Below are 114,823 nucleotides of genomic sequence, written 5' to 3'. Positions count from 1 at the left end.
GCGCTTTCCACCCGTACGCCGTCGATGATGACGATGGGGTTGTTGGTGAGCGAGAGCGAGCTGGTGCCGCGGATGCGCACGCGGACGCCGGCGCCCGTCTGCGTTCCCGGCGTCACCGTGACGCCCGGGGCGCGGGCCGTTAGCAGGTCGCCCACGTTGCTCACCGCGGAAGTCCTCACCAGCTCCGCGGCCGGCACCTCGGCGATGGCGTTCCCCACCTCGGTGCGGCGCTGCTCGCCGGTGGCGGTCACCACCACGGGGGCCAGAGAGATGGCGGAGGGCTGCAGCGCGAAGTCGAGCGTCGCCGGCTCGCCCGGCGCCACCGTCACCTGCTGGCTGCGCTCGGAGAAGCCGATCACCAGCACGCGCACGCTGGTGGCGCCGGGCGAGACGCCGCGGAGCGTGTAGCGCCCCTCTGCGTTGGTGAGCGCCATCTGGTTGCTCCCCACCACGCGCACCTGCGCCGAGGGAACCGGCTGGCCGCTGCGGGCGTCGGTCACGCGGCCGGTGATGGTGCCCTGCTGCGCCGCCGCCGCGCCCACGCCCAGCACGCAGAACAGCGACGCGACCGTGCACGCACGGAGAAAACGGGCGATTCTCATGCTGAAACACCTCCTTGGGGAGTGCTGAGCCGGCCGGGGCCCGCTAAGGGCTGCGAGAGATGCCGTTCCGGCGGGGTGGGACGATCCGCGGTCCAGGGGGGCCCGCCAGGCGGCGGGGGAACCATCGGTCTGAGGGGCGCTGTACAAACGTTTCCTGCCGCGCCCGCGCGGAGCATAGACGCCATGGGGGCGGGGCGCAAGAGTCTTTTCTTCAAGGCGTCGGCGCGCGGCGGGGTAGGGAGAGGACGCGACCGTGCGGCCCGGCGCCGAAGCGGCCATCGCGCACCGCTTCGCCGCCGTTCACGAAGACGTGCACCATTCCCTCCGCCAGGCGATGGGGGTCGCTGAAGGTGGCGGGATCGTTGACGCGCGCCAGGTCGAACACCACCACGTCCGCCACGGCGCCCTCGCGCAGCACGCCGCGGTCGGGGATGCGGAAGACGGTGGCGGGGAGCGAGGTCATGCTGCGCACCGCGGCCGCTAGGTCCACCACCCCGCGCTCCACCACGTACATGCGGATCTTGCGCGGGTAGGTGCCGTAAGAGCGCGGATGCGGCACCCCCTCCCCCATCGGCACCAGGTCGCCGTCGGACGAGGTCATCATCCACGGCTGCCTCATGAGCCGGTCTACGTCCTCGTCCAGCATGTTGAAGGAGACGACGCCGGGGTTCCCCTCGCGCAGCAGGGCAAGCACGGCGTCCACCGGCTGCACGCGCCCGCGCTCGGCCACCCACTGCAGCGTCTTCCCCTCGATGGTGGGGTCGGGGCGGTGGCGGCGGAACTGGATGCGCGCCGCGCCGCCGCGCCGGTCCAGGCTCTCCAGCAGCTCCGCCCGCAGCCGCGCTCCCTCCGCCGGGTCGCCGATGCGGCGGCGCAGGGCCGTGTCGCCGCCGGCCAGCGCCCAGCGGGGGACGAGCGCGCCGCTCAGCGAGGTGGCGGAGGCGGTGTAGGGGTACTGGTCCGCGAAGACCTCCACCCCCTCGGCGCGCGCTCGGTCGATGCGGCTCACCAGCGCGGCGGAGTAGCCCCACACGCGCGGCCCCAGCGCCTTGAGGTGCGTGGCCACCACGCGCAGCTTCGCCTCGCGGCCGATGCGGATCACCTCGTCCACCGCCGCCACCAGCCCCACGCTGTAGTCCGCCTCGTCGCGGATGTGGCTGCTGTACGCGCCGCCGTACCCCGCCACCACTCTCGACAGGTCGATCAGCTCTTCCGTCTTCGCGAAGCTCCCCGGCGCGTACCACGGCCCGGTGGAGATGCCGAAGGCGCCCTCCTCCATCCCCGCCCGCACCAGGGCGCGCATCTGCTCCATCTCCGCGGGGGTGGGCGCGCGGTCCGCCATCCCCATCACGCGCTGGCGAACGGAGCCGTGCGGTACCATCTGCGCCACGTTCACCCCGATGCCGGCGGCCTGGAGCGCCGCGCGCTGGCGGGCCATGTCCGTCGCCCCGCCGCCGTCCGGATTCACCAGCACGGTGGTGATCCCCTGCGCCAGGAGCGGCCGGCCGTGGCCGAGCGCCGCCGTGGCGAGCCCTTCGCCGGCATGGGTGTGCACGTCGATGAAGCCGGGCGCCACGTACAGCCCCGCCGCGTCCACCTCGCGCGTCGCCCGCGCCCCCGCCAGGTCGCCGACCGCCGCGATGCGCCCGCCGCGCAGCGCCACGTCCGCCCGGTACCACGGGTTGCCGGTGCCGTCCAGCACGCGGCCGTTGCGGATGATGACGTCGTAGCCGCCCTGCGCGTGCAGCGGCAGCGCGAGCGTGGCGACGAGGGCGCCCGCCGCGAGGCCCCGCCGCGGCAGGTGGCTGAAGCGCATTGGCACGGCTCCGGGGGAGGGGACCGGGCGCGTCCTTGTGCGTCAGGGGCGCCGGGGTATATTCGCCAGAAAGTTGGATGTGCCTGATAGTGCGAGGCGGCCGGGCGGCGCACAAGTGCCGCGGCGCGCGCTCTCAACCGGGGATGGCAGATGAAGCTGCGAGCGTGGGTCGTTCTCGTCCTGGCCGCGTACGCGCCGGCCGCCGCCGCGCAGGCGGAGCTCGCCCGGCAGGTGGAGATCCGCCGCACCGCGTACGGCGTTCCGCACATCCGCGCGGAGAACTTCCGCGCCGCCGGCTTCGCGCTCGGCTGGGTGCAGATGGAGGACCACGGCCCGCGCATCGTGCTGGGGCTGCTGCGCGCGCGCGGCGAGCTGGCCCTCCATTTCGGTGCGGACAGCCTGGACTCGGACTTCGCCTACCGCCCCGTGCACCGCCGCGCCGTGGCCACGCTCCCGCAGCTGGAGCAGGACACGCGCGACATGTACGAGGGCTTCGCCGCCGGCGTGAACCGCTACGTGGAGCTGCACGCGGCGGAGGTCCCGTCGTGGGTGCGCCCCGCCTTCACCGGCGCCGACGTGCACGCGCAGGGGATGGGCGGCACCGGCACTCCCGGCCTGGGCCGCCTGATCGACCGGCTGCGCGGCGTCGCGCCCCGCCGCGACGGCGCGGCACCGGCCGCGGAGGGACCCTCCGAGGACGGCTCCAACGCCTGGGCGCTGGCGCCGAGCCGCACGCGCTCCGGGCGCGCCATCCTGCTGCGAAACCCGCACCTCGCCTGGTCCGCCGGCTACTACGAGGCGCACGTGACCGTCCCCGGCGCCATGGACTTCTACGGCGACTTCCGGCTGGGCGGCCCCATCGTGCTGGTGGGCGGCTTCAACCCGTACCTCGGCTGGGCCACCACCAACAACGCCCCCGACCTGGAGGAGGTCTACGCCCTCGACGTGGACCCCGCCCGCCCCGACCACTACCTCTTTGACGGCGGCTCCGTCCCTCTGCGCCGCGTTGAGGAGACCATCGACTTCCGCAACGGCCCCGGCATCGGCCGCGAGACGCGCGACACTTGGAGCTCGCCGCTGGGCCCCGTCATCCATCGTGGCGGGGGCAAGGTGTACGTGCTGCGCGCGGCGGGGGAGAACGAGTTCCGCGGCGGCGAGCAGTTCCTGAAGATGATGCGGGCGCGGAACCGGACGGAGTGGACGAACGCGATGAAGATGCGCGCGCGCGTCACCTCCAACCTGACCTACGCGGACCGCGACGGGAACATCTTCTACGTGTGGAACGCCACCCTTCCCTCCCTTCCGCACCCCTCCGGCGGCGACACGGCCGTGGTGCCCGCATCGCGCAGCTCCGAAGTCTGGACGAAGGTGGTTCCCTTCGACTCGCTGCCGCAGGTGCTCAATCCGCGCGGCGGCTACGTTCGCAACGAGAACGATCCGCCGTACCTCACCAACCTCCACCAGCCGCTTCCGCGAAGCCGCTACCCCGCCAACTTCCCGGACGTGGAGCTGCGGCTGCGCAGCCAGCACTCGCTGGAGCTCCTCCACAACACGCGCAAGGTGACGCTGGAAGACGTGATTCGCATGAAGCACAGCATGCGGATGATCCTGGCCGACCGCGTCAAGGACGACCTGGTGAAGGCCGTGCGCGCCACCGCGCCCGCCGGCGAAGTGGCCGACGCCGTCGCGGTGCTGGAGCGGTGGGACAACACGGTGGCGGCGGAGAGCCAGGGCGGGCTCCTGTTCGAGACCTGGTGGCGTCGCTACGTGAGCACCGCACCCCAGGCGCGGCCCAGCGCCGCATCGGTCGGCTTCCCCGCGCCCGCCGAGGCGCTCTTCCGCCGCCCCTGGACCGCCGCCGACCCCATGGCCACCCCGCACGGCCTGGCCGACGCCGGCCGCGCCGTGGAAGCCTTCACCTGGGCCGTGGCGGAGACGAAGCGCAAGTGGGGCGGCGTGGACGTAGAGTGGGGCAGGGTGCACCGCGTGCGCCACGGCTCGGTGGACGTGCCGGTGGGCGGGTGCAGCGGGCAGATGGGGTGCTTTCGCGTCCTCGGCTTCCGCGAAGAGGCGGACGGCACGCGCACCAGCGTCACGGGCGACGGGTGGGTGCTGGCGGTGGAGTTCACCACCCCGGTGCGCGCCTACAGCGTGCTGGCGTACGGCCAGAGCAGCCGCCCCGGCTCGCCGCACCACGACGACCAGGCCGCCATGTTCGCCGCCAACCGCATGAAGCCCGTCGCCTTCACCGAAGCCGACGTGGAGCGCACCACCATCCGCCGCTACCGCCCGGGCCTCGAGGACGAGCCGCGGTGAGGAAGCTTCACACAGTAGGCGTTCGACAGTGAAAGCTACACGCGAGAGACGGAATTGGCGCCATTGCTGGACTTTCGTATCCAAAATCGTTGGATTCACCGAAAACATGTTGTACATGGATTTCTACTCCGCCTTGACTTCGCAGCAGGATTGGGCCTATCCTGTTGCACATGTACCTCCGCGAAGTCGTCTCACCGCGCAAGCGCGGCCCTGACACCCGCTACCTCCAGCTCGTAGAAGGCGAGCGGGACGCGCAGGGCCGCGTGCAAACCCGCATCCTCCACTCCTTCGGACGCACGGACCAGCTCGACCTGGAGCAGATCCGGCGTCTGGTAGACCAGCTCAGCCGGTATCTCGATCCCGCTGCGCCACCGACCGCCCCGGGTCTGGAAGTGACGCGCACGTGGACGTTCGGGGGCACCCACCTCCTCAATTCGCTCTGGAGGGAGCTGGGGCTGGACCTGTTCTTCTCCCATGCGCTCGAAGCGCGTGCATTCGAGCAGCCGGTGGAGCGGGCGCTCTTCGCGCTCGTCGCTCACCGCGCCCTCGCCCCGGCCTCGAAGCTCGCCTGCTCCCGCTGGGCCGGCGCCAGCGCGTGGATCCCCGGGCTCGATCTCGGCGGCGCCGAGCTCGAAGTGCAGCACCTGTATCGCGCCATGGACTTCCTCCACGCCGGGATGCCCGAGCTGCAGGAGCACCTGTACTTCCAGGTGACGGACCTGCTCAGCGCAGACGTCTCGGTCCTCTTCTACGACACGACCAGCGTCAGCTTCCATCTCGAACAGGCGGACCCCGAGGGAGGGCTCCGGCGCCACGGCTACTCGAAGAAGAAGCGTCCGGACCTGCCGCAGATAGTGGTTGCGCTGGCGATCAACCGCGACGGCATCCCGGTGCGTCACTGGATCTATCCGGGCAATCGCATCGACGTGAGCACGGTGGAAGAGGTCACCAGAGACCTCCTGGGCCTGCGGCCCCGGCACTTCCTGTTCGTGGGGGACCGGGGGATGGTGAGCCAGGCGAACCTCGACTTCCTCGAATCGCGCCGCCTGAAGTACCTTCTCGGCTTTCCGCTGCGGACCGATCCCGCGCTGGAGGCGCACCTGCTCTCGCTGCGCGGCCGCTACCGCCCGGTGCGCGAGGGGCTCGGCGTCAAGGAGACGCAGATCGATGACGGAGCCCGCACCCTGCGCTACCTGCTCTGCCGGAGCGAGGCGCGGGCGGAGCGGGACGCCCGCACCCGCGCCACAATCCTGGAGCGGCTCGGGGCGGCGCTCGCCGATCGGAGGAAGGGCGCTGCATCTGGAAATACGCGCGCCGGCCGATCTCTGCTCTCCAAGCCCGGCTACGCACGCTACCTGGCGAAGGAGCCGGATGGGAAGCTGCGGATCGATCCCGCCCGCGTCCGAGCCGCGGCCCGGCACGACGGCAAGTACGTGCTGGTCGCCAACGAGCTCGGCATGCCGGCGGAAGAGTTGGTCCTCGGCTACCGGGATCTCTGGAGAGCGGAGCGGGCCTTCCGCTCGATGAAGAGCGTGCTGGACCTCGAGCCCGTCCAGCACCGCACTCCCGAGCGCATCGCCGCCCACGTGCACATCTGCGTCCTCGCCTACCTGCTGATCCGCATCGCGGAGAACCGCACGCAGGCCGGCTGGGAACAGATTCGCGAACAGCTGGAGAGGATTTCCCTCACCGAGCTCACCACGGATCGCGCATCCGTCCTTCAGACCAAGGCGCTGACCAAGGCGGAGCGCGATCTTTTGAATTGTTGCAAGGCTCCGCTACCGCCCAAAATCCTGCAAGCGACAACAGGGTAACGGGTTAACCCACCTGAGGCCGCTCCAGGCGCGTTGTACATGCGCCCGGGGCGGCTTTGTTGCATCTCCATCTAACACAAGCAGTTACGCGCGCGTGTCAGCAGGCGCTGTCGAACCCCTAGTGTGAGCCATGCAGTTGCAGTTCTCTCCTGCGTCTCTGCGTGAGACAAGCCGTGGGGGTATCACATCCAGGGCATCGGCGGGACGACGGCGGGCTCGCGGAAGGGGCCGTCGCCCAGGAAGGGAACGGCGCCGCGGCCGTTCAGGTTGTCGAAGGAGTAGAAGGAGAAGCCCTGCACGCCCCGCTCGCGCCCGATGCGGATCTGGCGCGCGAGCTCGTCGTGCGGCATGCCGGAGGCGATGCCGATGTACACGTGCCGCCCGGTGGGACGCATTCCCGCCAACTGGTCCTCCAGCATGCAGCGCCAGTCCGGATTCGGCTCGCGGCCGGGACGGCGCAGGTAGGTGCAGGGCTGCTCGTTGACGCGGAAGTAGGCCATGGGCACGGCCACGTCCAGCGACCCCTCGCGCGCCCATCCCCAGGTGTCCTGGTAGAACTGCCCGATCCCGCTGGACGACGGCCATCCGAAGCGGTCGCGGTCGTAGATGGGCCACACGGCCGCGGAGAGCGGCACGCGGCGTACTGCGCGGATGCTGTCGGCGGTCTCGCGCACGGTGCGGCTCACCATCTCGCGGCGGAAGCGGGCCCACCCGGCGGGATCGGCGGCCGGGTCGCGCCCGAAGGCGGCCAGGCTGGCGCGGTCCCACCCGTACCCGGAGCCGGGGTAGCGGATGCGGTCCAGGTGCACGCCGTCAACCCGGTAGCGCCGCACCACGTCGGCGGCGACGCGGGCCAGGTGGGTGCGCACGCCGGGGTTGCCGGGGGAGAGGTAGACGTACTCCTCGCCGTTCGGGCATGCCATCGGGCGGCCGGCGCGGGTGTGCATCGCCCATTCCGGGTGCCTAACCAGGATGTGGTCGGGCCGTCCGGGCGCGCTCGGCTGCAGGAGGCGGCAGAAGTCGCCCTCCTGCGAGTCCCAACCGGACAGCGCGTTGATCCAGGCGTGAAGCTGCAGCCCGCGCGCATGCGCCTCGCGCACGGCCACTTCGAGCGGGTCCCACGACGGGGTGCCGCCCAGCCGCCCGCACAGGCGCACGGAGCAGGGGTCCAGCTCGGAACGATAGTAGGCGTCCGAGGGGCCTCGCACCTGGAAGTACACCATGTTGAGCTTCGCCCGCGTGGCGCGCTCCATGATGCGGCGCACGTCGGCCGCCGTGCGGTACTCCCAGCGGTTCACCCAGACGACGCGGGCTTCGGCGCGCGGCTGCGGGGCCGCGGGCACGGGTGGCGGTGGGGCGGGCTGCGCCGCCTCGATGTGCGTCGGGGCGGCCTCGGACGCGCGGGGGGCGGTTCCGATTCCGATTACCGCGCCTGCGATCAGGGCCAGCGGCGCGACGGCAAGGACCGCGCGGCGGGTTTGGATCATCGGGTCATCCTCTGGTGTGGCCTGTCGGTGTGGTTTGCGGATCGTCCGGCGCGGCGCTAAGGAGCTCGTTGTGTGCCGTTCGTGTGGCGGTCGGTTGAAAGCGGTTCCTCAAAATCGCCGCCGCACCCCTGGCAGGTCCAGACCAGCGTCCGCAGCGAGGCGGTGCCGGTGCCGCGGACGCGCTTCACCCGCCAGCGGAAACGGACGCCGTCGCAGTGGGCGCACTTCGTCGTGCTCGGGTTCTAGGGGGTGCGGGCATGGATCCTCGCGAGTGCGGATGACATCGCCCGTTCCGTGCCTCCGCGCGGCAGGCGCGGGGGTGACGGGCGTTTGGGCGATACCCGCGGATCGCTGGAAGGTGCTGCTGCTACTCTGCTTGCGCGCCCCGGGTTCCAGGGGAGGCGCCGTTCTGACCCGGCCAGGAGGTGAGTAGCACTTTCGGACCCACCCGGGGGTAGACCTTTGAGGCGCATGAACGCCGGGTCTCAGCGCACGTCGTCCTCAAGCCCCGGATTCCCGTGGATCTGCTCGCCACCAGGCACGCACGCCGGCCTTCGATCGGCCGCACGATCGCCGTGTGGGCCCTGCTCCTCTCCGGAGCGGGATGCGGCGGCCGCGCGCCCGAAGCGCCCGCGCCCGGCTTCTCGGGCGAGCTGGCGGCCGGCGCGCGCTACGTGGAGAGGCTGGTGGCACCCCGTCCCGCGTCGGCGATGACGGCCGAGGAGGTGATCTCCGCCGGATACGTGGAGCGGCTGCGTCTGGGGCTGGGGAGTCCGTTCCGGCTGATGGAGTACGCCCTTCGCGATCCGCGCCTCACCCCCGCCACGCGCGTGCCGCTGGTGTGGGCGCTGCTGGACGCCACGCACGCCGGGCGCGGGTACGAGCTCGATCCGCGGTCGCTCGCGCGGGTCGGCGACCCCGGAGACTCGGCCACTGCGCGGATGCACCTGGAGCTGATCGATGGCGCGGTGCGTGGCGCCGCCGACCCCCGCTCGGGCGAGCTCGCCGCGCGCGAGGCGTACCGGCTGGCGACCGCGAGCCGCACAGTGTCGCAGGCGGCGCCGGCGCTCGCCGCATCGGCCGCCGCGCTGGCCCGCGACCGCGAGCTGGCCCGCCGCGATGCCGCGCGTCTGCTGGCGCACGCCTCGCGCGGCGGGAAGCATCCGTTCGCGCTGCTGGTGGAGTGGCGCAGGGCGCGGCGCTTCGAGGTCGAAGCCCCTCCAGGCGCTCCCCGCGCCCCCGCGCTGGAGGAAGAGGCGGCCGAACAGGCGCTGGGGCTGGTGGCGCGGGTGGAGGCGGTGCGCGGTGCCGGAGTGGGCGCACCGGCGATCCGCGACGGGCTCCCCCGCCTGCGCCCTGCCGTGGCGCGGCGGCTGGCGAAGCTGGCCCGCGACCACTCGTACCCCACGCAGTCGCCGGTCTGGATCGCTGTGAACCGCTACGACGAACAGTTGCGGCGCGCCGCACGCGGCCGCGCAGGCACCCGCGCCGCGGAGCGCCTGCTGCGCGGGCGCGCACGGAGGAAACGCTCGCCGCCGAGCACGCCGTGATCGCCGCCGCCGCCGAGCCGGTGCGGGAGATCGTTGCCCTGGTCGCGGCCGAGGCGGGGGTGGGGATGCGGGCGTACGCGCAGGAGAAGGTGTGGTATCCCGGTTTTCCGGCCCCGTCCACCGCCGACCTGAAGCGCGAGTTCGGCCTGCGCGCGGTGGAGTTCGACAGGGACGTGCCGCTCTCCTGGCGTCCCTACTACCGGCGCATGCTGGGCAACGCGCTCGCCGACCTGGAGATCGCCCTGCCGAGCCTGGACCTGCGCGGCGCGGCGTTCCGCTTCGGCTCCACGGGGAAGGAGGGAGTCGCGCTCGCCATCCACGATCCGCACGGGCGCACCATCCACCTTCCCCCCGAGAGCGGGGCCGGCGCCATCGCCCACGAGGTGGGGCACGACCTGGACTGGCAGGTGGCGCACGGGCGGTACGGAACGCGCGCCGCGTACGCCACCGAGGATGCCATCCGCAACGGGCGCGGCGACCGCTTCGCCACGGCCGTGCGGCGGATGCCCGGACCGCCGGAGGTGCCCATGCGCGGCGGGCCCGAGCTCCAGCGCCGCTACGCCCAGCGCCCGGCCGAGATATTCGCGCGCACTTTCGACGGCTACGTGGCCGCCGCGCTGGCGGAGCGTGGCCGCAGCAACGGCTACCTGACCGCCGCGCAGGACGAGTTCCTGGGCGGACACGGGCTCGCGCTGCTGCCGGGCGCGCGCGCGGAGGCGGCGGGGCCTTTCATGGAGATGCTGACCGTCGCCTCGCCCCTCCCGGACGCGTCTCGCCGCGCATTCCTTGCGCGATGGGGTTCCGGGAGCGTGCCGAGCGGCTTCGAGGTGGCGAGCGGGATCGTGAAGCGCGCCGGCGCCGGGCCTGTTCCGCGGGTCGCGGCCCGGGCCGCTCCCGGGATGATGGAGCTGCTCCAGGCCGGCGCACCGGTGCGCGAGGAGGTGGCGGCGGTGATGGCGATCCGCGACAGCGCCGTCGCGGAGTGGAGCGCCGCGCGGTCCGCCAACCCGCTCGCCGCGCGCGGTCCGCGTGGCGAAGCGGCCGTCACCCGCCTCGCGGACGCGGCCGCTCGCGCGCGGGTGCGGGGGATCGTGCTGGCCCATGCGCGCGCGCTCGGGCTCGATGCGGCGCCGGGGTGGCTGCACGATGCGTGGCTCGGCGCGGCGGAGCAGCGGGTCCCCCTCGCTCTTTTTCCCACTGCCTCCGAGTGACGAACAGCAGGCCCCACGTGTGAGTTGTACCGTCTCTACAGAAGTTCTGTGCGATCCATAGGATCGAGACCATTTCCTCCAATGCACACGGATAGTGAGCGACGGTATTAGTGCGCGGTGTGCCCGGCGGCGCGGTGGTCGTGGCGCTGGAAGGCGAGGAAGGAGTGGATGGCGCGCAGCGCCTCGGGGTCGGCGGTGGTGATGCGCACCTCGCCGCCGCGGGGGAGGGGGCGGTACTCGTAGCGGACCGCGGCGGAGCGGGCGCGCATCACGGCGGTACCAGGGACTTCGCGCATGTGCACCATCGCGGGAGTGGCGAAGTCGCCGCGCGCAAAGGCGGCGGCGATCCCCTGCAGGTGCGCGCGGATGGTGGCGATGCCCTCCGCATCGTCCACGTTGCGCTGCAGCTCGATCCGGCCGCCGTCCGGCAGGTCGTCGAAGCGATGCGTGGACGTGTACTGGTCCACGCCCATCGCGACGGCGCCGCGGGCCTGGAGTGCGGTGAAGTCGGCGTCCGCGCCGCGGGGAGCGCATGCGCCGAGGGTGAGGATCGCCGCGAAGGGCAGGAGTGAGATCCGCATGGTGGGCCTCTGAAGCAAGGGTTCGCATCGCCGGCGGAGGTGCCGGGAGGTAAACCCTGGGGGATTGCCGCGCGGCGCGATGGAACCCAGGTTCCATTCCATGACACCCATCGACCAGGTGCCCCTCTTCCAGGGGCTGAAGCGGGAAGCGCGGGAGATCCTCGCGGGGCAGGGCACGACGCGGAGCTTCGCCGCGGGGGAGGCGCTGTGGACGGCCGGGACGGCGCCGCGGGGCCTCTTCGTCGTGCTGGAGGGGAAGGTGCGCGTCGTGCGGGCGCCGGGAGGACGGCAGTACACGGTGCACACCGAGGGGCCGGGCGGGACGCTGGGCGAGGTGCCGCTCTTCGCCGGCGGGCGGTATCCAGCGACCGCCATCGCCGCGGAGCCGACCGTCTGCCTGGCGCTCGGGCGCGACGCGCTGAGCCGCGCCATCGCGGCGGACCCGGAGCTGGCGTTCAGATTGCTGGGGCGCCTCGCGGAGCGGGTCCGCACGGTAATGTCGCGCCTGGACCGCCGCACCAGCGAGACGGTGCCGGTGCGCCTCGCGACCCTGCTGCTGGCCCGGCATTCCGGCGCGGGCGGCGCGGACTTCACCCTCGGCGCATCGCAGGCGGAGATCGCGGAGGAGCTCGGAACCGTGCGGGAGGTGCTCGTGCGGGCGCTTCGTACGCTGCGGGAGGCGGGGCTCGTGGAGGCGGCGGGGCGTGCCCGGTACCGCATCCAGGATCCGGCGGCGCTGGGAGGCTGGATCGGCGCCCGGCGGTAGCCTCTGGATGACAATGCATCGCCCGGCTCGGTTCGTGCGGCCCCGGGTTGTCCACGACGCGCTTCCGGCGATCGTCTTCACCGATCCAGAGCCTGCTATGACCACGACCAGCCCGGACGCCGAGACGAGCGTCGGGAGCGCAACGCCGGACCCACGCACGCGCCTGGGCTTCCTGGCGGAGACCAGCCGCTGCCTGGCGGGGTCGCTCGACTACGAGACCACGCTGGCCACGGGGGCGGGGCTGGCGCTGCCACACTTCGGCACCTGGTGCATGGTGGACGTGGTGGAGCCGGATGACACCATCCGCCGCGTGGCGGTGATCCACCCCGACGCGGAGAAGCAGCGCACCGCCCGCGAGTTCTACGCGAGCCACCCGCCGGACCGCGACGATCCGCTCGGCGCGCCGCGGGTGATCCGCACGAGCGAGTCGGAGTTCGTCCTGGCCTACGAAGACGTGCTGGAGAGCATCGCGCAGGAGGAGCACCGCGCGCTGCTGCAGGGGCTCGGCGCGCAGTCGTTCCTCATGGTGCCCATGTGCGCGCGCGGGCGGACGCTGGGGGCCATCACCTTCGTGTCCGACGACCGGCGGCGGTACGACCCCGCGGACCTGCTGCTGGCCGAGGACCTGGGACGGCGCTGCGCGATGGCCGTGGACAACGCGCGGCTGTACGCGGCGTCGCAGGAGGCGCACCGGGTGGCGGAGGCGGCGCGCAAGGCCGCCACCCTCACCGCCCGCCGCGCGGAGGAGCTGCTGGGCGAAGCCAACCTCGCGCGCTACGAGGCGGCGGCCGCGAACCACGCCAAGAAGACGTTCTTCGGCACGATCTCGCACGAGTTCCGCACTCCGCTTACGGCGATTCAGGGCTACGCGGACCTGCTGACGGACGAGGATTCCGCCCCGCTCACCGACGGGCAGCGGCGCCAGGTGGGACGCATCCGCGCGGCGAGCGACCACCTGCTGGGGCTGATCGAGGAGATCCTCACCTTTGCGCGGCAGCAAGCGGGCCGCTCCGAGCTGCGCATCCACGAGGTGGATCTCGCCGCGCTGGTGCGGGATGCGTCGGCGGTGGTGGAGCCGCTCGCGGCCGCCAAGGAGCTGAGCTTCGTCCTGGCGATCCCCGAGGGGCCGATCCCCTTTCGCACCGACGTGGGGAAGCTGCGCCAGATCATCCTGAACCTCGCCGCTAACGCGGTGAAGTTCACCGAGGCTGGCGAGGTGCGGATGGAGCTGGAGGCCACCGACCGCGCGGTGCTGCTGCGCGTGGCGGACACGGGGATCGGCATCGCCCCCGAGCACGAGGAGCACGTGTTCGAGGCGTTCTGGCAGGTGGACCAGACGGATGGGCGCGTCGGCGGGACGGGGCTGGGGCTGGCGGTCACGCAGCAGCTCGCCGGGCTGCTGGAGGGTGAGGTGACGCTGGAGGCGGGCACGGACGGCGGAAGCGTGTTCACCATTCGCCTGCCGCGCTACGCCCCCGAGCTGGGGGAGGAGGCCCAGGAAGCGCCGACGGAGCCCGGGGCCGCGGAGAAGCGGGTGCGCGGGCGCCGCTACGAGACGAGGCGCGGATCCAAGGGCCCGCCGACGGGTCCGGCAAAGGGCTAGGGACAGCAGATTGCGGTTCGGCCGTTGGCACAGCAATTTTGCGGCAAAGACGGAATTTTCACACGGGGCGCGTTGCTCCCACCACCAGGCATCATGGCCGCCAAGAACAACCGCAACCATTCCGCGCCGGGCGACGGATCGGAGACGCTCCTGGCGCCTTCGGAGCCGGTGCAGGGCGAGCCGGCGCGCCGCACCGAGAGCACGCCGCCGCCGCGGATCCGCGAGACGCGGCCCGCCCCCCGCGGCGGGTTGCTCGAGCGCATGGCCGAGTCCCGGAGAGCGCCCTTTCTGCGGCTGATCGCGTACTACGTGCTGCTCATCGGCATCATGGGCGCGCTGGTGTACTGGGTGCCGATGGTGCGCGACGCCTTCATCTCGCCGGTGGTGCTTCCAGACCTGGGCAGGGGGGGGAGCGGGTCGGAGCTGCTGACCCGCGCGCCCACGCTGGGCGACTACGGCGCGCGGCTGTCGCTGGGCGAGGCGCTGCACCGCGCGCTCACCACGCTGCTGGTGATCGCGGGTGCGCTGTCGCTGGTGATTCCGGTGGCGTGGGTGTACATGTTCACCAAGCGCTTCCGCTACGATCCGGCGCTCGTTTCATCCGTCATCATCCTGCCGATCGTGGTGGCGGGGATTGCGCTCGTGGTCAAGAATTCACTGGCGCTGGCCTTCTCGCTGGCCGGGATCGTGGCGGCGGTGCGCTTCCGCAACACGCTCAAGGACCCGCGCGACGCCGTCTACATCTTCCTGGTGATCGCCATCGGCCTGTCGGCGGGCGTGCAGGCGCTGGACGTGGCGCTGGCGATGTCGCTGGCCTTCAACTTCGTCGTGCTGCTGGTGTGGAAGCACAACGTGGGGTCGATCTACAGCGGGAGCTACGGGCGCACGGGGATCCTCTCCGTGGGCGATCCGGAGCTGATGGTGGCGGACGATCCCGCGGCGCAGCGCGACATCCGGCGGCGGATGCTGGAGCACGACGGCGACATGCGCACGGACGGCATTCTGCTGGTGCACTCGGGTGCGCCGGACCTGGCGCGCCTCACCGTGCAGGAGGCGCTCGGCGACACCGCGAGCGACTGGCGGCTGGTGAACGTGCGGCGCGAGCCCGAGCGTCCCGCCGTGCTGGAGTACCTGGTGCGGCTCAAGACCGAGATCACCCCGGCCGAGCTGGTGGGCGCGCTCGACGAGCGCTGGTCCGCCCAGGTCTCCGCCGCGGAGTACGTCCCCTTCCGCACGCGGAAGAAGAAGCGCAAGAAAGGCTAGCGCGTGCGTCGTGGTGCGCTCCTGCTGGCGGGGCTCCTCTCCGCGTGCACCCCGCCCGAGCGCCACTTCCCGGCCGAGCCGGAGCTGACCGCGCTCCTCGAGACACGCGTTCGGGAGCGGCGGGCGGTCGGGATCGCGGTCGGCGTACTGGAGGCGGATGGCTCCGCCACGATGGCGTTCGCCGGCAGCGCGGGCGTGGGCGCGCGGCCGCTCGGCCGACGGTCGGGATTCGAGATCGGCTCCATCACCAAGACGTTCACGGGCGTCCTGCTGGCCGAGATGGTCCGGGCCGGGGAAGTGCGCTACGACGATCCCGTGTCCCGCTACCTTCCCGGCGGCGTGCGCGTCCCCTCCCTCAAGGGCCGCGAGATCACCCTCCTCGATCTGGCCACCCACCACTCCGGGCTCCCCGGCGTGCCGGACAACATGACCCCGGCGGATCCCTACAATCCCTACGCGGACTACTCGGTCGCGCAGATGTACGCGTTCCTCTCCGGCTTCACGCCGGAGCGCGAAGCAGGCGCGGCCTACCAGTACTCCAACATCGGCTTCGGGCTGCTCGGCCACGCCCTCTCGCGGGCGGCGGGTTCCGGGTACGACGAGCTCGTCCGCGAGCGAATCCTGGGGCCGCTGCGGATGGATGGAACCGCGATCGGGCTGCGCGGCGAGCTCATGGTGAAAGGGCACGACAAACAGGGCGAGATCGTCCCCTACTGGGACCTGCCCACGCTGGCGGGCGCGGGTGCCTTCCGATCGAACCTGGACGACCTGATGCGCTTCCTCGCCGCCAGCCTGCGGGCGCCGAAGACGGAGCTGGAGCGCTCGATCCGCGCGACGCACACGGCGCAGCGGACGGTCACCGACACCACCGCCAACCGCATCGGCATCAGCGCGATGGGCATCGGCTGGCAGATCCGGTCGCGGGGCGGCTCCAGCGTAGTCTGGAAGGATGGCGGCACGGCGGGTTTCCAGACGTTCATCGGGTTCGATCCCGAGCGGCGGATCGGGGTGGTGGTGCTCTCGAACACCAACATCGAGGTGGACGACATCGGATTCCACCTCCTGGACCCGAGCTCGCCGCTGGGAGCGCCTCCCCCGATGCCCCCTAGCGGTTCTTGATGGCGATGCTCTCCAGCACGTCCGCCACCGCCTCGATCCCATCGATCGCCGTCTCGAGCTTGTCGTAGATCTCCTTCCACTTGAGCGTCTCGATGGCGTCGGGCTGGCCGGCGAACAGCCTGGTCATCACGCGCTCATAAACCGCGTCGCCCTCCTCGCCGAGCGCCTGGATCTCGCGAAAGGGGTCGCGGTCGATGCCGGAGGTGCGCAGGTTGCCGACCGCCGTGGCCACGAGCACACTGCCCCTCAGCAGGACCCCGGCCAGCTCCCGCGCCCCCTCGTCCGCCCGCGAGATCTCGAACGCCGCCACGTACGACGACGCATCCTCCACCAGGTCCACCACGTTGTCCAGCCCGCGCGCGATGGCGTACAGGTCCTCTCGATCGAACGGCGCGACCAGCGAGCCGTCGAGCCGCGACGTGATCTCGTCGGTCAGCTCGTCGGCCTCGTGCTCCTCCGTGCGGATGCGCCGCTCCAGCCGGGCGGGCTCGCGGGGGTCCTGGAAGAGCCGGTTGAGCAGGTCCGCCGCCGTGGTCAGGTGCCCCGCCAGCGTCTCCAACTCGTCGAAATAGCTGTCGTCCTTGGGGAAAAGCCGGACCATGCCGTGCTCCGTGTGCGGGTGAAAGACCCCCTGCGCCGTCGTCTCGCCGGATCAGTGCAAACGGCAATCCCACAGGAAAAGGCATCACACAGAGACACAGAGGGAACGGAAAGGCCACGGAGAACCCCTTCTGCTTTTCTCTCCGTTTCCTCTGTGGCTCTGTGTGAGACCAGCCGTCCTCAGTCGCTGAGGCGCTCGACGGCTTCGTCCACGGCGGCGAGGTCGACGGGGTTGTCGATGTCGCTGTGGGCGGCCTCCACGAACGAATCCTTTTGCTCCGCCAGCGCCGCGCGGTGCGCCTCGGGGACGAGCTCCCGCAGATCGCGAAAGGTGCTCAGCAGCTTCTTGGTGATGGTGGGGTTCTCCGCGCCGTTGTGGCGGATCTGGTCGAACGCCAGCCCCACCGCGCGCTCAAAGGTGGTGTACCGCGCGATGAAGATGCCCTCCCCATCCGCGCTGTCGTAGAGGGGCGCGCTTCGGGCGAGCTCCAGCAGGATCTCGCTCAGGTGGTCGATGCAGCGGAGCGCGGTGGTGGGGTCGTTGATGGCGGGCGACAGCGCCTTCACGGCGATGTCCGCGATCTCGATGATCCCGAACTCCACGTCCTGCTCCGGCGTGCGCTCCATGCCGACGATGAAGCCCGCCACGATCTGCCGGGCCGTGGCGGCGTCCAGCGCGTCCGGCGGCCACACGGAGGCGAGCGGCTGGCCGGGGAGGGTGAAGTCGCCGATCTGCAGCTCCATGCGGATCACCATCTTCCGCGCGCGGGCGAGCCGGCTCAACCCCTTTGCGTCCACCGCCTGCAGGTAGCCGGAGCGGGGCGCCCCCACCAGCGCGGGGGTGCCGGCGGGCTTCGGGTGCGGGAGGGGCGCGGGGGCGTCGTGGGCCAGCCGGGCGGGGAAGAGCTGGCGGATGTGGCCCACCGTCTCCCTCGTCACCCGCCACAGGATGGTGGCGACCTGGATGGAGCGCGCCGCGTGGTTGATGAAGAAGATGAGGAAGCCGATGCTCACCAGCACCAGCACGACCGAAACGGTGACCGCCACGCGGGGCACGAACACGTCGCCCGGGGTGTTCCCCGAATCCACCGTGCGGAGCACGAGCAGGGTGTAGGTGAAGGTGCCGATGAAGACGCCCAGCACCACCTGGTTCGCGCGGTCCGCGGTGAAGTTGCGCAGCACGCGCGGGGTGAACTGCACGCTGGCGAGCTGCAGCGCCACGATCGTCACCGAGAAGACGACGCCCGTGACGGTGATGAGGCTCCCCGAGATCACGTTGAGGACCCCGCGCGCGCCCTCCGCGCCGCCGCCGAACGCCCACGCGCTCTCCGGAGAGGTCTGCAGCAGCCCGCGCCGCTCGGCGGTGGTGATCGCGGCCGCCAGCACGGCCGAGAAGAGGGTGAGCAGCGTGGGGAGGAACCACAGGCTGTCTCTGACGTGCACCCACGCCATGCGAATTCGCGGAATCATCTCTTTTCCTGTGAGGCATCGAGGCCACTCGCTGCCTCGTGAGACAATTCCCGTGCCTACGAAGGGCCTTTCACACAGAGACGCGGAGGCAACGGCAAGGGCACAGAGGAACTCACCGTGTTCCTCCTCCTCTTTCAGTTGCCTCCGCGTCTCTGTGTGAGGCCAGTTGCCGTTGGCGGCTGGCGTCAGGGTTTGGTCCAGATCGCCGAGATGCGGTCGCCCAGGGGAGTCACCTGGTGCAGGCGGTATCCTTCCGCGGCGCGGGCGTTGTAGTCCTGCTGGAACTGCGCCGGCGTCTGGCCGAAGCGCTGCACCCAGTGGCCCGGCACCTTCTCCCAGATCGCCCCGTAGCGCGTCTCCGCGCCCACGTTGTACGCGGTGAAGCGCACCGGACGCATCCCGTTGGCCCACATCTCCTCGAAGCGCTTCTGGTACTCCGCGGCCGTCATCCCCACGTAGGTGGCATCGCCCTGCGTGGGGCGCTTCACCCACACGCCGGCGTACATGGGGCCCGCGGCGGTGAAGTAGCCCGCCACCTCCGTGTTCACGAAGCCGCTGTTGTGCATCTGCGTCCAGAACGCCGCGAACTGCGCCTGCGTCTGGCCCAGCCGCACCTCGAACTGCCCCTGGATCGGCGCCCAGATCGCGTTGAAGCGGGGGCCGTTGGGGGTGGCGAGCACGTGGATGCGCTCCGGGCGGAAGCCGTTCGCGCGGAAGCTCTCGAAGGCCTGCTGGAACTCCGGCTGGGTCATCATCGACCGCACGGGGCGGTCGGCGCCGGGCTGGAACGACGCGGCGAAGAAGGTGTTGCTCCCCACCCGGTGGCTGGCCAGCGTGACCGGCCACAGCCCGCGGTGCACCCAGTAGTTGAAGCAGGTCTGGAAGCCGGCCGCCGGCAGCCCCGTGAAGTCCGCGAAGCAGGGCGGCACGATCAGCATGCGCCGGTTGGGATGCTGGAGCGCGGCCCTCATCCGCTGGACCTGCCCGGCCGTGAACGTCATCGGCTCGCAGGCGAAGTAGCTCATGATGTTGTTGCGCGCCGGCGAGTACGTGTAGCTGAACGCCTGCCCGGACGTCTTGGTGCCGCTGATGGTGTACGTGTTGTTGCCGCTGCAGAACGCCCAGCTCTGGTTCTTGAAAAAGGTGGTGCCCGCCTCCGCCGGGGTGTCGGCGATCCCGTCGCCGTCAAGCGCGCTCTGCTCGCCGCCGTTGTCACGGATGTACGCGGCCGCCAGCGCCATGGTCCCGGTGCCCCCGTCCTGCGACCCCGGAAAGGTGTGCGGCAGGTTCAGGAAGTGCCCGATGTCGTGCACCAGCTGCCAGATGTTCTGCACCGACTTCTCTCCGTCCGCCACGTTGGGGGTCACGTCGGCGGTGACGGTGGACGGGGCGAAGCCGGGCATGGCGATGAAGTTGACCCCGGTCTGCGGACCCCTCGACCAGCCGTTGCCCGTGTTGCCGCCGCCGTTGTCGCGGCGAAAGAAGACGACCATCTTCCCCGGGTACTTCGCCGCGATCTCGTTGGCCGCCTTGGTCGCGGGGGAGTCGCTGCTGGAGCCGAAGTGGTTGAGGAGGGTGCTCTTCAGCTCCTCCCAGTCCGGCCCGGTGGGGCTGGGGTTCCACTCGATCCGGATGTCGGCCGACGACGCGGCGAAGACCTGGTTGGCCTTCTGCACCCACTGCTGCACCTGCGCGGGGGTGATGTCGGTGGCCTGCGATCCGTCGTCGTTGGATACCTTGATGGCGTGCATGCGCAGCACGTACTGCGGTGCCGCGGCAGGCAGGGCCACCGGGGCGGAGCGGCCGGCGTACACCGCGGCGGGGGTGGCGAGCAGCGCGAGTAGCGCCGCGGCGCGGATGGCGAGGGCGGAGCGCGTCATGGGAGGGGGGTGCGCGGGGAACGGGAAGGAGCCTCTTGATGTGCCGCCAGGGCACCTTCCATACCTGATCGTAAGTCTTTGCGCCGCACTGCCGTACCTCTTCCGCGCGGCCCGTGGATGTCCCGCCGCTGCCCCAGGTGGGGCGCGTCAGCCGCTGAGGAAAAGTATGGTTGTTGCAGCGCGCGGCCGCTCACGCCAACGATCCGCCCACTGGAGCACCGATGACCGAGCACAGCAACATCGACCCGGCAGAGAGGAAGGAGCTGGAGGAACGGGCGTCGGTGGAGCCGGAGCAGGGGGCGATCCGGGGGGACGTGCCGAACGGGGAGCAGGCCAACGCGTGGGAGAGCGCCAAGATCGGCCTCGCCAGCGAGGGTGGGGTGCGGCGAGAGATGGCGCGCGCCGGAGAACCCCCCGCCACGGCCGCCGGCGAGGCGTTCCACGGCCGCATCCACGCGCAGCCGCCGGCGGAGCACACCGGGCTGCGCCTGGGCGAGGTGCAGAAGACCGCCGCGGGGATCAACGCCGTGCGCGTTGCGATGAAGTACACGCTCAACGAGATGGGCGCCGCGGACGGCGCGCGCATGCTACAGAAGCTCAACCAGGAGGGCGGCTTCGACTGCCAGAGCTGCGCGTGGCCCGATCCGCCCGCCGGCGAGCGGCCGGCGTTCGCGGAGTACTGCGAGAACGGCGCAAAGGTCACCGCCGAGGAGAACACGCGGAAGCTGATCGACCCCGACTTCTTTCGCCGCTACAGCGTCGCCGAGCTATCCGAGAGGTCCGACTACTGGCTGGCGAAGCAGGGGCGCATCGACCGCCCGATGGTGCTGCGCGAGGGCGCCACGCACTACGAGCCGATCGATTGGGAAGAGGCGCTCGGGCTGGTGGCGAAGGAGCTCAGGGCGCTGGACTCGCCGGACGAGGCGGCGTTCTACACCTCCGGGCGCACGGCCAACGAGACGGCGTTCCTCTACCAGCTCTTCGTGCGGCACTTCGGCACCAACAACCTGCCGGACTGCAGCAACATGTGCCACGAGTCCAGCGGCAGCGCCCTCACCGACTCCATCGGGATCGGCAAGGGCACGGTGACGCTGGACGACGTGCACCACGCCGACCTGCTGATCAGCATCGGCCAGAACCCGGGATCGTGCCACCCGCGCATGCTCACCGCGCTCCAGCGGCTGAAGCGCAACGGCGGCAAGATCATCGCCATCAACCCCCTTCCCGAGACGGGGCTGAACCACTTCAAGCACCCGCAGGACCTCAAGCACCCCGGCCGCATCCTGAGCGTGCTGGTGGGCGACGGCACCCCCATCGCCGAGTTCTTTGTGCCGGTGCGCATCGCGGGCGACGTGGCGCTCCTGAAGGGCGTGCTCAAGGAGATGCTGGAGGAGGAGGTGCGGCGCCCGGGGACCGTCTTCGACCACGACTTCATCCGCACCCACACGCACGGCTACCAGGCGTTCGTCGAGGACCTGCGCGCCGAGAGCTGGGACCTGATCATCGAGCAGAGCGGGGTGGAGCGCGCGCAGATCCGCACCGTGGCGGAGGTGGTGATGCAACACGAGCGCATCATCGTGGCGTGGGCGATGGGGCTCACGCAGCAGCCGGACGCGGTGAGCGCCATCCAGGAGATCGTGAACCTGCTGCTTCTCAAGGGGAGCATCGGGAAAAAGGGCGCGGGCGCGCTCCCCGTGCGCGGCCACAGCAACGTGCAGGGCGACCGCACGGTGGGCATATGGGAGCGGATGCCGGACCGGTTCCTGGACGCCATCCAGCGGGAGTTCGGCTTCGACCCGCCGCGCCACCACGGCTACGACACCGTGGAGACCATCAAGGCGATGCACGCGGGGAAGGTGAAGGTGTTCTTTGGGATGGGCGGCAACTTCCTCTCCGCCGGGCCGGACACGGAGTACACCGCCGCGGCCATGCGCCGCTGCCGCCTGACGGCGCACGTCTCCATCAAGCTCAACCGCGGACACCTGGTTACCGGGAGGCAGGCGCTGATCCTTCCCACCATCGGCCGCGCCGAGCGCGACGTGCAGCTCACGGGCGAGCAGTTCGTGACCGCCGAGAACTCGATGGGCGTGGTGCGCACGTCGCGCGGCGTGCTGGACCCCGCGTCGCCGCACCTGAAAAGCGAGCCCACCATCATCGCGCTCCTGGCCACCGCCACGCTCGGCGCGCGCAACCAGGTGGAGTGGTACTCGCTGATCGCCGACTACGACCGCATCCGCGACCTGATCGAGCGGGTGATCCCCGGCTTCGACGGCTACAACCGCCGCCTGCGCGAGCACGGCGAGCTGACGCTCCCCAACCTCCCGCGCGACCGCCGCGAGTTCAGCACCACGACGGGGAAGGCCAACTTCACCGTGCACCGCATCCGGCCCGTCGAGCTGGAGCCAGGGCAGCTGGTGATGATGTCGATGCGCAGCCACGACCAGTTCAACACCACCATCTACGGCCTGGACGACCGATACCGCGGCATCTACAACGAGCGCCGCGTCGTGATGATGAATCCAGAGGACATCCGCGAGCTGGGTCTGAACGCGGGCGACGTGGTGGACCTGACGAGCCACTTCCGCGGGGAGGAACGGGTGGCGCGGCGCTTCATCGTGGTGAAGTACCCCATCCCCCGCCGCTGCGCCGCCACCTACTATCCCGAGACCAACGTCCTGGTCCCCATCGGCAGCGTCGCCGCGCGCAGCAACACCCCGACGTCCAAGTTCGTGATCATCACGGTGGCCCCCTCCCCCCAGCCCCCTCCCCCGCCTGCGGGGGCGCAGGGCGGGTGAGGGGGAGAACTCCGAACGCGGCGCGATTCATCGTCCCGCGATGCGCTCGCATACGATCTTGAAGACCCCTTCCTGGTTGGTGCGCCCGTCGTTCATGTGGCCCGCGAAGATGTTGGGGATGTTGCGCACCATCCGCTCGTTCAGATACGCCTGGTGCCGCAGCGTCACCCAGTGGAATGTGTCGCACCGGTAGACGCGCTCGTAGTACAGTGCGTTGTACTTCACCTCCCGCGCGCTCGGCCACTCCTCCTCCCCCGCGAACACCGCGCGAATCCACACGCGCTTCCCCCCGCCCTCCGCCGGCACGACGGTGGACGTATCCATGAACACGTTGTCGTCCTGGATCAGCACCCACTTGGCGGGGTCCATCGACTGCGCCGCGGCGGGCCTGGCCAGTACGCAGAGCGCGGCCGCGAGCGCGAGGAGGAGTCGGGGGATGGTCATGGGGCGGGAATGTTGAGGGGAGAACGCCGGAGGGGCCCGCTCGGCCCAATGTACACGCGGTGCAGCACGCGGAGAAGCGCGTTGCACGCTGCCCAACCCGTCTCCGCCACCCGCCTTTCACACCGATCCCGTAGGGGCGCGATTCATCGCGCCCGCCCTCTCCACCGCCCCGACCTCCGCCCTTCGCACCAACCCCGTAGGCGCAGACCTGCGTGTCTGCCCACCCTTGCCTCCCCCTCGACCCTCGCCGTATGCACCGTCACCTGTAGGGGCCGCCCCGCGTGGCTGCCCGTGCCCGCCACCGCCGCGACATTCGCCGGCCGCGCAACATTCGGCGGACCATCAGGCGTTCGGCGCGGCCAGCGGGCGGCGCAGGGCCGCGCGGGCGGCGTAGTAGCCGCACATGCCGTGGACGGCGCCGCCGGGAGGGGTGGAAGCGGAGCAGAGAAAGAGTCCGTCCACCGGCGTGGAGTACGGGTTGCGGCGAAAGGCCGGGCGGAAGAAGACCTGCCGCAGCGTCATGGCGCCCGCGCTGATGTCGCCGCCCACCAGGTTCGGGTTGTGGCGCTCCAGCGCGGAGGGCGGCATCACGCTGCGCGCGAGCACCACGTCGCGAAAGCCGGGGGCGAAGCGCTCGATCTGCGCCTCGATCGCCTCCGTCATGTCCACGTCGTTGCCGAAAGGGACGTGGCAGTACGCCCACGCGACGTGCTTCCCCTCCGGCGCGCGCGTCGGATCGAAGAGGGTGGGCTGCACCAGGAGGACGAACGGCTTCTCCGGGACTTCGCCGGCGAGCGGCGCGTGCTCGGAGGCGGCGATCTCGTCGAGGGTGCCGCCGAGGTGGACGGTGGCGGCGCGGCGGCACTCCGGGGAGCGCCAGGGGATCGGCTCGGAGAGGGCCCAATCCATCTTGAACGAGCCGGCGCCGTATTGGTAGCGCTCCAGCGCCCCTCGGTAGCGCGCCGGCAGCCGGTGCCCTGCGATGCGCAGCACCTGCCGCGGCGTCAGGTCCAGGAGGATCGTGCCGACCCCGCGCAGCTCGTCCACGTCGTCCACGGGCGCGCCGGTGACGATCTCGCCGCCCAGCGACCGGAAGTACGACGCCAGCGCGGCGGCGATGCTCCGCGACCCGCCGCGCGCGATCGGCCAACCCACCGCGTGCCCCGCCGCCGCCAGCGTCAACCCGAACGCCGCCGTGGGAGACTGCGTGAGCGGGACCATGGAGTGCGCCGCGTTCCCGGCAAAGAGCGCGCGGGCCCGGTCGCCACGGAAGGCGCGCTTCGCCAGGCCGTATGCGGGGCGCACGGCGGTGAGGCCGAAGCGGGCCAGGAGAAAGGGGTGGTCGGGGAACTCCAGCGGGCCCAGCACGTCCTCCGCCAGCGTCAGCCAGCGGTCCGTCCAGTGGCCGAGCAGCTTCTTCCACGCCCGCGCATCGGGGCCGAGCGTGGCACCGGTGGCCTCGATGGAGCGCTCCAGCATCGCCACGGAACCATCGTCGAACGGGTGCGCCAGGCAGGCGGGGGAGTGCACCCACTCCAGCCCGTGCTCCTCTAGCGGCAGCGTGCGGAAGAAGGGAGAGGAGAGCGCGAGCGGGTGCACGATGGAGCAGACGTCGTGCAGATAGCCGGGGAGCGTCAGCTCTTCCGTGCGCATCCCGCCGCCGATGGTGTCCGCCGCCTCGCGTACGACGACGGAGCGCCCCGCCCGCGCCAGCGCGATCGCAGCCGACAGCCCGTTGGGCCCCGAGCCCACCACCACCGCGTCCGGAACGCTCATAGGAGAGAAGAATAACGGAAGAAAAGCATCACACAGAGACACAGAGGGAAAGGCAAGGGCACAGAGAACCCCTTGTTCGTTCTTTCAGTTTCCTCCGTGGCTCTGTGTGAGGCCATCTGTTAGCCCGTGAGGGGGGTCGGGGGGGTGAGGGCCTCCGGCGCCCGCGCCAGCTGCACCACGAAGGTCGTGCCCTCGCCCACCACGCTCTCCACGGAGAGGGTGCCGTTCATCAGGCGGAGGAGCTCGCGGCTGATGGCGAGGCCCAGGCCCACGCCCTGGCGCGTCTCCGCGTCGGAGTTGCCGGCCTGGATGAACGGGCTGAAGATCGCCTCCATCCGCTCCGGCGGGATGCCGCGGCCGGTGTCGCTCACGCGGAGGGCGACGGTGCCGTCGGCGGGGACGCATTCGAGCACCACGCGGCCGCCCGAGTCGGTGAACTTGGCGGCGTTGGTCAGCAGGTTGAGGCACACCTGGATCAGCCGCTCGCCGTCGGCCAGCACGTGGAGGGCGGCGTCGGGCGCGCGCAGCTCCAGCGCCACGCCGCGCTTGGCGAAGAGCGGCTGTACCAGGGGACGCAGCTCCTCGATCGTCTCGCGCAGGGGGACCGCCGCGATCTCGATCTGCACCTGACCGGCTTCCAATCGCGCGAAGCTGAGGATGTCGTTAATCAGGGTAAGGAGGTGCTCCTGCGCGCGCACGATCCTCCCCATCGCCTCGCGCTGCAGCTCGGTGACGGGGCCCTGCACCCCCATCTCCACCAGCTGCGCGTAGCCGCCGATGGCGTTGAGGGGGGTGCGCAGGTCGTGCGACATGCGCGCCAGGAACTCGCTCTTGGCCCGGTTCGCCTCCTCGGCTGCGGCGCGGGCCTGGGCGGCGTCTTCAAAGAGGCGCGCGTTGTCGATGGCCACCGCCGCGCGCCGGGCCAGGTCCTCGGCCAGCGCCACCTGGGCGGGGGTGTAGGTGGAGCCCGGGACCGTGCGCAGGAGGCCGATGGCGCCCAGCACGTGGCCTCGGGCGGCGAGCGGCACGAATAGACCCGCCTGCGAGCGCAGAGCGCGGAAGACCTCCAGCTCCTCCGGCGTGCGGGCGATGGTCGTCAGGTGCTCGTCCGGCACCACGGCCACCTGGCGCACCTCGCCGGAGCGGATGGCGTCGGCCACGTAGCTGGTGGGGTGGTCGCGGGTGGGGCGGTAGTGCCGCTCCAGCGCGCGCACCAGCGGCTCCTTCTCCGGGTCCGCGTGGGCGGCCGCCACGCCGCGGTGCTCGCCGTTCTCCTGCGTGAGGTAGATGACGCAGTAGTCGCCCAGCACGGGCACGGCCAGCCGCGCCACCGCGCGCAGGGTGGCGTCCATGTCCAGCGAGTCGGCCAGCACGCGGCTCGCCTCGGCCAGGAAGCGGGTGCGCTCGGCGCTGGCGCGCAGCTCCTCCTGGGCGGCCTGCGTCTCCGTCTCGGCGCGCCTCAGCTCTACGGCGTAGCGCAGGGAGGCCGCCAGCCGCTCGGGGGTGATGCCGTCCTTGGGGAGGTAGTCCGCGGCGCCCGCCTTCATCAGCGCCACCGCCACCCGCTCGTCGCCCTGCCCGGTGAGCATCACCACCGGCGCGTCCACCCCGGCCGCGCGTATGGAGCGCAGCAGGGTGAGGCCGTTGCCGCCGGGGAGGTTGTAGTCCAGGAAGACGCAGTCGTACGCGCCGGCCACGGCCAGCGCCAGCGCCTGGGGGACGGCTTCGGCTTCGTCCACGGCCGCGTCCACCCCCGCGCGCGCGAGCGCACGGCGAATCGCCATCCGGTCCACCCGGTCGTCGTCCACCACAAGGATGCGCAGCCGCGGCTGCGCATCCCCGGTGGAGACGGCGGGCGGATCCAGTGGCTCGGTCACGGCATCTCCACGAGCGCCCAGTACTTGTTGAGGGAGGCCATCGTTTCGCAGAAGTTGCTGAAGGTGACGGGCTTCAGCAGGTAGCCCGCCACGTGGAGGTTGTACGCCTCCACCTTGTCGCGCTCCGCGTCGGAGGTGGTGAGCACCACCACGGGCGTGGGGCTCAGATCCGGGTCCGCGCGCAATTCGCGCAGGAACTCGATGCCGTTCATGCGCGGCATGTTCAGGTCGAGCAGAACCAGGCGCCGGGTGCGCGGCAGCTCGTCGCCGCGCAGCATCTCGAGCGCTTCAAGGCCGTTCCCCGCCACGAAGAGCGGGTTGGAGATGTTCCCCTTCTTGAAGGCGCGGCGGATGTTCATGACGTCCACCTCGTCGTCTTCCACCAGCAGGATGTTCAGCAGCTTGTCATTCATTCCCGGTGCTCTCCTCATGCGCCTGGGGCCACAGGAAGCGGAAGGTGCTCCCCGCTCCCTCTTCGGATTCCACCCACACCCGCCCGCCGCGGCTCTCCACCAGCTTCTTGACGATGGAAAGCCCGATCCCCGTTCCCTCAACCTTGTCGCGCGCTTCGAGCATCTGGAAGATCCCGAAGATGCGCTCGTGGTACTCCGGCGCAATCCCGGGGCCGTTGTCGATGACGGCGAACTCGCACATCCCCTCCTCCGACTCGCGCGACTCCACCCGCACCAGCGGCGCGTCGCCGCCCGCGTACTTCACCGCGTTGCCTATCAGGTTCATGAACACCTGCTGCAGCGGCAGCCGCTCGGTGTGCACCACGGGCATGCCGCCGGCCACCTCCACGCGCACCCCCTCCGGCGGGGCGATCAGCTCCACCACCTCCTCCACCAGCTCCGCCGTGTCCACCCGCACCGCGTTCTCCTTCATCCGCCCGGCGCGCGAGTACTGCAGGATCCCCTCGATCAGCCCCTCCATGCGGTGCACCCGGCCGCGCAGCAGCTCCATGTGCTCCCTGACCTCGGGGCTCACCTCGCCGCCCAGGTCTTCCTCGATCCAGGTGGAGATGTTGCTGATCCCCCGCAGCGGCGCCTTGAGGTCGTGGCTGGCGACGTAGGCGAACTGGTCCAGCTCGCGGTTGCTCGTCTCCAGGGCGCGCGCGATCCGCGCCAGCTCCTCGGCCTTGCGCTCCACCTCGCGGCGCGCGAGCACCTGGGTGGTCACGTCCACCGCATGCACCAGGATGTCGCGCCCCTGCGGCCCCTCTCCCGCCAGCGGGCGCCACACCATGTTCCAGAAGCTGTCCTCCACCACGCCGCTCCCCCAGCGCTCCAGCGGGATCCTCAGCTCCGCGTCCAGGTACGGCTCGCGAGTCTCGTACACGTGGTCGAGCAGCTCGATGACCCCGGTGCCGGCAAGCTCGGGGAACACTTCCGCGAACGGGCGGCCCAGGGCGCTCGGCTTCCCCACGATGCGCTCCCAGGTGGGGTTCACCATGGTTACGACGTGCTCCGGGCCGGTGTACAGCGCCATCACGGCCGGGGCCTCGGCGAAGATCTGCTCCAGCCGCGCGCGCCCGGTCTCCAGCTCGCCGATCAGCCGCTCGCGCTCCTCCTCGGCGCGGCGGCGCGCGGTTACGTCCTGCACCGTACCCAGGAAGCGCGCCGCCCGCCGCGCCGCGCCCGTGCCCTCGAAGAAGACGCGGCCCACGGCGCGCACCCAGCGCACGTCGCCATCCTTCCACACGACGCGGTACTCGGTGGAGAAGTCCCCCTGGCCGGCGGGGTCGAGCGCCCGCGCCACGGCCCGGTTGGCGGCCTCGCGGTCGTGCGGGTGCAGCCGCTCGGTGAAGTCGTCGAAGGTGACCTCGCCCTCCTCCGGAACGCCGAAGATGCGGCGGGTGCGCTGGTCCCAGCTGAGGGTGCTGCTCACCGTGTCCCAGTCGTAGATCCCCACGTCGGCCGCTTCCACGGCCAGGCGCAGCCGCTCCTCCAGCTGCTCCACCTCCTGCCGGGCGTGGACCTGGTCGGTCACGTCCACCGCGTGGATCAGGATGCCGCCCACGGAGCCGTCGGCTTCCGGGAGCGCCTGGAAGACGAAGTTGTAGAACCCCTGCTCCAGCTTACCCTCCCCCGTACGGTCCAGCAGGGCGGGGGTCTCGTTCCCCACCTGCGGCTCGCCCGTGGCGTACACCCCGTCCAGCATCGCGACGAAGCCCTGCTCCACAACCTCCGGGATCGCCTCACGGAGCGCCTTCCCCACCAGCTCGCGCCCGCCCATGAGCGAGATGTACGGCGCGTTCGCCATCTCGAAGACGTGGTCCGGCCCGCGCAGCACCGCGATCATCGCCGGCGCCTGCTGGAAGACGGTGCGCAGGCGCGCACGCTCCAGGTCCAGCTCTCGGATCAGGTTTTCGCGCTCCTCCTGGGCGCGGCGCTCCGCGTCCACGTCGTCCAGCACCACCAGCGCGCTGGTGAGGTCGCCCCGCGCGTCGCGCAGCGGCACGCCCGTGATCTGCACCCACGCGGGGGTGCCGTCGCCGCGCTGGTAGAGGTACTCGTCCGGCCCGGCGGCCTGGCCGGTGGCGAAGACGCGCGCCAGCGGAAACTCGTGCCCCTCCACCCGCCGGCCGTCGCGGTGGAAGGCCACCCAGCGGTCGTACTCCTCCACCCCCGCCGACTGCAGCACGGGGTGGCGCACGATCTCCTCCAGGCGGCGGTTCCCCATCACGATGCGACCGGTGGGTGCCTCTGCGATCAGGATGCCGACCGGCGCGTGGTCGATGATGGCCGCCAGGTGCGTCCGCTCGCGCGCCGTCTCCTCGTTGGCGCGCTGCAGCTCCTCGTTGGACACCTCCAGCTCCACCTGCACCTCTTCCATGCGCAGCGCCTGCAGCTGCAGCTCCTCCTTCTGCGCCTCCAGCTCGGCGGCCTGCTCCTCCATCATCCGCTGCGTTTCCACCTGCTCCGTCACGTCCACCCCGTGCACCAGGATCCCGCCGACGGAGCCGTCCGCCTCGGTGAGCGGCTGGTAGACGAAGTTGAGGTAGCGGGCCTCCGCCGCGGCGCCGGGGGTGCGCTGCAGCTCGATCTTCACCCCGTTGCCCACGAACGCTTCGTTGCTGCCGTACACCTGGTTCAGCAGATCCAGGAAGCCCTGCTCCGCGGCTTCGGGAATCGCCTCGCGCACCGGCTTTCCGATCACCTCGCGGTGCCCCACCAGCTGGGCGTAGATGGGGTTGGCCATCTCGAAGACGTGGTCCGGCCCGCGCACGGTGGCGATGAAGGCCGGCGCCTGCTCGAAGGCGCTGGCCAGCCGCGTCCGCTCGAACTCCAGCTCGGCCAGCAGCCGCTCGCGCGACTCCTCCACCCGCGCGCGGTCGATGGCCAGCGCGATCCCGTCCGCCACGGAAGCGAGCGCCCCCATCGTGCGCTCGGACAGCGTCTGGCGCGAGAACATCGCGATCACCCCGATCACGCGCCCCTCCACCATCAGCGGGTAGCCCGCGAAGGAGACCATCCCCTCGCGGCGCGCCCACTCCTTGTCGCCCACCCGCTCGTCGGTAAGGACGTCGTTGGTCAGGTGCGGCGCCGCCTCCTGCGCGATCTTGCCGATCTTGAAGGCGCCCACCGGCACACGGCCGTGCGGGCCGTCCAGGTGGGTGTACATTCCGGCGCTGGCCTGCAGCTCCAGCACCTGCTCCTCTTCGTTGAGCGTCCAGATGCGGGCGAAGGCGGCGTCGAGCTGCGCGGTGATCGCCTCCGCGCACCCCTGCAGCACCTGGCGCAGCGGGCCGCCGCGGGTGAGCGTGGTGCCGATCCGCGCCGTCAGCTCCGCTTCGCGGCCGCGGGCCTCCGCCTCGTGCTGCTCGTACCGCTCGGCGGTGATGTCGCGCGCCTCGATGATGGTGCCCACCGTCGCCCCGTCGCGGCGGATGGGCGAGGCCGTGAACGACACCGGGTACAGGTGCCCGTCCTTGTGGACGAAGACCTCCTCCCCCTGCTCCCGCATGTTCTGCGGAAAGGCCTGGTCGATGGGGCACTCTTCCAGCGGGTAGTGCGACCCATCCGGCCGGGTGTGGTGGATGTAGTAGTGCAGCTCCTTCCCCTGCAGCTCCTCCAGGCGGAAGCCGGTGAGCTCCTCGGCCGCGCGGTTCATGTACGTGCAGCGCTGGTGCTCGTCCATGATGAAGAGCGCCAGCGTCGCGTTCTCGGCCACCGTCTCCAGCTGCCGGCGGTACAGATCCGGGTCGCTGGCCGGGGCGTCGGCCATGCGCGGGTGCGGGGAAGTGCTTTCGGTCACTTCGATCTCGGGATGAGGGGTGGGTTGCGTCATCATCGGCCCGGGAGCGCGCGCCGCAGGCTCTCCACGATGCGGCCCGGGGTGAGCTCCGCCTTGTCGATGTAGTCGGCCGCGCCGCTCTCGCCGAGCTGGGCGGCCACGCGGTCGTCCTGCTGCCCGGTGAGCATCACCACGGGGATGTCGATTCCCGCCGCGCGCAGCCCGCGCAGAAAGGTGAGCCCGTCGCCGTCGGGAAGGTTGTAGTCCAGGAATACGCAGTCGAACGCCTCGGCCGTCAGCAGGTCGATGGCGGCGAGCACCGCGTCCGCCTCACCGACCTCCGGAGCCATGCCGGTCTGCGCCAGCGCGCGCCGCAGCGCCATGCGGTCCACTCCGTCGTCGTCCACCACAAGGATGCGCAGAGTGCGCCCGGCTACCTGGCCGGGCGTGCTCCCGTCTTCTTCGTCCCTCTTCGGCTTCACGGAACCACCACCCCCGGTTGTGCGTCACCTCACCGCGGCGTGCCAAGCGGAAGGCGGAGCCGCGCCCACCCTCGCGCCAGCCCCGCCGCCCGGCTATCCGCATGAAAGCCATCGGTCTACGCAATGTCCGTGCACGCCCCGCCATTGACGTTTCGTGCGCGGTGAGGGTACACTGCCCACCGCAGTGGACGCGCGGCACCGGCACTCTTTGTGGACGACCATGGAAGCGGACGGGAGCGGGGAGGGGGACGAGATCGGCGGCGTTCCCGTGGTGGCCGCGGTTCGGGAAGCGCTCTCCGGGGCGGACACCCTGGTGGAAGGCGTGCGCCGCGTGCTGGCCGAGATCGGGGAGTCGATGGGGTGGCTCTTCGGCGCGTGCTGGCACGTGGACGGAGGCGTGCTCTGCGTGCGGCAGACGTGGTGCGCGCGCGCGTACCGCAGCACCAGCTTCGAGGCGGACAGCCGCGCGCACGCCTTCCACCCCGGCGAGGGGCTCCCGGGGCGCGTGTGGGCCACGGGGCGGCCGGTGTGGGTGGAGGACGCGCTCGTAGAGAGAAACTTTCCCCGCCACGCCGCCGCCGCCCGCGAAGGACTGCGCGCGGCAGTCGCCTTCCCCGTGCACTTTGACGGCAAGGTGTACGGAGTGCTGGAGTTCTACACGGACTGGCTGCGCACGCCCACCCCGGCGCTCCTCCCCGTCTTCGAGCGGCTGGGCGAGGAGATCGGGCGGTTCATGAGCGGGCACGGTGCCGCCGCCGGCGGGGAATAGCCCGCACCCCTCGAGAGGAGAGCAGGCCGTGCACGGAATCGTGATGAACCAGTTCCGCCAGTACGTCACCGACCGCCTGGGCCGCGACGCCTGGTTCCCGCTCGCCGAGTCGGCGGGCGTCCCCCCGGAGAACCACCGGCTGGACGGCATCTACCCCGACGAGCAGATCGTCGCGCTGGTGCTGGCCGCCAGCCGCCTGACGGGGCGCCCGCTGAACGAATTGCTGGAGGATTTCGGGGTCTTCATCGCCCCCGCCCTGCTTCGCGTCTACGCACCGCTGATCGACCGGGATTGGCGCACGCTGGACGTGATCGAGCACACGGAGGAGACCATCCACACGGTGGTGCGCGCGCGCATGCCCGGCGCCGCGCCCCCCGCGCTCCTGGCCCGCCGCGTCTCCCCCACCGAGGTGCAGATCGACTACCGTTCCAAACGCGGCCTCTGCTCGCTGGCGGAGGGGATCGCGCGCGGCATGGCGCTCCACTTTGCCGAGGCGGTGGACGTGGACCAGCCCGAGTGCGTGCACCGTGGCGGCGAGCGCTGCCTGATCTCCGTGCGCCTGGTGGAGGGCGCGCGGGAGGCCTGAGCGGTGGTCCGGGGTGTGCAAGCGCGGTCCGGACCCCGCGGCGGGCGTTCCCACCCGCGCGCGGCCTCCCGAGCAGAACCGGAGTACCGATCTTGAGCATCCCGACGAACGAAGCCCCCCGCGCGGTGCACGATCCCGAGCGGGTCGCCGCGCTGCACCGCACCGGCCTCCTGGGCAGCGATGCCGAGGAGGCGTTCGACCGCATGACGCGCCTGGCGGTGAAGCTCCTGCGCGTCCCCGCCGCCTTCATCTCGCTGGTAGACTACGAGCGCGACTTCTACGTGAGCGCGCACGGCTTCGGCGAGCCGCTCGCCACCTCGCGCGAGCTGACCGGGCGCACCTTCTGCCACTACGCCATCGAATCCGACCAGCCGCTCGTCATCAACGACGCGCGCGCGGACCCGGTGTACAGCCTCGTCCCCACGGTGGAGTCGCTGGGCGTTGCGGCGTACGTGGGCGTCCCGCTGCCGGGCCCCGAGGGCCACATCCTGGGCTCCTTCTGCGCCATCGACCACTCGCCCCGGGCCTGGACCCCGGACGAGGTGGACATCCTGAGCGAGCTTGCGTCCTCCGCGCGCCGCGAGATCGAGCTGCGCCACCGCGCGCGCCACGCCGAGGAGCAGACCCTCCGCCTCCGCGAGCTCGCCTCCGAGCTGACTGCCCAGGTCGCCGAAAACCGCGCCCTCGCCGACGCCCTCCGCGAGGCCCGCGCGCCGGTGTAGGGTGCGTCATTCAGGAGCGGTGTTCCAGGAGCGGCGGGCCCGGAGCGGCGCAGTCGGGGCGGGGACGGAGAAGCGGGATGACAGGAGTGGGGAGGTAGATGCGCGACCTGGACCGGGTGTTCCGCGGATTAGCGGGGTCCCGCTTCCGGAGCCGGTTCCGGCTGGGGGCGGCGGACCGCGCGTACCTGGAGGCGAAGGGGCTTCCCACGATCCTGGTGCACGCGGCGGACTTCGTGGCCCGGCGCCTGGCCCCCGCGAACCCCGCCAGGGACGGCAAGCAGACCCCCTTTCGCGGCCACCCGGTCTTCGTGGCGCAGCATGCCACAGCCACCTGCTGCCGCGGCTGCCTCCAGAAGTGGCACGCCATCCCCGCCGGCCGCGAGCTCACGGCGGATGAGCAGGCGCACGTGGTGTTGGCGATCGAGCGGTGGCTGTCGGGCGAGTGAACTCGCTGCAACAAAGCACAAAGTCCGCCTTCGCGGACTCCGGGTCTGATGTTGCGTTTTTCGAGCCGGCTTTAGCCGCCTTCCCGTGGTTCCAGCCGGGGGCTTCAGCCCCCGGTGCCTTCGCCCCCGGCGCCTTCGCCCCCGCACCCGGCCCTCACACCGCGCACGACCCGTCGTCGCATCCGTCCGCGCCGGGTTGCGGAGCGGCGGCGGATTCGCGGGCGACGGTCTCGAAGGCCTGGAGGAACGCGGAGGCCGGCTGGGCGCCCTGCACACCATACCGTCCTTCGAAGACAAAGGTGGGAACGGCGGTGATGCCGAGCTGCCGCGCATCGCCGATCTCGCCCTTCACCTCCGCCAGCCCCTCATCCGACGCCAGGTACCCGCGCACCCGTTCGGCATCCATCCCCGCGGCGGCGGCGAGGCCGGTGAGGACCGCGGGGTCGCCGATGTCGGCGCCGCGGGCGAAGTGGGCCTCGAAGAGCTGCTCCGCCAGCGCGTGCTGCACCGGCGGGCCAAACTCGTGCTCGGCCAGGCGCAGGAGGCGGTGCGCGGCGAGCGTGTTGGCCGCCAGCGCCCGCTCGAAGTCCATCGTGATCCCCTCCCCGCGCGCCGCCTCGGCGACGTTGCCCGCCATCGAAGCCGCCCCCGGCCCGAACTTCTCCTTCAGCGCATCCAGGAGCGGCCGCGCCGTGGCGGGCGCCGCCGGATCGAGCTGGTACGGCCGATACACGACCTCCACCTCACCCGCCCCGGGAAACGCCGCCAGCGCCCTCTCGAACCGCCGCTTCCCGATGTAGCACCACGGGCACGCGACGTCGGAATAGATCTCGATCTTCATATGGTCTCCAGGGAAGGGAAGTGCTAAGTCCCAAGTGCTAAGTGCTAAGTGCTAAGTGCTAAGTGCCAAGTGCTAAGTGCTAAGTGCTAAGTGCTAAGTGCTAAGTGCTAAGTGCTAAGTGCTAAGTGGGAAGCGCACTCACGCACTCACGCACTGCCGTTCAGGACTTGGCACCTAGCACTTAGCACTTCTGTTCTTACGCCACCCGCAGAATCCTCTCCAGCGGCAGCCGGTGCTGCGGGAAGCCTTCCTCAGCGCCGCGTCCGATGGCGATCAGGGCCGGGATGCGGGCGTTCTCCGGCAGGTTCAGGAGCGCCTTGACGGCAGCGGGGTCAAAGCCTGCCATCGGCGAGGTCTGGTAGCCGCGCGCCTCGGCCGCCAGCAGGAGGTAGCCGAGGGCGATGTAGCCCTGGCCCTGCCCCCACGTCTCGCGCTCGTCCTCGCTCTGCTTCGCGAACATGTTGCGGACGGTGCGCTGCGTCGCCTCCTGCTGCTCGGGGCTCATCCCGGGGTGCACGATGGCGTCGAGGTTGTCCAGCGAGTCCTTCATGTCCGTGTAGAGGACGATGACGGCGGGCGCCGAGTGTACCTGGCGCTGGTTGAACGCGGCGGCCGCGAGCCGCTCCTTCAGCTCGGGCGTCTCCACGACGACGAAGCGCCAGGGCTGCACGTTGAACGCGGAAGGCGCCCGCCGCACCACGTCGAGGATCTCCTCCATGTCTTCGCGCGGGATGGGGACCGGCTCGTAGGCACGGATCGAGCGGCGCTGCTCCGCCGCCTCGCGGACGTTCAGGAAGTCGATGCTGGTGTTCATCATGGCTCTATCCCTTCAGGTGAACTTCGTTCTGCGTTTTGAGTATCAACTATACAAAAGGAAGTAGATTGCGTCAAGGAGTCCTTCTTGTCTATCGTAGAAGCCATGAATGCGCACACGCCGCTCTGCCCGCTATTCCATCGCGCCGTCGAGCTGGTCGGCCGGCGCTGGACGGGCGCCATCATCTTCGTCCTGCTTCGGGGGCGCACCCGCTTCGCCGGGCTGCGCGCCGCGATCCCGGACATCACGGACCGCATGCTCTCCGAGCGCCTGCGCGAGCTGGAGCAGGAGGGTGTGGTGGAGCGGTGCGTAATTCCAGACACGCCGGTGCGCGTGGAGTACGCGCTCACCGAAAAGGGCCGCGCGCTCGCCACCGCCGTGGATGCGCTGGGTGCGTGGGCGCACGAGTGGCTCGACCATCGAATCGAGCAGGCATCGTAAAAGCGTTTCACACAGAGACACAGAGGGTACGGAGAGAAGAACAGAAAAGGGGTTTCTCTGCGGCTTGTAGTTCCCTCTGCGCTCTCTGTGTGAGGATTTTCATGAAGACGCCCCCCGCGCTGTGCTGCGCGGGGGGCGTCTTCGTGGTGTGCCACAGAGGTCAGCGGCGCGTGGGCGGGACGAGCTCGTCCACCAGGCGCTGCACGCGGTACACGTTGCGGAGCGCTTCCAGGATGCCGGCCGAGTGCACCGAGATCGTGCGGTTCTGCGTCTCGTCGAAGATGAAGTTCCCCGGCAGCGACTGCAGGTTGCCGTCGAAGATCAGTCCCACCACCTCCGAGTTCCGGTTGATCATCGGCGAGCCGCTGTTGCCGCCGATGATGTCGTTGGTGGAGACGAAGTTGAACGGCGTCTCCAGCCGCAGGCCGGCCGGCGGCGTGTCCCAGCGCGGCGGAAGGTCGAAGTCGCTCGTCTTCTGGTCGAAGCCGTACGCGCGGTTGTAGAGACCGTAGAAGGTCGTCTTCCACGGCATGATCGTGCCGTTGGCCTCGTAACCCTTGACCACGCCATCCGCGATGCGCAGCGTGAAGGTGGCGTCGGGCGGTACGTCGGTGCCGTAGACCTCGTAGAAGGCGCGTCCCAGCAGGTTGCGCTGCGCCGTCTCGCGCACGTTGATGGCCGCCATCGCCCGCTGCCGCGCCACCACCACCGGCGCCACCTGCCGGGCGAGCGCGATCACCGGGTCGGTGGAGGCCTGCACCGCGGCGGCGCCCCCGGCCAGCAGCTGCCTGCGCGCCGTGGTGTCCGCCAGGGTGTACGACGAGACGATCTGCGTGGCGGCCTCGTCCGGCGAACGGCCGGCGAGCACCAGGCGCAGCACCGAGTCCTGCGGAACGTTGCGCTGGGCCACGCGCAGCAGCTCCGCCAGCTCGATCACCTGCTCGCCGCGCGACGCCGTGAGCGGGGCTCCGGCCGCACCGCGGAACTGCGCCTCGCCTCCTGCCGCGCGCACCACCGCCATCGCCTGGCCAAGCGGGCCCGAGTTGAGGTAGGCGTTGTAGAGGAGCCCGGGAGCCAGCGCGCGGCGCTCCGCCTGGAACGCCGTGATCGAGTCCCACGCGGCGCCGTAGCGGGCCGCGCGCGCGGGGTCGCCCTGCACGGCCGTGCGGAAGCGGCGCTCCCAGTCCACCTTGCGGGCGAAGAGGGCCGGGTCCAGCGCCCCCTGGCGGCGGCCGGTGATCGCCTTGATGGAGTTCTCGATGCTGAACACGTTGTCGCGCAGCTCCAGCCCCCGCGCCGGGTCCGCCTGGCCGATGCGCTGCAGGGAGGTGCGCTGCGCGTTCAGCACCGCGAGCTGCGCCGGCTGGGCGACGTCGCGGAGGTACTCGAGCTGCGCGTTCGTGAGCTGGCGCTGCGTCGTCCCCGGGTTGCCGACCACGAACACCGGGTCTCCCTCGCGGGCGCCGGCGGCGCTCCAGCGGAGGTAGTTGGCGGGGCGAAAGGGGCGCCCGTTCTCGTCGTACACCCGGTACAGCGCCATGTCCAGGTTGTAGCGCGGATAGTTGAAGTTGTCCGGGTCGCCGCCGAAGAAGGCGATCGCCTGCTCGGGCGCGAACACCAGGCGCACGTCGTCAAACCGCTTGTAGCCGTAGCGGCTGTAGCGGCCGCCGTTGTAGAATTCCACCACCTGGTAGCGCATGCGGTTGGCGGAGTCGGGCCGCTCCAGCTCGCGGCGCACCGCCATCTGCCGGGACTGGCGTTCTTCCTGCGTGCCCTCGCCCACGCTCGCGGCCACCCGCTCCGTCACGTCTTCGATGGAGACGAGCTGCTCCACGAACAGGTCTGGAACGCGGCGCTCCTCGGCGCGCGTGCGGGAGATGAAGCCGTTGGTGAGCAGGTTCTCGCCCGCGCGCTGCACCGGGTCCAGCGTGGGGACGCCGCAGTGGTGGTTGGTGAGCAGCAGCCCCTCCGGCGACACGAACGACGCCGAGCACCAGGTGGCGAAGCGCACCACCGAGAGCCGCACGTTGTCCAGCCACTGCTGCGTGGGGCGGAAGCCGTAGGTGCGCTGGAAGTGGTCCAGCGGCGGGAAGTCGAACGTCCACATCCGCCCCGTGTCGAACGGGCGCGCGCGGATGGTGTCGTACGACGACGCAGCCCGGGCCGCGGCGGGTGCGGCCTGAGCCGGCATCGGCTCGGCGGCGCGGGTCGGGGCCGTGACGGGCTCGTTGGACGTACGGGCCGTGCCGCACCCGGCCAGCACGGCGGCGAGCAGGAAGACGGTCGAACGCATCTGGGTCATCACACGGAAGTGGGGTTGCTGGGATCGCGGGAACACGCTGCGCGAGCCCTGACGCAAGGGGAGAGCCGGAAGAGTCTTTCGAAAAGAGAACCGGCACCGAATGTCCGCAAACGGTGACACGCATTGACCTCTCAGCGAAACACTCGTATATTCGCCATCTCCTTGCTGGACAACGATGTAGCCTCGCCTTTCCGGGTCTCTCCGGCACACCGGCGGCCCGCCTGTTCTGCGCGCGAAGGAGCTTATGCGGCATCGACGTATAGAGGACCGGGAGCTCAGCCTGGTGCTGGCCACGCCCACGGGGTTCATGGGCGGCGACTCGGAGCTGCACGTGGCTTCGCCGCTCGCCGCCACCGTGGTCACCGGCCGCCGCGTGCAGCAGCACCTGCAGCAGCTCGAGGAGGAACCGGCGCCCTGCGTGGAAGACCTCGAGCTGCTGGTGCTCCTCGAAGCCTCGGACGGCGAGGGCGTGCTGGTGGCGGGAAGCTCCGCGTGCCGGGTGCCGCGGGGCCTGGAAGAGGCGGAGCTTCGCGACCGTGTCACCTGGGGCACAGAGGCGCTGCGGCGCGAGCGCGCGCGCCTCGCCAAGCGCCAGCTCCTCCCCGACCAGCTCATCGCCTACTTCGAAGCGCTCAACGCCGCCGAGACCGAGGACGAGGTGCTCTGCGCCCTGGCCGAGCACGCGCTGCGCATCGTGGGCGGCCACCGCGCCGAGGGCCTCGCGCGCGACGGCGAGCGTGGGATGCTGCGCGCCCCGTGTGCGCCCAATGCGCGCCACGGCGAGCACCGCCTGTGCATCCTGTGGGACGAGGTGTTCGCCAAGCCCGGGCTTCTCGTGACGCTGGACGCGCGCGTGGACGGCCGGGTTCCCGCCGCCGCGCCCCTCTTCGAAAACCCGCAGACGGCGCTGGTGGCGCACGTCCCCGTGGGCGACGAGGCGGTGCTGGTGCTCACCGAGCGGCGCGACGAGCGCATCTTCGAGCCGCAGGACTGGGACATCCTCCGCGCCCTCGCCCTCCAGGCCGAGATGGCGATCCGCCGCGTGCGGCTGATCGAGAGCGTCCGCGGCCTGTCGCTGACCGACCCGCTGACGGGGCTCGCCAACCGCCGCCACATGGAAGTGGTGATGGAGCACGTGTGGGCGGGCGCCACGCGCGGCGAGGCGCTGGCGCTGGTGGCGCTGGACCTGGACGGTTTCAAGGAGGTCAACGACCAGAGCGGCCACGCCGCCGGCGACCGCCTCCTGCGCACCGTGGCCGAGGCGCTCCGCCGCGAGGCGCGCCGCTCCGACGTGGTGGTGCGTTACGGCGGCGACGAGTTCCTGGTGATCCTCCCCGGCGGCGACGGCGCCGGCGCCGAGGCGCTGGTGGAGCGCGTCCGCAAGCAGCTCGCCGGCCGCGTGGAGGTCAGCGCGGGGGTGGTGACGTACGACGGCAGCTTCGACTCAGCCGAGCAGATGATCCGCGAGGCGGACCGCCGCCTGTACGAGGCCAAGCGCCGCCGCGCCGCCCACCTGCACCCCGTCCGCGCCCGCGGCGGAGCCCGCCCCCCCGCGATCTGAGTTCGACGCACGCGAACACGGAAGAGGCGCGGAGGAAATCCTCCGCGCCTCTTCTGTATTCCGGTGTGCCGGGCGACTGAAGTCGCTGCAACAACAGCACGAAGTCCGCCTTCGCGGACTCCGGGTCCAATGCCGCGCTTCTCGAGCCGGCTTTAGCCGCCTTCCCGTCGTTCCAGCCGGGGGCTTCAGCCCCCGGCGTCCGACGCCGGTGTTCATCTCCCGGCGTCCGCCGCCGGTGTTCATCTCTCGGCGTCCCGTCTCCCGTTATTCGCGCGCCGGGTGTTCATCACCCCCCCGGCGCCACCGCGACAGCACCCCACCCCGCGGTCACGTCCTCGTGCAGCCGCTCGAAGCCGGGGAGCAGCCCGCACTCGGCGAAATCATCGTCGTCCTGGTCCTGCGCCTCGGGGGTATCCAGCACCGCGAGGAAGGCGTCCACGATCTCGGGGTCGAACTGGGTGCCGGAGCAGCGGCGGAGCTCCGCGCGGGCGTCGGATTCGGAGTATGCCTCCTTGTAGCTGCGGCGCGTGATCATGGCGCAGTACGCGTCCGCCACGGCCACGATGCGCGCCGGCATCGGGATCTCCTCGCCGCTCATCCCGTCCGGGTAGCCGCTCCCGTCGTAGTGCTCGTGGTGGTGCAGCACCACCTCCGCCACGTCGTGAAGGGCGGGGACGTTGCGCAGCAGGTCGTGGCCCACGCGCACGTGTGCCCTCATCAGCTGCACCTCCTCCGGGAGGAGCGGGCCCGGCTTGTTGAGGACGCCGTCGCTCACCCCGATCTTCCCCACGTCGTGCAGGAGGGCCCCGTAGCACACAAGGGCGCGCTCGTACTCGGAGAGGTCCAGCCGCGCGGCGATCAGGCGGGCGTAGCGCGAGGCCAGCTCGCAGTGGCCGTGGGTGTACGGGTCCTTGGCCTCCACAGCATCGGCCAGGATGGTGACGGTGTGCACGTAGGCGGTCTGCAGGGCGCGCTCCAGGTGCCGGTTCTTCACCGCCACGGCGGCCTGGTCGCCCACGCTGATGAGCGCCTCGATGTCGCGGTCGTCGAAGTCGCCGTCCGTCTTGTCCGCGGCGAGCACCACCCCGTCGAGGTTCGCGAGCAGCACCACCGGCGCCGCCACGCAGTTGCGGAAGCGGAGCCCCTCGCCGTTGTCGACGGCGAAGCGCTCCTCCGCCTCGGCCTCGTTGCACACGATGGTGTCCTTTTTGTCCAGCGCCTCGCGGCACAGCTCCGCCAGGACGGGCGGCGGCGGGCCGCCGACGATCGCGTCCACGTCGATCTCGGCGCGCACCCGCAGCGCCCCGTCCGGCCGGCGCGCGGTGACGTACATTCCGCGCGTGGCGCCGCTGATGGTGAGGCAGGCGCGCAGGATGAGCGTGGATACGTCGCCGCTGAAGAGGGCGCCGTGGATCTGCCTCATCGCCTCCTTGAGGCACTCCGCGCGCTGACGCTCCCGCTCGGCGTTCCATCGCTCGGCGTCCAGCTCCGCCTGCATGCGATGCGTGTGGCCGCGCGCCTCGTTCAGCGAATGGCGGAGGGTCTCGATCTCGCGCTCGTCCTCCGCCCTCTGCGCGTCGATGTCCCGGTACGCCTCCGCGGCGCCCTGGAGGTGCGCAATTACGGGATCGTCCGAGGAAGTGGGTGTTGGTTCGCTGGTCGCCATGTCGGTTCGCCGCCGGGTGCAGGATGTGTCCTCGAATGAGGCATTTCGTGTGCCGGACCTTCCTCGCTGCTCCCCCACAGGGTAACAGGTGAGCTGCACCCACCGCTGTCCGGAGAGCGCCGCGTCGGGCGCGGGGCGTGCGGGTTCAATCCCCGAACGACACGCGGGGACGGATCGGCTCCGTCCCCGCTACGTTTCGTTCCACCGGTGGTGCTCAGGCAGGCGTGGGCGTGGGTGGCCCGCCGCCTTCTCGCTCCCGCCGCATCTCGTCCACGTCCGCGGGGCTCCACTCCTTGAGCCGGTCGATCTCGGAGCGGATCTCGGGATACGTGGAGCGGGAGCACTCCAGGCGGCGCTCGCGGGCGGCGTAGGCCACGCCGCGGGCCTCGTCCCAGCGCCCGGAATCGGCGTAGGCGTGGATCAGCGCCTCGTACAGCACCGGGTGAGGGTACTTGTGGAGGAGCCGCTGTAGCTCCGGGATCGCGTCGCGGCGTGCCTGCGCGGTGGTGAAGTCCATCTCCATCACCTCGTCGGTCACCTCGGCGCGGCGGCGGAGGAGGTCCACCAGCTCGGGCGGATACGAGCGCTTGTCGTACTCGCCCAGGGAGCGCTGCTGCGGCGTCTCCTTGCCGAAGACGAGCCGGTTCAGGAACGAGTCGGTGCCCTCACCGCTCCCGGCGCTGTGGGTAATCCGCTGCTTGAGCCACTCGCGGATGCTCATGGATGCCTCGTTGGGGTGGAGAACGATGGGCGCCGGTGGAGCAAGGTGCGCGCCGGAAAAGCGCCTCACACAGAGACACGGAGGGCACGAAAAGAAAAGAAGAAGAGGTTCTCTGCGTCTTGTAGTTCCCTCTGTGCTCTCTGTGTGATGGTTTTTTCCCGTGCTTTACTCCATGTCCACCTGCCGCACGTCCAGCACCTCCGGCAGCTCCGAGAGCTGCTGCAGGACCTCGGCGGGGATGCGGCCGTCGACGGTGATGGCGGCGAGGGCCTCGCCGCCGACCTGCAGGCGCGCCTGGTGATACTCGGCGATGTTGACACCCGCCTCGCCGAGGAGGGTGCCCACGCGGCCGATGACGCCGGGGACGTCGCGGTTGCGCAGGACGACCAGGGTGCCGCGCGGCGCCACGTCCACGCGAAAGGCGCCGATGCGGATGATGCGCCCATGCGTCTCCCCAAGCACCGCCCCCGCCACCCGGATGATGCGGTCGCCCGCCTCCATCCGCAGCTCCACCTCCTCGCCCAGCTCGCCGCGCCCCGCCACGTGCGTCGATGCCGTCTCGATCCCCCGCTCCGTGGCGACGTGCTGCGCGTTCACCAGGTTGATGGCGCGGCGGTCCACCACGTCGCGCAGCGTGCCCTGCAGCGCGGAGAGGAGGAGCGGGCGCGGCGCCTGCTCGCCCCGCGGGCCCGTGTAGCGCAGCTCCAGCGCGCTCACGGCGCCGGGGAGGAGGGCGCGGCCCAGCCGTCCGAGGCGGTCCGAAAGCGCCAGGAGGGGACGCAGCTCGCCCCACCCGGAGCCGCCCACGCCGGCCGCGTTGATCGCCGCGCTCAGGTCGCCGGTGACCAGCGCGTCGCGGACGGCGGAGCACGCCTCGATGGAGACGCTGCGCTGGGCGTCGCTGGTGGATGCGCCCAGGTGCGGGGTCAGGATCAGGTTGGAGACGGCGCGCAGCGGGTGGTCGGCCGCCAGCGGCTCGCCGATGAACACGTCCAGCGCCGCCCCGGCGATGCGTCCCGATGTGAGCGCATCGGTGAGGGCATCCTCGGCCACAATGCCGCCGCGCGCCAGGTTCATCACGATCGCGCCGCGCCCCAGACGCGCCAGCTCCGGCGCGCCGATCAGCCCTACCGTTTCCGCGGTGAGAGGGGTGTGCACCGTCACCACGTCCGCGCGGTCCATGGCGTCGGAGAGGCGCTCCATTCGCTCCACCCCGAGCTCTTCGAAGCGCGCGGGCGGGACGAAGGGGTCGTAGGCGATCAGCGTCATCCCAAAGGCGCGGGCCCGGCGCGCCATCTCGCTCCCGATGCGCCCCAGGCCGATGATGGCCATCGTCCTCCCGCGCAGCTCGGAGCCGCCGAGGCGCGAGCGGTCCCAGCGGCCGCCGCGCATCGACTCCACGGCGATGTGGATGTTGCGGACGAGGGAGAGGAGGACGCCGAACGCCAGCTCCGCCACCGAGACGGTGTTCCCGCCGGGCGCGTTGATGACGGCGATTCCCAGCTCCGTCGCCGTCTGCAGGTCGATGTTGTCGACGCCCACGCCGGCGCGGCCGATCACCTTGAGCCGGTCGCCGGCCTGGAGGAGCTCGCGAGTGACGCGTGTGGCGCTGCGGCCGACGAACGCGTCGTACTCGCCGATCTCCGCGATCACCTCGGCCAGGGGACGTGTCGGCTTCTCGTGGACCTCGATGTCGGGATGCGAGCGGAGGTGGGCGAGCCCCTCCGGATCCACCTCGTCGGTCACCAGCACGCGGAAGCGCGTCATCGCAGCACCTCGTCGATCGCGTCCAGCAGCGCGTCCAGCTCTTCCACGGTGTGCTCTCCCATGTGCCCGATGCGGATGGTCGTATCCTTGAGCTTGCCGTATCCCCCGCCGATCGTCCACCCCGCCTTCGCCAGCCGCGCCACGATCTCCGGCGCGGCGACGGGGCCCTCGATCGCCAGGGTGGTGACGGTCGGCGAGCGGCAACCCTCGGGCGCAAAGGGGCGGATGCCGCGCTCTTCCGCCCAGGCCAGGGAGCGCTCGCGCATGGCGTCGTGGCGCGCGGCGCGGGCCTCGACGCCCTCCGCATCGATGCGCCGCGCCTGTTCCGCCAGCGCGTAGATCAGCGATAGGGCCGGGGTGGTGGGCGTCTGGTGCATGCGCCAGAAGCGGTCGTACTCCGGCAGGTCGAAGTAGTGGCCGCGCCCCGGGATCGTCTCCGCCCGCGCCATCATCCGCTCCGACGCCGCGCCGAACGCCAGCCCCGGCGGCAGCGCCAGCGCCTTCTGCGAACCGGTGAGGAGGAAGTCGAGTCCCCACGCGTCCATCTCCACCAGCGCCCCGGCCACGCTGGTGACGCCGTCCACCAGCAGGAGGATCTCGTCGCCCGTGTCGCGCTCGGCGGCCCGCACGGCCTCGGCGATCTCGCGTACGGGGTTGAGGACGCCGGTGGAGGTCTCGGAGTGGGCGACCGTGACCGCGTCGAAGCCGCCCGCGCGGAGGCGGCGGTGCACCTCGGCGGCGTCGTGGGCCTGGCCCCACTCCACTTCGTACGTCTCCACCTCGCGCCCGCAATCGGCCACCAGGTCGCGGAAGCGCTCGCTGAACGCCCCGTTGACGAGCGACAGCGCGCGGCGGCGCACCCCGTTGCGCACGGCGCCCTCCATCAGCCCGGTGGCCGAGGAGGAGGCGACGTACACCGGGCGCTCGGTGCGGAAGATGGCGCGGAGCACCGGATCGCAGCCGGCCAGGATCGCGGACATCCCGGACCCGCGGTGGCCGATCATGGGCTGCGTCATGGCGGCCAGCACGTCGGGGTGCACCTCGGTGGGTCCGGGAAGAAAGAAACGGCCGAACGCGGTCATTCGCTCGTTGAGACTGGGTGCGAGGGTTTCGGAGGCGGGAAGGTCGAGGGTGAGGCGGCGATCCGCAAGAGGAAAACGACGGAGAAAAGCCTCACACAGAGAACACAGAGAGAACTGCAAGCCACAGCGAAACACTTCCTGAACGAAGCGCCCCCCGGCAGCTGACCCCACGAGGAACTCTGGCGCGGAGTGAAGGAGAGGGACTTCTCCCGAGCAGCGCGATCCAACCCATGTTCGGTAAACCGTGCGTGGCGGTCGAAGGGCCATGCCGCCGAAGTGCAGTGTCGTGCAGCCGGCTCCCGTCGAGCGCCGGGTTCCGAACATGGGATGGTGCGGTGTACGCGGCAGAGTCCGTCTCCTTCACTACGCGCCACAGCGTCGGTGTTGGGGGCGCAGGCGTGGTGGGGGCGCTCCGTTCAGGAAATGGTGCTCTGGTGGCTCTGTGTCTCCTACGGTTGCCGCAGGAGCTGGTCGCCGTGCTCCAGCAGCGCGGCGAAGGGCGATGCGGCGAGGCGCGCGCGATCGGCGTCGTCCGCGGCCAGCGAGAGGACGGGGGCCAGGCTCGGGGCGCGCAGGACGAAGTCGGCGCCGGCGGCGACCGCGTCGCGGAAGGCGATTCCCATGTAGGCGGCGAAGGCATCGACCGCGGGGCGCGCCTCCAGGTCGGTGGCGCCGTCTCCCACCATCAGGGCGGGGCGGGGGAGGGCCCACGCGCGCAGCACCGCCTCCTTCCCCCCGCTGCGCGCCAGCGGCGAAGCGTCATCGAACCCGGCGTATTCGCCCGCAGCGTCGAAGCGGATCGCGACCGCGCGCACGTCATCCTCCGCGATCCCAAGCTCGGCCGCCACCGCCAGCACAGCGGGGAGGAGGCCGCCTGAGACGACGCGCACCGTCTTGCCAAGATAGCGCAGCGCGGCCACCGTCTCGCGCGCGTCGGGCACCAGCGCGGCCACGTAGTCGCGGCCTAGCGACTCCACCTGTGCGCGCGTCGGGCGGATGATGTCGAGCCGGCGTCCGTACACCTCCTCCAGCGCGAGACTGCCCTCCATCGCGCGCTCGGTCAGCGTGCGGATCTCCTCCGCGTGCGGGCCGGCGAGCTCGTCGATCCCCTCCACGCGGGCCAGCGTGGAGTCGCAGTCGAACACGATGCTGGCGAAGCTCACGCGCCCTGGAAGCCCGCGGGCACCGAGAGGGAGAAGACGGAGCCCTGTCCGGGCGAGGAGCGCACGCCGATGTCTCCGCCCAGCCGCCGCGCGAGCTGCCGCGAGAGCGCCAGGCCGATCCCGGTGCCGCCGTAGCGCCGCGTGGGCGAGCCGTCCACCTGGCGGAACTCGTCGAAGATACGCTCCAGCTGCGCCGCGTCGATCCCGATCCCCGTGTCCTCCACCTCCCACACCACGCGGTTGCGCGTGCCGCCACCGGCCTGCGCCTCCTCCGTCCACGGCGAGCCGGCCACCATCCGCACCCGCAGCGTCACCCTGCCGGACGGGGTGAACTTGAAGGCGTTGGAGACCAGGTGCCGCAGGATGCGCAGCACCAGCGACGGATCGGTGCGCACCGGAACGGACACGTCGGGGACGTCGTAGATCACCTCCACCCCTGCGGCGGGATCGGGCGAGACGTTCCCCTGGATGCCGTGCAGGAGCGCCACCGCGTCGGTCGTCTCCGCCTGCACCGGGAGCCGGCCGAGCTGGAGGTGCGTCAGGTCGAGGAGGTCGTTGATCAGCTCCAGCAGCTCGGTGCCAGACTCCTCGATCTTGTCCACCGAGGTACGCTGCTCCTCGCACAGCTCGCCGCCGATCCCCTCGCGCAGGAGGTAGGTGTAGCCCAGGATGGCGGTGAGCGGGGTGCGCAGCTCGTGGGAGATGTTGGCCATGAACTCGCCCTTGAGCCGCCGCGCCTCCTCCGCCTCGCGGTAGCGCGCCTCCAGCTCCACGTTCTGCTGGCGCAGGCGGCGGTTGGCGTCGGTGAGGTCGGCGATCAGGTGCGCCTTCTCCGCCGTGGCCGAGAGCTGGTCCGCCACCAGCCGCAGCAGCGAGCGGTCCGTCTCGCGCAGCGTGTCCGAGGTGCGGAAGTAGAAGGTGATCGCCCCCTCCGGCGCGTCGCCGGTGACCAGCGGCAGGGAGACGGAGGCGGTGAAGTCCAGCTCCCGCGCCACCTCCCACCAGTCCTCCAGGAGCGGGTCGCTGTGGACGTCGAACACCTCCACCACGCGGTTCTCGGCCACGGCCCGCCCGGTGGGGCCGTTCCCCACCCGCACGCGGAGCTGGTCCAGGTGCTCGGCGTACCGTGCGGGCCAGTTCCACTGCGCGGCAAGGCGCAGCTCGTCGGGCGTGTCGCGCACGAAGACGCTGGCGAAGGCGGCGCCCACCAGCGGCGATACGCGCTCCAGCGCCAGCTCGTACACCTCGTCCGGCGAGCTCGCCGTAAGGAAGGCGTGGGCGATGTCGTACGCCGCCTGCAGCTCCCGCGGGGAGGCTTCCCCCACCGGGATTGGCGTGGCGACTGGGGATTCGGGCACGGGAATCTCTCTTGACGTGGACGGAGCGGGGTCCTACTCTTGGGGCCGTCCGGCGCCGGAGACCAGCGCGCCGGTTCTCACCTCAATCACAGGAGCTCCCGGGTGAACAAGTCCGAAATGATCCAGCAGCTGAGCAGCCGCGCCGACATCCCGCGTACCGAAGCGACCAAGGTGGTCGACGCGCTCTTCTCGGTGGAGGACGGGATCATCACCGAGGCGCTGCGGAACAGGGAGAAGATCACCATCACCGGGTTCGGCAGCTTCGAGACCAAGAAGCGCGAGGCCCGCACGGGCCGCAACCCGCGCACCGGCAAGGAGATCCAGATCGCCGCCTCCACCAGCGCGGCCTTCCGCGCGGGGAAGGGGCTCAAGGATCGCCTCCTGGGCACCTGAGCCCAACCCGGACCGCGTTGCGGAGAGCCACGGCAGGGTGCCGTGGCTCTCGTCGTTTCCGCGCCGGAGCTCCCCCTCGTGCCCCGTAAGCCGCCTCGCGGAGAGCGCCACGCCCCGCGGTGGGGCTCGCTCCACCCGCTCCTGGACCTGCACGGCCTCACTGGAGACGCCGCGCGCCTGCGCGCCGACGCCTGGCTCCGCGCGCGCCACGCCGACCGCGTGCGCACCGTCGTGGTGATCACCGGCCGCGGCAACCGCTCCCCCGGCCCGCCCGTGCTCCTGGGCGAGGTGGAGCACCTGCTGGCGGAGCTGCGCGGGAGCGTGGTGGAGGGCTTCGCGCTCCTCCCCGGAGGCGGCGGCTTCCAGGTGGAGCTCACCCGCCCGGCCCCCCCGCCGCGCACCCTGGCCGAAGAGCGCGTGGCGAAACGGCTGCGCGGCTCCTCCCCCGAGCTGCTGCGCCGCGCGGAGGAAGCGCTCTGGGAGCTGGGGATCGCGCCAACACCGGCGCTGCTCGACGCGGAGATCCAACGGCTGTCGCGGGAGGAGTCACGGGGCGGAACGGAGGGCGAAGATTAGTGTGGCGCGGGGGTTGAGCGCAAGGCGGGCCCTCACCCCCGCTCGTTCCTCGGCGGAACCCGCAGGCCCCCTCCCCCCAACCCCCTCCCCCGCCTGCGGGGGCGCAGGGCGGGGGAGGGGGAGAACTGCGGCCCGGGTTGCACCGATTTGGTAGGGGCGCGATTCATCGCGCCCGCCCTCGCCCCCATTTCAACCGCCGCCCTTCGCACCGTCGCCGGTAGGGGCAGACCTGCGTGTCTGCCCACCCTTGCCCCCGCCGCGACCCCTGCCTTTCGCACCGTTACCGGTACGGGCCGCCCCGCGTGGCTACCCGTGCCCGCCTCTGCGCCGCCGCCTGCCGCCCCGCACCAACGCACGCGAAACGCCCCTCCCCCAGGTAGTTATTGGGGGAGGGGCCGCGAGGTGACGAGCGGGGGAGGGGGCCCGCGCCCTACTCGTCCCGCCCCGGCCTACGGTTCGGCGGGCGGCGGAAACCGCCCTCGGCGCCACCGTCGCGCGGGGGGCCGCCTTCGCGGCGCGGGCCGCGGTCCTCGCGGCGGGGACCGAAGCCCCCCTGGCGCGGCGGACCGCCGGCGCCGCGCGGGCCGGCGCCCCCCGCCTTGCGCGTGCTCCCGCGATCGTGGTCCGCGCGCACCGAGCGGCCCTTGATGGTGGTGCCGTTGAGCGCCGCGATCACCCGCTCCGCCAGCTCAGCGGGGACCTCGACGATGGAAAAGGTGTCGCGGATGTCCACCTTGCCGATCTGCGTGCCGGGGATGTCCGTCTCGCCCGCGATGGTGCCCACCAGGTCGCCCGCGCGCACGCCGTCGCGCTCGCCGATGCTGACGAAGAGGCGCGCGTAGGCCGCGACCGCGCTGCCAGCCGTGCTGCGCTCGGGAGCGGCTGCGGCGGGACGGGCACGCGGGGCGTCGCGGGTGACCGCGGGCGCCGCCTGCTCGGCGGGGGGAGCCTTGCGCCGCAGCAGCGCGGCCACGGCGGCGGCGACCTCGGCGGGAGTGAAGTCCTCGAAGAGCGGCTCCAGCACCAGCATCTGCGCGGAGATGTCCTCGTCGCGGATGGCGCGGCGGATGGTGTCGCGGAAGGCCCGCACGTCGTCGCGCCCCGCGGGTTCCTCGCCGCTGATCCCGGCCGGGTGCGGCTCCAGGAGGGCACGCTGGGCGATCTGCCGCAGGTGCGCCAGCTCGCGCGGCAGGAGGAGGACGAACCCCGTCATCTCCCCGCCGTGCAGCGCGCGCAGCGTCGCCTCGTCGGCGGGAACGTCGAAGGAGATCACGGTCGCCGGGTTGCCGCCCAGCGTCGCGGTGATCTCTTCCGGGCCGGCGCCCGAGGAGAGGACCGCCACGTCCACGTCGTCGTCGCCCGCCTCGCCCGCGATGAAGCCGCGCAACGCGAGCGCCTCCGCCACCTGCGCGGCGCGCTCCTCGCTGCGGCACACCAGCACCGGGGGCGCATCGCCGTCGCGGTCGCCGCCCAGCAGGCGGGCCACCGTCTCCAGCTTCTCGCGCTCGGAGACGATCACGTAGCCGAAGACGCCTGTCGCGCTCTGCGGCTCCACCGAGGCGGGATCGGCGGGGGTGGGCGGGTAGCGGAGGGCGCGCTTGATGCGCCGGTCGATCATGTCCTCCACGCCCGGCGTCATGTCGGCGCTGAAAAGGACGCGCTGGGCGGCGCGCGGGGCGTGGTCGAAGAGCGTCTCCGCCGCTTCCCACCCGCCCATCGCCTCGATCTCCGACGCGCCGTCCACCACGATCGCCTCCAGCGACTCCAGCTTGACGCCGGAGGTGCGCACCGCCTCCAGCACTTCGGCCGGCGTGGCGACCAGGATGTCCGCCTCGCCCGCGGCGGTGCCCCACCCGCGGCCCGACGCGGTCACCGTGAGACCCACCGCCTGCGCCAGCGGCACCAGCTCCAGGGTGGCGCGCTCCGCGTGCTCCGGCGTGGCGGCCAGCACCAGGACGCGCGTGCCGGTGGTCTCTTCGGCCTCGTCCCCGGCCTCGTCGTCCGCCTCCTCGCGCGCTTCGATGCGGTCCAGCACGCCCAGCCCGTAGGCCAGCGTCTTGCCGGCGCCGCTCCCGGCGCGCGCCACCAGGTTCCCCTCGCGCCGCAGCACGGGGATGGCGGCCTGCTGGAGGGCGGTGGGGCGCTCGAAGCCGCCTTCCTCCAGCGCCGCGAGGAGCGGCTCGCGAAGCCCGAGGTCGTTGAACGAAGCCATATCTAGCAATCCGGTGGGTGTCAGAAAGTGTAAAAAGCCGCGAAAGATAGCCCCTCGCAAAGAGTTTGCCTACCGCGAGGCGTTGACGCGCCACGGCTCCAGCCGGTATGCTCCGCACCTTCCATCCACCCCCCGCACCCGACGATGCCCGATCCGCGCCCTCCCGACGACGCCCCGCCGCTGGCAGGGCTCCGCGTGCTGGACCTGAGCCGCGTCCTTGCCGGCCCGCTCTGCACCATGGTGCTGGGCGACCTGGGCGCGGACGTCATCAAAGTGGAGCGCCCCGGCTCCGGCGACGACACGCGCCAGTGGGGGCCGCCCTGGGCCGGCGACGAGTCCGCGTACTTCCTCTGCGTCAACCGCAACAAGCGCTCGGTGGCGGCGGATCTGAAGAGCGAGGCGGGGCAGGCGCTCGTCCGCCGCCTGGCCCGCGGCGCGGACGTGGTGGTGGAGAACTTCGCGCCGGGGATGCTGGAGGGGTGGGGCCTCGGCTACGACGAGCTCGCGCGTGAAAACCCCCGCCTCGTCTTCTGCTCCATCACCGGATACGGGAGCGACGGGCCGGAGGCGGGGCGCCCCGGCTACGACTTCGCAGTGCAGGCGCGCGCCGGGTGGATGGCCGTCACCGGCGAGCCGGAGGGCTCGCCCGCCAAGGTGGGCGTGGCGGTGGTGGACGTGCTGACGGGGCAGAACGCGGCCGTCGCCGTGCTCGCCGCCCTGCGCGAGCGCGACCGCAGCGGGCGCGGGCAGCGGGTGGAGGTGTCGCTCTGGGATTCGGCGCTGGCGGGGCTGGTGAACGTGACGCAGGCCGCGCTCGTCACCGGGCGCGAGCCGCGGCGCTACGGGAACGCGCACGCCACCATCGTCCCCTACCAGGCCTTCGATGCGGCGGACCGCGCCTTCGTGGTGGCGGTCGGCAACGATGCGCAGTGGCGCCGCCTGTGCGCCGCCATCGGCGCCGGCGCGCTGGGCGCCGATCCGCGCTTCGCCACCAACCCCGGCCGCGTGGAACACCGCGATGCCGTCACCGGAGCCCTGGCAGAGCTCTTTCGCACCGCGCCCGCCGATCACTGGCTGGCGCGCATGGAGGAGGCCGGCGTCCCCTGCGCCCCCGTGCAGACCGTCGGCGAAGCGCTTCGCGACCCAGCCCTCACCGAACGCGACGGGGTGTGGTGGATGGAAGGGGACTCGTTCGGCCGCGTCGCCACCATCGCATCGCCCCTGCGCTTCGACCGCACGCCCGCCGCGCTTCGCCACCCTGCCCCCGCGCTGGGCGAGCACACGGCGCAGATCGAGGCGCTCGGCTGGGGGGACGACACGTGACCCGAAGCGCCCCGGCCTCGTCTCCCGTGAAACACCAGAACCGGAGTCGCATCTTGAGCTTACGTCGCATCGCCGCCGCCGCCGCGGCAGTGTGCCTCGCCGCGCCTTCCCGTGCGGACGCGCAGGCGGTCGCCGGGCCGGCGGTGTCGCTGAGCGCCGGCTCGCGCGTGTACGAGGGCGGCGCGGGCCTGGCGCTCGCCGCCGCACTGCGCGCCGAGTACCCGGTCTCGCCCTTCTTCCTGATCGAGGCCGCCGGCTCCGTCGCGAACCGGGTGGAGGGCATATTCGGCTCGACGACCTCCGTGTTGGAGCTGCAGGCCCAGGCGCAGCTCCCGGGTGGACCCGTGGTGCCGTACGTGGGCGCGGGCGCCGGCTTCGCGCGCTTCCGCGAGCGCGCGGCAGGCTTTGCGCGGGAAGGCGCGGTGCTCTCGGTAGGCGGCGGCGCGCGCATCGGCATCCGGCGCCAGCTCGGCCTCGTCGCCGACGCCCGCCTCCGCGTTGACGCCGGCGGCGATGCGGAGGCGCATGGGGACGTGACGGTGGGGGTGCGGTACCGGTTCCGGTAGGGGCCCTCTCCCCCCGGCCCCCTCCCCCGCCTGCGGGGGCGCAGGGCGGGGGAGGGGGAGAACACCGTGCGGGCTGCGCAGATCCGTAGGGGCGCGATTCATCGCGCCCGTGTCACGGGCTGAACCGCATCCCGCCGCACCCGAGACCGCTTCAGCGGTCTTCCCGTGGTTCCAGCCGGGGGATTCATCCCCCGGTGTGGCGAGGTCCCAATCCTCCCCCCCGCACCGCTCCCGCCCCCGAACCCGCGAAGGCAGGTTTCCCGCGGTTGTTGCAGCGGTTTCAACCGCCGGCCATCGAGGATGCACCACCCTCACACCCCGCAGCAGCTCTCCCCCTCGTTGAGCTACCGGGTCTTCAAAGGCCCGGCAACCTTGTAATGACTGAGGATGATGCCGGCCGGCATCGCTTTCGTGCTGACGAGCTCGAAGGTGCGTGCCGGTGTTCCCTCCGCAAAGAAGCGCTTTCCCGTGCCCAGCAGGACCGGATAGACGATCAGCAGGACTTCATCCGCGAGCCCGTATTCGAGAATCGTCGATGTCAGCGTGGAGCTGCCCGAGAGGACGAGGTCCGGGCCGTCCTGCGACATGATGCGGCGAACGCTCTCGACGAGGTCCGGTCCAACGCCCTCGAACGGGCCCCACTCAAGGCTCCCCGGACGGTGGGTGGCGACGTACTTGGTTGCCCCGTTGAGGCGCTCCGCGAAGGGACTACTCGGCGCCGCTGGCCAGTAGCCCGACCAGCTGTCGTAGGTGCGCCGGCCAAGCAGCAGATCGAAGCGCTCGCCGTGCGCGGAGAGCAGTTCGTCGCGGCCGGCGGGGGTGCGGTAGGGCGCGGTCCAGTCGGCGTAGGGGAAGCCGCCATCATCGCCGGAGACCTGGATCACCCCGTCCAGCGAGATGTGCTCGATGATCCTGAGCTTCCTCATTCGCGTCGCCCCGCCTCGAACAGCTGGCCGCAGAGGCCGTGCCCTTCGTTCATCCCGATCATACCGGCCGTGGTCATGCTCATCGGGGTGCCTCCCGTGGGTGGACGTGCCCTCTTTCTACAGGAGCGACGAACGGGATGGCGCGGAATCGACAGGTCAGCCCGCGCAGGCGGGTTCGGCACAATGGTGGCGGGGCTCGGCGGGGGTGCACGCGTTGGCGCGCGCGTTCCACGCATCGCGCAGCTCGCCTGAGAATGCGCGGAGCAGGTACTCCGTCTTCGGCGCCACCGGGCACGCCGCGGCCGCGCAGGCCACGCGGATGCTTTCGCCGCGCCAGGGGTCCGCTTCCACCGTGGCCGCGCCGCCGCAGAAAGGGCAGGGGAGAAGGGGGCCGATTGGCTGCCGCAATGGGTGGACTGTGCTTTCTATCACGTAGCCCTTCCTTCAGCAGGGGTTCAGGCGCTGGTCGTCGATTGGATGTTTGTCGGCGAGGCGGGCCATCGACGCGCCCTCGCCGCCGCACATCGTCACCGCGTTGAGGAGGGTGAGCTGCGTCGCCTGGATGCCGAGGGGGCGCAGCGCGTCGCCGTACATCCTCGTCAGCGCCCGCGAGACGCGCCGCGCCCGGAAGCAGAGGCAGTCGGCGGCCATCACGCGGGCGGCATCGTGCGGGTGAAGGAGCCCGGCCCGTGCGGGCTCCCTCAGGATGACAAGAACATGCATATGCACCTTTCCTCCTGCGGCACAAGCGCGTCGCTGCTACGAGGCGCCTTCCGCGCAGGCGCGGGCGCGCTCCAGCAGGAAGGTGCGCTCGCGCATGTTCTGCGTGAGGGTGGCCGCGCGCGAGAACTCTTCGCGGGCTTCCTCCAGGCGGCCGAGCTTCGCCAGGAAGTCGCCGCGCACGCTGGGGAGAAGGTGGTAGCCGCGCATCGACGGCTCCGAAGTCAGCTCGTCCACCACCTCCAGTCCCGCCGCGGGCCCGAACGCCATCGACAGCGCGACCGCCCGGTTCAGCTCCACCACGGGCGAAGGCGCGAGCTGCGCCAGGGCGTCGTAGAGCGCCGCGATGCGTACCCACTCGGTCTCCTCCGGCGTGCGCGCCCGCGCATGGCACGCGGCGATGGCGGCCTGCAGCGCGTATGGCCCCAGCGCGCCGCCCAGCGCCTCCGCCCGGGCCAGCGCCGCCAGCCCGCGCCCGATCAGCAGGTGGTCCCAGCGCGAGCGGTCCTGCTCCAGCAGCAGCACGGGCTCGCCCGACGGCCCCACGCGCGCCGCCAGCCGCGACGCCTGGATCTCCATCAGCGCCACCAGCCCGTGCACCTCCGGCTCGTCCGGCGCCAGCCCGGCCAGGATGCGCCCCAGCCGCAGCGCGTCCTCGCACAGCGCCGGCCTCACCCAGTCGTCGCCGGCGGTGGCGGAATATCCTTCGTTGAAGATCAGGTAGATCACCCCGAGCACGGACGCGCGCCGCTCCGCCAGCTCGGCGCCGCGAGGCACCTCAAAGGGGACGCGCGCCTCGGTCAGCGTCCGCTTGGCCCGCACGATCCGCTGCGCGACGGTGGACACGGGGACGAGGAAGGCGCGCGCGATCTCCTCCGTCGTGAGCCCGCCCAGCATGCGCAGCGTGAGCGCGACCCGCGCCTCCATGGTGAGGACGGGGTGGCAGCAGGTGAAGACGAGCCGCAGGAGGTCGTCGCCGATGGGGTCGTCGATCGCCTCGTCCAGGTCGGGCACGGCCGCGTCGAGCTGCGCCTCGATCTCGTGCGCGATCTGGCCTTCCTTGCGCTCGTGCAGCGTGCGCTTGCGCAGCAGGTCGATGGCGCGGCGCTTGGCGGTCGCCATCAGCCAGGCGCCCGGGTTCTCGGGCACGCCGGACTCCGGCCAGCGCTCCAGTGCGGCCACCAGCGCGTCCTGCGCCAGGTCTTCGGCCAGGCCCACGTCGCGCACCATGCGCGCGAGCCCCGCGATCAGCCGCGCGGACTCGATTCTCCAGACCGCGTCGATGGCGCGGTGCGTATCGGCGACGCTCACGGCGAAGTCGATCACACGATCACTTCGCGGACCTCGGATGTCCCCTCGCCCGCCACGCCGAGGAACTGTCCCGCGAGCTGGACCGCGTCGTCCATCGACGGCACCTCCACCAGCGCAAAGCCCGCCACCAGCTCCTTGGCCTCGGCGAAGGGGCCATCCGTCACGTTCAGCTTGCCGCCCGAGAGCCGTACGCGCGCGCCCCTCTCGCTCGGATGCAGCCCCTCGGTCGCGAGCAGCACGCCCTTTTCCTTGAGCTCCTGCATGAACACCCCCATCTGCGCCAGGTCCTTGCACGCGGGGATGCCCTCGAAGTCCTTTTCGGTCTTGAACATGATCATGTAGCGCATGGCTCGGTCGCTTCCGGTGAGGCGGGTGTGGAGTGGGAGACTCCGCGCACGATTGCGAGCGACGGTTCCTTTCGCAAGGGCGGCAAGGGGCCTCACACAGAGACACAGAGGGCACGGAAAGAAGAAAAGAAAAGGGTTCTCTGCGCCTTGTGGTTCCCTCTGTGCTCTCTGTGTGAGGCTACTCCGCCGCCCGCAGCGGAACCAGCGCGCGGAGCCTCGCGTCGCGCAGGTAGAGCCCGCCCCAGATCATCGCGGCGATGTAGATGGGGAAGAGGGTGTGGCTGAAGAGCGGGTTGCCGACGCGCACGTGCGTGGCGATCGCGCCGCCCAGGTACCCGGTCAGCAGGATCGCGCCGAGGACCGCGGTGCGCGGGATCGCGTAGAGCGCCACGCACGCCAGCAGGATGATGCCGATGCCGACGCCTGCGTCCGGGGAGTAGCCGAGCTGCGCCATCGCCTCCCTCACCGGCGCGACGTTCATCACCTTGCTGGCGCCGTCGAAGGTCAGAAAAAGGATGGGGATCGCGGTCAGCACCCGAGCAGTCCAGAGCCGCGATGCGGGGATGGGCAGCGAGTTGGTGCGCGGGGCTGCGGTGCCGATTGCCTGGGTAGTCATGGGAGCATCTCTCGATTGAAGGGGGATGGTTGGTGGCGATCAGAGCTGCGCGGCGTCGAAATCCGCCATCTCGAACACCTGGCGGATCTCGATCTCGCCCTCGCTTCCGGGCGTGGGGTTGGGGCAGCGCCGGGCCCACTCCACCGCCTCGTCCCTGGACTTCGCCTGGATCAGCCAGAACCCCGCGACGAGTTCCTTCGCCTCCGCGAACGGGCCGTCCACCACGGTGCGCCCCCCCTCCGTGAAGCGGACGCGCGCGCCTCGCGAAGTGGGGTGCAGCCCCTCCGCGGCGAGCAGGACGCCGGCCTTCGCCAGCTCCTCGTTGTACTTCCCCATCGCGGCGAGCAGATCCTCGCCGGGCAGCACGCCCGCCTCTGTGTCGCGGCTGGCCTTCACCATCATCATGAATCGCATCGTTCGTGGGCTCCCCGGTTCGGTGTGAGAAGGAGCGCGGCTGAATCGCCGCTCTACCTTCACGTCGAACGAGGCCCCACGATTTCGACACGCCTACATCGTCTTGAGGTGCTCCGCCAGGCGCGCGAACGTCTGCTTCCCCAGCTCCACCGCGCCGAAGCCGACGGCCCGGCTGCGTCCCTCGGCGGTCTGGAAGACCATCCGCGAGGTGACTTTGGTCCCGCCCTCCTCCTCCGTGAACGTCACCGTGACGTGGAAGTCGCGCTCGCGGGTCAAGCCGTCGCCGTGGGTGTACACCAGGAGCTCGGGCTCGACGACCTCGGTGTACTCGGCGAGGTTCGGGTAATCGGTGCCGTCCGGTCCGTGCATGATGAAGCGCCACACGCCGCCCGGCCTCACCTCCATCTCCGACGTGGTGGTGGTGAACCCGTTCGGCCCCCACCACTTCGCCTTGTGCTCCTCTCGGGTCCATGCCTGCCAAACCAGCTCGCGCGGCGCGTCGTACGTGCGCGAAAGGGTGATCTCGCGCTCGCCGGCGGCGTCATTCCCCTGTGCGGTCATCGGTCTTCTCCCTGGTTTGAAGCTGCTTGAGGTACTCGTCGAGCCGCCCGAGGCTGTCCTCCCAGAACTTCCGGTACTGATCCACCCACTCGTCCACCTCCCTCAGCCGCTCCGCCCTGAGCCGGCACGGACGCCACTGCGCCTCGCGCCCCCTCTCGATCAGCCCCGCCCGCTCCAGCACCTTGAGATGCTTGGACACCGCCGGAAGGCTGATCTCGAACGGCTCCGCGAGCTCCGTCACCGTCGCCTCCCCGCCACTCAACCGCGCGAGGATCGCCCGCCGCGTCGGATCGGCGAGCGCCGCGAACGTCATGCTGAGGTGGTCTGCCGCCATGCTAGTTCACCCATCGGTTAATTAACCTGATGGATAAATAAGGTGCGCGGGGCCGCATGTCAACGCTGGCGAGTGAACTCGCTGCAACAACAGCACAAAGTCCGCCTGCGCGGACTCGGGGGCGAGATCCGCCCGTACCCCCTGATTTCCGGCGTCGCCCCGCACCGTAGGGGCGCGATTCATCGCGCCCGCCCTCTCCCCCAACTCGACCTCCCCCCCTCCACACCGACCCCGTAGGGGCAGACCCACGTGTCTGCCCGTGTCATGGGAATGCGCCGTGCCCCGCCATTCACGAACGTTCGCCCGCGCGGACTCCGGGTCTGATGCCGCGTTTCTCAGGCAGGCTTCAGCCGCCTTCCCGTGGTCCCAGCCGGGGATTCATTTCATCCCCCGGCGATGCGGCGCCGGGCGTTGCGGCCGCGTGGGATACATCGGCAGATGATGCATCATCTGCCGATGTATCGTATATGGATATGTCGTCGTGCGATACAGCCTTGGCCTCCGCCGCCCCGCACCAATCCCGCCCCCCGAAGCCTGCGAAGGCAGGCTTCCCGCAGTTGTTGCGGCGGCTTCAACCGCCGGACCCCGAGGAATTCACCAGCCTTCCGGCATCAACAGAGCACCCCCTACTCCCGCGCCGGATCGCCGTGCTGGTACGGGAGCTGGTTGAAGAGGTGGCGCACCACGGTGTCCACCTTGGAGGTGCGCAGCCGGTCGGTGCGGGCCACCACGACGGTGGCGAGGCCGTGGCGGTGCGCCTCCAGCGTCACCGTGCCCTCGGCGCCGGCGTAGGTGACGCTGTGGCGCGATTCGGCGGTGCGGGAAAGCTCCGCACGCTCGGCAAAGATCTCGTCGGCGAGGGTGAAGACCTCGCGCGTGGAGACCACGGTGCTGCGCTCGTAGTCGGACATCGGTCAGGAGTCAGTGGGTTCGGTTCAGCCAGCCGCCAGGGCGCGGAGCTCGTCCAGGGCGAGGGCGCCGGTCACCAGGCGAAGGGCGGACGCGTCGCCCAGCAGGATCGCCGGCGTCCCCGCGATCCCCAGCCGCCGCGCCTCTGCGCCGTCGCGCGCCACGTGCGCCGCAAAGGTGTCCACGTCCAGCACCACGCGCGTCTCCGTCGCGTCAAGCCCGAGCGCGGCGGCGATCTCCACCAGCACGTCGATGCGGCCGATGTCGCGTCCGGCGCCGAAGTACGCGGCGAAGATGGCGGCGCGCAGCGGGCGCCCGATCCCCTTTCCCTCGCCGAAGCGCGCCAGCTCGTGCGCCTTGCGGGTGCGCGCGGCCAGCGGCGGCCGGCGGAGCTCCAGCCCCAGCGCGTCGGCCAGGGGGCGGACCGCTTCCACCCTCGGGCCGCCCAGCGGGAGCCGCGCGGGCGACGGGTGGAGCTCGAAGGCCCGGAAGCTGGCGGCGATCCCTCCCTCGTCCTCCACCCTCGCCAGCGCCGCCTCGGTGACGTACGAGAAGGGGCAGGTGAAGTCCGTGAACACCGTCGCCGACACGGGCGCCATGCGTCACCAGGAAAAGGGAGGGTCGCGGGCGCCCAATCTGCCCCGGCCCGGCGGGGGAGCGCAAGGCTGGCTCCTGCAAAGACGACGCCCCGCCCCGGAGCTTCCGGGGCGGGGCGTCGCACGGGCTGGAATCGGGTCAGCGCGTGATCAGCAGGATGGCGCCTGAGCCGTGGTCCGGGCCGAAGCGCGCCGTGGCCGCGCTCCCGTCCAGGTACTGGATCTCGCGCACCTCGCTGAGCGCGACGTTCCGCAGCGCGCCCACGCCGCCGATCTTGGCGCCGTAGCGGTACACCCACACCTGCTCGCTGATCGACATTGACGACTGCCCGCGGACGCGCAGCCACTGCGGGCGCGCCTTCTGGATGAAGGAGTACGTGTCGGATTCGGTGCGGCCCGCGAGCTCCTCCTCCGTGACCTTGTTGCGGTCGCGGCGCGGGGCGCGGGCGGCGGGTGCGGCAGCCGTCTGCGCGGCGGCCGGCGGCGCGGAAACCGCAGCCGGCGCGCCCGCCGACGGGGCTGCCGGAGCGCCTTCCTGGGCTGCGGCGGCGCCCACGGCGCAGAGGGAAAGCGAGGCTGCGAGCGCGATGCGGCGGACGTCGAGGATTGGCATGATTGGGTCCTGGAAGGAGGTGGGTGGGGTATCGCCCCTGGGTGGGCGCTGCTGCGCGGGCCGGCTGTGTCACTTATGACCCCGGCACGCTTGCATTGGTTGCCACGTAATCACCGAACGGCGCGGCGCCGCCGGAAGTTTCAGGCGGTTTGCGGGGGGGTACGAGGGCGGAACGGCGGGTCTCACGCGGAGACGCGGAGGCGCGAAGGGAGGTGCAACTGCTTGGGTGATAACGGGATATGGGAGACACGCGAGAGCGGGCGGAGGGCCGCTCCCGCGTGTTTCAGGCGATAATTAGAGATTTGTTAACGGAAGCAGCCGAGGGGAACGTCGAGCGGCGGGTACTGCCCGGGGAGACTGAAGTGCCACCACTCCTTGGAATAGTTGACGAAGCCTTCGGCGTTCATCGCGTCCACCAGCTTGCCACGGTTCGTGCGCACGGCGCCGGTGGCGTTGGCGGTGTGGGCCGCCTCGCTGAAGGTGTCGTAGGCGGTGCCCATGTCCAGCTCCTCGCCCGTGTCCAGCCGGACGAGCGTCAGGTCGACGGTGTGGCCGCGGTTGTGGCCGCTCGACCTCGCCACGTACCCCTGGTCCAGCACCCAGCGGCGGTTGGTGCGCTCCGCCCAGTCCACCATCGCCAGGGTGGCGCGCACGGGACGGTACCCATCGAACACCTTGAGCCCCAGTCCGTCCGCGCGGAGGCGCGCCTGTACGCGCGCCAGCGCCCGCGCCGCCTCCGGACGCAGAAGCGCGAGCGGGCGGTCGTACCCCGGCAGGCGCTCGCCCGTGAAGTTGTTGGCGGTGGCGTAGCGCACGTCCGTGCGGATGGTGGGGTCGGCCGCCTGCACGTTGGCGAGCTGCGCGCCCCCGGGGATGGTGCACGTCTGCTCCGCTGCCACTGGCGCCGTCGCGGCGCCCGGCGACGGGGTGGCCGCCGGGGCCGCGGCGCGGACCGAGCAGGCGGTGAGCAAGGCGGCCAGCAGGGTGCCCGCCAGCGTCTTCGCGCCACGGCTAGAACTCATAACGGCCTCCGTCATCGCCGAACTCGGCGTGGGAGAAGATGGCGCGCGCGGCGGCGAGCTGCCCGTCGTGCACGTCGGGGGGAAGGTGGACCAGGACGAGCCGCCCGGCCCCGGCCTCGCGCGCGACCTCCGCGGCGTCCTCGTTGGAGGCGTGGCCGGGGAAGCCGCCGGTGGCCTCGTGCACCAGCAGGTCCGCGCCGCGCGCCAGCTCCACGATGGCCGGCGTGCGCTCCGTGTCGCACGAATACGCCATCGTCCCGCCCCCGGCCGTGTCCACCCGCACGCCGATGGTGGGGACGGAGTGGACGCCGGGGGCGGCGGTGATCCGCCAGCGCTCGTCGCGCAGCACTTCGGCGCCCGCGGTGTGCTGCACCGTGCGCCAGTCGATGGCGGGGAGCTCCCATCCGCTGGTGTCGAACGCCTCCAGCACCCGCCGCGCCTGCCGCAGCGCCGGCTCGATGCCGATCACCGGAATGGGCCGCTTGCGCCCCAGCAGCCAGATCCGCTCCATGAAGAGCGCGAAGCCGCCCGCGTGGTCCGGGTGCTCGTGCGTCACGATGAGCGCGTCGATGGCGTCCGGGTCGATGCCGGAGGCGAGGGCGCGCTGCACCACGTCGCCGCCGCAGTCGATCAGCACCACGCTCCCCGCGTCCTCCACGGCGAGCATGGTGGTGGTGCGGCGCGCGTCGCTGGCGGCGGCACCGGTGCCCAGCAGGTGAAGAACGGCCATGGGTCGCCCCCCGCTTACTTCTCTTCCTCGCCGCCCGGCTTGTTGCAGGGGTGGTCCGGGTTGGAGATGGCCGCGGCGTAGTCGCGCTCGTAGCTCTCGGCGGCGTTCGCCTCGGTGGAGCCGGGCTGCCCGGGGCGGGGTGCGTTGCGCGCCGCCTCGCCCGTGAAGCGCACGGAGTCCTCCGCCGCTTCCGCCGCGGCGGCCGAGTCCAGCAGCGCCGCGTGCCGCTCGCGCCCCTTGGCGTAGTCGAAGTACGCCTTCGAGAACGGGTACACCTGGTTCACGAACCCCTCGGGGGCCTGCGTGCGCAGCGTGTCCAGCGCGGAGACCTTGGTGTTGGCCTGGATCGCCAGCTCCTCGGCCACGCAGGCGGCGCGGTGGGCGGCGGTGCGCTGGGCGGTCTTCTCGGTGTCGTCGCCGCACGCGGCGAGGACGAGCGCCAGAAGGAGCGGAAGGGAGATCTTGTGCGTCATGGCGGTAACAGGGCGCGGAGTCATGCCTCGGCCTCGGGAAAGAAGAGGGCGCGCTCCACCAGCTCGCAGAGGAGGTGGATGATGGTGATGTGGGCTTCCTGGATGCGCTCGGTGGCCTGCGCCGGCACGACGAGCGCGTGCGTGCACAGCCCGGCCAGCCGCCCCCCCTCGCGCCCCAGGAGCCCGACCGTGACGGCGCCGCGGGCCTCCGCCGCCTCCACCGCGCGGATGACGTTGGTGGAGTTGCCGCTGGTGCTAAGCGCCACCAGCACGTCGCCGGGGCGCACCATCGCTTCCACCTGGCGCTGGAAGACGGAGTCCCAGTCGTAGTCGTTGGCCCAGCAGGTGAGCGTCGGCCCGTCGATCAGGTGGTGCGCGGGAAGGCCCGGCCGCTCGCGCTTGTAGCGCGCCACCAGCTCCTCCACCAGGTGCATGGCATCGCACGCGGAGCCGCCGTTGCCGCAGGCGTACAGGCGGTTCCCGGCGCGGAACGCATCGGCCACGGCATCGGCCATGCGAAGTACCTGGGGCGCCTGGCCGCGAAGGGCCAGCTTTACGCGCGCGGACTCGTCCAGCGCGTCACGGATCAGGGCGAGCGGATCGGGGATGCTCATGCGGTGTGGCAAGGGACACGGGTCGGGTGCGGGAGAATGTAGTACCGCGAGCGCCGCGGCGGGAGGGAACGGAGGGGGAATGGGGAATCGGGAATGGGGAATGGTAAGATCCCATGCTGTTCCCATTCCCCATTCCCGATTCCCCATTCCCCTCTTTTTGGCTGTCGCGCTCGCGCTGGCCGCCTGCAAGGAGGAGGGCGGCGAGCTTCCCATCCTCAAGCGCATCCCGCTCCCCGAGCCGGTCTCCGCCACGGCCACGCTGGCGACCGACGACGCGGGGCGCGTGTGGGTGGGGGATGCCGGGCGGCTTACCGTGCTCGACACGCTGGGGCGAGTGACGGCGAGGATCCCCGTGCCCGGGGCGCCCGCGCGCGTGCTGCGGATGCGGGGCACCCGCATCTACGTCACCCGCGGGCCGCGCGACCTGGCGGTGGTGGACGCGGGCACGGGGCGCATCCTGGCGGAGCGGCGGGCGCGGCGGGCCGGGCCGGTGGTGATCGACCCGATGGCGCGCTGGGCGTTCACGACGGCGCGGTGGGGCGGGGTGCTGGGGCTGGACACGCTTCTCGTCACGCGCTGGGGTTGGCCGGAGGCGGGGTCGGAGGCGGGGGCGCTCGCCATCTCGCCGCTGGGCGACCGCGTGTACCTGGCGGTCAACGGCGACGACGACCGCTCGCCCGCCGTGCAGGTGCGCGATGCCTACAGCGGGCGCGTGCTGAGTGGATGGGAGCCCCCCGCCCCCGTCCGCGGCCTGGAGGCCGCCGCCGACGGGCGGCTTTACGGGTGGGACGACGACGGCGCATTCGCCCTCCGCCACACCACGGGCGGGCTGGCGGAGGTGTGGCGCGTATCGCTGGGAAGGGCGGGGCTGGAGCGGATCGACGCGCTGCGCGTGTCGCCGTCGGGGGGGCGCATCGCGGTGCTGGCACGTGGCGAGGGCGGGGGCGTGCGCGTGCTGGACACGGCGGACGGGCGCGTGGTGGCCCGCGAAGGCGAAGCGCCCCCGGACGCCGCGTGGGACGTCCGGGGGCGCCTGCTGGTGCTGATGACGCGCGAGGTGCGCGTCGTCCGCTGACCTAGTGGCCCGTGATGTCGTCGCCGTCGCCCACCTTGGCCTTGTGCGACATGATCCCCAGGATGAGGAACGGCATCAGGTTGTAGACCAGCACCACCGACGCGGCGCCGAACAGGACCCAGTTCCCGGTGATTGCCGCGTAGATCCACGCCACCGTTGCCGGGAGGGTGATCAGGAGCCCTCCGATCATTGCGATCTTCATCCTTCTATCTCCGGAAGCGTGTTTCGCCGGTGCTCGTGAGGTTCGGTCCCGCTGTGAGCCGGCGCCAAGCTACGCGCCCCCCGGCGCCCGGGCAAGATTGCGGGCAGCATGCGTGCCAGGGGAAGTGCGTGAGTGCGTTAGTGCGTGAGTGCGTTGGGACCGTGCGTCCGTCCTCCTGTCATCATGAGAGAGCCGCCCTCACCTGTGCCGGCACGTCCCACCGTACTCCTGCGGCGACCGAAGGATCTAGCCTGCGAGGCGAGGTCCTGCGCGTACCGGCGGGCCTCTTGAACGCGCAGTAGATCATTCGCTCCGCGCCACAGCCTGGAGGTAAGGCAAGGACGGCGAAGCGCGTCGCTCAGGATGACAAAAAGGGGGTCTGCGCCCGCGTCCGGCAAACGCGGGTAGGCAGCAGCCACGCCCCTGCCCATTTTCGCCGGCCCTTCGACTGCTTAGCCACGGTCGCGTTCAGCCGCCCGAGCCGCTGCGCAGCTCGGGGGCGAGCTCCGCGATCACGTCTCCGAGGGACGTCGTTCCTACTTCGCCACGCGCGACGGCTTCGTGTCGAGGAAGCGCAGCCAGTGCGAGCTCCCAGTTCTCGAGCTGATCGATCGTGTCGAGCATCGACTCGTACTGGCGGTAGCTCAGGTAAACCCCACGTGGCTCGTTGTCCACCTGCACCACCACGATCTCTCCCGCGTCAGCGCGCTCCATGAGTTCGCTGGTGCGGTGGCGGAGGTCCGTTACCGTAGCGATCATAGTGTTCTCCTGCACTCGATACGTGTTCGGCGGAGTAGAAGGTGGTGTTCCCGTAATGCATCGCGTAAGTCACCACGGCAAGGGGGGCGATGTTAGTGCGCTGTCATTCGCAGGCGCGAACGATTACTCTTGCAGGGCATCCTTCCGGCGGCGGCGCTGACCTTTCGGGGACGCGCCGGTGTAGGATTCCGCCGCACGCGCAGTTCGCATCCCCCCGTCCGACCCTCCCGATGCCGATACCGCAGGATCAGGCCCTCCAGGTGGCCCTCCGCCTCGCCCGCGGCCGTCCCATGTTAGAGCTCGTCGACCTCCTGCAGCCGACGCCCGCCGAGGTGAGGCCCGCGCCGCCGCGCGTTCCGGGGCTGCGCGACTGGAGCGGGGCGGCGCATCGCAAGCGGGTGGAGTTCGTGGCCGGGCTCGGCACCGAGATCCCGCACCTCACCGGCGAGGCCGAGCGCCCCGGCCCCTCCACGCTGCGTGGAAGCATCGAGAACTACATCGGGATGGTGCAGGTTCCCGTGGGTCTGGCGGGGCCGCTGCGGGTGAACGGGATCCACGCCCGCGGCGACTTCTACGTCCCCCTTGCCACCTCCGAGGGCGCGCTGGTGGCGAGCTACGACCGCGGCGCCAACCTGCTGACCGCGGCCGGCGGCGCCATCTGCCTGACGACGACGGAGCAGGTGCAGCGCGCGCCCGCCTTCGTCTTCGAGGCGCTGGCGCAGGCGGCGCATTTCGCCGCGTGGGCCACCGGGGAGTTCGAGGCGTTCCAGGAGGCGGTGAAGCGCACTTCGCGCCACGGCCGGCTGCTGGACGTGGCGACGCACATCGAGGGGAACCACGTCTACCTGATCTTCGCCTTCCACACGGGCGACGCGGCCGGGCAGAACATGGTGACGATGTGCACCGCCGCCCTCTGCGAGGAGATCCTCGCGCGCACGCCGGTGCAGCCGCGCTACTGGTTCCTGGAATCCAACATGTCCGGGGACAAGAAGGCGACGGCGCTCTCCTTCCTGCAGACGCGCGGGCGGAACGTGACGGCGGAGGCGCGAATTCCGCGCGCCCTGGTGGAGCAGGTGCTGCACACTACGCCGCAGCGGATGGCGGATTACTGGCGCGTCAGCTTCGTGGGAGGCGTGCGGACGGGCTCCATCGGCGTGAACGGGCACATCGCCAACGGGATCGCGGCGCTCTTCCTGGCGTGCGGGCAGGACGTGGCGTGCGTCAGCGAGGCGAGCGTCGGCGTCACACGGCTGGAGGTGACGGACGACGGCGACCTGTACGCGGCGGTCTCGCTTCCCAACCTGATCGTCGGCTCGGTGGGCGGCGGCACGCGGCTGCCGACGGCGCAGGAGTGTCTGCGCATCATGGACTGCCTGGGCGACGACCGCGCCGCCAAGCTGGCCGAAATCTGCGCCGCGCTCACGCTGGCCGGCGAGCTGTCGATCGTGGGCGCGCTCTGCTCCCACGAGTTCGCGCGGGCGCACGCGGCGCTGGGCCGCGCGGCGCCGCGATGAGCATGGCGGCTCCGTCCGGGCGCGCTCCGCTGGCGGCGCGGCTCTGGACGTACCAGCGCGAGCGCTTCCCCCTCGCCGTGTACCTGCCGCTGATCGGCATCTCCGCGGCGTGCGCGGCGATGTACTCGTCGGCGGCACGCGGGCGCCCCGAGCTCCCGGCGCTCCCCTTGCTGGCGGTCACCACGCTGACGGCGATCGGTTTCTTCTTCCTGCTCCGCGTGGCGGACGAGCACAAAGACGCGGAGCTCGACGTACGCGCGCGCCCCGAGCTCCCGGTGCCGCGCGGGCTGGTGACGCTGCGCGAGCTGCGGCGCGCGGGCGCCGTCGTGGCGCTCGCAGCCGTCGCGGCGAACGCGCTGGTGCTGCCGCGGTTGCTGTGGCTGCTCGCGCCCGCGGCGGTGTGGGCGGCGCTGATGGCGCGCGAGTTCTTTGTGCCGCGGTGGCTGCGGGCGCGCCCGCTGGCGTACCTGCTGAGCCACATGGTGGTGATGCCGCTCCTTTTTGCCTACCTCACCGCGGCGGACTGGCTCGCCTCCGGCGTCGCGCCGCCGCGCACGCTGGGTCTCTTCCTGGCGGTGGCGTTCCTCAACGGCCTGCTCGTGGAGATCGGCCGCAAGCTCCGCGCGCCCGCGGACGAGCGCCCCGGTGTGGAGACGTACACGGCGACCTGGGGGATTCGCGCCGCGGCCACCGGGTGGCTGTGCGTGCTCGCGCTCGCGGCCGTGCTCACCTGCCTCGCCGCGCGCCCGACCGGCGTCACTGTCGAGGTGGTGGTCAAGCTCGCGTTCTTTCTGCCGTTCGCCGCCTGGCCCGCCGCCGCCTTCCTGCGCGCCCCGACCACGGCACGTGCGAAGGCGATCGAGACGTTCGCAGGCTTGTGGACGATCTTCATCTACTTCCTGCTCGGCCTCATGCCGTTCCTGAAGCGCGGATGATCGATACCGTGCTCGCCCCCGCGTACGTCATCCCGCCGGGCGCGGTCCCGTCGCTGGACGAAGCCGGCGGCAAGGCGCGCAATCTGGCGCTGCTGCGCGACGCCGGCGCCGACGTGCCGCCCTGGATCGTGGTCGGGACGGCCGCGTTCCGCCGGATCGTGCTGGAAGGAGCGCCCGCCGACACCGGCGCGACCCGCGAGCGCATCCTCTCGCTCGACCTCCCCGCCGGCTTGCGCGCGGAGGTGCTCGCCGCCATGGACGCCGCCGGGCTGGGCGACGCGCTCCTCGCCGTGCGCTCCTCCGCCGTGGGCGAGGATGGAGCGTCGGCATCGTTCGCGGGCCAGTTCGACACGGTACTCGGCGTGCGCGGCGAGGATGCGCTGTGGGATGCGCTGCGCCGCGTGTGGGCGTCGGCGTTCAGCGCGCACGCGCTGGCGTACCAGGCGCAGCACGGGGGCTCGGCGGCGCCGCGCATGGCCGTCATCATCCAGGCGATGGTCGACGCCGAGGTCGCGGGCGTCGCCTTCTCGGTCGATCCGGTGCGCGGCGCGGCGGAAACGGCGGTGGTGAGCGCCGTCTACGGCCTGGGCGAGGGGCTGGTGAGCGGCGACCTGGATGCGGATACCTTTCGCGTGACCGGCGATGTGGTCGAGGCGGAGCTGGCGGACAAGGACCGCGCCTTTCGCCTGCGCCCCGATGGCGGCACCGATGTCCTCCCGGTGCCGGATTCAGATCGGAAGCGGCCTACGCTGACCGACGGCGAGGCGCGGCGGATCGCGGAGGCGGCGCGCTCGCTGGCGGGGAAGCTGGGCGGGCCGCAGGACCTGGAGTGGGCGCTCGCGGCGGGCGGCCGGAGGCTGTTCATCCTCCAGGCGCGCCCCATCACGACGCTCCCCACGGCACCCACTGGCGAGCGGCGGCTGTGGGACAACAGCAACATCGTGGAGAGCTACAGCGGGGTGACGACGCCGCTCACTTTCAGCTTCGCGCGCTCCGTATACGAGGAGGTGTACATCCAGTTCTGCCGCCTCCTGGGAGTGGACGAGCGGCTGATCGAGAAGAACCGCCTCGTCTTCGCCAACATGCTGGGGCTGGTGGGCGGGCGCGTGTACTACAACCTCCTCAACTGGTACCGCGCCCTCGCGCTCCTCCCCGGCTACACCGTCAACCGCGACTTCATGGAGCGGATGATGGGCGTGCGCGAAAAGCTCAGCGATCCGCCCCCCGTGCCGCAGGTCGCCGGGCGCGGCGAGGACGCCATGCGCACCGCGAAGATGGTGTGGCGCCTGATCCGTGCGCAGCGTGGCCTCAAACGCGAGGTGCCGCTCTTTCACGCGCGTGTCGATGCGGCGCTGGCCCCGCTCGCCGGCGTGGACCTGCGCACGTGGAGCGCGGACGACCTGGCGGCGCTCTACCGGGACCTCGAGGAGAAGCTGCTGCGGCACTGGCGCGCGCCGCTGGTGAACGACTTCTTTGCGATGATCTTCTTCGGCGTCCTCGTGCGCATCGTGGAGAAGTGGCTCCCCGACGCGCCGCCGACGCTCGCCAACGACCTGCTGTGCGGCGAGGGCGGGATCATCTCCACCGAGCCCGCGCGCCTGGTGCTGCAGATGGCCGAGCGCGTCGCGTCCGATCCCCCGCTCGCTGCGCTTTTCGAGGAAGAGACCGACGACGCGCGGCTCTGGGAGCGGCTCGCGGCGGCGCAGGAGCACGCCGGCTTCCACCAGGAGCTGCGCGCGTACGTGGAGCGCTTCGGCGACCGCTGCGCCAACGAGCTGAAGCTGGAAACGCTCACGCACGGCGACGATCCGTCGTTCCTGGTGCGCCTGATTCGCACGTACGCGCGGGGCGGGGCGGTGCGCCAGGGCGGGCGCGAGGGGGAGATCCGCGCGGCGGCCGAGGCGCTGGCCCGCTCGCGGCTGAGCGGGGTGCGCAGGCGCGTCTTCTTCTCCGTGCTCGCGCAGGCGCGCATGCGGGTTCGCGACCGCGAGAACCTGCGCTTCGAGCGGACGCGGGTGTTCGGAGCGGTGCGGCGCATCTTTCTGGCGATCGGCGCGCGGCTGGCGGAGGCGGGGCGGCTGGACACGCCGCGCGACGTGCTATACCTGCGCGTGGACGAGATCTTTTCGCACCTGGACGGCACCGGCGTGACGGCCGAGCTGCGTCCACTGGTCGCCCTGCGCCGCGCGGAGTTCGAGGCACACGAGCACGCCCCCGCGCCACCCGACCGCTTCGAAACGCGCGGCCCGCCCGCCGATTGCGCCACCGCGCGCGTGCTCCCGGCGGCGCACGAAGGTGCGCTCAAGGGGATCGGCTGCTCGCCGGGCATCGTGCGCGCGCCCGTGCGCATCGTCCGCGACCCCGCCCACGCGGGCGACCTGGCGGGCCACATCCTCGTCGCCGAGCGCACCGATCCGGGCTGGACGCTGATCTTTCCCGCCGTCGAGGGCGTGCTCGTGCAGCGCGGCTCCCTCCTCAGCCACTCCGCCATCGTGGCGCGCGAGCTGGCGCTCCCCTGCATCGTCGCCATCCCGGGCCTCATGGAGGTGCTGCGCGACGGCGAGGTGGTGGAGATGGACGGGACGGCGGGGACGCTGCGGAGGATTGACGTGGAGGGCGGATGATGGGGCGGCCGCGCCGTACGCGGCAGGCGGAGCGTCCAGGCGCCCGCGCGACGCGCGTCCTATGGGGCCCGCGCTGCCCGGGGGCTGGCGACTGAATCCGCCGGGAGGTACTCTTTGACGTGGACACTGGGCCCTGAACCGCATCCCTCCTCGCAGAAAGTGGGGAACCATGATCCGCCTGGCGCACGCCCTCGTCTGCGGGCTCCTTCTTCTCGCCGCTTGTCACCCACAACCCTCCCCTCCATCGCCGGAGCCGCTCGCTGCCCCGGCAAAAGTCGCGACTCCCATCGAGGTGGCTCTGCGCGCGATCGCTGGCGGTGGCGAGATCCCGGCCGACCTGGTGATACGCTACAGCGACATGCACGGCATGCACGGGGGCTCCACCATTTCGCTGAATGGCAGCGGCGCCCTTCAGAGCGAGCACGTAGACCGGGGTAGCCGAACCCGGCGAGCCGGCACGTTGAGCACCGATTCAGTTCGCGCGATCGTAGGGCTTCTGGTCGAGCTGGAGGCGTGGGAACAACGCACCCCACCGCGCCAACCGGTGCCGGACGAGAGCGCCGCAGGTCTCACGGTTCGCGCGGCGGGGCATGAGGCCAGGATCTGGGAGTGGTACAACGACATGGGCGCGAACGACCGTCTGTCGAGGGTTTTCGCGCGGCTGAGAACACATGCCGCGCGCTTCGCTGAGAACTGACCACGGATCGACGGGAGAGCGGGTGCCAGGCCGGCACCACACCTACGGACGTGTATGGGAGCGAAGAATGGGAAACGGCAAGTCCGGCGACAACCCGCCCGGGTACGATGGGAACGCCCCGTGGGTGCCTGCTCCGCCAAGGCTTCCGATCAGGGGCGAGTACCTCGTGGACGCGATCGCGAACGGCGAGCGCGTGATGCCTCTTTTCCTCGAAGAGATCGCGCGGCAGATCCTGTCGTTCGCGAGCCCCAGGGAGGTGGAGGAGCTCGCGCGTCTCCTCGAAACGTTGTACAACGAGCACCCTATCCGCCACGCTGCCGAACGTGTACGTCTCGTGAGGGAGTTCAGGGACCGCCTGCGCGCGCGGCGTGAAGGCGGCGGTGATATCAGCCCCGGTCAGTAAGCCCGCCCTTTCGCCAGGTACACGATTCCGAAATTCATTCGCTCCTGGAGTCAAAGTCCGGGATCCATGCCTTCGCGGTGCCAATGAGCGGCTCGATCGAAGAACGCGCGTCGTTCGGCTTCATCCGCTACGCGAGCGTGTGGGAGGATGCGGACGTGCTGTGCGATGCGCTGGCACCCACGGCGCGCGGCGGGCGGCTGCTGTCGATCGCGTCGGCGGGGGACAATGCGCTGGCGCTGCTCACGCTCGATCCCGCGGAGGTGGTGGCGGCGGACCTGAGCGCGCCGCAGCTCGCGTGCGTAGAGCTGCGGATGGCGGCTTTCAGGCGGCTGAAATACGCCGAGCTGCTAGCGTTCCTCGGCGTGGCGGAGAACGGACGGCGCGCGGAGACGTATCGCGGGCTGCGCGGCGAGCTTTCGGATGGGGCGCGCGCGTTCTGGGATGCGCAGCCGGAGATCGTGGCCGGCGGGATCATCCACGCGGGGCGGTTCGAGCGCTACCTGCGCACCTTTCGCACGCGCATCCTGCCGCTGGTGCACCCGCGGCGGCGCATCGAGCGGCTGAGGGAGCGCAGGACGCCCGCGCGGCAGGCCGCGTTCTACGCCCGCGAGTGGGACACGTGGCGCTGGCGGCTGCTCTTTCGCCTCTTCTTCAGCCGCGCGGTGATGGGGCGGATGGGGCGCGATCCCGCCTTCTTCACGCACGTCGAAGGCACGGTGGGCGACCGGCTGCTGGCGCGTACCCGCCGCGCGCTCACCGAGCTCCCGGCGCACTCCAATCCATACCTCGCCTACATCATGACGGGCAACTACCCGGCGGAGGCGCTCCCGCGCTACCTGCGGCCGGAGTGGTTCGCCGCGATCCGCGACCGGCTCGGCCGCGTGAGGCTCGTGCAGGGCGCCATCGAAACGGCGGGCGACGGACCCTTCGACGGCTACAACCTGTCCGACATCTTCGAGTACATGCCCCCCGCCGAGCACGAGCGCTGCTACGCCGCGCTGGTGGAGCGGGCGGCGCCGGGTGCGCGGCTCGTCTACTGGAACATGCTCGCCCCGCGGTCGCGGCCGGAGGCGCTCGCAGGGCGCGTGCACCCGCTGCGCGCGGAGGCGGACGTGCTGCACGCGCGTGACCTGGCGTGGTTCTACGGGGCGCTGCACGTGGACGAGGTGGCGTGAACGCGGCCTGGCTCCCTGCGTTCGGCACCATCGCGGGCGAGGCGGCGCGCGCGGCAATCGTGTCGGCGGCGCTCCTCGTGCTCTTCGTGGCGAGCGAGCTGTGGCGGCGCCGCTGGAACCCGCCCACGGAGTGGACGCGCAAGCTGGTGCACTTCGGCAGCGGCGTGGTGGCGGCGAGCTTCCCCTGGATGTTCGCGTCGCACTGGACGGTACTGGTGCTGGGGGCATCGTTCGCCGTCATCATCCTGGCGACGCGTCGGCTGGGGCTGCTGGGGAGCGTGCACGCGGTGGAGCGGCACTCCGAGGGCGGGCTGTACTATCCGGCCGCCATCTACCTCCTCTTCGCGCTGGGCGCCGGCCGGCCCATCTTCTACCTGATCTCGCTGCTGGTGCTGATGGTGTCCGACACCGTCGCCGCGCTGCTGGGGACGGAGTACGGGCGGCGGATTTACGCGGTGGAGCGCGACCATCGCAGCCTGGAGGGCTCGGGCGCCTTCCTCCTCTCCACCTTTTTCGCGGTCCACCTCCCGCTCCTCCTGCTGACGGATACGCCGCGCGCGGCCACCGTGCTCGTCGCGGCGCAGATCGCGCTCACGGTCACGATCCTGGAGGGGATCAGCGTGGGCGGGAGCGACAACCTGGTCACGCCGCTCGCCACCTACTTCATGCTCACCGGGATGACGAGGCTTCCCGCCGCGTTCCTGGCGGGGCAGCTCGCGGTGCAGCTCGTGGTGACGGTGCTGGTGCTGCTGCTGGCGTGGCGGTACCGCTTCGTCGCCATGAGCACGGCGATGGGGCTGGCGCTGGTGGTGTACGGCGCCTACGCCCTGGGCGGCGCGGAGTGGACGGTCGCGCCGGCGCTCGCGGTGCTGATCTTCGTCATCTTCTACGCAGTCGCGCGCCGCGTGGCGCCCGACGCGCCCTCCGGTTACCAGGTGCGCGGGCTGTTCTACGTCGCCATCGTGCCGACGATGCTCTTCTTCCTCGACTACGCCTTCGAGCACACCGTCGTCGCGCCGATCGAGGACCCGCTGTACGTGCCCTTCGTGGGCGCGGCGGCGGCGCAGTTGATGATCGTCTTCTTTGCGCACCTGCAGGACGTGCCTCGCCGCCGCCGGCGCCGCCTCTTCTGGCTGCGGGCGGGGAGCGCGCTGCTCGCGTTCCTGGTGGTTGTGCCCGCCGGGCTGGCGCTGAGCGCGACCGGCGCGACGATGTGGGGGCTGCTCTGCGCGGCGGCCGTCTGCGCGGTGTCGCTCGCGCTCTACTTCACCGTCGGCCGCCTTCCCGCGTGGCCCCGGGTGGCGCCCTGGGGCCTTCGCCTGCAGATGCTCAGCACCGCCGCCGCCACCGCGCTGATGGTGCCGGTGCACCTGTGGCGTATCGGCGCGGTATGATGCGGTGGATCGCTTGGATGGCCGCGCTGCTCCTCCTCGCCGCAAGCCCGGCGCGGGCGCAGGAGTCCGGGTGCATGGCGCGGCACCTGCGAGAGGCGGTGCGGCTGAACAAGGAGCGCATGCCGCTGTACTCGGAGCTCACGGGCGGCCGGTCGCGGGCGATCTCGCGGCGGCTGATCTGGGCGGAGAGGTTCTCGATGCCGGTGGCGTGGTACGTGGACTGGCGGGCGCGCAGATTCCAGCGGCTCGGCATCCCCGTGGTGTGCGCCGACTTCGAGCCGATGGACCGCACCCCCGCCTTTCGCCCGCGCATCGACGACCCTCCGCCCCTCTCCGCCTTCGCCCCCGCCGATCCCAGGCGAATCGTGCGGGCGGTGGAGCGCGCGTACCGTGCGGACGGGTTCGCGGGGGCGGGCGCGGTGCTGGAGGGCGAGATCGAGGCGGTCTCGCGCGTGCCGGGCTTCAACTGCATGACGCGGCACCTGCTGGAATCGGCGCTGCGCATCGCCAACGGCGCCCGGCGCTACGCCGCCGATGCGGAGGCGCGGGGTGTCCCCTCGCCGGCCCGGCTGTCGCGCGCCCTCCTCTCCATGCACCTCACCACCCTCGGCGAGGCCGCGCGTCTGGACCGCCGCGCCGCACCCCTCCAGGCCGAAGGCGTCCCCATCATCTGCCAGGACGTCCCGCCGATCCCGCCGGATGCGCCGGGGTTGGTGCCCGGGTCCCCCGGCGAGTGAACTCGCGGCTACAACAGCACAAAGTCCGCCTTCGCGGACTCGGGGAGGAGATCGGATCGGGCGGCGGGATACGCCCGTCCACACGGTACCTGTAGGGGCGCGATTAATCGCGCCCGCCCTCACCCGTTTCCGACCTCTGCGGGTCGCACCCATCTCGCAGGGGCCGCCCCACGTGGCTGCCCGTGGTCTGGACATGCACCGACCTTCGCCGCCGGCGCAATCCGCCACGTACGCAATCCAGGAGCGAATGAATTCGCCGCTGGAAAAACACGAAGTCCGCCTCCGCGGACTCCGGGTCCAATGCCGGTGTGCACGAGCCGGCTTCAGCCGCCTTCCCGTCGTTCCAGCCGGGGGCTTCAGCCCCCGGTGCTCGTTGCCCCGGCGCACCGCACCCTCCAAAACGCAGAGGCCGCGTCCCGGTGAACGGGGGACGCGGCCTCGGTGCCGTGCAGGGGGCGCGGCGCGCCGGGGTCGGGGCGCGGCTCGCGCGAGGGGCGGCGGCGGCGGGGTACGGGGTCCTCGAAGAGGCGCGGGTGGTCGTCGCGGAAGCCGAGGCGGATCAGCATCGCGCGGCTGATCCCGATCGTCTCCAGCTCCTCCAGCGTCCAGCCGCCCGCCAGGATCTCCGCGATCTGCGCGCGGAGCCACACGTCGTCCTGGCCGCCGGTCCCGTCGTTCCGTTGTAGCATCGGCCCCCTCCTCTCCGCACGTTTCCGCGCTCCCGTCCCATGCGTACACCTCGCCGCCGCGGCGAGTTGCACCGCCTCCCAACCGTACGACGAGCGCACCCGCCCGCGCGTCACGCCCGGATGCGCGGAGGGCCGCCCGCTTGTCCGCGGGCGGCCCTCCGGTCGTGCCGAACGATGGCGCGGCTACTTCACGATGGCATCCACCGAGCCCGAGGTCACCGGGTGGTAGCCGGGGCGGGCGCGGGCGTAGATGCTGCGCGCGAGCGACTGGCCCCACTCGCCCTGCGCCATCAGCTCGGCGAAGAGCGGGCGCACGAACTTGCGGCGGCCCTGGCTGGTCAGGAACTGCTCCAGCGCGGGGACGGCGGGCTGGTAGCGGTTCCGCACCGCCAGCTGCAGCCAGGCGAAGAGGATCTCGGAGTTCCCCTGCCGCGAAAGGCCAAACGCGCGGTCCAGGTCGGCGAGTTGGGCGGCGGTGAGCTGCTTGGGGAGGGCGCCCAGGAAGTGCTGCCACTCCTGCGTGGTCCATCCGCGCGTCTGCAGCTGCGCGGCGCCCGTGCCGCCCGCGAACGCCTGCGCCTGCGCCGCCACCAGCGCGAACGCGTTCGACTGCGGCACCACCGCGTTCCGCGGGATGCCGGGCTGGTACGCCCACCGCTCGATGTCGATGCGGCGCTCCAGCTCCGCATCGCCGCGGATCAGGTGGGCGCGCAGGTCGGCCAGGAAGCCGGCGGTGGTCATCGGCTTGAAGGCGTTGCGGTCGAAGTACGAGCGCAGGTAGGCATCCCAGCGCGCGCGCCCCACCGCCTGCTCGATCGTGCGCAGGAAGGCCGCGCCCTTTTCGTAGGCGATGTTGGTCATCCCCGCGTCCGGGTCGCGGCCCGAGAGGTCGAGGTGCAGGCGCGTGTCCGCTGCGGCGGGACCGCCGACCGCGGTGACCTCGTCCTGCAGCTCCCGCCATCCCAGGCTGGCCAGCATGGCGGCGCGCTCGGGGCCGTAGAGCGCTTCCATGATGCGGTTCTCGAAGTACGTGGTGAACCCCTCGTTGAGCCAGAAGTCGGCCCAGGTGGCGTTGGTCACCAGGTTGCCGGACCAGGAGTGCGCCAGCTCGTGCGCCACCAGCGACACCAGCGAGCGGTCGCCCGCCAAAATCGTCGGCGTGGCGAAGGTCAGCCGCGGGTTCTCCATCCCGCCGAAGGGGAAGGAGGGCGGCAGCACCAGCAGGTCGTAGCGCCCCCAGCGGTAGGGCCCGTACAGCCCCTCGGCCGCGGCCACCATCTTCTCCACGTCCGCCAGCTCGTTGGCGGAGCGCTCCAGCATCGATGGCTCCGTGTACACGCCCGTGCGCGGCCCCAGCGCGCGGAAGGCGAGGTCGCCCACCGCCAGCGCGATCAGGTACGGCGGCACCGGCGTTTCCAGGCGGAAGCGGAAGGCGCGCCCGCCCTCCGCCGCCTCGCCCTCAGGTGTCAGCATCTCGGCGCTCATCACCGCGCGCAGCTCGCTGGGCACCGTGATGCGGGCGGCGTAGGTCTGGCGGATCCCCGGGCTGTCCTGCGTGGGGATCCAGCTCCGCGTGAGGATCGCCTGCCCCTGTGAAAAGAGGTACGGGTGGCGCTTCCCCGCCGTCTGCGCGGGGGTGAGCCACTGGAGCGCGCCGGCCGTGGGCGAGGTCTGGTAGCGCACCACGATCCGCCGCGTCCCCTGCGGCAGCGTCACCTCCAGTGGGCGGCCGAGGATGGTGTCGGCGGCGCCCAGCGTCCACTGGAGCGGCGCGCCGGCGGCGTCGGTAACTCGCTGGATGGTGAGGTCCTTCGTGTCCAGCACGATCCGCCGTGCGCCGGGCGCGGCCTCCACGTCCAGCGCGGCGGTGCCGGCCAGCCGCTTCGCCGCGAAGTCCGCGCGCAGGTCGAGCTCCACGTTCGTCACCCGCGCCTCTTCCGGCCGGGCAAAGGAGTGGATGTCGCGCGCGTCGGCGGTCGTGGGCGCGGGTGCGGGCGGCGCAGGAGCGGTCTGGGGTGCTGGGTCGGCGGCGGGGGCGACCGCCGCGGGGGCGCAGGCCGCGAGCGCGCCGATGCAGGCGAGCGCGGCTCGGTTCATCAGGTGCATCCGTACGTCCGTCGTTCGAGAGTGTGCGCGGGCGCAACGCCATGCCGCCCTGTCGAGACGCGATTGTACACCGCAGCGCGCGCGGGGATGCGCCGCGGATGGAAAAAGCCCGGGGTGCCGCGTCTGCGGCACCCCGGGCGGGCTCGGATCAGCGGGCGCGCTTCCGTGCTTCGCGCTTCGCTTCCAGCTTGATGAGCTGCAGGCAGACGAGGTACACCACGCCGGTGATGGCGAGGAACACCCCGCCGCGCCAGAGTACTGCGAACATGGTCAGGTACGGTTCGGGTGGACGGTTTGCGCGCCCAATCTACGATGCCCGCGCGCCGCGTGCCAGAACTACGCGCGCCTATTCGCGAGGCCGTGTTGCGCCTGCCTTCACCACCGCACGGCGAGCCAGTCTTCACGCTCTTGCCGAAGCTCCGCCTGCTCGTCAGACGAGAGGGAATCCCAGGCTTTATTGAACATGCGGCGCATCTCCTCTACCTCTACTTCCGCCTCCGTGGGAAGACGAAGATTGACCTGCGGTTCGTCGTTCATGCCTCTCCTTTGGTTAAGCGTGCTGCAACGGGTCTAGCAACTGGGATACCATCCGGGTGAGCGATGCGGCGTCGTCCTCCCGTCTGGCGCGGGAATGGCCGGTCCGGAGGACAGAGCGCGATCGTCTGCCAAGTTACGGCGTCCCGGTTGTATACGTGCAACTCGTTGTGTTTTAACAAGATGGAATGCATTCGGCGCAATCAGCTTGGCGCGGTTTGGCCCTTGCCTTGTGGATGGATGGAAGAGGTGCCGGGCGACCCGTGGGAACCACGACCCGCATCTCGCTACCATCCAACGCAGCAGAGGTACTCATGATTCGCAAAGCAGCGCTGGCACTGTCGTCGCTCGCGATCGCGGGCCTTCTCGCCCTCAGCCCGAGCGGGGCGGAGGCTCAGAACATCATCACCTGCGAGTCCAGGGGGCACGACCGCGCCTACTGCGCCGCGGACACGCGCGGCGGCGTGCGCCTCGTTCGCCAGCTCAGCGAGTCGCGGTGCGAGAGCGGGCGAAGCTGGGGCACGGACAGGAGCGGGATCTGGGTGTCGCAGGGGTGCCGCGCGCAGTTCGCGGTCGGGACCACGTACGGAGGCGGGCAGTGGGGTGGCAGCGACCGCGGGGACGGCCGCTATGAAGGTCGCGACGGACGCTACGATGGCCGTGATGGACGCTACGATGACCGTGACAACCGCTATGACCCCCGCGCGCGCCGCGCGGTCGAGGAGCGGGCGGAGCGCGTCTGCCGGAGCGCGGTGGGCGAGCGGTTCCGCAACATCCGCCGCTCGGACGTGAGGGCCGACTACCGCGGCAGGGACCGCGCAGGCAACCTCGTCGTGCGCTGGGACGCCAACCGCGCCGACGGACGCTGCATCGTGAGCACCAGCGGCCGCGTCCTCGACATCCGCGTCGACCGGCGTCGATAGGAAGACCAGGACACGTTCGGAAAGGCCGTCCCGCACTACGCGGGGCGGCCTTTCGTCTTTCATGAAAACCCCGCGCTTGCCGGGAGCGCGCCGTTGCTTTATCTTTCCAGCCGGATGAACGGATAGATGAGCAACGCCACCCCCGCGATCTTCGATCGCATGTCGGCGCTGGCCGATACGACGCGCAGCCGCATCCTGCTCCTGCTGGAGCGGCACGAGCTGACGGTGGGGGAGGCGTGCGCGGTGCTCCAGCTTCCGCAATCCACCGTGAGCCGGCACCTCAAGCTGCTGGCCGACGACGGGTGGGTCAGCTCGCGCGCCGAGGGGACGAGCCGCCGCTACCGGATGGCCGCGGACGCGCTGGACCCCTCCGCACTCGGGCTCTGGCGGATGGTGCGGGACCAGGTGGCCACCCTCCCTGCCGCGGAGCACGACGCGGGGCGCCTGCGCAGCGTGCTCGCTCAGCGCACCACGACGTCGCGGGCCTTCTTCTCCACCTCCGCCGGCCAGTGGGACCGCCTGCGCGCCGAGCTCTTTGGCGAGCGCACGGACCTGGTGGGGCTCTTTGCCCTGCTGGCCGACGGGTGGACGGTGGGGGACCTGGGGTGCGGCACCGGGCGGCTGTCCGAGGCGCTGGCCCCGTTCGTGGAGCGGGTGGTGGCGGTGGATGCGTCCGCCGCGATGCTGGAGGCGGCGCGCGCGCGGCTGGCCCCCGCGGAGAACGTGGAGGTGCGCGCCGGCGAGCTGGAGTCGCTCCCGGTGGCGGACGGCGAGCTGGATGCGGCGGTCGCGTCGCTCGTCCTCCACTACCTGGCCGAGCCCGAGGCCGCGCTGGCCGAAGCCTTTCGCGCGCTGCGCCCCGGCGGCCGGCTGGCGGTGGTGGACATGATGCCGCACGACCGCGAGGAGTTCCGCCACACCATGGGGCACGTGTGGCAGGGCTTCGGCGCCGAGCAGATGGCGCGCTGGCTGGGCGCCGCGGGGTTCGAGTCGCCGCGCTACGTGCCGCTCCCCGCCGATCCGTCGGCAAAGGGGCCGTCGCTCTTCGCCGCGTCCGCGCGGAAGCCGGAATAGACGTGCAGCACCCGATCGACAACAACGTGCAGTTCGCCGTACCCACCAACCAGGAGAACACCGTGAGCGCAGTCGCCGAGATGGTCCACCCCTTCGCCGCCGCGCAGGAAGCCGGCCGCCCACCCTTCAAGGTCCGCGACCTCGCGCTGGCCGAGTTCGGGCGCAACGAGATCCGCCTGGCCGAGTTCGAGATGCCGGGGCTGATGGCGCTCCGCAAGGAGTACGAGGGGCAGAGCCCGCTGGCCGGCGCCAGGATCATGGGCTCGCTGCACATGACGGTGCAGACCGCCGTGCTCATCGAGACGCTGGTGGAGCTGGGCGCCGACGTGCGCTGGGTCTCCTGCAACATCTTCAGCACGCAGGACCACGCGGCCGCGGCCGTCGTCGTCGGCAAGAACGGGACGGTTGAGAACCCGCAGGGCGTGCCGGTCTTCGCCTGGAAGGGCGAGACGCTGGAGGAGTACTGGTGGTGCACCGAGGCCGCGCTGATGTGGCCCGACGGCAGCGGCCCCAACCTGATCCTAGACGACGGCGGCGACGCCACCCTGCTGGTGCACAAGGGCGTGGAGTACGAGAAGACGGGCGTGGTGCCCGGCTTCGACGAGGAGAACGAGGCGGAGGAGTGGGGCGTCATCCTGGGGCTCCTGCGCCAGGAGATCGCCAAGGACCCGCAGCGCTGGACGCGCGTGGCCGCCGACCTGCGCGGCGTGAGCGAGGAGACGACGACCGGTGTGCACCGCCTCTACCAGATGATGGAAGCGGGAGAGCTGCTCTTTCCGGCGATCAACGTCAACGACTCGGTCACCAAGAGCAAGTTCGACAACCTGTACGGCTGCCGCCACTCGCTCACCGACGGCATCCTGCGCGCGTCTGACGTGATGCTGGCCGGCAAGGTGGCGGTGATCTTTGGCTACGGCGACGTGGGCAAGGGGTGCGCGCAGGCGCTGCGCGGCCAGGGCGCCCGCGTCATCATCACCGAGATCGATCCCATCTGCGCGCTGCAGGCCGCGATGGAAGGGTACCAGGTGACGACGCTGGACGAGGTGGTGGCGACCGCGGACATCTTCATCACCGCCACGGGGAACAAGAACATCATCACCGTGGACGACATGGCGCGCATGAAGGACAAGGCCATCGTCGGCAACATCGGCCACTTCGACAACGAGATCGACATGGCCGGGCTCAAGAAGCGCGGCATCGAGCGGATCAACATCAAGCCGCAGTACGACGAGTACGTCTTTCCGGACGGGCACAGCGTGATGATGCTGGCCGAGGGGCGCCTGCTGAACCTGGGCTGCGCCACGGGCCACCCGAGCTTCGTGATGAGCGCCTCCTTCACCAACCAGGTGATGGCGCAGATCGAGCTTCACCAGAACTCGGGCAAGTACGAGCGCAAGGTGTACACGCTTCCCAAGGTGCTGGATGAAAAGGTGGCGCGCCTGCACCTGGACAAGCTGGGCGTGAAGCTCACCCAGCTCACCGAGAGCCAGGCCGCGTACATCGGCGTGCCGGTGGAGGGGCCGTACAAGCCGGAGCACTACCGCTACTAAGCGGCTCCGGACCGATGCACCACAAAGAGCGGGCGGCCAAAGTGGCCGCCCGCTCTGTCTTGTCGGTCTCACGCGAGGCGCGGAGACGCAGGGGAGAGAACTGCAACTGCATGGCTCACACAGAGACACAGAGCCACAGAGAGAACAGCAAAAGGGTTTCTCTGTGGCTTTCAGTTCCTTCTGTGGCCTCTGTGTGAGGCTTTTCTGTTGTTCTCTCCCTACGTCTCTGCGCCCATCCGCCGAGCCGCATCATGGATCAGGCAAGCGTTCCATTGACGGCGGTGTGGCGCGCCTGCTCGGCGTCCCGGCGCGGCGGCCGGCCAAAGAGCCGCGCGTACTCGCGGCTGAACTGCGAGGCGCTCGCGTACCCCACCTCATACGCCACCGAGTCGGCGCTCGGCGCCCCCGACAGCAGACGGCGGCGGGCCTCCTGCAGCCGCAGCCGCTTCTGGTACTGCAGCGGGCTCATCGCCGTCGTAGCCTTGAAGTGCTGGTGCAGCGCCGAAGGGCTCATGTGCACCCGCCTGGCGAGCGCCTCGATCTGCAGCGGCTCCGCGAAGTGCTCGTTGATCCACCCGATCGCGCCGGAGACCCGGCGAAGGCGCCCCTCCCCGATGGCCATCTGGGCGAGCCGCCCGAACTGTTCGCCCTGCAGCAGCCGGTACGCGATCTCGCGCAGCACGAGCGGGGTCAGCACGGCGGCGTCGTCCGGCGCGTCCAGCAACCGCACCAGCCGGAGGAATGCATCGAGCAGCGGAGCGGTGAGCGGGCTCACGTACAGCGCCCGCCCGTCGTGCGCGTCGGACGGCGCCGGCCTCCCCGACTCCACGATGAGCGCCGCGAGCTCGCGCGGGTCCACCGCCAGGGTCATGCAGAGGTAGGGCGCATCCGGGCTCGCCTCCAGGACGCTGCTCACCACCGGCAGCTCCACCGAGGCCGCGAGGTACCGCGACGGATCGTAGAGGTACGTGGCGTCGCCGAGGGTCACCTGTTTACGGCCCTGGACCACCACGTACACCGCGGCCTCCTGCATCGTGTGGGCCGGCTCCGTCGGGTGTGAGAACCGGTAGAGCTTGAGGCCAGGGATCGCCGTTGGATGCATGCCATCGGAGCCCGTCCGCCGCTCGAGCAACGCCACGAGCTCCCGGCGGAGCGTGTCCATCCGGATCTCCTCCGGCTCCCTTGCGAGTGGCGTGTCCGGCTCCCGGCTCTGCAACGTCATCGCCGCGGACTCCTGTTGGATGGACGACCTCTTCCAATGCCCGGACAGTACACCCGGACCGAGCCCGGTTCCAGCGGATTGGAGGATCAGGCAAGAATCATCCACGATCGGGCAGAGCCCCCGTGGACATCGAAGGCTACCTTTCTTGCCGTTGGACAGGCAACGGTGAAACCGTCGCCGCCAGATGCAGTCAGCTCGGATGAGCGCGACACCGACCGGGTGTCGACAACAGGGAGATCGCATGACTACCAAGAAGATATGGTTCATCACCGGCGCCGGCCGTGGCATGGGCGCCGACTTCGCCAGGGCGGCGCTGGCAGCGGGCGACGCGGTGGTGGCTGCTGGCCGGAGCCCGGACGCCGTGACGCAGGCGCTGGGAACTTCGGACGACTTGCTGGTCGTCCGCCTTGACGTCACCAGCCTCACCGAGGCCGAGGCGGCCGTGCAGGCCGCCGTCGAGCGGTTCGGCCGCATCGACGTCCTGGTCAACAACGCCGCCAGCTTCGAGGCGGGGTACTTCGAGGAAATGACGCCCCAACAGGTAGAGCGGCAGCTCGCCACGAGCCTCGTCGGGCCGATGAACGTCACCCGCGCCGTGCTGCCGGTGATGCGCCGCCAGGGTGCGGGGCACGTCATCACGATCTCGTCGACTGCGGGGCTCGCCTCCGGCGTCGAGTTCACTAGTGCGTACGCCGCGTCGAAGTTCGGCCTCGAAGGGTGGATGGAGGCGCTTCGCGTCGAGGTCGCACCCTTTGGCATCCACACGACCATCGTGAACCCGGGCTTCTTCCGCACGGAGCTCCTGTCGGAGCAGTCGACACGCTACGCCGAGCCGTCGATCGCGGATTACGACGCGCGCCGCGGGCCGCTGATCGCCGCGTGGAAGGGGACGCACGGGCAGCAGGCGGGCGACCCGGCGAAGCTGGCGCAGGCGCTCCTCACCATCGCGAGCCAGCAGCCGCCGCCACGCCGCTTCCTTGCCGGGGCCGATGCCATCAGCACCGCGGAGCAGAAGATCGCCGACCTGCAGGCGGACATCGAGTCCAACCGGCCGCTCTCGACGTCGCTGGCGTTTGGCGAGGAGGAGACCGCGGCATGAGCACCGATCAGAACAGCGGACGCGTCCCGGTCATCGCGGGGAGACCAGCCTGCTCGGCGCGATGACGGTCACGGCGGTCTTTCTGGACCAACTCTGATCGAGAGAAGACGAAGCGGGCGGCCCGGTGGCCGCCCGCTCTTTCATACCATCCGTCATACTGCAACTGCATGGCTCACACAGAGACACAGAGCCACAGAGAGAACCGCAAAAGGTTTTCTCTGTGGCTTTCAGTTCCTTCTGTGGCCTCTGTGTGACGCTTTTCTCTGTTGTTCTCGTCCTGCGTCTCTGTGCCTCTGCGTGAGACAAGCCGGTCAGAATGCACACCGGTTTCCTCTAAATGGTATCAGTGTCCACAGCCCAGCTTGGTAGATGCTGCGGAAGGTTCGTCGTGTCAGGGGATTCCACCACACGCGCCTCCGTCACTCCCGATACTGCGCCGCGTCGCTCGTGTTTACTATATAAGCACAATGTTCGCAAAGGCTTACTTGCAGCGGAGAGCGCCGGCGATGCATGCAAAGACGATCCTGGTCGTGGAAGATCACGCTCCCACCCGCGAGGCCTACGTCGCTTTCCTCGTGGAGTGCGGCTACCGCGTCATCGCGGCGGCGCATGGCGGCGAGGCGATCCTGCACGTGCACCGGTACCGTCCCGACCTGGTGCTGATGGACATCAACATGCCCGTGCTCGATGGAATCGAAACCGCCGAGTCGCTGCGGGCGCACGTGCCGGCCGCCGCGCTGCGCATCGTGGCGCTGACCGGCTGCGAGTCGCTGGTGAAGCGGGAGCGCATGCATGCGGTCTGCGACGACGTCCTGCAGAAGCCGTGCGCTCCGGAGCTGATCACGTCGCGCATCCAGTCGCTTCTGGGTGTGGCCGTTTGAACGCCTGCCCATCGAAGCGCGTCCTGCTGGTGGACGATCACGAGGACAGCCGGATCATCTACCGGACGGCCCTGCTGCACGCGGGGTTCTCCGTAGCCGAGTGCGGCGACGGGGAGAGCGCCGTTCGCTCCGCGCGCCAGCACAGCCCCGATCTGATCCTGATGGACCTGTCGCTTCCGGTGCTGGACGGCTGGGAAGCGACTCGCATCCTGAAGGCGGATGCGCGCACCCGGCACATCCCGATCGTGGCGCTCACCGCGAACGCGCTGCCCTCGGATCGCGCGCGCGCCGGTGGCCTGAGCTTCGACGGGTTCCTTACCAAGCCTGTAACCCCGCGCCGCGTGCTGAGCGAGATCGAGTCCCGGCTCGGCTCGATTTCGCACGAAGCACCCGCGCACCGCCAATAGCCGAGGGAGCGAGACCCAGCCATGGACGACACCGCAAGAGAGACCCGGTTTGAAGTCGCGCTCCCGCTGTCGCACGATCGCAGGGAGCGATTCGACCTGCGGCTGCAACAGGCGGAAGACTTCCTTCGCCAGTCGCTCCAGGAGCTCGACTCCCTGGAAGCCGGCGCGGGAGAGGGCGGCACGGCAAGGGCGGTGGTGGTCGACCTGCCGACGGACACGTGGGTCGCCACGTTCGAGCGGTCCTCCGAGCGCGAGGAGCGCGCCGCGGCCGGGGTGTCCCCGATCCTCGTCGTCGATTTGCAGGAGCGCTCGCGTGCGGCGCTGGGCGAGCTCCTGCGGACGAGCGGCTACCCGGTGCTGGAAGCGGGAAGCTCTTCCGACTTCCCGGCCGATGCGGAGCTCACCCCGCGGTTGATCGTCTTCGACCCGGGGCCGTACATGGACGCGGCGCTCCGCACGGTGGCGCGCATGCGGATCCAGCAGGCGGAGCCGGTGCCGGTGGTGCTTCTAACCGCGGCCGTCACCCCGGAGACGCGCAGCCAGGCGCTCGCCATCGGATGCGCCGAGGTGCTGCCGAAGCCGTGCGCGCCCGCGGAGCTGCTCTCCGTGATCGGACGCCTGCTGGGGCCGGCGCCGGTGCACGCGGAGTGATTCAGGGCCGCGCGGCGGCGCGCGGCCCGAGTGCCGCATTGCCCAGAGTGTCGCCATCCGCTATCTTGTTGGAAAGGCGCAGCTTGCGCCCCCTTCGCTTTCTTCTTCGGGACCACCGAACTTCTTCCAAGGGGAGCCCCCTCCCCGGCGATCCGGTTCTCTGACCTCGCAAGCCGGCAGAGGTCGCTCCCCGCCCTCGTTTCGAGGGGACATGAACCAGCCCGCTCCCACCTTTGAGCAGTTCGCGGCGAACCGGCTCGTCGCCGACCGCAACCTGATCACGCGGGACTGGGTCGACACGCTGTCCGCGCAGCTCGACCTGGACCCGCGCCGCGTTCTGCCTCACAACGACCTGCTGGACCACATCCCCGTCGTCCTGGCCAGGGCGGCGGATTTCCTGCTCGTGCCAGACCAGGAGAAGCTCACCGCCGAGAAGGTGGTGACCGACGAGATGCGGGACATCGCCAATCTGCGGCGGGGGCAGGGGTTCGACGTGCAGGAGATCATCCGCGAGTTCGACGAGCTGGCGCGGCTGCTGGATGCCGCCGCGCTCCGCTGGCTGGACGACTACCCGGGCGTGCCGGACGTCAAGGGTGTGGGGCGGGTCTTCGGGCGGCTGAACCGCGTGCCGCTGCTGATGGGGCAGATCACCGTGGGAACCATCGAGGAGGAGCGCACCTCTCTCCTGCGGCAGCTCGCCATCGCGGAGGAGGAAGAGCGCCTCCGCCTGTCGCGCGAGCTCCACGACCAGATGGGGCAGCTGGTGACGGCGCTGCTGCTGGGGCTGCGCGGCCTCCAGCACGAGTCCACCTCCGCGGAGCAGTCCGAGCGGATCGTGGAGCTGGAGAAGCTGGCGGACCGCATCGCGCGCGAGGTGCAGCAGCTCGCCCTCGACCTGCGCCCGCCGGCGCTGGACACGCTGGGGCTTCCGGCGGCGCTGGAGAGCCTGCTGCACGAATGGTCGGCGCGGAACGGCGTCGAGGCGGATCTGCAGAGCATCGGGATCGCCGGCGAGCGGTTCCCCGCCGAGGTCGAGACCATGCTCTACCGCGTGGCGCAGGAGGGTCTCACCAACGTGTCGAAGCACGCCCGGGCCTCGCGCGTGAGCCTGGTGCTCGAGCGCCGGGGCGAAAACCTCTCCATCATCATGGAAGACGACGGAGTCGGGTTCGACCCGGAGGCGGTTCTCACCTCTCCAGACAAGGCGCGGCGGCTGGGTCTGCGCGGGATGCGCGAGCGCGTGGCGCGGCTGGGCGGGACGCTGGAGATCGAGTCGTCGCCGGGCGCGGGCACCTGCCTCTTCATCCGCGCGCGCGTCCCGGCCGGCGAGGCCGCGCCGGGCGCCGGCCCCGCGCGATGAGCGCGGTGCGCATCGTACTGGCCGACGACCACGAGGTGGTGCGCGCCGGGATGAAGGCGATGCTGGAGGCGAGCCGCGGCATCGAGATCGTGGGCGAGGCGCGCAATGGCGAGGAGGCGATCGCGCGGGCACGGGAGCTGAAGCCGGACGTGGTGGTGATGGACCTCTCGATGCCCGTGCTGGGCGGCGCCGAGGCCACCACGCGCCTCTCCCGCGAGCTTCCGGAGGTGAAGGTGCTGGTGCTGACCTCCTTTGACGACCGCGGCCACCTGACGCGGCTCCTGGATGCCGGGGCGGCGGGATACGTGCTGAAGCGCGCCGCCGCCGACGAGCTCGTCCGCGCCATCCGCATGGTGGCCGAAGGCGGTACCTACGTGGACCCCGGCCTGGCCGGCAACCTCCTGCGCGGCTCGCGCCGCGCTTCGGATTCGTTCACCTTCCCCTCCGCCGCGCTGAGCGAGCGCGAGGAGGCGGTTCTGCGGGCGATCGCCTGGGGGCAGAGCAACAAGGAGATCGCCGCCACCCTGGAGATCAGCACCAAGACGGTGGAGACCTACAAGGCGCGCATCACCGAGAAGCTCGGGCTGCGCACCCGCACCGAGATGGTACGGTACGCGCTCAGCCGCGGATGGCTCGCGGAGAGCTGACCGAGAGTTCCTGGAGACAGAGCGGGCGGCCAGGTGGCCGCCCGCTCCGTGAACTGCAACCGCATGGCTCACACAGAGACACAGAGACACAGAGACATAGAGACACAGAGACACAGAGAGAACAGCAAAAGGGTTTCTGTGGCTTGCAGTTCTCTCTGTGGCCTCTGTGTGAGGCTTTTCTCTGTCGTTCTCTCGCTGCGCCTCTGCGTGAGACCATTTCCCCGTCCAGCTCCGCTACGCTCAGCGGTGCGCGTGGAGGAGGGCGAGGAGCTGCGAGAGCGGGGAGTCGGGGTCGTCCTCGGCCTCGGCTTCCGCATCGGCGGCGACGGCGGCGGCGATCTTATGGCGCGCCTTCCAGACTTCGCAGCGGCATCCGGGCGCAATGCTGAGGACGTGCTCGTCCCTGCCATCCCCGATGTACTCCGCGGTCGCCTGCGCTACCGCGCGGACGAGGGTGCGGATCAGCTGGACGTCGGCATCCGGACCTCGAGCCGGCAGCTCCATCCATCCTGCAGAATTGTTCCCGTTCATCGGGGTGCCTCGGGGAGCGGTGGGGGGACCGGCGGGGCGCGGAAAGGCACGCTCACATTCTACAACCGGACCGGGCCCGCCGGATCTCATTCCGTTTCTCGCGAGTCGGTATGCATCGGAGGAAATGTTCTCACGCAGAGACGCAGGGGAGAACTGCAACTGCATGGCTCACACGGAGACCCAGAGCCACAGAGAGAACAGCAAAAAGGTTTTCTCTGTGGCTCGCAGTTCTCTCTGTGCCCTCTGTGTGAGGCTTTTCTCTGTCGTTCTCTCCCTGCGTCTCTGCGCCTCTGCGAGAATGCACACCGGTTTCCTCTCCGAACGACGAGCGCCCCGGCTCACTGCGAGCCGGGGCGCTTTTCCTGGATGAAACGGAGCTCTCCGCTACTTCGTCCAGCCGGCGCCGTCGTACAGGAAGGGGAGACGAACGACGCGAGCGGCGGAGCCGGCCATGACCACGCACATCAGGTGCACCAGGAGGGCGGGGAGCCCCACCATCCAGTAGCAGCCGGCGACCACGAGGAACCAGGCGATGCCGATCACCACCCGCCCCTTGTACACCTGCCCCGCTCCGGGGACGACGAGGCTCATCAGCGCGGCGGTCTTGTGCAGGTGCCTGCGCCGCACGAACCAGCGGCGCGGGTGGCGGCTCGTGGAGCGCTTCTCGATGCGGTACTCCGGCGCCGCGGCGATCCGCCGCTGGCACGCTTCACACCAGCCCGCCACGCCGGCACAGCCGCACCGGGAGCACAGATTCGTCGCCATGATGATCCTTTGGGGAGGGGAGGTGGGGCCGCTACGAGCGGGAAGGTGGCAGGGCTGCGACGCGGGTCACGGCGCGGCTTCGGAGACGGGCGGGGCGCCGCTGCCGGACAGGAGCGTCTCGATCTTGACGAGCAGGCGCGGCAGGTCGATCGGCTTGGTGTCGTAGTCGTCGCAGCCGGCTTCCAGCGCCTTGGCCCGATCGCGGGACATGGCGTGCGCGGTGAGGGCGATCACCGGGACGTGGCGGGTGGCCGCGTCCCCCTTCAGCCGGCGCGTCGCCTCCCACCCATCGAGCACCGGGAGGCTCATGTCCATCAGCACAAGGTCGGGCGCGTGCGACCTGGCCATCTCCACTCCGGCGGCGCCGTCCAGCGCCAGGAGCACCTGAAATCCTTTCCGCTCCAGCCGCCGCGACAGCATGTCGCGGTTCATCTCGTTGTCTTCCACCAGCAGGATCTTGGGCATATCGTCACTGAAGAGGGCTCACGCGGGGAGCGCGCGCCTCTCTCCTCCGGTCCGGGTGATCAGGGGGCGCTCGGCGCCGAAGCCGCCGAGCAGTTCGCACACCCGGTGAAGGAGCGCGTCGGGCGAGTCGCCAGCCTTGCGGACGATCGTCTCCACGTAGCCGTTCAGCCGCCGGCGCTCCTCGCGGGTGAGGTCGTGCGACGTCACCACCACCACGGGCACGGAGCGCCAGTCGGGGTGCTGGCGCACCCGCTCGTGGAATTCGAATCCGTCCATCTCGGGCATCAGCAGGTCCAGCAGGATCAGCCGGGGGCGCTCCTCCTCCATCCGCTCCAGCGCCACCCTTCCGTTCTCCGCTTCGCGCACCGTCCAGCCTTCCGCCTCCAGCATGGTGCGCAGCAGCGCGCGCGCCGCGTCGTCGTGGTCCACCACCAGCACGCCGCCCTGCACGTCGGCGCTGGAGTGCTTGCGCAGGAGCCGTGAAAGGCGTCCGCGGTTCACCGGCTTGGTGGCGTACGCGGCGGCCCCCAGCGTGAAGCCCCGGTTGGGATCGTCCACCATGGTGAGCATCACCACGGGGATGTTGCGCACCGCCGGGTCGGCCTTGAGCGCCGCGAGCACGGCCCAGCCGTCCATCCCGGGCATCATCACGTCCAGCGTGATGGCGACCGGCTGCATCTCCCGCGCAAGGCGGAGCCCTTCCTCGCCGCCATCCGCCACCAGGACGCGGAACCCCTCCCTCCCCAGGAAGCGCTGCATCAGGTCGCGCTGCACCGGGTCGTCGTCGATCACCAGGACGCAGCTCGCGCCGGATGGAAGCGCGTCGCCCTTGCCGCGCCACTCGCTGGGCGCCAGGGCGAGGACGGGCTCCGGGTCCGCGGCGCGTATGACGGCGGGGAGCTTGATGGTGAACGTGCTCCCCTCGCCCGGCACGCTGCGCACCGTGACGTCGCCGCCCATCATCTGGCAGAAGCGGCGGGTGAGGGCCAGCCCCAGCCCGGTGCCGCCGAACCTGCGCGTGGTGGAGGCGTCCGCCTGGGTGAAGTCCTGGAAGAGCTTCACGATCTGCTCGGCGCTCATCCCCACGCCCGTATCCGTCACCTGGAACAGCACCCACTCCCGCCCGTCCATCCGCTCGCGCCGCGCGTTGACGGTGACGGTGCCGCCGTGCGTGAACTTGACCGCGTTGGACAGGAGGTTGGAGAGCGCCTGGCGCACCTTCATCTGGTCCGCGTGCATCACGCCCAGCCGGGGAGCCAGCTCCACGCGCAGCGTGTTGGAGTTGGTCCGCACGATCGGCCCCATGGTGGAGGTGATCTCGTGGATCAGCTCGGCCAGGTCGAAGCTCTCCAGGAACAGCTCCATCTTGCCGGCCTCGATCTTGGAAAGGTCGAGGATGTCGTTGATGAGGGCGAGGAGGTGCTTCCCCGCCGTGCCGATCTTGTCCAGGTCCGCGGTGAAGTCCAGCAGACCGCGCTCCACGGCCTCTTCGTGGAGCATCTCCGAGTAGCCGAGGATGGCGTTGAGCGGCGTCCTCAGCTCGTGGCTCATGTTCGCCAGGAAGAGGCTCTTGGTGCGGTTGGCGCTCTCGGCGGCCTCGCGGGCGTTGACCACCTCCTGCTCGGTGCGCCGCCGCTCCGTGACGTCCTCCAGCGCCAGCACCAGGAGCTCGTCGTGGTCTCCCGCCTTGAGCTTGCGCGCGTTGAGCAGCATCACGCGCCGCCCGATCGCGGGAAAGTCGTGCTCCAGCTCGAAGTCGTTGAAAACGGAGCTGCGCGGGATGATCTCTTCTAGAAGGGTGCGCAGCGCCGGGACGTTCCACTGGCCGTTGCCCAGCTCGTAGATCCGCCGCCCCTCGGTTTCCGCGGCGGCGACGGCAAAGGTCTCGTAGAAGGCACGGTTGCCGCTGCGCACCCGCAGCCCCGGATCCAAGATCAGGAGCGGCTTGCGCACCGTGTCGACGATGTCCTGCGCATACGACTCGATGGCCCTGAGGCTCGCCTGGGTGGCGCGGCGCTCGGTGACGTCTTCGATGGCGAGCACCAGGCGGTCGGCGTGGCTCCCGGGGCGCAGCTTGCGCGCGTTCAGCACCATCACCCGCTGCCCGATGACGGGGAAGGTGTGCTCCAGCTCGAAGTCGTTGAAGACGGAGCCGGTGCTCATCACCTCTTCCAGCAGGGTGCGCAGCGCGGGGATGTCCCACTGCCCGTTGCCGAGCTCGTAGATCGGCAGGTTCTCGGTTTCCTCGCACGTGACGCCGAACGTCTTGTAGAACGCGCTGTTGGCGCTGCGCACCCGTAACGCGGTGTCCAGCATCAGCAGCGGCTCGCGGACGGTGTCCACGATGTCGCGCGCGTACGTCTCGATCTCCTCCACCCGCGGCGCCGCGGTGGCTACGGGGCCGGAAGTGCGCTGTGCGGCCATGTTGCGCCTGCCTGGGAGCGGGTGGCACCGCGCCGCGCCTGGCGGAGCGCGGATGCGGAGGAGCTGATTTGTTGACCGGATGGTTAATGTAAGCTACTCTATATTGTACGATTGGTCAACAAGACGAAACCGTCGAAGGACAAAGGGGATAGATGCCGGGCGAGAGAGCTTCCGAGGACGTGCGGCGCGAGCAGATCCTGCAGGCGAGCTTCGAGGTGGCATCGCGCGAGGGGATCGGCGGCCTGACGATCCGCGCCGTGGCCGCCGAGGCGAAGCTCAGCCATTCGCTGGTCGTGTTCTACTTCCAGCGAAAGGAGCGGCTGGTGCTGGAGCTCCTGGAATGGCTCATCGCCACGACCGCGGTGCTGCACGTGCCCCCCGAGGTCGCCCGCATCCCCGGCGCGCTCGACCGGCTGCACGCCGTCCTCCAGGGGGAGCTGGCGCGGCTGCTGGAGCAGCGGAAGCACACGCGCCTCTTCTTCGAGTACTGGGCGCGCGGCACCAACGACGACGAGGTGCGCGCGCGCATCAGCGCCGAGCTGGAGCGCCACCGCGGTGCGTTCCGCGTGATGATGGAGGAGCTTCTCGCGTCCGAGCCGGCCGCCTTCCGGGGGGTGAGCGCGGATGCGATGGCGGCGGTCGCCGTGAGCTGGCTGCAGGGGTGCGCGGTGCAGGGGATGATCGCCCCGGAGCACTTCGACATGGACGCGTACCTGGCCGCCGTGCGCGGCTTCACCACGCGCCTCGCGGAGCCACAGCCGGCCGCGGCCGTGGTGTAGGGCCGCAACGCCGGCACGGCAGAAACGCAGAGGGGCAGGAGAGAACGGCGACTGCATGGCTCACACAGAGACACAGAGCCACAGAGAGAACCGCAAAAGGTTTTCTCCGTGGCTTTCAGTTCTCTCTGTGGCCTCTGTGTGATGCTTTCCTCTGTTGTTCTCTCCGTGCACCTCCGCGTGAGACAAGCCGGTCAGAATGCACACCGGTGTCCTCTGAATGGTGTGAGGCGCGGTAGATTTTCTTTGATTCTCACCGGACTGCGCTTTACAGTGCATGCGCCGCCAGCCTCATGCATCCCCCCACACTCCACACACTGATGCCAATCTCCGGACGCTGCCTCGCGCTCGTCGCGTGCGCCATGCTGGTTGCCGGTGCGGCGCACGGACAGCGCCCGCTCAACCTGGACATGGAGCAGCCGGGGATCGCCGCCCCCGCGTTTCCGTGGGGCTGGTATTCGCCCGAGCTGGAGTCGCCCGCGGCGGAGCGGCAGGCGCGCATCGACAGCATCGTGCGCCGCGGCGGGCGCCGCAGCCTGCGCATCGAACGCACGCGGGCCGGTGCGGCCTGGATCGGGTCCAGCGACCTGTCCACGAAGGGGCTGGCGGGGAGGCGCATTCGCGTGACGGGGTGGGCGCGGACGGAACGGCTGCAGGGCGGCGCCGCGGTGCTGCGGGTGGAGACGATGCGCGACGGCTACCAGACGATCCGCGTGGACAGCATGCCGGGCGCGGGGCTGCGCGGCACCACCGGATGGACGCGGCTGGCGCTGGAGACGGTGCTGGACACGGGCGCCGTGTACCTGGGCGTGGGGATGCAGGTGAGCGGCACCGGCACCGCGTGGTTCGACGACCTGGCGCTGGAGGTCGACGGCAGGCGCATCACGGCCGAGCCCGGGCCCGCGCGGGCCACCGCGGCCGAGCGCGCGTGGCTGCGGTCCCGCGCCGTGCCGCTCGGCTCGCAGGGCGCGCTGCGAACGGAGCCGTTCCGCGCCATCGTGGGCGACGCGCGCGTGGTGTCGCTGGGGGAGGGGACGCACGGCACGCGCGAGTTCTACCAGATCAAGCACGAGCTGATCGAGCACCTGGTGGAGCGGATGGGCTTCGCCGTCGTGATGCTGGAGGCCAACCAGCTGCAGACCGAGCGGGTGAACCGCTACGTGCTCACCGGCGAAGGCACGGCGCGCGAGGCGATGTCCGGGCTCTTCAAGATCCTGCAGACGGAGGAAGTGCTCGAGATGGTGGAGTGGCTGCGCGCCTGGAACGCTTCCGGCAAGCGGCCCGTGGAGGTGGTGGGCTACGACATGCAGGACCCGCGGCTCCCCATCGACAGCGTGCTCGCTTTCCTCAGGCGCAGCGATCCCGCATTCCTGGCGGCAGCGGACAGCGCGTACGGCGCCATGCGCGCGGCGTGGCTCCCCGGCCCCTACCCGGACCGGCCGGACAGCACGGTGGGCCGGTGGCAGGCGAGCGCGGACGTGGTGCGGCGGCACCTGGGGGCGCGCGCTCCGGCGTACCTGGAGCGCGCCCGCAGCCGCGACGACAGCGCGGCCGTCGCCTGGGCGCTGCAGAACGCGGAGGTCGCGTACCAGGCGAGCAGCCTCGGCAACTCGACGCCCATGCGCGTGCGCGACAGCGCGATGGCGCTCAACATCCGCTGGTCGCTGGCGCAGCGCCCGGCGGGTACGCGCGCCGTGGTCTGGGCGCACAACAGCCACGTCTCCCGCGCGCCGGAGTGGATGGGCGCCTACCTCGAGCGTCTGCTCCCCGGGCAGGTGCGCGCGTTCGGCTTCACCACGGCGCAGGGGGAGTACAGCGCGTTCAGCACCTGGGCGCGCGACGCGCGGACGCGGCAGAACGGCGTCTTTCGCATCGCGCCGGTGCCGCCGCCGGCCGGAGGGGTGGCCGCCGAGCTGTTCTCGCTCGGCGCACCCCTCACCCTCGTGGACCTGCGCGGAGCTTCCAATGCGGCCGGGGGACGATGGCTCGCGGAGCCCCGCCCGTTCCTAGGCATCGGCGGCAGGGCGGCGGACTACGGCTACCGCCCCATTCGCGTGGCGGCGGAGTTCGATGCGCTGATCTACGTCCCCAGCACCACCGCCGCGCGCCCGCTCCCCTGACTGCCGTTTCGCACGGAGACGCAGAGGGGCAGGGAAAGGGCACGGAGGAACAGGCGGAGCCCTCTTCTTTCCTCGCGGTTCCCTCTGTGTCTCTGTGTGAAGCGCGGTTGAGGTTCTTCTCCGCGCGCACGGCCCTTGCGCTCCATCGGGTGTTTCGGCCCGACTTCGCGCTGGCCCGGTGATACCCTGTGACTCAGACGACCCCTTCCTCGACGCCCCCCGGCCCCCCGGCCCGCCTCCGCGATCCGGAGCGGCTTGCCGTGCTGCGCGCCACCGGGCTGCTGGACGAGGAGCGGGTGGAGCTCTTCGACCGGCTGGCGCGCGCGGCCGCCCACGCCCTGCACGCCCCCGTCGCGCAGGTGACCCTCGTCGCCGAGGACCGGCAGCTCCCCCGCGCCAGCTTCGGGGCTGAAAGCGGCACGATGGTGCTCGACGACTCGCTCTGGCAGCACGTCGCCGCGTCCGGCGAGGCGCTCGTGCTGGGCGACACCCGCGCGGGGGACGGCCACGCCACGGGTGAGAACGGGGTCGCCGCGTACGCCGCGATGCCGCTCACCACCGCGGCGGGGCACACGCTGGGCGCGCTGTGCGTGATGGACTTCGCGGCGCGCGAATGGACCGACGGCGAGGTGGAGATCCTGCGCGACCTGGCCGCGCTGGCCGTGGCGGACATCGAGCACCGGCTACGCTCCGATCACGGGGAGAGCGAGGCGCGCTTCCGCACCCTCACCGAGGTGAACCCGGACGGCATCGTCGTGATGGACGACACGGGGATCATCGTCTCGGCGAACCCCGCCATGGAGCGGATCTTCGGCTACGCGGACGGGGAGCTGGCGGGGGAGCCGCTCTCCATCCTCGTGCCGGAGCGGTTCCGCGATGCGCACAACAAGGGGATGCAGCGCTACCTGGCAACGGGAAGGCGCAACATCCCGTGGAGCGGCCTTGAGCTTCCCGGGCTCACCCGGAGCGGGCGCGAGATCGCCATCGAGATCGCCTTCGGGGAGTACGTCCACGAGGGGCGGCACGTCTTCGCCGGGTTCATCCACGACATCTCGCGCAGGAAGCGCGAGGAGGCGCGCAGGCTGACGGAGCACGCCGTCACCCGCGTGCTGGCCGACGCGGCGACGGTGGAGGATGCCGCGCCCGGCATCCTGCGCACCATGGGCGAGATGCTGCGCTGGGACCTCGGCGCCCTGTGGCGCGTGGAGGCGGGGGTGCTGTGCTTCGTGGCCGGGTGGCGCGGGCCGGGGGTGGACGGCGAGCGCTTCGAGGCGGCCAGCCGCGCCGCCGTCCTGCGCCCGGGCGAGGGCCTCCCCGGCCGGGTGTGGGAGCGGGGGGAAGCCGTGTGGATCCAGGAGATCGCGAACGAGCACAACTTCCCCCGCGCCCGCCTCGCCGCCGAGGCGGGGCTGCGCACCGGGTTCGCCTTCCCCGTCACGGGCGCCGGCCGCACGCTGGGCGTCATCGAGTTCTTTGCCCGCGACGCGGAGATCCCGGACGAGTCGATGCTCCGCACCATGGAGGCGATGGGAAGCGAGATCGGCCAGTTCATCGTGCGCAAGGAGGCCGAGGCCGCACGCGATCGCGCGCTCGCCGAGGCCGTGGAGGCCCGGGGCAGGGCGGAGGAACAGGCGGTGGAGCTGGAGACGCAGACCGGCGCGCTCCAGACGCAGGCCGCCGAGCTCCAGGAGACGCAGGCGGAGCTGGAGATCGCCGTCTCCGAGCTGCAGCAGGCGAACGCCGAGCTCACCGCCCGCACCGCCGAGGCCGAGCAGGCGACCGCGGACGCGGAGGAGGCGAACCGCGCCAAGTCGCAGTTCCTGGCCAACATGAGCCACGAGCTGCGCACCCCCATCAACGCGGTGATGGGCTACACCGACCTGCTGGAGATGGGGATCGCGGGCCCGCTCACCGATGCGCAGCGGGCCCACCTGGACCGGGTCAAGGCCAGCAGCCAGCACCTGCTCTCGCTGGTCAACGAGATCCTGGACCTGGCAAAGGTGGAGTCCGGCCAGCTGCGCGTGGTGCGCGAGCGGTCGGCGCTGGCCGTGGCGCTGGACGGCGCCCTGGGGCTCGTGCTGCCGCAGGCGTCGCGCGCGGGCGTCGCGGTGCGCAACGAGGTGGACCCGGATACGAACGCGGCGTACTGGGGCGACCCCGAGCGCGTGCAGCAGGTCCTGGCGAACCTGCTCACCAACGCCATCAAGTTCACCCCCCGCGGCGGCGGCGTGCGGGTGTCGTGCGGCATAACGGACCAGCCGGACCCCGGCGTACAGGCGCGCGGTTCGGGAAGCTGGCTGCGCGTGCAGGTGGAGGACAGCGGCATCGGGATCGCCCCGGAGCACCAGGAGGAGATCTTCCAGCCCTTCTTCCAGGTGGACGGCGGGTACACGCGGGAGAGCGGCGGCACCGGGCTGGGGCTCTCCATCAGCCGCCGCCTGGCACGCCTGATGGGGGGCGACGTCACTCTCCAGAGCCGCACCGGCCAGGGCTCCTGCTTCACCCTCTGGCTCCCCGCCGACTCGGAGCCGCCGGCCGGAGAGGAGCGCCCGCGTGCCGCGCCCGCCGCCGCCCCCGCGGTCCCGCGGCTCGCCGAGGTCGGGCGCATGCTGACGCGCCGCGCGGACGACGTCGTGGAGGAGTGGGGCGCCCGGCTGCGCGCGGACCCCGCCCTGTCCGCGGCCCACGACCTGGACCGCGCCCAGCTGGAGGACCACATGGCCACCGCGCTGATGGAGGTTGGGCTGGCCCTGCTGGCGCTGGGTGAGGGCGGCGGCGAGCTCGCCCTGCTGCGCGACGGCACGGACATCCAGCGCGTCGTCTTCGACCGGCACGGCCGGCAGCGGTCCAGGCTGGGCTGGTCGCGCGCGGCGCTCCACCGCGAGTACCAGATCCTCCGAGAGCTGGTGGAGGCGGCGCTGCGCCGGAGCCTCCCGCCGCACGAGGAGGGGACGGTGGACGATACGATGGCCGTCCTGCGCCAGCTCCTGGAGCAGGCGGAGCGGATCAGCCTGGATGGCTGGCAGAAGGCGGAGCACCTCATTCTGAGTGGGATCAAGGAGAGCCGCGGGCGGGGGTGAGGGGGGCGGCCCTCACCCCCGGCTCGTTACACTCGCCTGCCCCCTCTCCCGATCACAGGAGAGGGCTCCGCCCTCACGTTATCGAGAGAGGGGGCTGGAACCCCGCGCGCTTCACCCATGCCCTGTAGGGGCGCGATTCATCGCGCCCGCCCTATCCCTTCCTCGACCCCCGCCCGCCGCACCAATCCCGTAGGGGCAGACCTGCGTGTCTGCCACCGCCCGCCCGCCTCGACCTCCGCCCCCCGCCCCGATCCCGTAGGGGCCGCCCCGCGTGGCTGCCCGTGCCCGCCCCCGCCACGCCGCCCGCGATCCGCAACGACGCCGACGGATCTCTTTCCGCGTCTCCGCGCCTCCGCGTGAGACCGCTGTTACCGGTCTCCAGGCCGCAACCACTTCCGCAGGAACGCGAGCGTGGTGCAGGTGGAAACGCGGAAACTCGGGCTCGTGCTGAATTCATCGATGCTGTGGCCGATCCCGGGAAGCTCGAGCAGCGTCACGGGGACGCCCGCGGCGCGCAGGGTGTCGCGCATGGAGCGGGACTGCCGCAGCGGGACGACGCCATCCGAGGTGCCGTGGACCAGGAGGAACGGGGGCGCGCCGGCCTTCACGTGCACCGCGGGCGAAGCGAGAAGCGCGCGCTCCATCACGGATTCGGGAGGCGCACCCAGGAAGTTCTCCACCATCCCGCGCTGGCTGGGGTCCAGCGCGCCCGCCGTGCGGATGTCCTGCGGCCCCGCCAGCGCCACCACCGCGCTCACCGCCGGCGACACGTCGCGAATGGTGCAGGCACCATCCAGCCCGGGCACATCCGCGGCGGTGCCGAGCATCGCCGCCAGGTGCGCCCCCGCCGAGTGGCCCAGAGCCCCGATGCGCGCCGGGTCGATGCGGTACGTGCCCGCATTCGAGCGGAGAAAGCGAACCGCGCAGCGCACGTCCTCCACCGCCGCCGGGAAGATGTTGCGAGGCGCGCCCGCCAGCCGGTAGTTGATCGATGCAGCCGCGTACCCCTGCGATACGAGCACGCGCATCGCGTGGTGGTACGCGCTCTTGTCGCCGCCGCTCCACCCGCCGCCGTGGATCAGCACCACGAGCGGGTACGGCCCCTCTCCCGCCGGCCAGGCGACGTCCATGCGCTGCGGCTGTCCGTCCATGACCGCGTAGGTGACGTCGCGGGCGGTACGGATATTCGCGGCGGTTGGCGCGGGAAGGGTGCAGTCGCGCGTCACCGCCACCGACTCGCCGCCGGAGCTACCGGTGGGCGCGGGCACCGGTGCTCCCGAGCAGGCGGCGGCCATGGTCAGGGCCAGAGCGCATCTCTTTCTCAGAACGCCTCATTCGTTTCGCATGGAGGTGGGCGGAGGCACACACGGAAACGGCCGGAGCACCGAGTGTGCCCGGCCGGGAATGCCGCCTTCGATCCGCGCCTCCGTGTCACTGCACCGGGATGCTCTTCGCCACTGCTTACATCGCACCAGCCGACATCGTCCGCGCCACACCCACCGCGGCCCCGCCCAGCACCAGCCACGCGGAGTTGACCCGGTAGCGGATCAGGAGCACCGCGCTCGCCAGCGCCAGCGCGATGGTCAGCGGGTCGACGAGGGCGGTGCGCGCAAGCTGGATGGTGACCACCGCCATCAGCGCCAGCGACGCGACGTTGACCCCGTCGAGCGCCGCCCCCGCCGCCGGCGAGGAGCGGATTCGCCGCACCAGGGGCCCGCTCGCCGCCACGAAGACGAACGCGGGAAGAAAGATCGCGACCGTCGCCACCACCGCGCCGGGGACGCCGGCCAGGATGTACCCGATGAAGGTGGCCGTCGTGAAAACCGGGCCGGGAGTGACCTGTCCGATGGCGACCGCATCGAGAAGCTGGCGCTCCGTCAGCCATCCCAGCCGCTCCACGAGGTCCGCGCGCAGGAAGGCGACGAGCACGTACCCGCTCCCGAACAGCACCGCGCCTATCTTGAGGAACACTCCAAAGATCGCCCCCAGCGACGCCGGAGCCACGCTCGCCCCCGCCGCCGCTCCGGCCGGCCACACCAGCGCGATCCCCGCCGCGCGCACGCCATCCGACGCGGTCCGCTTCCCGATCGCGCACGCGAGAGCCGCCATCGCGAGCACGAGCAGCTCGTTCACCCCGAGGCCGAACAGGAGGGCGGCCCCGGCCCCCACGATCCAGAGCGCGCGGCTCTTGAGCGCCGTGCGCCCGAGCCCCGCGACCGCCTGGAGGATGACGGCGATGACGACGGGCTTGACGCCGTACAGGAGCCCGGCCGCCTGCGGCATCGTCCCGAAGCGCACGTACGCCCACGCCAGCGCTCCGACGATGATCGCCGCCGGAACGATGAAGGCCGCCCCCGCCACAACGAGGCCCGCCCAGCCACGACGCTCGCGGCCCACGTGCATCGCCAGCTCGGTGGAGTTGGGGCCGGGGATCAGGTTCGTCGCGCCCAGATAGTCGAGGAAGTCCTCGCGCGTGAGCCACCCGCGCCGCCGCACCACTTCGTCCTCCATCATCGCCACGTGCGCCGCCGGCCCGCCGAACGCCGTGGTGCCGAGCTTCACGAAGAGCAGCGCGAGCGCGGGGAGGGAAGTCTGCGGTGGGTGCGTCATGGGGGGCTGGGGGACTGGGCGAGTGAACTCGCGGCAACAACAGCACAAAGTCCGCCTGCGCGGACTCGGGGGCGGGATCTCGGCGCGTCCTGAATGCCGGCGCGATCAGGAGCCTGTTGCCAGGAGCGAATGAACTCGCCGCTGGAACCACACGAAGTCCGCCTCCGCGGACTCGTGGTCGGATGCCGCGTTTCTCGAGCCGGCTTCAGCCGTCTTCCCGTGGTTCCAGCCGGGGGATTCATCCCCCGGCCATCCGGCGCCGGCGCACCACACCATCACAACCCCGCGGGCGCCGCCGTCGCCACCAGGACGGCGGTGGCGAGCAGCACCAGCACGCCCGCCGCGATCTCGACCGTCGCGGAGCGGCGCAGGCGCGCTGCGCCAACCTCGTCGCCGAGGGTGGGGCGGAGACGGCGCCAGTTGTACGCGCCGGTGCCGAAGACGGTGGCGAGGAGCGCGAGCTTGATCAGGAGCGTGCGACCGTAGTCCGTCTGCCAGAGCGCGGATGGAGCGCCCACGTGGAGCCAGGTGGCGAACAAGCCGGTGGCTGTGAGCGCCGCCGCGCAGACGAGGGCCACCGGGGAGAACGCGTTCACCAGCGCCGCGACGGCGGGGCCTCGCTCCTCCTTCGGCAGGCGCATGGCGGCCGGGACGCCCGCCGCCACCAGCACGAACAGCCCGCCGACCCACCCGCCCGCCCCCAGCACGTGCACCGCATCCGCCATGATCGCGAGGCCGCTGAGCCGCGGGACCGCCGACGCGTGTCCGGACAGAGCGGGCGCCACGGCGAGCGCCAGCCCGCCCAGCGCCGCCAGCGGCCATCCCGCTCCGCTCCGCCGCGCGGCGACGAAGCCCGCCAGCGCGATGATCGTCCCCACCGCCTGGATGATCCACCCCCAGCCCCAGGTGGTGCGCGCCAGCATCGTCGTGACCAGGCCGGCATCGACCGCGCCGGCGGGGCCGTGCATCGCGTACGACTGCGCGTACAGGCGCAGGACGGCGGCCAGCGCGACGAGCGCCGCCGCGGCGAGCCCGACTCCAGCCGCGCGCGCCGCCGCGGGTGCCGCCAGCGCACTTGCACCCAAACGCCCGGCGGCGGGGAGCACCACCAGGCGCAACGCGAGCGCACCCAGGACGCCGAGGAGCCCGATGTAGGTGAGCCAGCGCACGACGACGTACAGCGGCGACTCCGCGTCGAAGCCGGGGCCGCTGGGGAAGGTGGCCGCGTTGTGATGCGTCTCGTCCGGGTCCGCGGGCGGGGCGGGCTGGTCGGCGGGTGCCAGGCTGGGCGGCGGAGCGAGGCCCTCCGCGCCGGGGGCGATCACGAACGAATACCTGCCTCGCACCGGATGCCCGTCCGCGCCCGCGATCTGCCAGACGACGGTGTACTCCCCCGCCTGCAGCGCGCCGCCGATGGGCGCCACCAGGACGCGCGGCGAGTCGGCGGCGAGGGCGAGCGTGCCCAGCCGGATCTCCGCGCTGTCCGGCCCGATGAGCTGGATGCGCGCCACCGCCAGCTCGACGTTCTCGTTGAAGCTCAGCCGGATCTCGCGCGGAACCGTGCCCAGGTGCGCGCCGCTGGCGGGCTGGGCGCGCCGCAGCGCGCCGTGGGCGAGCGCGAGCTCAGGGACGGCCAGCGCCAGGAGGAGCAGGGCGGCGCGGAACGGCCATCGTCGCCAGCAAGCGTGCTTGGCCGGGGCCATGCTTCGGCGGTGTTCGAGGTGGATCATGGGGCGCGTCGATCGGGGAAACTATCCGGCGGGTGCCTGGTGCGTCGAGGGGGTGCCGGGCGCCGGCACCCCCTCGCGGCTCAGGGCTGCTTCGTGACGACGCGCCGCACCCCGGGATCTTGCCAGGCCTCGCGGAGCGCCGGATCTTCACGGATCTCCTGCTGAACCACCGGGTCGCGGACCAGCTCGCCGACCAGCGTCAGCAGCTTGTCGGTCGCGCGATCCTCCGCCGGCTGCGTGGGGGCTGCCGTGCCGTGGCCCATCGCCGCATGGCTCGTACTCGCGGAAACTGTTTGCGCGTTGTTCTCGGTGCCGTGGCCCATGGCGGCATGGCTCGAGGCGGCGGGCCGGCTGCTCGCGCTCCTCGCCGCGCCACTGTGCCGAGAATGGTCCATCGTACCCGCGGCGGTGCGGCCGGACCCCGAGTTGTTCATGCGGCTGTGGTCCGCGCCGGACATCGAATGCCGAGCGGTGGAGCGCGCGCCGTTCGTCGGCGTGTGCGATGCGGAGTGGCTTGCTGACCCGGCCACGGCGTGGCCCGTGCGCGAGTGATCCATCGCCTGCGCGCGGCTCGTGGATGCGGCCCCATGCCCGCTTCCGGCGTGCGCCTGTCCCGCCGTCGCGCCGTGATCCATCCCCGCGTGCGAGGCCGCACCGTGCTGCATGCCGGCGTGTGCCGAACCCGTATCGACCGAGGTGCCGTCGATGGTCATCGCGTGCATGTCGTGGCCGGCCGCGGCCGGGGCGGGCGCGGCGACGGTATCGCGCGCCGGTTTGGCCGCCTGGTCCTCGCCCGGCGAGCCCGAACACGCTGTGAGCGCGAGCGCCGCGAAGGCGATGCTCAACTTTCCGTGCATCCAACAACTCCTCGGGTCGTCGCTGGGACGCCCGCTCAATGGTTGTGCTGCGGCGTCGCGGGAGCGGCGGGCCGCACTCCTTGCTGGCGGCGAAGCTCGGCAAGGCGGCGCTGGACCTCCGGGTCGCTCCAGAGCCGGTGAAGGCGAGGGTCCGCGTGCACCCGCGCCTGGACCTGGGGATCGGAGAGCAGGCGCACCGCGAAGTCGATCGCCTGCGCGCTGTCCGACGCCGCGCCCTCGGTCGCGCCGCGGCTCGTCGTGCCGTGCATCTGCCGCACCAGGCGCCGCAGTGCGGTGTCGGCCTCGACGCGCTGGCGGATGACCGGGTCGGCCATCATCCGCTCGTGCAGCTCCGTCATCTGCCCGTTTGCGGATGCGGGGGCGCCCTGCTCGGGCTGCATCCCGGGCATCGCGGAGTGATCCGTCGACTGCGCCTGGCCGGCCGCCGGCTGAGCGCCCCCGTGCGCGGCGTGGCTCGTCTGGCCTGCCACGCCGTGGTTCGTCCCCGTGTGCGCCATGACGGCGCCGCGCGGCAGCGTGGGCTCGGGAAAGTCGGGGAGGAAGCCGACGGCGGGGCCGCCCATGTTCTGGATGCCCATCATCGTCCCCATCTCCCGCCACTCCCGCACCGTCATCAGGAACGAGGTGTCGTCGCGGTAGCGCGCGGCGGCGCGCAGGATCTCCTCGCGCTTCTTCTCGCGCGGCACCTTGGGCGACGCCAGGATGTCGGAGATCACGTCGTGCATCCCATGCAGGTTGTCGAAGACGATCGCCGCCTCCGGGTAGCGCTCCGCGAAGGTGGGGGCGATCGCGGCCGTCATGGGCATCACGCGGGGCATGTGCTCCGGCGCGTTCTCCAGCATCTGGCGGAAGCGCGCCACCGTAGCCGTCACGCCCGCCTGCCGCGCCTCGGGCGAGCGGGCCGTCATCAGCGGCTCGTAGAGGCCCACCTGGAGCCAGTGGTAGCCCCAGATCAGCCCGTTGAACTTGGGATACGCCTCGCGGAACGCCGTCGCGTAGTACTGCCCCTCCATCAGCTCCATCGACTTGGGAAGGGAGCTGAAGGCGAGGTCCGGGCGCGACTTGTAGTAGCGCATCACCGCCGCCACCTCGCGGTCCTTTTCCGCCTGGCTCAGCCGCTCGTCGCCCAGGACGTCGTAGATCTGGCGGTGGAGGATGTGCGCCCACTCGAACATCATCTTCGCTTCGGGCGCGAGCTTGGCGTACTCCACCTCGATCGCTGCCTCCTCCACCGGAAGCCGCGGCGGGGCCACCAGGAGCTTGCGCGTGATGTAGTCGTACTCCTTCACCTCCAGCTCGCTGGCGGGCGCGCCGGGCCGCGTCAACAGCTTCTCGTACAGGATGGCGTGCCCGTAGTCGAAGGCGTTGAAGAGCCGGTCCGCGCCCGGGTAGTTGCGGCGGAAGACCCAGTTGTGGCTCGCCGGCATGTAGAACTGCTCGTGCACCCGTGCCCACTGCGCGTGCGCGGGCTCGGCCACCATCCCCAGCCCCACCGCCAGTGCCGCGGCGCCCAGCACGCGGCGGGCGCGATATCCTCTATCCATCAAGATCCTCCGATCGCATCGTCTGAATAGGCCGCTCACCGCCCCGGCAGCAGCGTGCGCAGTGCGAACGCATGTGCCACGCCCACGGTGAAGCTCCACCCCTGCTCCTCGCCCGCGAAGCGGCGGCCGATGCCCAGGTCCACGTTGAACTGCGGGCTCGTCTGGTACCGGAGCCCCGCCTCCGCCGTCCAGCTCAGGCTCTCGTCGCTGTCCAGCGCCTGCTCGGCGAAAAGGTCCGCCGTCACCAGCAGCGAGCGGATGGGAAAGGTGCGGTCCACCGCGATCCCCGCCATCCAGCGCGACGCCTCGCCCACCTCGTCGCCCTCACCGGCATCCGGCCCCAGCGTGTACTCCGCGTTGGCGTGGATGCGCGCGCCGGAAAAGGAGCGCGTGGCGATCCCTTTGAGCGTGGGATACGCCCGGTCCGGTCCCAGCCCGCCCACGGGGAGCAGCACGTCCGCCGCGACGGCGAAGGCGGGGAGCGTGCGCGTCTCGTTGTTCAGGTTGTAGAGCGCGGAGAGCTCGATCCCCGCCAGCCCCGACGCCTTCCCGGCCGCCCCTGCATCAACGTGCGCCAGCGGGAACGCCAGCTCCAGCTGCGTGCGCGGAAGCACGCCCCACGCCACCTCCGGCGCGACCTCCCAGTTGTAGACGCCCCCCGCCTCTCGCTCCAGCCGCAGCGGCGCGAGCTGCAGCTCGAACGCGTGCCGCTCCACCGGAATTGCATCCTCCACCCGCACGGGGCGGCCCTTGTCCGTGTTGTAGTAGTCCGTCTGCGCCGCCGCCGGTCCACCGAGCGCCGCCGCCAGCGCCGCCCCCGCAACGATCCTGTACCCTGCTATCGCTCTATCGATCATCAGCCGCTCATCTCCACGATTTGATCCACCCCGGCGCGCATCCCGACCAGGCTTGCACAAGCGGTGATTTTACATAGCGTAAAACGTACGCGCAAGTTTCGGCCCTCCGATGTTTTCGTCACAGCCGCACGGCGTGCGCCTCCAGCGCTACGCGCGCCAACCCGAGAACGCCAACTGCGTGCTCCGCGGTAACGAAGGGGAAGTCGTCGAGGAAAGCGCCTAGCGGGTCGCCGCCCTCCAGACAGTCGAACAGCGTCTGGATCGGTACCCTGGTCCCGGCGAACACGGTCGCACCGCTGAGACGGTCCGGCGAGCGTGTGATTAAGGGTGAGGGCACAGGCATCGAGAGTGTGTAAAATTCGCGTTCTGGGCCGCCATCACGGCGCGGGCGAGAGGAAGCGGCTGCTCATCCACCCGATCCGATCCGTGGGGATCGGAGAACTCGGATCTTCTTCCCTGGGCCGTCCCGTTGTGGGAGGCGTTCGGCCATCCATTTTAACGAACCACCACACTCGGCCCGTCGCGTCCCTCCGCTCCGCGTGCGCGGTGCCACGCGCGCCCCTTGGATAGACGGCGATCTGATTCCCGTACGAGGCCGTGTCGATCTCCGGTCTGGAGCGCAACAGGTAACCGTCCCGGCTCACCGTGAAACGACGCGGCGAGCCAGTGTACCGCTTTGGAAGCTGGATCTCCGCCGTACCCACCACGTACCGATAAGGCTCGTATCCCACCCTGCCGCGCGTGCGTACCGGCCGGAGAAAGGCGAGCGACCATTCGTCATCCATGCAATGCTCGCCGTGCTCGACGAGGAGAGAGACGGGCTCGCCCGGCCGCCCCTTCCAGATGCGCTCCAGCGTGCCGTGGTGCTCCGCTACCTGGACAGCCCGTCCCCCCATCACCTGGTACAGCTTGATGTGCGCTGCCTCTGCAGTCCCGACGCGCCCTTCATGAATGCCGAAAGTCGTCCCGGCGTAGATCACATCCGCGACACCGTCGCCGCTGAAGTCGGCGAAGTGGTAATCCTCCGCGCGCTCGCCGTCCGGCTCGGCGCCGTACTCGTATTCGGCCCGCGGGGTGAGGGTGTCGCGGCGGATCGGCGTGATGCCGAGCTCCCGCAGGCGTGCGAAGCGGTCCGCTGGCGGCCTCGTCTCCCAGTCCGCCCAGCGCATCGGCCGCCGATCGAGAAACTTCCGCGGATCGGCAACCTCCGGCGGGTCGGTGTCCTTCCACGCGACCGGAGTCGCGGCGCGAAGAGCAGGCGCAGCTGCGCTGGCCCGCGAACCGGAGGGCGGCTTCGCCGCATCCTCGCAGGCGGACATGGACATTGCACTGGCCAGAAGCAGCATTCGCGGAAAGCACCGTCTCATTTCTAGATCTCCGGGTCAGATGCACACGGCCAATCTTTGCGACCGCACGCACGCACATTAAGCGCGGAAATCTGATTTTCCAAGCTTTCGGTTGGTGATGGGGCGGGATAAGCGCTGTCGGGGGATCTTCAGGGAGCCACGGTCAGGAACCGGCTGCTCATCCACCCGATCCGATCCGTGAGCACGGGAGAATCGGGCTCGTCTCTGATCTGTGCGTCGGTGGGAGGCGTCCGGCCGTCCATCCTGACGAACCACCAGACTCGCCCGGTCGCGTCCCTCCGCTCCGCGTACGCGGTGCCACGCGCACCTTTCGTGTACACGGCCATCGCATTCCCGCGGCCACCCCAGTTGGGCCATACGTCCGTGGTATCGATCCTTGGTTCCGCGCGCAGCAGGTAACCGTCCTGGGTCACGGTGAACCGCCGGGCAGATCCCGTGAACTGCTTCGGGACGTCGAGCTCCTGCCTGCCCAGGACGGTCCGGTAATGCTCGTAATTCACCTTGCCGCCGGTGAGAACCGGCCGGTAAAAAGATACAGACCATAGCTCTTCGCTGCAGCAGCCCACGTGCTCCACGAGAAGAGACGGTGGGTCGCCCGGCCGCGCTTTCCAGAGCCGCTTGATGGAGCCGTGGCGCTCCATCACCTCGACCGCCCGCCCCCCGGCGACCTGGTACAGCTTGAGGCGCGTTCCCTCCATCGCGGAGAGCTGCCCGTCAGAGTTGATCTCGAACCATCCACCGTCGTAGATCACGTCTGGCACACCGTCGCCGCTGAAGTCGACGAAGTGGAAGTCCTCGGCGCGCTCGCCCATCGGGTCCTGTCCGTCCTCGCCGGGCGCGGTGCCGCTCTCGCGGCGGTTCAGCTTGATGCCGAGCTCCCGCAGCCGTGCGAAGCGGTCCGCGGGCGGCTGCGTCTCCCACCCCTCCCAGCGCATGGGCCCCAGGTTGAGGAACTGCCGCGGGTCGGCGATCTCCGGCGGATCGGCGTCCTTTGACGCCGCGACCGGAGCTGCGGATTGGCGAGCAGGCGCTACGGTGCCGACTCTGACATCGGAGGGCCGATCCGCCGCGTCGCCGCAGGCCGACATGGAAACCGTGCTGGCCAGCAGCAGCATTCGCGGAAAGCACTGTCTCATTTCAAAGATCCCCGAATCGAGTGTACCCGGCCAAACCCGCGAGCCCGCCCACCGAAGTCCGCCTCCGTGGAGTCATCATCGTACGGCGCTCGACACGCCCCCTTTGTTGCAAAACGGAATGCCGCGTTTCCCGAGCCGGCTTCAGCCGCCTTCCCGTCGTTCCAGCCGGGGGCTTCAGCCCCCGGTGTTGCGGCGCCCCGCCCCCCGGCGCCTCGCCCGCGGCATACATCGCAACGCGATGCATCGCGCGGCGATATATCCATAAACGGTATATCCATACACGATGTATCACCCAGCCATGCGAGCCACATCCGCGCCGGCGGGTTCGGCCAGCCGGCGCTGGATGAGGCGGGCCAGCTCCGCGAGCTGCTCCGGGTCCTGGTCGGCCAGGATGTCCACGAACGACGCCGTCACCGCCTCGGGGCCGAACGACAGGATGCCCTCCATCAGCCGGCGCGAAGCCTGGGCGCGGAACTCCGCCTCGCTGAGGCAGGCATCGTAGTGGAGGAGCTCGTCGCGCTTGGCGCGGCGGAGGAGGCCCTTCTCCACCAGCTTGTTGAGGACGGTGATGACGGTGTGGATCGTCACGCTGTGCTCGCGCGCGACCCGGTCGTGCACCGCGCGCGCGGGCACGGGCCGTCCGATGTCCCAGACGGCCTGCATCACCCGCGCTTCCAGGTCGCCCAGCACCTTTGCCAGCCCCTTGGCGGAGAGGCGCACCGTGTCGTGGATGCGGAGCGCTTCCGGGGTGTCGCCGTGGATCAGCGCGTGCCTTACAGGGAGGGGCCGGGAGTGGCCCCCCTGCATGATACGCGGCGTTTTATCCTGCGTAAAGGGGCAGGTCCGCTACAGATCCAGCCGCACCCCCGCGTTGATGACCCGCCCCTCCAGCGGCGCCCACACGTCCGTCGTCCAGCGCCCCTCGGCGGAGCGCGCGGGGAGCACCAGCGGGTCGTATCGCGTCTGACGCACGTCCAGCAGGTTCTCCAGGTTGATGAAGGCGCGCGCGCGGCCGATGCGGCGCTCGGCCAGGAGCCCGACGATCAGGTACGGACGGCTCTCGGTGCGGAACGGATTGTCCTCCAGCGCCTGGCGCCCGGTGTAGTAGAACTCGACCCCCACGCGCCCCGCATCTTCCGATTCCCACATCCCCACCAGCCCGACGGCGTGGCGCGGCGTCAGGGGCACCTCGCGGCGGCCGGGGCCGTCTGGATCGTCCTCGCGCGAGCGGATGAAGGTGTGCGTTCCCGTCACGTGAAAGGGCCCCTGGTGCCAGCGCACGAGCAGCTCGCTGCCGTGGGTGCGGGTCGGCCCCGGCGCGTTCACCAGCTCCAGCATCCCGGGCACGGCGCTCTCCACGAGCCGGAGCGCGTTCCGCGTGCGCGACCCGAAGACCGTCGCGTTCACCTCCACCGGCCCGATGCTGCGGCCGACGTCCAGCGACGCGGTGAGGGCGCGCTCCGCGTCCAGCCCGTCCAGCGGGCGAACGCGCGAGAGGCCGATGGACTCGGTCTCCTCGGTGAACGGTGTGGGCGCGAAGTAGCCGGTGCCGACCGAGCCGCGCACCGTCCACTCGGCAGGGCGCAGCAGCAGCGAGAGGCGCGGGTTGAAGAAGGTGCCGTACTCGCTGTGCCGGTCCGCGCGGCCCGCCAGCGACAGCGTGATCCACTCCGCCGGCGCGTACTCCTCCTGCGCGAACAGAGACAGGGTGACGTAGCTGTAGTCGAAGCCGCTCACGTCGTGCGCGCGATAGCCCTCGGCCTGGAGCGCGGCGCCCAGCACCCGGGTGTGCCCGCCGCCGGTGGCGGAGTACGCGATCTCGGCGAAGCCCGTCGAGTGCAGGTCCTCCTCGCGCACGTCGCCGAAGCCGTGGGCGTGGCTCTGCGCCACCGCGGATGCGCGCACCGCCAGGAGCCGGTCGCCCATCAAGATGCGGCCCACGGCGCCCACGTCGCCGCGGCGCGTCTCCAGCGTCTCGGGGAAGTCGCCCGCGGGCACCCGGCCGCCGCCCTCGCGGTCCTCCGCCGTCGCGCCGGCGGTGATGAAAACGTTCCGCCCGGCGCCGTCGTCCCAGAAGAGGCGCGGGCGCACGACGGCGCGCCGGTAGCCGGGCATGTCCGTCCAGCGGTCGCCGTCCACGTCGGCCTCGGCCTGGCGGTGGACGCTGGCGAGCAGGGAGTAGCCCCAGCGCTCGGTGAGCGGCGCCGCGGCGAAGCCCACGACGTCGGTGCCGTTGCGCGTGGTCTGGTTGAGGAGGAGCTCGCGCGCGGCCTCGTCGCCGGGGCGGCGCGAGATCAGGTTGACCACGCCGCCCAGCGCGGACGAGCCGTACAGCGCCGATGCCGCGCCCTTGATGACCTCCACCTGCCCCAGGTCCATGGGCGGGATCTGGAGGAGGCCGAGCGCGCCGGACTGGCCGCCGTACAGCGGAAGCCCGTCGGAGAGGATCTGCGTGTAGCGGCCGCGCAGCCCCTGCACGCGCACGTTCGCGCCGCCGAGCGACGGGCTGGTGGTCTGCACGCGCAGCCCGGAGGTCTCGTTGAGCATCATGGAGATGTCGCCGGGTGTCATCAGCATCTTCTCCTCCACCTCCTCGCGCGTGAGCACCTCCACGCGGGTGGGCTCGTCCTCGATGCGCTGCCCCGTGCGCGTGGACGTCACCACGATCTCCTCCAGCTCCTCCGCCTCCTCCTGCAGCGCGACGGCCACCGTGGTGTCGGCGCGCAGGCGCAGGGTGAGGCGCTGCGGCGCGAAGCCCAGCTTGGACACCGCGATCGTCCGCTCCCCCGGTGCGAGGCGCAGGGTGGCGGTGCCCTCCGCATCGGTGCGCACGGTGGCCGCCTCCGCGCGCACCGTTGCTCCCGCGGCGGGCGCGTCGCCGGCCCTCACCACGACGGTGACGCGGACGGTCTCCTGCGCGGCGAGCCAGGAGGGGAGGGCGAGCAGGAGAAGCAGGAGCGTGAATCGACGCATGATCCGGATCCGCGAGTGAAACAGCAATCTCACACAGAGACGCGGAGACAAAAGCAAAGACACGGAGGAAGATACAACGTTCCTCTTTCTGTTTCCTCTTTCTGTATCCTCCGTGTCTCTGTGTGAAGCCCAAAGCAGTTGCTGGCGCGGCACTTGCGCCGGGGGCGCGCCTCCGAGCACGCGGCTCAACGGTGGGGCTGGACCAATGAAACACACGCTGGACGAAATCCTTCACGATCCCCGCCGCCTGGCCGCGGTCCGCCGCGTCGCGCTCGCCGACGCGGCGGCGGAGACTGCGTTCGACCGGCTGTCCAGCCTCGTGACGCGCATCCTGCGCGTGCCCGTGGCGCTGGTGACGCTGGTGGAGGAGGACCGGCAGCTGCTCAAGGGGTGCGTCGGCCTCCCCGAGCCGTGGGCGTCCGCGCGCGAGACCCCGCTTTCGCACTCGTTCTGCCAGTACACGCTGGGGATGCGCGAGGCGCTCGTGGTGGAGGACGCGCGCCGCGACCCGCGCCTCGCCGACAACCTGGCCATCCCGGCCCTCTCCGTCGTCGCGTACGCCGGCATCCCGCTGATCACCTCGCAGGGGCACGCGCTGGGAGCGCTCTGCGCCATCGACAACCAGCCGCGCAGCTGGAGCCAGGAGGAGATCGGCATCCTGCGCGACCTGGCCGCATCGGCCGTCACCGAGATCGAGCTGCGCGAGGCGGCGTACGAGATCGAGCAGGAGCAGCGGCGGCGCTCTTCGCTCCTGGAATCGACCGACGAAGGGATCTTCGGGATGGACGGCGAGGGGCGCTGCACCTTTCTCAACCGCGCGGGCGCCGAGATGCTGGGCTACACGCCCGGCGAGGTGCTGGGCGCGCGGATGCACGCGCTCATCCACCACACCCGCGCCGACGGTACGCCGTACCCGCCGCACCAGTGCCCCGTTACGCAGACGCTGCGCACCGGGCGGGCCGTGCGCATCGACGAGGACACGCTCTGGCGCAAGGACGGCACGCCGCTCCCCGTGTCGTACTCGTCGTTCCCGGTGCGCGAGGGCGAGGCGGTGACCGGCGCGGTGGTGACGTTCATCGACCTCACGCAGCGCATGCGCACCGAGGCCGAGCTGCGCCTGCGCGAGCGCGCCATCGGGGCGATCTCGGAGGGGATCTTCATCACCGATCCCAACCTCCCCGACAATCCCATCATCTACGCCAACCGCGGTGCCGAGCGCCTGACCGGCTACCCGGCCGCGGAGATGATCGGCCGCAACTGCCGCTTCATGCAGGGCCCCGAGACGGACCGCGGCGAAGTCGCACGCCTGCGCGAGGCGATCGAGCGCGTGGAGCCGTGCGCGGTGGAGTTCATCAACTACCGCAAGGACGGCACGACCTACTGGAACGCCCTCTCGGTGAGCCCGGTGCACGACCCGGCCGGACGGCTGACGCACTTCGTGGGCGTGCAAAAGGACGTCACGGAACGCAAGCGCATCGAGGTGGAGCTGCGCGACCGCGAGGAGCGCTATCGCCTGGTGTCGCGCGCCACCAACGACGTGATCTGGGACTGGGACATGACCACGGGCGAGCTCCAGTGGAACGAGGCCGTGGCGAGCACCTTCGGCTACCCGGCCGGCACCATGCCCTCCCGCATCGAGTGGTGGTACGAGCAGATCCACCCCGACGACCGCGACCGCGTGGTGAGCGACATCCACGCGGCCATCGACGAGGGCGAGGAGGCGTGGACGGCCGAGTACCGCTTCCGCAGGCGCGACGGCGAGTACGCGTCGGTGCTGGACCGCGGCGTCGTCGCGCGGCTGCCGGACGGGCGCGCCCTGCGCATGATCGGCTCGATGATGGACGTGACGGAGGACCGCTGGCGCGCCGAGACGCAGCAGTTCCTGGCGGAGGCGAGCCGGGCGCTGGGCGCGTCGCTCGACTACGGGACGGCGCTGCGCGCGGTGTGCGACCTGGCGGTGCCCCGCATGGCCGACTTCTGCGCGGTGTACCTGGCGCAGGGCGAGGACGCGGAGCTGGAGGTGCTGGCGCGCCACGTAGACCCCGACGCCGAGGAGGCGCTGCGGGAGCACCGCGTGCCCGCCGGCGGGAGCCCGCCCCTCCTGGCGATGCGCGGCCGCGAAACCGTCCACAACCCCGAGGTCTCCCCGCGCGCCGAAGAGCCGGTGGCATGCACCTCGTCCGTGGCCGTGCCGCTCATCGCGCGCGGGCTGACGCTGGGTGCGCTCTGGGTGGGGACCTGCGAGTCGCGCCGCCGCTTCACCCTGGCGGACGTGGCGACCTTTGAGGACCTGGCGGGGCGCATCGCCGTGGCGGTGGACAACGCCGCGCTCTTCGCCGCCGAGCAGAGGGCGCGCACCGAGGCCGAGATCGCCAGCCAGGCCAAGTCCGACTTCGTGGCCGCCATGAGCCACGAGCTGCGCACCCCGCTCAACGCCACGCTGGGCTACGGCGAGCTGATGGAGATGGGCGTGGCCGGGCCCGTCACCGGCTCGCAGCGCGAGTACCTGGCCCGCATCCGCGCCAGCAACCAGCACCTGCTGGGGCTGATCGAAGACGTCCTGGACTTCTCCAAGGTCGAAGCGGGGCGCATGACGGTGGTGCGCGAGCGGGGCGACGCCGCGGGCGTGGTGGCGAACGCGCTGGCGCTGGTGGAGCCGCAGGCGCGCGCCAAGGAGATCCGCATCGCCAACCGGCTCGCCCCCGGGCGCGAGTACCCGTACGTGGGCGACGAGGACCGGGTGCGGCAGGTGCTGGTGAACCTCCTCTCCAACGCGGTGAAGTTCACCGAGCCCGGCGGCGAGATCGTCGTCGAGGTCGGTGTCGTCTCCGAGGCGGACCCCGAGGCGCACCCCGCCGGGCGCGGCCCCTGGACGTGCATCCGCGTTCACGACAACGGGATCGGCATCGCGCCGGAGAAGCTGGAGGCGGTCTTCCAGCCGTTCGTGCAGGCGGAGACGGGGCACACGCGCACGGCGGGGGGCACGGGGCTGGGGCTCACCATCAGCCGCGAGTTCGCGCGCCTGATGGGAGGCGACCTTTCCCTGCGCAGCGTTCCCGGCGAGGGCTCCTGCTTCACCCTCTGGCTCTCGACCCCCGCGGCGGCCGCGGAGCCGGAAGCGGTCGCCAGCGTTGCGCGGGTGGGAGAGCTGCTTCAGCGGGCGCTGGACGCGCTGGTGGCGGGGTACGTGGCACGCATGCGCGCGGACCCCGCGATCCCGGAGGCGCGCGAGCTTTCGCGGGTGGACCTGGAGGATCACACGGCCGCCTTCCTGGCCGCGCTGGCCCAGGCGCTGGTGATCCTGGACGAGGCGGGGGAGAGCGACGCCGAGAGCCACCTCCTCCGTGACAGCGCCGACTTCCGGCACATGCTCTCCGCGCGCCACGGTGTCCAGCGCGCGCGCCTCGGCTGGACGGAGCACGCCTTGCGCCGCGAGTACGAGATCCTGACGGAGGAGATCCGCGCCCTCGTCCGCCGCGGCGTTCCCCCCGAAGCCGCCCGTGCCACCGGTGCCCTGGACGCCGTCACCAGCCTCCTGGCCCAGGCGGAGGCGAGCAGCCTCGCGGGCTTCCACGGGCGCGCCGGCGGGGGATCGCCCGCGCGCGCGCCCGCCGGCCCCGACCGCCGTACCATCCAGCGCGTGCGCCGGGCGCAGTGAGGGGCCCCCACCCCCGCTCGTCACCTCGCGGCCCCTCCCCCAATAACTACCTGGGGGAGGGGCGTACG

General features: G+C 71.2%; 100 protein-coding genes (1 of these 100 cut by a window edge). 41 read left to right on the top strand and 59 right to left on the bottom strand.

Features of this window, described 5'->3' with window-relative positions; translation table 11 throughout:
- Positions 1–602, bottom strand: the 5' portion of a protein-coding gene (locus VF584_19750) for a SusC/RagA family TonB-linked outer membrane protein (protein ID HEX8212420.1). Its footprint begins 2,494 nt before the window's first position; 602 of the gene's 3,096 nt are visible here — the first part of the coding sequence; the start codon lies at positions 600–602; the stop codon falls past the left edge of the window.
- Between the two features lie 211 nt (positions 603–813).
- Positions 814–2,418 (bottom strand): amidohydrolase family protein, encoded by a 1,605-nt coding sequence (locus VF584_19745; GenBank protein ID HEX8212419.1) that lies wholly within the window; start codon positions 2,416–2,418, stop codon positions 814–816.
- 150 nt (positions 2,419–2,568) lie between these two features.
- Between VF584_19745 and VF584_19740 the strand changes: the two genes are divergently transcribed.
- Together VF584_19740 and VF584_19735 are read left to right on the top strand one after the other, a co-directional pair.
- The gene (locus tag VF584_19740; GenBank protein ID HEX8212418.1) at positions 2,569–4,734 is read left to right on the top strand and encodes a penicillin acylase family protein; all 2,166 of its coding nucleotides are present in this window, start codon (positions 2,569–2,571) and stop codon (positions 4,732–4,734) included.
- Positions 4,735–4,904: 170 nt separating this feature from the next.
- Positions 4,905–6,548 (top strand): IS1634 family transposase, encoded by a 1,644-nt coding sequence (locus VF584_19735; protein HEX8212417.1) that lies wholly within the window; start codon positions 4,905–4,907, stop codon positions 6,546–6,548.
- A 182-nt stretch (positions 6,549–6,730) separates the two neighbouring features.
- Here the strand turns inward: VF584_19735 and VF584_19730 are convergent, their stop codons facing one another.
- Complete coding sequence (locus tag VF584_19730) at positions 6,731–8,035, bottom strand: family 10 glycosylhydrolase (GenBank protein HEX8212416.1); 1,305 nt, start codon at positions 8,033–8,035, stop codon at positions 6,731–6,733.
- 518 nt (positions 8,036–8,553) lie between these two features.
- On the opposite strand from VF584_19730, the gene VF584_19725 reads away from it, so the two are divergent.
- Both VF584_19725 and VF584_19720 read left to right on the top strand, forming a co-directional pair.
- Positions 8,554–9,585: a hypothetical protein gene (locus VF584_19725; protein ID HEX8212415.1), complete on the top strand. Its 1,032-nt coding sequence runs from the start codon at positions 8,554–8,556 to the stop codon at positions 9,583–9,585.
- Entirely contained in the window at positions 9,582–10,796 is a 1,215-nt protein-coding gene (locus tag VF584_19720; protein HEX8212414.1) for a hypothetical protein, read from the top strand. Before VF584_19725 ends, VF584_19720 begins: the two co-directional genes overlap by 4 nt.
- 107 nt (positions 10,797–10,903) lie before the next feature.
- Here the strand turns inward: VF584_19720 and VF584_19715 are convergent, their stop codons facing one another.
- Positions 10,904–11,377 carry a hypothetical protein gene (locus tag VF584_19715; GenBank protein ID HEX8212413.1) on the bottom strand — a complete coding sequence of 158 codons (474 nt, stop codon included), beginning with the start codon at positions 11,375–11,377 and terminating at the stop codon, positions 10,904–10,906.
- 100 nt (positions 11,378–11,477) lie between these two features.
- Here VF584_19715 and VF584_19710 point away from each other — a divergent pair, with 100 nt between their 5' ends.
- From VF584_19710 to VF584_19695, 4 genes are all read left to right on the top strand, one after another.
- Positions 11,478–12,143, top strand: coding sequence for a Crp/Fnr family transcriptional regulator (locus VF584_19710; GenBank protein ID HEX8212412.1), 666 nt, complete (start codon positions 11,478–11,480; stop codon positions 12,141–12,143).
- Between the two features lie 97 nt (positions 12,144–12,240).
- Positions 12,241–13,746 (top strand): GAF domain-containing sensor histidine kinase, encoded by a 1,506-nt coding sequence (locus VF584_19705; GenBank protein ID HEX8212411.1) that lies wholly within the window; start codon positions 12,241–12,243, stop codon positions 13,744–13,746.
- Between the two features lie 93 nt (positions 13,747–13,839).
- Positions 13,840–15,009 carry a DUF4956 domain-containing protein gene (locus VF584_19700; GenBank protein ID HEX8212410.1) on the top strand — a complete coding sequence of 390 codons (1,170 nt, stop codon included), beginning with the start codon at positions 13,840–13,842 and terminating at the stop codon, positions 15,007–15,009.
- A 3-nt stretch (positions 15,010–15,012) separates the two neighbouring features.
- Positions 15,013–16,128 carry a serine hydrolase domain-containing protein gene (locus VF584_19695; GenBank protein ID HEX8212409.1) on the top strand — a complete coding sequence of 372 codons (1,116 nt, stop codon included), beginning with the start codon at positions 15,013–15,015 and terminating at the stop codon, positions 16,126–16,128.
- Here VF584_19695 and VF584_19690 read toward each other — a convergent pair.
- The 3 genes from VF584_19690 to VF584_19680 form a co-directional block, all read right to left on the bottom strand.
- On the bottom strand, positions 16,115–16,729 hold the full coding sequence (locus tag VF584_19690; protein ID HEX8212408.1) for a DUF47 family protein: 615 nt from the start codon (positions 16,727–16,729) through the stop codon (positions 16,115–16,117). The genes VF584_19695 and VF584_19690 overlap by 14 nt on opposite strands.
- Positions 16,730–16,908: 179 nt before the next feature.
- Complete coding sequence (locus VF584_19685) at positions 16,909–18,198, bottom strand: DUF2254 domain-containing protein (protein HEX8212407.1); 1,290 nt, start codon at positions 18,196–18,198, stop codon at positions 16,909–16,911.
- Between the two features lie 185 nt (positions 18,199–18,383).
- Entirely contained in the window at positions 18,384–20,078 is a 1,695-nt protein-coding gene (locus VF584_19680; GenBank protein ID HEX8212406.1) for a M43 family zinc metalloprotease, read from the bottom strand.
- A 221-nt stretch (positions 20,079–20,299) separates the two neighbouring features.
- Between VF584_19680 and VF584_19675 the strand changes: the two genes are divergently transcribed.
- The gene (locus tag VF584_19675) at positions 20,300–22,873 is read left to right on the top strand and encodes an FdhF/YdeP family oxidoreductase (GenBank protein ID HEX8212405.1); all 2,574 of its coding nucleotides are present in this window, start codon (positions 20,300–20,302) and stop codon (positions 22,871–22,873) included.
- A gap of 27 nt (positions 22,874–22,900) precedes the next feature.
- Here the strand turns inward: VF584_19675 and VF584_19670 are convergent, their stop codons facing one another.
- From VF584_19670 to VF584_19645, 6 genes are all read right to left on the bottom strand, one after another.
- Positions 22,901–23,317, bottom strand: a complete 417-nt coding sequence (locus VF584_19670) for a hypothetical protein (GenBank protein HEX8212404.1) — start codon at positions 23,315–23,317, stop codon at positions 22,901–22,903.
- A 342-nt stretch (positions 23,318–23,659) separates the two neighbouring features.
- Positions 23,660–25,093 carry an NAD(P)/FAD-dependent oxidoreductase gene (locus tag VF584_19665; GenBank protein HEX8212403.1) on the bottom strand — a complete coding sequence of 478 codons (1,434 nt, stop codon included), beginning with the start codon at positions 25,091–25,093 and terminating at the stop codon, positions 23,660–23,662.
- 119 nt (positions 25,094–25,212) lie between these two features.
- Positions 25,213–26,970, bottom strand: a complete 1,758-nt coding sequence (locus VF584_19660) for an ATP-binding protein (protein ID HEX8212402.1) — start codon at positions 26,968–26,970, stop codon at positions 25,213–25,215.
- A complete protein-coding gene (locus VF584_19655) occupies positions 26,967–27,383 on the bottom strand; it encodes a response regulator (GenBank protein HEX8212401.1) in 417 nt (138 codons plus the stop codon). The genes VF584_19660 and VF584_19655 overlap by 4 nt, the downstream gene beginning before the upstream one ends.
- Positions 27,376–31,227 carry a PAS domain S-box protein gene (locus tag VF584_19650; GenBank protein ID HEX8212400.1) on the bottom strand — a complete coding sequence of 1,284 codons (3,852 nt, stop codon included), beginning with the start codon at positions 31,225–31,227 and terminating at the stop codon, positions 27,376–27,378. Before VF584_19650 ends, VF584_19655 begins: the two co-directional genes overlap by 8 nt.
- 32 nt (positions 31,228–31,259) lie before the next feature.
- Positions 31,260–31,688, bottom strand: a complete 429-nt coding sequence (locus tag VF584_19645; GenBank protein HEX8212399.1) for a response regulator — start codon at positions 31,686–31,688, stop codon at positions 31,260–31,262.
- A 220-nt stretch (positions 31,689–31,908) separates the two neighbouring features.
- Here VF584_19645 and VF584_19640 point away from each other — a divergent pair, with 220 nt between their 5' ends.
- From VF584_19640 to VF584_19625, 4 genes are all read left to right on the top strand, one after another.
- A complete protein-coding gene (locus VF584_19640) occupies positions 31,909–32,457 on the top strand; it encodes a GAF domain-containing protein (GenBank protein ID HEX8212398.1) in 549 nt (182 codons plus the stop codon).
- A 28-nt stretch (positions 32,458–32,485) separates the two neighbouring features.
- A complete protein-coding gene (locus tag VF584_19635) occupies positions 32,486–33,043 on the top strand; it encodes a heme NO-binding domain-containing protein (protein ID HEX8212397.1) in 558 nt (185 codons plus the stop codon).
- 92 nt (positions 33,044–33,135) lie between these two features.
- Complete coding sequence (locus VF584_19630) at positions 33,136–33,765, top strand: GAF domain-containing protein (GenBank protein ID HEX8212396.1); 630 nt, start codon at positions 33,136–33,138, stop codon at positions 33,763–33,765.
- A gap of 98 nt (positions 33,766–33,863) precedes the next feature.
- Positions 33,864–34,211: a DUF4186 domain-containing protein gene (locus VF584_19625; protein HEX8212395.1), complete on the top strand. Its 348-nt coding sequence runs from the start codon at positions 33,864–33,866 to the stop codon at positions 34,209–34,211.
- Positions 34,212–34,365: 154 nt separating this feature from the next.
- Here VF584_19625 and VF584_19620 read toward each other — a convergent pair whose 3' ends face one another.
- Positions 34,366–35,052 (bottom strand): DsbA family oxidoreductase, encoded by a 687-nt coding sequence (locus tag VF584_19620; protein HEX8212394.1) that lies wholly within the window; start codon positions 35,050–35,052, stop codon positions 34,366–34,368.
- Positions 35,053–35,248: 196 nt separating this feature from the next.
- On the bottom strand, positions 35,249–35,869 hold the full coding sequence (locus tag VF584_19615; GenBank protein HEX8212393.1) for a nitroreductase family protein: 621 nt from the start codon (positions 35,867–35,869) through the stop codon (positions 35,249–35,251).
- Positions 35,870–35,953: 84 nt separating this feature from the next.
- Here VF584_19615 and VF584_19610 point away from each other — a divergent pair, with 84 nt between their 5' ends.
- Positions 35,954–36,307, top strand: coding sequence for a helix-turn-helix domain-containing protein (locus VF584_19610; GenBank protein ID HEX8212392.1), 354 nt, complete (start codon positions 35,954–35,956; stop codon positions 36,305–36,307).
- 160 nt (positions 36,308–36,467) lie between these two features.
- On the opposite strand, the gene VF584_19605 is transcribed toward VF584_19610, so the two are convergent.
- Entirely contained in the window at positions 36,468–38,600 is a 2,133-nt protein-coding gene (locus tag VF584_19605; protein HEX8212391.1) for a S46 family peptidase, read from the bottom strand.
- Between the two features lie 253 nt (positions 38,601–38,853).
- Here VF584_19605 and VF584_19600 point away from each other — a divergent pair, with 253 nt between their 5' ends.
- Positions 38,854–40,170, top strand: coding sequence for a GGDEF domain-containing protein (locus tag VF584_19600; protein HEX8212390.1), 1,317 nt, complete (start codon positions 38,854–38,856; stop codon positions 40,168–40,170).
- Positions 40,171–40,456: 286 nt separating this feature from the next.
- Here VF584_19600 and VF584_19595 read toward each other — a convergent pair whose 3' ends face one another.
- From VF584_19595 to VF584_19570, 6 genes are all read right to left on the bottom strand, one after another.
- Positions 40,457–41,836, bottom strand: a complete 1,380-nt coding sequence (locus VF584_19595) for an HD domain-containing phosphohydrolase (GenBank protein HEX8212389.1) — start codon at positions 41,834–41,836, stop codon at positions 40,457–40,459.
- Between the two features lie 214 nt (positions 41,837–42,050).
- Positions 42,051–42,557, bottom strand: a complete 507-nt coding sequence (locus VF584_19590) for a hypothetical protein (protein ID HEX8212388.1) — start codon at positions 42,555–42,557, stop codon at positions 42,051–42,053.
- Between the two features lie 165 nt (positions 42,558–42,722).
- Positions 42,723–44,324 carry a phosphoglycerate dehydrogenase gene (gene serA / locus VF584_19585; GenBank protein ID HEX8212387.1) on the bottom strand — a complete coding sequence of 534 codons (1,602 nt, stop codon included), beginning with the start codon at positions 44,322–44,324 and terminating at the stop codon, positions 42,723–42,725.
- Complete coding sequence (locus VF584_19580) at positions 44,321–45,406, bottom strand: alanine--glyoxylate aminotransferase family protein (GenBank protein HEX8212386.1); 1,086 nt, start codon at positions 45,404–45,406, stop codon at positions 44,321–44,323. The genes serA and VF584_19580 overlap by 4 nt, the downstream gene beginning before the upstream one ends.
- Positions 45,407–45,855: 449 nt before the next feature.
- Positions 45,856–46,569 (bottom strand): HAD-IB family phosphatase, encoded by a 714-nt coding sequence (locus VF584_19575; GenBank protein ID HEX8212385.1) that lies wholly within the window; start codon positions 46,567–46,569, stop codon positions 45,856–45,858.
- Positions 46,566–47,927, bottom strand: a complete 1,362-nt coding sequence (locus VF584_19570; GenBank protein HEX8212384.1) for a HAMP domain-containing sensor histidine kinase — start codon at positions 47,925–47,927, stop codon at positions 46,566–46,568. Before VF584_19570 ends, VF584_19575 begins: the two co-directional genes overlap by 4 nt.
- A gap of 102 nt (positions 47,928–48,029) precedes the next feature.
- On the opposite strand from VF584_19570, the gene VF584_19565 reads away from it, so the two are divergent.
- Positions 48,030–48,320: an HU family DNA-binding protein gene (locus tag VF584_19565; GenBank protein ID HEX8212383.1), complete on the top strand. Its 291-nt coding sequence runs from the start codon at positions 48,030–48,032 to the stop codon at positions 48,318–48,320.
- A 42-nt stretch (positions 48,321–48,362) separates the two neighbouring features.
- Positions 48,363–48,896 carry a Smr/MutS family protein gene (locus VF584_19560; GenBank protein ID HEX8212382.1) on the top strand — a complete coding sequence of 178 codons (534 nt, stop codon included), beginning with the start codon at positions 48,363–48,365 and terminating at the stop codon, positions 48,894–48,896.
- Between the two features lie 430 nt (positions 48,897–49,326).
- Here VF584_19560 and VF584_19555 read toward each other — a convergent pair whose 3' ends face one another.
- Positions 49,327–51,108, bottom strand: coding sequence for a DEAD/DEAH box helicase (locus VF584_19555; GenBank protein ID HEX8212381.1), 1,782 nt, complete (start codon positions 51,106–51,108; stop codon positions 49,327–49,329).
- 144 nt (positions 51,109–51,252) lie between these two features.
- Here VF584_19555 and VF584_19550 point away from each other — a divergent pair, with 144 nt between their 5' ends.
- Positions 51,253–52,431 carry a CoA transferase gene (locus VF584_19550; GenBank protein HEX8212380.1) on the top strand — a complete coding sequence of 393 codons (1,179 nt, stop codon included), beginning with the start codon at positions 51,253–51,255 and terminating at the stop codon, positions 52,429–52,431.
- Between the two features lie 53 nt (positions 52,432–52,484).
- Positions 52,485–52,997, top strand: coding sequence for an outer membrane beta-barrel protein (locus VF584_19545; protein HEX8212379.1), 513 nt, complete (start codon positions 52,485–52,487; stop codon positions 52,995–52,997).
- A 344-nt stretch (positions 52,998–53,341) separates the two neighbouring features.
- Here the strand turns inward: VF584_19545 and VF584_19540 are convergent, their stop codons facing one another.
- The 16 genes from VF584_19540 to VF584_19465 all read right to left on the bottom strand — a co-directional run bounded on the left by VF584_19540 (position 53,342) and on the right by VF584_19465 (position 63,183).
- Positions 53,342–53,923, bottom strand: coding sequence for a dihydrofolate reductase family protein (locus tag VF584_19540; GenBank protein HEX8212378.1), 582 nt, complete (start codon positions 53,921–53,923; stop codon positions 53,342–53,344).
- Between the two features lie 156 nt (positions 53,924–54,079).
- A complete protein-coding gene (locus VF584_19535; protein ID HEX8212377.1) occupies positions 54,080–54,274 on the bottom strand; it encodes a hypothetical protein in 195 nt (64 codons plus the stop codon).
- 93 nt (positions 54,275–54,367) lie between these two features.
- Positions 54,368–54,646: a hypothetical protein gene (locus tag VF584_19530; GenBank protein ID HEX8212376.1), complete on the bottom strand. Its 279-nt coding sequence runs from the start codon at positions 54,644–54,646 to the stop codon at positions 54,368–54,370.
- A gap of 36 nt (positions 54,647–54,682) precedes the next feature.
- The gene (locus VF584_19525; protein HEX8212375.1) at positions 54,683–55,969 is read right to left on the bottom strand and encodes an RNA polymerase sigma factor; all 1,287 of its coding nucleotides are present in this window, start codon (positions 55,967–55,969) and stop codon (positions 54,683–54,685) included.
- Complete coding sequence (locus VF584_19520) at positions 55,966–56,301, bottom strand: YciI family protein (GenBank protein ID HEX8212374.1); 336 nt, start codon at positions 56,299–56,301, stop codon at positions 55,966–55,968. Before VF584_19520 ends, VF584_19525 begins: the two co-directional genes overlap by 4 nt.
- A gap of 178 nt (positions 56,302–56,479) precedes the next feature.
- On the bottom strand, positions 56,480–56,917 hold the full coding sequence (locus tag VF584_19515) for a DoxX family protein (protein HEX8212373.1): 438 nt from the start codon (positions 56,915–56,917) through the stop codon (positions 56,480–56,482).
- Between the two features lie 39 nt (positions 56,918–56,956).
- Positions 56,957–57,331 carry a YciI family protein gene (locus VF584_19510; GenBank protein ID HEX8212372.1) on the bottom strand — a complete coding sequence of 125 codons (375 nt, stop codon included), beginning with the start codon at positions 57,329–57,331 and terminating at the stop codon, positions 56,957–56,959.
- A 93-nt stretch (positions 57,332–57,424) separates the two neighbouring features.
- On the bottom strand, positions 57,425–57,892 hold the full coding sequence (locus VF584_19505) for an SRPBCC family protein (protein ID HEX8212371.1): 468 nt from the start codon (positions 57,890–57,892) through the stop codon (positions 57,425–57,427).
- Complete coding sequence (locus tag VF584_19500; protein ID HEX8212370.1) at positions 57,873–58,226, bottom strand: metalloregulator ArsR/SmtB family transcription factor; 354 nt, start codon at positions 58,224–58,226, stop codon at positions 57,873–57,875. The genes VF584_19505 and VF584_19500 overlap by 20 nt, the downstream gene beginning before the upstream one ends.
- A gap of 626 nt (positions 58,227–58,852) precedes the next feature.
- Entirely contained in the window at positions 58,853–59,137 is a 285-nt protein-coding gene (locus VF584_19495) for a hypothetical protein (protein ID HEX8212369.1), read from the bottom strand.
- 24 nt (positions 59,138–59,161) lie between these two features.
- The gene (locus VF584_19490) at positions 59,162–59,734 is read right to left on the bottom strand and encodes a DsbA family protein (protein HEX8212368.1); all 573 of its coding nucleotides are present in this window, start codon (positions 59,732–59,734) and stop codon (positions 59,162–59,164) included.
- A 136-nt stretch (positions 59,735–59,870) separates the two neighbouring features.
- Positions 59,871–60,344, bottom strand: a complete 474-nt coding sequence (locus VF584_19485; GenBank protein ID HEX8212367.1) for a hypothetical protein — start codon at positions 60,342–60,344, stop codon at positions 59,871–59,873.
- Positions 60,345–60,649: 305 nt separating this feature from the next.
- Positions 60,650–61,366, bottom strand: coding sequence for a M15 family metallopeptidase (locus VF584_19480; protein ID HEX8212366.1), 717 nt, complete (start codon positions 61,364–61,366; stop codon positions 60,650–60,652).
- A complete protein-coding gene (locus VF584_19475) occupies positions 61,356–62,096 on the bottom strand; it encodes an MBL fold metallo-hydrolase (GenBank protein HEX8212365.1) in 741 nt (246 codons plus the stop codon). Before VF584_19475 ends, VF584_19480 begins: the two co-directional genes overlap by 11 nt.
- Before the next feature lie 14 nt (positions 62,097–62,110).
- Positions 62,111–62,593, bottom strand: coding sequence for a hypothetical protein (locus VF584_19470; GenBank protein HEX8212364.1), 483 nt, complete (start codon positions 62,591–62,593; stop codon positions 62,111–62,113).
- Positions 62,590–63,183 (bottom strand): SIS domain-containing protein, encoded by a 594-nt coding sequence (locus tag VF584_19465; protein ID HEX8212363.1) that lies wholly within the window; start codon positions 63,181–63,183, stop codon positions 62,590–62,592. The genes VF584_19470 and VF584_19465 overlap by 4 nt, the downstream gene beginning before the upstream one ends.
- A gap of 157 nt (positions 63,184–63,340) precedes the next feature.
- Between VF584_19465 and VF584_19460 the strand changes: the two genes are divergently transcribed.
- The gene (locus VF584_19460) at positions 63,341–64,258 is read left to right on the top strand and encodes a hypothetical protein (protein HEX8212362.1); all 918 of its coding nucleotides are present in this window, start codon (positions 63,341–63,343) and stop codon (positions 64,256–64,258) included.
- 1 nt (position 64,259) lies between these two features.
- Here the strand turns inward: VF584_19460 and VF584_19455 are convergent, their stop codons facing one another.
- Both VF584_19455 and VF584_19450 read right to left on the bottom strand, forming a co-directional pair.
- Positions 64,260–64,460 (bottom strand): hypothetical protein, encoded by a 201-nt coding sequence (locus tag VF584_19455; GenBank protein HEX8212361.1) that lies wholly within the window; start codon positions 64,458–64,460, stop codon positions 64,260–64,262.
- 468 nt (positions 64,461–64,928) lie between these two features.
- Positions 64,929–65,219: a type II toxin-antitoxin system Phd/YefM family antitoxin gene (locus VF584_19450; GenBank protein ID HEX8212360.1), complete on the bottom strand. Its 291-nt coding sequence runs from the start codon at positions 65,217–65,219 to the stop codon at positions 64,929–64,931.
- Between the two features lie 230 nt (positions 65,220–65,449).
- Here VF584_19450 and VF584_19445 point away from each other — a divergent pair, with 230 nt between their 5' ends.
- The 8 genes from VF584_19445 (at position 65,450) to VF584_19410 (ending at position 74,698) form a co-directional block, all read left to right on the top strand.
- Complete coding sequence (locus VF584_19445) at positions 65,450–66,733, top strand: hydroxymethylglutaryl-CoA reductase (protein ID HEX8212359.1); 1,284 nt, start codon at positions 65,450–65,452, stop codon at positions 66,731–66,733.
- A gap of 2 nt (positions 66,734–66,735) precedes the next feature.
- Positions 66,736–67,668 carry a hypothetical protein gene (locus VF584_19440; GenBank protein ID HEX8212358.1) on the top strand — a complete coding sequence of 311 codons (933 nt, stop codon included), beginning with the start codon at positions 66,736–66,738 and terminating at the stop codon, positions 67,666–67,668.
- Entirely contained in the window at positions 67,665–70,292 is a 2,628-nt protein-coding gene (locus VF584_19435) for a PEP/pyruvate-binding domain-containing protein (GenBank protein ID HEX8212357.1), read from the top strand. Before VF584_19440 ends, VF584_19435 begins: the two co-directional genes overlap by 4 nt.
- Before the next feature lie 169 nt (positions 70,293–70,461).
- Positions 70,462–70,989: a hypothetical protein gene (locus tag VF584_19430; protein HEX8212356.1), complete on the top strand. Its 528-nt coding sequence runs from the start codon at positions 70,462–70,464 to the stop codon at positions 70,987–70,989.
- Positions 70,990–71,056: 67 nt separating this feature from the next.
- On the top strand, positions 71,057–71,392 hold the full coding sequence (locus VF584_19425) for a hypothetical protein (protein HEX8212355.1): 336 nt from the start codon (positions 71,057–71,059) through the stop codon (positions 71,390–71,392).
- Between the two features lie 83 nt (positions 71,393–71,475).
- Positions 71,476–72,567: a DUF3419 family protein gene (locus VF584_19420; GenBank protein HEX8212354.1), complete on the top strand. Its 1,092-nt coding sequence runs from the start codon at positions 71,476–71,478 to the stop codon at positions 72,565–72,567.
- Entirely contained in the window at positions 72,564–73,961 is a 1,398-nt protein-coding gene (locus tag VF584_19415) for a hypothetical protein (GenBank protein HEX8212353.1), read from the top strand. Before VF584_19420 ends, VF584_19415 begins: the two co-directional genes overlap by 4 nt.
- 17 nt (positions 73,962–73,978) lie before the next feature.
- The gene (locus tag VF584_19410; protein ID HEX8212352.1) at positions 73,979–74,698 is read left to right on the top strand and encodes a hypothetical protein; all 720 of its coding nucleotides are present in this window, start codon (positions 73,979–73,981) and stop codon (positions 74,696–74,698) included.
- A gap of 356 nt (positions 74,699–75,054) precedes the next feature.
- On the opposite strand, the gene VF584_19405 is transcribed toward VF584_19410, so the two are convergent.
- From VF584_19405 to VF584_19395, 3 genes are all read right to left on the bottom strand, one after another.
- Positions 75,055–75,387, bottom strand: a complete 333-nt coding sequence (locus tag VF584_19405) for a hypothetical protein (protein HEX8212351.1) — start codon at positions 75,385–75,387, stop codon at positions 75,055–75,057.
- Positions 75,388–75,570: 183 nt separating this feature from the next.
- Positions 75,571–77,484, bottom strand: coding sequence for a M1 family metallopeptidase (locus VF584_19400; GenBank protein ID HEX8212350.1), 1,914 nt, complete (start codon positions 77,482–77,484; stop codon positions 75,571–75,573).
- A gap of 384 nt (positions 77,485–77,868) precedes the next feature.
- Positions 77,869–78,030, bottom strand: coding sequence for a hypothetical protein (locus VF584_19395; protein HEX8212349.1), 162 nt, complete (start codon positions 78,028–78,030; stop codon positions 77,869–77,871).
- Positions 78,031–78,341: 311 nt separating this feature from the next.
- Here VF584_19395 and VF584_19390 point away from each other — a divergent pair, with 311 nt between their 5' ends.
- The 3 genes from VF584_19390 (at position 78,342) to ahcY (ending at position 81,574) form a co-directional block, all read left to right on the top strand.
- Positions 78,342–78,950: a DUF3011 domain-containing protein gene (locus VF584_19390; GenBank protein ID HEX8212348.1), complete on the top strand. Its 609-nt coding sequence runs from the start codon at positions 78,342–78,344 to the stop codon at positions 78,948–78,950.
- Positions 78,951–79,076: 126 nt separating this feature from the next.
- Positions 79,077–80,024, top strand: coding sequence for a metalloregulator ArsR/SmtB family transcription factor (locus VF584_19385; GenBank protein ID HEX8212347.1), 948 nt, complete (start codon positions 79,077–79,079; stop codon positions 80,022–80,024).
- Between the two features lie 2 nt (positions 80,025–80,026).
- Positions 80,027–81,574, top strand: coding sequence for an adenosylhomocysteinase (gene ahcY, locus VF584_19380; GenBank protein ID HEX8212346.1), 1,548 nt, complete (start codon positions 80,027–80,029; stop codon positions 81,572–81,574).
- Between the two features lie 256 nt (positions 81,575–81,830).
- On the opposite strand, the gene VF584_19375 is transcribed toward ahcY, so the two are convergent.
- Complete coding sequence (locus VF584_19375; protein ID HEX8212345.1) at positions 81,831–82,796, bottom strand: AraC family transcriptional regulator; 966 nt, start codon at positions 82,794–82,796, stop codon at positions 81,831–81,833.
- Between the two features lie 241 nt (positions 82,797–83,037).
- Here VF584_19375 and VF584_19370 point away from each other — a divergent pair, with 241 nt between their 5' ends.
- The 6 genes from VF584_19370 (at position 83,038) to VF584_19345 (ending at position 87,841) form a co-directional block, all read left to right on the top strand.
- Positions 83,038–83,895, top strand: coding sequence for an SDR family NAD(P)-dependent oxidoreductase (locus VF584_19370; protein HEX8212344.1), 858 nt, complete (start codon positions 83,038–83,040; stop codon positions 83,893–83,895).
- Between the two features lie 506 nt (positions 83,896–84,401).
- Positions 84,402–84,776 carry a response regulator gene (locus tag VF584_19365; protein HEX8212343.1) on the top strand — a complete coding sequence of 125 codons (375 nt, stop codon included), beginning with the start codon at positions 84,402–84,404 and terminating at the stop codon, positions 84,774–84,776.
- A 29-nt stretch (positions 84,777–84,805) separates the two neighbouring features.
- Complete coding sequence (locus VF584_19360) at positions 84,806–85,183, top strand: response regulator (protein HEX8212342.1); 378 nt, start codon at positions 84,806–84,808, stop codon at positions 85,181–85,183.
- A 21-nt stretch (positions 85,184–85,204) separates the two neighbouring features.
- Complete coding sequence (locus tag VF584_19355) at positions 85,205–85,834, top strand: response regulator (GenBank protein ID HEX8212341.1); 630 nt, start codon at positions 85,205–85,207, stop codon at positions 85,832–85,834.
- A 211-nt stretch (positions 85,835–86,045) separates the two neighbouring features.
- Positions 86,046–87,194 (top strand): sensor histidine kinase, encoded by a 1,149-nt coding sequence (locus tag VF584_19350; GenBank protein ID HEX8212340.1) that lies wholly within the window; start codon positions 86,046–86,048, stop codon positions 87,192–87,194.
- Complete coding sequence (locus tag VF584_19345; protein HEX8212339.1) at positions 87,191–87,841, top strand: response regulator transcription factor; 651 nt, start codon at positions 87,191–87,193, stop codon at positions 87,839–87,841. Before VF584_19350 ends, VF584_19345 begins: the two co-directional genes overlap by 4 nt.
- 240 nt (positions 87,842–88,081) lie before the next feature.
- On the opposite strand, the gene VF584_19340 is transcribed toward VF584_19345, so the two are convergent.
- The 4 genes from VF584_19340 to VF584_19325 all read right to left on the bottom strand — a co-directional run bounded on the left by VF584_19340 (position 88,082) and on the right by VF584_19325 (position 92,026).
- On the bottom strand, positions 88,082–88,345 hold the full coding sequence (locus VF584_19340) for a hypothetical protein (protein HEX8212338.1): 264 nt from the start codon (positions 88,343–88,345) through the stop codon (positions 88,082–88,084).
- A gap of 411 nt (positions 88,346–88,756) precedes the next feature.
- Complete coding sequence (locus VF584_19335; protein ID HEX8212337.1) at positions 88,757–89,137, bottom strand: hypothetical protein; 381 nt, start codon at positions 89,135–89,137, stop codon at positions 88,757–88,759.
- 66 nt (positions 89,138–89,203) lie between these two features.
- Entirely contained in the window at positions 89,204–89,602 is a 399-nt protein-coding gene (locus tag VF584_19330; protein HEX8212336.1) for a response regulator, read from the bottom strand.
- An 18-nt stretch (positions 89,603–89,620) separates the two neighbouring features.
- Complete coding sequence (locus VF584_19325) at positions 89,621–92,026, bottom strand: response regulator (GenBank protein ID HEX8212335.1); 2,406 nt, start codon at positions 92,024–92,026, stop codon at positions 89,621–89,623.
- A gap of 152 nt (positions 92,027–92,178) precedes the next feature.
- Here VF584_19325 and VF584_19320 point away from each other — a divergent pair, with 152 nt between their 5' ends.
- The 3 genes from VF584_19320 (at position 92,179) to VF584_19310 (ending at position 98,002) form a co-directional block, all read left to right on the top strand.
- Entirely contained in the window at positions 92,179–92,805 is a 627-nt protein-coding gene (locus VF584_19320) for a TetR family transcriptional regulator C-terminal domain-containing protein (GenBank protein ID HEX8212334.1), read from the top strand.
- Positions 92,806–93,122: 317 nt separating this feature from the next.
- On the top strand, positions 93,123–94,922 hold the full coding sequence (locus tag VF584_19315; protein ID HEX8212333.1) for an erythromycin esterase family protein: 1,800 nt from the start codon (positions 93,123–93,125) through the stop codon (positions 94,920–94,922).
- A 188-nt stretch (positions 94,923–95,110) separates the two neighbouring features.
- Positions 95,111–98,002 (top strand): ATP-binding protein, encoded by a 2,892-nt coding sequence (locus VF584_19310; GenBank protein HEX8212332.1) that lies wholly within the window; start codon positions 95,111–95,113, stop codon positions 98,000–98,002.
- 368 nt (positions 98,003–98,370) lie between these two features.
- Here the strand turns inward: VF584_19310 and VF584_19305 are convergent, their stop codons facing one another.
- From VF584_19305 to VF584_19260, 10 genes are all read right to left on the bottom strand, one after another.
- Positions 98,371–99,270 (bottom strand): alpha/beta hydrolase, encoded by a 900-nt coding sequence (locus VF584_19305; protein ID HEX8212331.1) that lies wholly within the window; start codon positions 99,268–99,270, stop codon positions 98,371–98,373.
- Positions 99,271–99,463: 193 nt separating this feature from the next.
- Entirely contained in the window at positions 99,464–100,612 is a 1,149-nt protein-coding gene (gene chrA, locus VF584_19300) for a chromate efflux transporter (GenBank protein ID HEX8212330.1), read from the bottom strand.
- A 275-nt stretch (positions 100,613–100,887) separates the two neighbouring features.
- Positions 100,888–102,342, bottom strand: coding sequence for a CopD family protein (locus VF584_19295; GenBank protein HEX8212329.1), 1,455 nt, complete (start codon positions 102,340–102,342; stop codon positions 100,888–100,890).
- 80 nt (positions 102,343–102,422) lie between these two features.
- Positions 102,423–103,187, bottom strand: coding sequence for a hypothetical protein (locus VF584_19290; protein HEX8212328.1), 765 nt, complete (start codon positions 103,185–103,187; stop codon positions 102,423–102,425).
- Between the two features lie 47 nt (positions 103,188–103,234).
- The gene (locus VF584_19285) at positions 103,235–104,764 is read right to left on the bottom strand and encodes a hypothetical protein (protein ID HEX8212327.1); all 1,530 of its coding nucleotides are present in this window, start codon (positions 104,762–104,764) and stop codon (positions 103,235–103,237) included.
- A gap of 35 nt (positions 104,765–104,799) precedes the next feature.
- Entirely contained in the window at positions 104,800–105,621 is an 822-nt protein-coding gene (locus tag VF584_19280) for a transporter (GenBank protein HEX8212326.1), read from the bottom strand.
- 377 nt (positions 105,622–105,998) lie between these two features.
- A complete protein-coding gene (locus VF584_19275; protein HEX8212325.1) occupies positions 105,999–106,967 on the bottom strand; it encodes a hypothetical protein in 969 nt (322 codons plus the stop codon).
- A 149-nt stretch (positions 106,968–107,116) separates the two neighbouring features.
- On the bottom strand, positions 107,117–108,124 hold the full coding sequence (locus tag VF584_19270; GenBank protein HEX8212324.1) for a hypothetical protein: 1,008 nt from the start codon (positions 108,122–108,124) through the stop codon (positions 107,117–107,119).
- A gap of 288 nt (positions 108,125–108,412) precedes the next feature.
- Positions 108,413–108,931, bottom strand: a complete 519-nt coding sequence (locus VF584_19265; protein HEX8212323.1) for a BlaI/MecI/CopY family transcriptional regulator — start codon at positions 108,929–108,931, stop codon at positions 108,413–108,415.
- A 39-nt stretch (positions 108,932–108,970) separates the two neighbouring features.
- A complete protein-coding gene (locus VF584_19260; GenBank protein ID HEX8212322.1) occupies positions 108,971–111,097 on the bottom strand; it encodes a TonB-dependent receptor in 2,127 nt (708 codons plus the stop codon).
- A 205-nt stretch (positions 111,098–111,302) separates the two neighbouring features.
- On the opposite strand from VF584_19260, the gene VF584_19255 reads away from it, so the two are divergent.
- The gene (locus tag VF584_19255) at positions 111,303–114,755 is read left to right on the top strand and encodes a PAS domain S-box protein (GenBank protein ID HEX8212321.1); all 3,453 of its coding nucleotides are present in this window, start codon (positions 111,303–111,305) and stop codon (positions 114,753–114,755) included.
- Positions 114,756–114,823 lie beyond the last annotated feature (68 nt).

The organism is Longimicrobium sp., assembly GCA_036389135.1.
Taxonomy (GTDB): Bacteria; Gemmatimonadota; Gemmatimonadetes; order Longimicrobiales; family Longimicrobiaceae; genus Longimicrobium.
The sequence above is the reverse complement of the archived record's forward strand: the minus strand, read 5'-3'. Positions and strand labels throughout refer to the sequence as shown.

Excerpts from the sequence above, each read along its gene's own strand:
- VF584_19445 (HEX8212359.1), top strand. The coding sequence starts at position 65,450 with ATGCCGATACCGCAGGATCAGGCCCTCCAGGTGGCCCTCCGCCTCGCC.
- VF584_19320 (HEX8212334.1), top strand. The coding sequence starts at position 92,179 with ATGCCGGGCGAGAGAGCTTCCGAGGACGTGCGGCGCGAGCAGATCCTG.
- VF584_19710 (HEX8212412.1), top strand. The coding sequence starts at position 11,478 with ATGACACCCATCGACCAGGTGCCCCTCTTCCAGGGGCTGAAGCGGGAA.
- VF584_19260 (HEX8212322.1), bottom strand. The coding sequence starts at position 111,097 with ATGCGTCGATTCACGCTCCTGCTTCTCCTGCTCGCCCTCCCCTCCTGG.
- VF584_19685 (HEX8212407.1), bottom strand. The coding sequence starts at position 18,198 with ATGATTCCGCGAATTCGCATGGCGTGGGTGCACGTCAGAGACAGCCTG.
- VF584_19385 (HEX8212347.1), top strand. The coding sequence starts at position 79,077 with ATGAGCAACGCCACCCCCGCGATCTTCGATCGCATGTCGGCGCTGGCC.
- VF584_19370 (HEX8212344.1), top strand. The coding sequence starts at position 83,038 with ATGACTACCAAGAAGATATGGTTCATCACCGGCGCCGGCCGTGGCATG.
- VF584_19350 (HEX8212340.1), top strand. The coding sequence starts at position 86,046 with ATGAACCAGCCCGCTCCCACCTTTGAGCAGTTCGCGGCGAACCGGCTC.
- VF584_19490 (HEX8212368.1), bottom strand. The coding sequence starts at position 59,734 with ATGGCGCCCGTGTCGGCGACGGTGTTCACGGACTTCACCTGCCCCTTC.
- VF584_19605 (HEX8212391.1), bottom strand. The coding sequence starts at position 38,600 with ATGCGTTCGACCGTCTTCCTGCTCGCCGCCGTGCTGGCCGGGTGCGGC.
- VF584_19550 (HEX8212380.1), top strand. The coding sequence starts at position 51,253 with ATGCCCGATCCGCGCCCTCCCGACGACGCCCCGCCGCTGGCAGGGCTC.
- VF584_19700 (HEX8212410.1), top strand. The coding sequence starts at position 13,840 with ATGGCCGCCAAGAACAACCGCAACCATTCCGCGCCGGGCGACGGATCG.
- VF584_19425 (HEX8212355.1), top strand. The coding sequence starts at position 71,057 with ATGGGAAACGGCAAGTCCGGCGACAACCCGCCCGGGTACGATGGGAAC.
- VF584_19410 (HEX8212352.1), top strand. The coding sequence starts at position 73,979 with ATGGCCGCGCTGCTCCTCCTCGCCGCAAGCCCGGCGCGGGCGCAGGAG.
- VF584_19435 (HEX8212357.1), top strand. The coding sequence starts at position 67,665 with ATGATCGATACCGTGCTCGCCCCCGCGTACGTCATCCCGCCGGGCGCG.
- VF584_19555 (HEX8212381.1), bottom strand. The coding sequence starts at position 51,108 with ATGGCTTCGTTCAACGACCTCGGGCTTCGCGAGCCGCTCCTCGCGGCG.
- VF584_19510 (HEX8212372.1), bottom strand. The coding sequence starts at position 57,331 with ATGCGATTCATGATGATGGTGAAGGCCAGCCGCGACACAGAGGCGGGC.
- VF584_19275 (HEX8212325.1), bottom strand. The coding sequence starts at position 106,967 with ATGCTGCTTCTGGCCAGTGCAATGTCCATGTCCGCCTGCGAGGATGCG.
- VF584_19530 (HEX8212376.1), bottom strand. The coding sequence starts at position 54,646 with ATGCATGTTCTTGTCATCCTGAGGGAGCCCGCACGGGCCGGGCTCCTT.
- VF584_19345 (HEX8212339.1), top strand. The coding sequence starts at position 87,191 with ATGAGCGCGGTGCGCATCGTACTGGCCGACGACCACGAGGTGGTGCGC.
- VF584_19520 (HEX8212374.1), bottom strand. The coding sequence starts at position 56,301 with ATGCGCTACATGATCATGTTCAAGACCGAAAAGGACTTCGAGGGCATC.
- VF584_19420 (HEX8212354.1), top strand. The coding sequence starts at position 71,476 with ATGAGCGGCTCGATCGAAGAACGCGCGTCGTTCGGCTTCATCCGCTAC.
- VF584_19740 (HEX8212418.1), top strand. The coding sequence starts at position 2,569 with ATGAAGCTGCGAGCGTGGGTCGTTCTCGTCCTGGCCGCGTACGCGCCG.
- VF584_19655 (HEX8212401.1), bottom strand. The coding sequence starts at position 27,383 with ATGAATGACAAGCTGCTGAACATCCTGCTGGTGGAAGACGACGAGGTG.
- VF584_19735 (HEX8212417.1), top strand. The coding sequence starts at position 4,905 with ATGTACCTCCGCGAAGTCGTCTCACCGCGCAAGCGCGGCCCTGACACC.
- VF584_19405 (HEX8212351.1), bottom strand. The coding sequence starts at position 75,387 with ATGCTACAACGGAACGACGGGACCGGCGGCCAGGACGACGTGTGGCTC.
- VF584_19705 (HEX8212411.1), top strand. The coding sequence starts at position 12,241 with ATGACCACGACCAGCCCGGACGCCGAGACGAGCGTCGGGAGCGCAACG.
- VF584_19665 (HEX8212403.1), bottom strand. The coding sequence starts at position 25,093 with ATGAGCGTTCCGGACGCGGTGGTGGTGGGCTCGGGGCCCAACGGGCTG.
- VF584_19315 (HEX8212333.1), top strand. The coding sequence starts at position 93,123 with ATGCCAATCTCCGGACGCTGCCTCGCGCTCGTCGCGTGCGCCATGCTG.
- chrA (HEX8212330.1), bottom strand. The coding sequence starts at position 100,612 with ATGACGCACCCACCGCAGACTTCCCTCCCCGCGCTCGCGCTGCTCTTC.
- VF584_19595 (HEX8212389.1), bottom strand. The coding sequence starts at position 41,836 with ATGGCGACCAGCGAACCAACACCCACTTCCTCGGACGATCCCGTAATT.
- VF584_19295 (HEX8212329.1), bottom strand. The coding sequence starts at position 102,342 with ATGATCCACCTCGAACACCGCCGAAGCATGGCCCCGGCCAAGCACGCT.
- VF584_19475 (HEX8212365.1), bottom strand. The coding sequence starts at position 62,096 with ATGGCCGTTCTTCACCTGCTGGGCACCGGTGCCGCCGCCAGCGACGCG.
- VF584_19355 (HEX8212341.1), top strand. The coding sequence starts at position 85,205 with ATGGACGACACCGCAAGAGAGACCCGGTTTGAAGTCGCGCTCCCGCTG.
- VF584_19515 (HEX8212373.1), bottom strand. The coding sequence starts at position 56,917 with ATGACTACCCAGGCAATCGGCACCGCAGCCCCGCGCACCAACTCGCTG.
- VF584_19500 (HEX8212370.1), bottom strand. The coding sequence starts at position 58,226 with ATGGCGGCAGACCACCTCAGCATGACGTTCGCGGCGCTCGCCGATCCG.
- VF584_19440 (HEX8212358.1), top strand. The coding sequence starts at position 66,736 with ATGGCGGCTCCGTCCGGGCGCGCTCCGCTGGCGGCGCGGCTCTGGACG.
- VF584_19495 (HEX8212369.1), bottom strand. The coding sequence starts at position 59,137 with ATGTCCGACTACGAGCGCAGCACCGTGGTCTCCACGCGCGAGGTCTTC.
- VF584_19465 (HEX8212363.1), bottom strand. The coding sequence starts at position 63,183 with ATGAGCATCCCCGATCCGCTCGCCCTGATCCGTGACGCGCTGGACGAG.
- VF584_19675 (HEX8212405.1), top strand. The coding sequence starts at position 20,300 with ATGACCGAGCACAGCAACATCGACCCGGCAGAGAGGAAGGAGCTGGAG.
- VF584_19400 (HEX8212350.1), bottom strand. The coding sequence starts at position 77,484 with ATGAACCGAGCCGCGCTCGCCTGCATCGGCGCGCTCGCGGCCTGCGCC.
- VF584_19325 (HEX8212335.1), bottom strand. The coding sequence starts at position 92,026 with ATGGCCGCACAGCGCACTTCCGGCCCCGTAGCCACCGCGGCGCCGCGG.
- VF584_19680 (HEX8212406.1), bottom strand. The coding sequence starts at position 20,078 with ATGACGCGCTCCGCCCTCGCCATCCGCGCCGCGGCGCTACTCGCGCTG.
- VF584_19390 (HEX8212348.1), top strand. The coding sequence starts at position 78,342 with ATGATTCGCAAAGCAGCGCTGGCACTGTCGTCGCTCGCGATCGCGGGC.
- VF584_19455 (HEX8212361.1), bottom strand. The coding sequence starts at position 64,460 with ATGAAGATCGCAATGATCGGAGGGCTCCTGATCACCCTCCCGGCAACG.
- VF584_19365 (HEX8212343.1), top strand. The coding sequence starts at position 84,402 with ATGCATGCAAAGACGATCCTGGTCGTGGAAGATCACGCTCCCACCCGC.
- VF584_19745 (HEX8212419.1), bottom strand. The coding sequence starts at position 2,418 with ATGCGCTTCAGCCACCTGCCGCGGCGGGGCCTCGCGGCGGGCGCCCTC.
- VF584_19340 (HEX8212338.1), bottom strand. The coding sequence starts at position 88,345 with ATGGAGCTGCCGGCTCGAGGTCCGGATGCCGACGTCCAGCTGATCCGC.
- serA (HEX8212387.1), bottom strand. The coding sequence starts at position 44,324 with ATGACGCGCTTCCGCGTGCTGGTGACCGACGAGGTGGATCCGGAGGGG.
- VF584_19625 (HEX8212395.1), top strand. The coding sequence starts at position 33,864 with ATGCGCGACCTGGACCGGGTGTTCCGCGGATTAGCGGGGTCCCGCTTC.
- VF584_19335 (HEX8212337.1), bottom strand. The coding sequence starts at position 89,137 with ATGGCGACGAATCTGTGCTCCCGGTGCGGCTGTGCCGGCGTGGCGGGC.
- VF584_19270 (HEX8212324.1), bottom strand. The coding sequence starts at position 108,124 with ATGAGACAGTGCTTTCCGCGAATGCTGCTGCTGGCCAGCACGGTTTCC.
- VF584_19485 (HEX8212367.1), bottom strand. The coding sequence starts at position 60,344 with ATGCCAATCCTCGACGTCCGCCGCATCGCGCTCGCAGCCTCGCTTTCC.
- VF584_19285 (HEX8212327.1), bottom strand. The coding sequence starts at position 104,764 with ATGGATAGAGGATATCGCGCCCGCCGCGTGCTGGGCGCCGCGGCACTG.
- VF584_19255 (HEX8212321.1), top strand. The coding sequence starts at position 111,303 with ATGAAACACACGCTGGACGAAATCCTTCACGATCCCCGCCGCCTGGCC.
- VF584_19540 (HEX8212378.1), bottom strand. The coding sequence starts at position 53,923 with ATGAGGAAGCTCAGGATCATCGAGCACATCTCGCTGGACGGGGTGATC.
- VF584_19480 (HEX8212366.1), bottom strand. The coding sequence starts at position 61,366 with ATGAGTTCTAGCCGTGGCGCGAAGACGCTGGCGGGCACCCTGCTGGCC.
- VF584_19580 (HEX8212386.1), bottom strand. The coding sequence starts at position 45,406 with ATGACCGCGTTCGGCCGTTTCTTTCTTCCCGGACCCACCGAGGTGCAC.
- VF584_19615 (HEX8212393.1), bottom strand. The coding sequence starts at position 35,869 with ATGATGAACACCAGCATCGACTTCCTGAACGTCCGCGAGGCGGCGGAG.
- VF584_19280 (HEX8212326.1), bottom strand. The coding sequence starts at position 105,621 with ATGATCGATAGAGCGATAGCAGGGTACAGGATCGTTGCGGGGGCGGCG.
- VF584_19330 (HEX8212336.1), bottom strand. The coding sequence starts at position 89,602 with ATGCCCAAGATCCTGCTGGTGGAAGACAACGAGATGAACCGCGACATG.
- VF584_19505 (HEX8212371.1), bottom strand. The coding sequence starts at position 57,892 with ATGACCGCACAGGGGAATGACGCCGCCGGCGAGCGCGAGATCACCCTT.
- VF584_19470 (HEX8212364.1), bottom strand. The coding sequence starts at position 62,593 with ATGACTCCGCGCCCTGTTACCGCCATGACGCACAAGATCTCCCTTCCG.
- VF584_19715 (HEX8212413.1), bottom strand. The coding sequence starts at position 11,377 with ATGCGGATCTCACTCCTGCCCTTCGCGGCGATCCTCACCCTCGGCGCA.
- VF584_19670 (HEX8212404.1), bottom strand. The coding sequence starts at position 23,317 with ATGACCATCCCCCGACTCCTCCTCGCGCTCGCGGCCGCGCTCTGCGTA.
- VF584_19395 (HEX8212349.1), bottom strand. The coding sequence starts at position 78,030 with ATGAACGACGAACCGCAGGTCAATCTTCGTCTTCCCACGGAGGCGGAA.
- VF584_19730 (HEX8212416.1), bottom strand. The coding sequence starts at position 8,035 with ATGATCCAAACCCGCCGCGCGGTCCTTGCCGTCGCGCCGCTGGCCCTG.
- VF584_19640 (HEX8212398.1), top strand. The coding sequence starts at position 31,909 with ATGGAAGCGGACGGGAGCGGGGAGGGGGACGAGATCGGCGGCGTTCCC.
- VF584_19600 (HEX8212390.1), top strand. The coding sequence starts at position 38,854 with ATGCGGCATCGACGTATAGAGGACCGGGAGCTCAGCCTGGTGCTGGCC.
- VF584_19690 (HEX8212408.1), bottom strand. The coding sequence starts at position 16,729 with ATGGTCCGGCTTTTCCCCAAGGACGACAGCTATTTCGACGAGTTGGAG.
- VF584_19620 (HEX8212394.1), bottom strand. The coding sequence starts at position 35,052 with ATGAAGATCGAGATCTATTCCGACGTCGCGTGCCCGTGGTGCTACATC.
- VF584_19450 (HEX8212360.1), bottom strand. The coding sequence starts at position 65,219 with ATGATCGCTACGGTAACGGACCTCCGCCACCGCACCAGCGAACTCATG.
- VF584_19590 (HEX8212388.1), bottom strand. The coding sequence starts at position 42,557 with ATGAGCATCCGCGAGTGGCTCAAGCAGCGGATTACCCACAGCGCCGGG.
- VF584_19430 (HEX8212356.1), top strand. The coding sequence starts at position 70,462 with ATGATCCGCCTGGCGCACGCCCTCGTCTGCGGGCTCCTTCTTCTCGCC.
- VF584_19265 (HEX8212323.1), bottom strand. The coding sequence starts at position 108,931 with ATGCAGGGGGGCCACTCCCGGCCCCTCCCTGTAAGGCACGCGCTGATC.
- VF584_19375 (HEX8212345.1), bottom strand. The coding sequence starts at position 82,796 with ATGACGTTGCAGAGCCGGGAGCCGGACACGCCACTCGCAAGGGAGCCG.